Source organism: Brevibacillus sp. FW301-21C12A (genome assembly GCF_058788915.1).
In genome coordinates this window covers 1-114,056 of the sequence record NZ_JBYTBG010000007.1, presented here as the reverse complement: position 1 = coordinate 114,056, position 114,056 = coordinate 1, and the positions used below count along the sequence as shown (strand labels likewise).

At 52.5% G+C, this 114,056-nt stretch carries 110 protein-coding genes, 9 pseudogenes, 2 riboswitches and 1 other annotated feature; of the genes and pseudogenes, 85 read left to right on the top strand and 34 right to left on the bottom strand.

Translation table 11 applies throughout. The features are described from left to right. Positions 1-406 precede the first annotated feature (406 nt). The 3 genes from AC3WQH_RS07200 to AC3WQH_RS07190 form a co-directional block, all read right to left on the bottom strand. On the bottom strand, positions 407-2,008 hold the full coding sequence (locus AC3WQH_RS07200; protein ID WP_005835274.1) for a sensor domain-containing diguanylate cyclase: 1,602 nt from the start codon (positions 2,006-2,008) through the stop codon (positions 407-409). Between the two features lie 219 nt (positions 2,009-2,227). Further along, complete coding sequence (locus tag AC3WQH_RS07195) at positions 2,228-3,691, bottom strand: methyl-accepting chemotaxis protein (protein ID WP_007780729.1); 1,464 nt, start codon at positions 3,689-3,691, stop codon at positions 2,228-2,230. Between the two features lies 1 nt (position 3,692). Further along, complete coding sequence (locus AC3WQH_RS07190; protein ID WP_005835270.1) at positions 3,693-4,241, bottom strand: GNAT family N-acetyltransferase; 549 nt, start codon at positions 4,239-4,241, stop codon at positions 3,693-3,695. A gap of 161 nt (positions 4,242-4,402) precedes the next feature. Then, a riboswitch (cyclic di-GMP riboswitch) is annotated at positions 4,403-4,486 on the bottom strand. Between the two features lie 283 nt (positions 4,487-4,769). On the opposite strand from AC3WQH_RS07190, the gene AC3WQH_RS07185 reads away from it, so the two are divergent. From AC3WQH_RS07185 to AC3WQH_RS07150, 8 genes are all read left to right on the top strand, one after another. Further along, complete coding sequence (locus AC3WQH_RS07185; protein ID WP_005835267.1) at positions 4,770-4,952, top strand: hypothetical protein; 183 nt, start codon at positions 4,770-4,772, stop codon at positions 4,950-4,952. 133 nt (positions 4,953-5,085) lie between these two features. Further along, positions 5,086-5,895, top strand: a complete 810-nt coding sequence (locus AC3WQH_RS07180) for a TrmB family transcriptional regulator (protein WP_005835265.1) — start codon at positions 5,086-5,088, stop codon at positions 5,893-5,895. A 125-nt stretch (positions 5,896-6,020) separates the two neighbouring features. Next, positions 6,021-6,695 (top strand): AzlC family ABC transporter permease, encoded by a 675-nt coding sequence (locus tag AC3WQH_RS07175; protein WP_005835263.1) that lies wholly within the window; start codon positions 6,021-6,023, stop codon positions 6,693-6,695. Then, positions 6,686-7,018 (top strand): AzlD domain-containing protein, encoded by a 333-nt coding sequence (locus AC3WQH_RS07170; protein WP_007780718.1) that lies wholly within the window; start codon positions 6,686-6,688, stop codon positions 7,016-7,018. Before AC3WQH_RS07175 ends, AC3WQH_RS07170 begins: the two co-directional genes overlap by 10 nt. A 56-nt stretch (positions 7,019-7,074) precedes the next feature. Next, the gene (locus tag AC3WQH_RS07165; RefSeq protein WP_005835259.1) at positions 7,075-7,782 is read left to right on the top strand and encodes a DNA alkylation repair protein; all 708 of its coding nucleotides are present in this window, start codon (positions 7,075-7,077) and stop codon (positions 7,780-7,782) included. Between the two features lie 224 nt (positions 7,783-8,006). Then, positions 8,007-8,783, top strand: coding sequence for an amino acid ABC transporter substrate-binding protein (locus AC3WQH_RS07160; RefSeq protein WP_005835257.1), 777 nt, complete (start codon positions 8,007-8,009; stop codon positions 8,781-8,783). Positions 8,784-8,906: 123 nt separating this feature from the next. After that, entirely contained in the window at positions 8,907-9,566 is a 660-nt protein-coding gene (locus tag AC3WQH_RS07155) for an amino acid ABC transporter permease (RefSeq protein WP_005835255.1), read from the top strand. Between the two features lie 14 nt (positions 9,567-9,580). Next, positions 9,581-10,327 carry an amino acid ABC transporter ATP-binding protein gene (locus tag AC3WQH_RS07150; protein WP_005835253.1) on the top strand — a complete coding sequence of 249 codons (747 nt, stop codon included), beginning with the start codon at positions 9,581-9,583 and terminating at the stop codon, positions 10,325-10,327. A 58-nt stretch (positions 10,328-10,385) separates the two neighbouring features. Here AC3WQH_RS07150 and AC3WQH_RS07145 read toward each other — a convergent pair whose 3' ends face one another. Next, complete coding sequence (locus AC3WQH_RS07145; RefSeq protein WP_005835251.1) at positions 10,386-10,652, bottom strand: KTSC domain-containing protein; 267 nt, start codon at positions 10,650-10,652, stop codon at positions 10,386-10,388. A gap of 449 nt (positions 10,653-11,101) precedes the next feature. Here AC3WQH_RS07145 and AC3WQH_RS07140 point away from each other — a divergent pair, with 449 nt between their 5' ends. The 6 genes and pseudogenes from AC3WQH_RS07140 (at position 11,102) to AC3WQH_RS07115 (ending at position 16,620) form a co-directional block, all read left to right on the top strand. After that, on the top strand, positions 11,102-11,428 hold the full coding sequence (locus AC3WQH_RS07140; RefSeq protein WP_007780697.1) for a PadR family transcriptional regulator: 327 nt from the start codon (positions 11,102-11,104) through the stop codon (positions 11,426-11,428). A 4-nt stretch (positions 11,429-11,432) separates the two neighbouring features. Continuing rightward, complete coding sequence (locus tag AC3WQH_RS07135) at positions 11,433-12,182, top strand: VanZ family protein (protein ID WP_492331964.1); 750 nt, start codon at positions 11,433-11,435, stop codon at positions 12,180-12,182. Positions 12,183-12,329: 147 nt separating this feature from the next. Next, positions 12,330-14,664: pseudogene (locus AC3WQH_RS07130) on the top strand (glycoside hydrolase). Then, positions 14,616-14,753 (top strand): annotated as a pseudogene (locus tag AC3WQH_RS07125) (SDR family oxidoreductase); the annotation flags it as partial. The pseudogenes AC3WQH_RS07130 and AC3WQH_RS07125, both read left to right, overlap by 49 nt. Before the next feature lie 157 nt (positions 14,754-14,910). Further along, entirely contained in the window at positions 14,911-15,159 is a 249-nt protein-coding gene (locus AC3WQH_RS07120) for a spore germination protein (protein WP_005835243.1), read from the top strand. A gap of 312 nt (positions 15,160-15,471) precedes the next feature. Beyond that, the gene (locus AC3WQH_RS07115) at positions 15,472-16,620 is read left to right on the top strand and encodes an alpha-hydroxy-acid oxidizing protein (protein ID WP_005835241.1); all 1,149 of its coding nucleotides are present in this window, start codon (positions 15,472-15,474) and stop codon (positions 16,618-16,620) included. Between the two features lie 315 nt (positions 16,621-16,935). Here AC3WQH_RS07115 and AC3WQH_RS07110 read toward each other — a convergent pair. Together AC3WQH_RS07110 and AC3WQH_RS07105 are read right to left on the bottom strand one after the other, a co-directional pair. Then, positions 16,936-17,814: pseudogene (locus tag AC3WQH_RS07110) on the bottom strand (DUF7687 domain-containing protein). A 5-nt stretch (positions 17,815-17,819) separates the two neighbouring features. Beyond that, positions 17,820-18,059: a helix-turn-helix domain-containing protein gene (locus AC3WQH_RS07105; RefSeq protein WP_005835235.1), complete on the bottom strand. Its 240-nt coding sequence runs from the start codon at positions 18,057-18,059 to the stop codon at positions 17,820-17,822. Positions 18,060-18,240: 181 nt separating this feature from the next. Between AC3WQH_RS07105 and AC3WQH_RS07100 the strand changes: the two genes are divergently transcribed. Together AC3WQH_RS07100 and AC3WQH_RS07095 are read left to right on the top strand one after the other, a co-directional pair. Continuing rightward, entirely contained in the window at positions 18,241-19,143 is a 903-nt protein-coding gene (locus AC3WQH_RS07100) for a DNA adenine methylase (RefSeq protein ID WP_005835233.1), read from the top strand. Between the two features lie 452 nt (positions 19,144-19,595). Further along, positions 19,596-21,710 (top strand): putative bifunctional diguanylate cyclase/phosphodiesterase, encoded by a 2,115-nt coding sequence (locus tag AC3WQH_RS07095; RefSeq protein ID WP_483073086.1) that lies wholly within the window; start codon positions 19,596-19,598, stop codon positions 21,708-21,710. A gap of 58 nt (positions 21,711-21,768) precedes the next feature. Here the strand turns inward: AC3WQH_RS07095 and nadD are convergent, their stop codons facing one another. The 4 genes from nadD to AC3WQH_RS07075 form a co-directional block, all read right to left on the bottom strand. Continuing rightward, positions 21,769-22,407 carry a nicotinate-nucleotide adenylyltransferase gene (gene nadD, locus AC3WQH_RS07090; RefSeq protein WP_005836174.1) on the bottom strand — a complete coding sequence of 213 codons (639 nt, stop codon included), beginning with the start codon at positions 22,405-22,407 and terminating at the stop codon, positions 21,769-21,771. Between the two features lie 43 nt (positions 22,408-22,450). Then, positions 22,451-22,996: a cysteine hydrolase family protein gene (locus AC3WQH_RS07085; RefSeq protein ID WP_492331963.1), complete on the bottom strand. Its 546-nt coding sequence runs from the start codon at positions 22,994-22,996 to the stop codon at positions 22,451-22,453. A 36-nt stretch (positions 22,997-23,032) separates the two neighbouring features. Further along, entirely contained in the window at positions 23,033-23,815 is a 783-nt protein-coding gene (locus tag AC3WQH_RS07080; RefSeq protein ID WP_007781533.1) for an NUDIX hydrolase, read from the bottom strand. A gap of 94 nt (positions 23,816-23,909) precedes the next feature. Then, the gene (locus AC3WQH_RS07075; RefSeq protein ID WP_005836179.1) at positions 23,910-24,296 is read right to left on the bottom strand and encodes a hypothetical protein; all 387 of its coding nucleotides are present in this window, start codon (positions 24,294-24,296) and stop codon (positions 23,910-23,912) included. A gap of 243 nt (positions 24,297-24,539) precedes the next feature. Then, positions 24,540-24,784, top strand: a binding site (T-box leader). Between the two features lie 80 nt (positions 24,785-24,864). On the opposite strand from AC3WQH_RS07075, the gene AC3WQH_RS07070 reads away from it, so the two are divergent. From AC3WQH_RS07070 to AC3WQH_RS07045, 6 genes and pseudogenes are all read left to right on the top strand, one after another. Further along, a complete protein-coding gene (locus tag AC3WQH_RS07070) occupies positions 24,865-25,365 on the top strand; it encodes an Lrp/AsnC family transcriptional regulator (protein WP_005836183.1) in 501 nt (166 codons plus the stop codon). Continuing rightward, positions 25,362-26,543, top strand: a complete 1,182-nt coding sequence (locus tag AC3WQH_RS07065) for an aminotransferase (protein WP_005836185.1) — start codon at positions 25,362-25,364, stop codon at positions 26,541-26,543. Before AC3WQH_RS07070 ends, AC3WQH_RS07065 begins: the two co-directional genes overlap by 4 nt. A gap of 283 nt (positions 26,544-26,826) precedes the next feature. After that, positions 26,827-27,350: pseudogene (locus AC3WQH_RS07060) on the top strand (PAS domain S-box protein); the annotation flags it as partial. Positions 27,351-27,364: 14 nt separating this feature from the next. Next, the gene (locus AC3WQH_RS07055) at positions 27,365-27,700 is read left to right on the top strand and encodes a DUF1641 domain-containing protein (RefSeq protein ID WP_007781542.1); all 336 of its coding nucleotides are present in this window, start codon (positions 27,365-27,367) and stop codon (positions 27,698-27,700) included. Positions 27,701-27,720: 20 nt separating this feature from the next. Beyond that, a pseudogene (locus AC3WQH_RS07050) lies at positions 27,721-28,771 on the top strand (rhodanese-like domain-containing protein). Then, positions 28,768-29,547, top strand: coding sequence for a sulfite exporter TauE/SafE family protein (locus AC3WQH_RS07045; RefSeq protein ID WP_492331962.1), 780 nt, complete (start codon positions 28,768-28,770; stop codon positions 29,545-29,547). Before AC3WQH_RS07050 ends, AC3WQH_RS07045 begins: the two are co-directional and overlap by 4 nt. A gap of 84 nt (positions 29,548-29,631) precedes the next feature. On the opposite strand, the gene AC3WQH_RS07040 is transcribed toward AC3WQH_RS07045, so the two are convergent. Continuing rightward, the gene (locus AC3WQH_RS07040; RefSeq protein WP_026557970.1) at positions 29,632-30,300 is read right to left on the bottom strand and encodes an LrgB family protein; all 669 of its coding nucleotides are present in this window, start codon (positions 30,298-30,300) and stop codon (positions 29,632-29,634) included. Further along, complete coding sequence (locus AC3WQH_RS07035; RefSeq protein ID WP_005827031.1) at positions 30,297-30,668, bottom strand: CidA/LrgA family protein; 372 nt, start codon at positions 30,666-30,668, stop codon at positions 30,297-30,299. The genes AC3WQH_RS07040 and AC3WQH_RS07035 overlap by 4 nt, the downstream gene beginning before the upstream one ends. 113 nt (positions 30,669-30,781) lie before the next feature. On the opposite strand from AC3WQH_RS07035, the gene cidR reads away from it, so the two are divergent. Continuing rightward, positions 30,782-31,693: a cidABC operon transcriptional activator CidR gene (gene cidR / locus AC3WQH_RS07030; RefSeq protein WP_005827029.1), complete on the top strand. Its 912-nt coding sequence runs from the start codon at positions 30,782-30,784 to the stop codon at positions 31,691-31,693. 165 nt (positions 31,694-31,858) lie between these two features. On the opposite strand, the gene AC3WQH_RS07025 is transcribed toward cidR, so the two are convergent. The 3 genes from AC3WQH_RS07025 to AC3WQH_RS07015 all read right to left on the bottom strand — a co-directional run bounded on the left by AC3WQH_RS07025 (position 31,859) and on the right by AC3WQH_RS07015 (position 35,271). Then, entirely contained in the window at positions 31,859-32,911 is a 1,053-nt protein-coding gene (locus tag AC3WQH_RS07025) for a TolC family protein (RefSeq protein ID WP_025847963.1), read from the bottom strand. Between the two features lie 193 nt (positions 32,912-33,104). Then, positions 33,105-34,547, bottom strand: coding sequence for an amino acid permease (locus AC3WQH_RS07020; protein ID WP_039970335.1), 1,443 nt, complete (start codon positions 34,545-34,547; stop codon positions 33,105-33,107). Positions 34,548-34,660: 113 nt separating this feature from the next. Continuing rightward, positions 34,661-34,847, bottom strand: a riboswitch (Lysine riboswitch). Positions 34,848-34,962: 115 nt separating this feature from the next. Beyond that, positions 34,963-35,271, bottom strand: coding sequence for a hypothetical protein (locus AC3WQH_RS07015; RefSeq protein ID WP_025847967.1), 309 nt, complete (start codon positions 35,269-35,271; stop codon positions 34,963-34,965). Positions 35,272-35,468: 197 nt separating this feature from the next. Here AC3WQH_RS07015 and AC3WQH_RS07010 point away from each other — a divergent pair, with 197 nt between their 5' ends. Next, complete coding sequence (locus AC3WQH_RS07010) at positions 35,469-36,026, top strand: CGNR zinc finger domain-containing protein (RefSeq protein WP_005827020.1); 558 nt, start codon at positions 35,469-35,471, stop codon at positions 36,024-36,026. 100 nt (positions 36,027-36,126) lie between these two features. Here AC3WQH_RS07010 and AC3WQH_RS07005 read toward each other — a convergent pair whose 3' ends face one another. Further along, positions 36,127-36,558, bottom strand: a complete 432-nt coding sequence (locus tag AC3WQH_RS07005) for an inositol monophosphatase family protein (protein ID WP_122952431.1) — start codon at positions 36,556-36,558, stop codon at positions 36,127-36,129. 281 nt (positions 36,559-36,839) lie between these two features. Here AC3WQH_RS07005 and AC3WQH_RS07000 point away from each other — a divergent pair, with 281 nt between their 5' ends. Then, entirely contained in the window at positions 36,840-37,583 is a 744-nt protein-coding gene (locus AC3WQH_RS07000) for an alpha/beta fold hydrolase (protein ID WP_007781574.1), read from the top strand. Here the strand turns inward: AC3WQH_RS07000 and AC3WQH_RS06995 are convergent. The 3 genes from AC3WQH_RS06995 to AC3WQH_RS06985 all read right to left on the bottom strand — a co-directional run bounded on the left by AC3WQH_RS06995 (position 37,557) and on the right by AC3WQH_RS06985 (position 39,050). Then, positions 37,557-37,967 (bottom strand): hypothetical protein, encoded by a 411-nt coding sequence (locus AC3WQH_RS06995; RefSeq protein WP_197186342.1) that lies wholly within the window; start codon positions 37,965-37,967, stop codon positions 37,557-37,559. The two genes, AC3WQH_RS07000 and AC3WQH_RS06995, sit on opposite strands and share 27 nt — an antisense overlap. A gap of 42 nt (positions 37,968-38,009) precedes the next feature. Beyond that, positions 38,010-38,534, bottom strand: coding sequence for an ImmA/IrrE family metallo-endopeptidase (locus AC3WQH_RS06990; RefSeq protein WP_007781580.1), 525 nt, complete (start codon positions 38,532-38,534; stop codon positions 38,010-38,012). Positions 38,535-38,603: 69 nt separating this feature from the next. Further along, positions 38,604-39,050, bottom strand: coding sequence for a helix-turn-helix domain-containing protein (locus AC3WQH_RS06985; RefSeq protein ID WP_007781582.1), 447 nt, complete (start codon positions 39,048-39,050; stop codon positions 38,604-38,606). A gap of 300 nt (positions 39,051-39,350) precedes the next feature. Between AC3WQH_RS06985 and AC3WQH_RS06980 the strand changes: the two genes are divergently transcribed. From AC3WQH_RS06980 to AC3WQH_RS06925, 12 genes are all read left to right on the top strand, one after another. After that, on the top strand, positions 39,351-41,273 hold the full coding sequence (locus tag AC3WQH_RS06980) for a hypothetical protein (RefSeq protein WP_005827006.1): 1,923 nt from the start codon (positions 39,351-39,353) through the stop codon (positions 41,271-41,273). 23 nt (positions 41,274-41,296) lie between these two features. After that, positions 41,297-42,421 (top strand): hypothetical protein, encoded by a 1,125-nt coding sequence (locus AC3WQH_RS06975; protein WP_492331961.1) that lies wholly within the window; start codon positions 41,297-41,299, stop codon positions 42,419-42,421. Then, a complete protein-coding gene (locus AC3WQH_RS06970; protein WP_492331960.1) occupies positions 42,342-46,787 on the top strand; it encodes an RHS repeat domain-containing protein in 4,446 nt (1,481 codons plus the stop codon). Before AC3WQH_RS06975 ends, AC3WQH_RS06970 begins: the two co-directional genes overlap by 80 nt. A 17-nt stretch (positions 46,788-46,804) precedes the next feature. Then, positions 46,805-47,092: a hypothetical protein gene (locus AC3WQH_RS06965; protein ID WP_005827002.1), complete on the top strand. Its 288-nt coding sequence runs from the start codon at positions 46,805-46,807 to the stop codon at positions 47,090-47,092. A 401-nt stretch (positions 47,093-47,493) separates the two neighbouring features. Continuing rightward, entirely contained in the window at positions 47,494-47,760 is a 267-nt protein-coding gene (locus AC3WQH_RS06960) for a hypothetical protein (RefSeq protein ID WP_005827000.1), read from the top strand. Further along, positions 47,753-48,043, top strand: coding sequence for a hypothetical protein (locus AC3WQH_RS06955; RefSeq protein WP_005826998.1), 291 nt, complete (start codon positions 47,753-47,755; stop codon positions 48,041-48,043). The genes AC3WQH_RS06960 and AC3WQH_RS06955 overlap by 8 nt, the downstream gene beginning before the upstream one ends. Before the next feature lie 1,183 nt (positions 48,044-49,226). Next, positions 49,227-49,493 carry a hypothetical protein gene (locus AC3WQH_RS06950; protein WP_122952433.1) on the top strand — a complete coding sequence of 89 codons (267 nt, stop codon included), beginning with the start codon at positions 49,227-49,229 and terminating at the stop codon, positions 49,491-49,493. Continuing rightward, on the top strand, positions 49,490-50,272 hold the full coding sequence (locus AC3WQH_RS06945) for a recombinase family protein (protein WP_005826993.1): 783 nt from the start codon (positions 49,490-49,492) through the stop codon (positions 50,270-50,272). The genes AC3WQH_RS06950 and AC3WQH_RS06945 overlap by 4 nt, the downstream gene beginning before the upstream one ends. Positions 50,273-50,535: 263 nt before the next feature. After that, positions 50,536-51,771: an IS110 family RNA-guided transposase gene (locus tag AC3WQH_RS06940; RefSeq protein ID WP_005826991.1), complete on the top strand. Its 1,236-nt coding sequence runs from the start codon at positions 50,536-50,538 to the stop codon at positions 51,769-51,771. A gap of 112 nt (positions 51,772-51,883) precedes the next feature. Beyond that, the gene (locus tag AC3WQH_RS06935; RefSeq protein WP_005826989.1) at positions 51,884-52,540 is read left to right on the top strand and encodes an RHS repeat-associated core domain-containing protein; all 657 of its coding nucleotides are present in this window, start codon (positions 51,884-51,886) and stop codon (positions 52,538-52,540) included. Between the two features lie 15 nt (positions 52,541-52,555). Continuing rightward, positions 52,556-53,113 (top strand): hypothetical protein, encoded by a 558-nt coding sequence (locus tag AC3WQH_RS06930; RefSeq protein ID WP_007781587.1) that lies wholly within the window; start codon positions 52,556-52,558, stop codon positions 53,111-53,113. A 598-nt stretch (positions 53,114-53,711) separates the two neighbouring features. After that, positions 53,712-54,575, top strand: a complete 864-nt coding sequence (locus AC3WQH_RS06925) for a hypothetical protein (protein ID WP_005826983.1) — start codon at positions 53,712-53,714, stop codon at positions 54,573-54,575. A gap of 3 nt (positions 54,576-54,578) precedes the next feature. Here AC3WQH_RS06925 and AC3WQH_RS06920 read toward each other — a convergent pair whose 3' ends face one another. After that, entirely contained in the window at positions 54,579-54,779 is a 201-nt protein-coding gene (locus AC3WQH_RS06920) for a helix-turn-helix domain-containing protein (RefSeq protein WP_005826981.1), read from the bottom strand. 174 nt (positions 54,780-54,953) lie between these two features. Here AC3WQH_RS06920 and AC3WQH_RS06915 point away from each other — a divergent pair, with 174 nt between their 5' ends. The 4 genes and pseudogenes from AC3WQH_RS06915 to AC3WQH_RS06900 all read left to right on the top strand — a co-directional run bounded on the left by AC3WQH_RS06915 (position 54,954) and on the right by AC3WQH_RS06900 (position 58,268). After that, on the top strand, positions 54,954-55,730 hold the full coding sequence (locus tag AC3WQH_RS06915; RefSeq protein WP_005826978.1) for a recombinase family protein: 777 nt from the start codon (positions 54,954-54,956) through the stop codon (positions 55,728-55,730). Between the two features lie 140 nt (positions 55,731-55,870). Continuing rightward, positions 55,871-57,106 (top strand): IS110 family RNA-guided transposase, encoded by a 1,236-nt coding sequence (locus AC3WQH_RS06910; RefSeq protein ID WP_007781595.1) that lies wholly within the window; start codon positions 55,871-55,873, stop codon positions 57,104-57,106. Between the two features lie 45 nt (positions 57,107-57,151). Next, positions 57,152-57,268, top strand: a pseudogene (locus AC3WQH_RS06905) (RHS repeat-associated core domain-containing protein); the annotation flags it as partial. Positions 57,269-57,902: 634 nt separating this feature from the next. Then, complete coding sequence (locus AC3WQH_RS06900; RefSeq protein WP_129552242.1) at positions 57,903-58,268, top strand: hypothetical protein; 366 nt, start codon at positions 57,903-57,905, stop codon at positions 58,266-58,268. Between the two features lie 224 nt (positions 58,269-58,492). On the opposite strand, the gene AC3WQH_RS06895 is transcribed toward AC3WQH_RS06900, so the two are convergent. Further along, positions 58,493-58,822, bottom strand: a complete 330-nt coding sequence (locus AC3WQH_RS06895) for a winged helix-turn-helix transcriptional regulator (RefSeq protein WP_007781603.1) — start codon at positions 58,820-58,822, stop codon at positions 58,493-58,495. Between the two features lie 168 nt (positions 58,823-58,990). Between AC3WQH_RS06895 and AC3WQH_RS06890 the strand changes: the two are divergent. The 4 genes and pseudogenes from AC3WQH_RS06890 to AC3WQH_RS06875 all read left to right on the top strand — a co-directional run bounded on the left by AC3WQH_RS06890 (position 58,991) and on the right by AC3WQH_RS06875 (position 63,139). Further along, a pseudogene (locus tag AC3WQH_RS06890) lies at positions 58,991-59,488 on the top strand (lactoylglutathione lyase family protein). A gap of 15 nt (positions 59,489-59,503) precedes the next feature. Further along, positions 59,504-60,484 carry a zinc-binding dehydrogenase gene (locus AC3WQH_RS06885; RefSeq protein ID WP_007781612.1) on the top strand — a complete coding sequence of 327 codons (981 nt, stop codon included), beginning with the start codon at positions 59,504-59,506 and terminating at the stop codon, positions 60,482-60,484. A gap of 289 nt (positions 60,485-60,773) precedes the next feature. Next, on the top strand, positions 60,774-62,453 hold the full coding sequence (locus tag AC3WQH_RS06880; protein ID WP_007781614.1) for a methyl-accepting chemotaxis protein: 1,680 nt from the start codon (positions 60,774-60,776) through the stop codon (positions 62,451-62,453). Between the two features lie 221 nt (positions 62,454-62,674). Next, positions 62,675-63,139, top strand: coding sequence for a hypothetical protein (locus tag AC3WQH_RS06875; RefSeq protein WP_007781617.1), 465 nt, complete (start codon positions 62,675-62,677; stop codon positions 63,137-63,139). 116 nt (positions 63,140-63,255) lie between these two features. Here AC3WQH_RS06875 and AC3WQH_RS06870 read toward each other — a convergent pair whose 3' ends face one another. Beyond that, positions 63,256-63,693, bottom strand: coding sequence for a Dps family protein (locus AC3WQH_RS06870; RefSeq protein ID WP_007781621.1), 438 nt, complete (start codon positions 63,691-63,693; stop codon positions 63,256-63,258). A 112-nt stretch (positions 63,694-63,805) separates the two neighbouring features. On the opposite strand from AC3WQH_RS06870, the gene mobA reads away from it, so the two are divergent. Beyond that, positions 63,806-64,426 carry a molybdenum cofactor guanylyltransferase gene (mobA, locus tag AC3WQH_RS06865; protein ID WP_007781625.1) on the top strand — a complete coding sequence of 207 codons (621 nt, stop codon included), beginning with the start codon at positions 63,806-63,808 and terminating at the stop codon, positions 64,424-64,426. Positions 64,427-64,457: 31 nt separating this feature from the next. On the opposite strand, the gene fdhD is transcribed toward mobA, so the two are convergent. Continuing rightward, on the bottom strand, positions 64,458-65,255 hold the full coding sequence (gene fdhD / locus AC3WQH_RS06860) for a formate dehydrogenase accessory sulfurtransferase FdhD (RefSeq protein ID WP_007781627.1): 798 nt from the start codon (positions 65,253-65,255) through the stop codon (positions 64,458-64,460). Positions 65,256-65,680: 425 nt separating this feature from the next. Between fdhD and AC3WQH_RS06855 the strand changes: the two genes are divergently transcribed. The 5 genes from AC3WQH_RS06855 (at position 65,681) to mobB (ending at position 71,747) form a co-directional block, all read left to right on the top strand. Beyond that, entirely contained in the window at positions 65,681-66,955 is a 1,275-nt protein-coding gene (locus AC3WQH_RS06855; RefSeq protein WP_007781632.1) for an L-lactate MFS transporter, read from the top strand. A 52-nt stretch (positions 66,956-67,007) separates the two neighbouring features. Next, a complete protein-coding gene (locus AC3WQH_RS06850; RefSeq protein WP_007781634.1) occupies positions 67,008-67,373 on the top strand; it encodes a Na-translocating system protein MpsC family protein in 366 nt (121 codons plus the stop codon). Between the two features lie 197 nt (positions 67,374-67,570). Further along, entirely contained in the window at positions 67,571-69,919 is a 2,349-nt protein-coding gene (locus AC3WQH_RS06845) for an FdhF/YdeP family oxidoreductase (RefSeq protein ID WP_007781638.1), read from the top strand. 43 nt (positions 69,920-69,962) lie between these two features. Further along, positions 69,963-71,222, top strand: coding sequence for a molybdopterin molybdotransferase MoeA (locus AC3WQH_RS06840; RefSeq protein WP_492331959.1), 1,260 nt, complete (start codon positions 69,963-69,965; stop codon positions 71,220-71,222). Between the two features lie 9 nt (positions 71,223-71,231). Then, a complete protein-coding gene (gene mobB, locus AC3WQH_RS06835; protein ID WP_026557964.1) occupies positions 71,232-71,747 on the top strand; it encodes a molybdopterin-guanine dinucleotide biosynthesis protein B in 516 nt (171 codons plus the stop codon). Between the two features lie 137 nt (positions 71,748-71,884). Here mobB and AC3WQH_RS06830 read toward each other — a convergent pair whose 3' ends face one another. Both AC3WQH_RS06830 and AC3WQH_RS06825 read right to left on the bottom strand, forming a co-directional pair. Then, positions 71,885-72,199: a histidine phosphatase family protein gene (locus AC3WQH_RS06830; protein ID WP_238503896.1), complete on the bottom strand. Its 315-nt coding sequence runs from the start codon at positions 72,197-72,199 to the stop codon at positions 71,885-71,887. Between the two features lie 228 nt (positions 72,200-72,427). After that, positions 72,428-72,948, bottom strand: a pseudogene (locus tag AC3WQH_RS06825) (suppressor of fused domain protein). A 370-nt stretch (positions 72,949-73,318) separates the two neighbouring features. Between AC3WQH_RS06825 and hmpA the strand changes: the two are divergent. Then, a complete protein-coding gene (hmpA, locus tag AC3WQH_RS06820) occupies positions 73,319-74,536 on the top strand; it encodes an NO-inducible flavohemoprotein (protein WP_007781656.1) in 1,218 nt (405 codons plus the stop codon). 24 nt (positions 74,537-74,560) lie between these two features. On the opposite strand, the gene AC3WQH_RS06815 is transcribed toward hmpA, so the two are convergent. After that, positions 74,561-75,070 (bottom strand): Crp/Fnr family transcriptional regulator, encoded by a 510-nt coding sequence (locus tag AC3WQH_RS06815; protein WP_007781659.1) that lies wholly within the window; start codon positions 75,068-75,070, stop codon positions 74,561-74,563. Positions 75,071-75,294: 224 nt separating this feature from the next. On the opposite strand from AC3WQH_RS06815, the gene AC3WQH_RS06810 reads away from it, so the two are divergent. The 4 genes from AC3WQH_RS06810 to AC3WQH_RS06795 all read left to right on the top strand — a co-directional run bounded on the left by AC3WQH_RS06810 (position 75,295) and on the right by AC3WQH_RS06795 (position 79,676). Beyond that, entirely contained in the window at positions 75,295-76,239 is a 945-nt protein-coding gene (locus AC3WQH_RS06810; protein WP_007781661.1) for an MBL fold metallo-hydrolase, read from the top strand. A 289-nt stretch (positions 76,240-76,528) separates the two neighbouring features. Beyond that, positions 76,529-78,310: a M3 family oligoendopeptidase gene (locus AC3WQH_RS06805; RefSeq protein ID WP_007781666.1), complete on the top strand. Its 1,782-nt coding sequence runs from the start codon at positions 76,529-76,531 to the stop codon at positions 78,308-78,310. 97 nt (positions 78,311-78,407) lie between these two features. After that, complete coding sequence (locus tag AC3WQH_RS06800) at positions 78,408-79,274, top strand: bis-aminopropyl spermidine synthase family protein (RefSeq protein WP_492331958.1); 867 nt, start codon at positions 78,408-78,410, stop codon at positions 79,272-79,274. A gap of 45 nt (positions 79,275-79,319) precedes the next feature. Continuing rightward, positions 79,320-79,676, top strand: a complete 357-nt coding sequence (locus tag AC3WQH_RS06795) for a DoxX family protein (RefSeq protein WP_492331957.1) — start codon at positions 79,320-79,322, stop codon at positions 79,674-79,676. 28 nt (positions 79,677-79,704) lie between these two features. Here AC3WQH_RS06795 and helD read toward each other — a convergent pair whose 3' ends face one another. The 3 genes from helD to AC3WQH_RS06780 form a co-directional block, all read right to left on the bottom strand. Then, positions 79,705-82,068 (bottom strand): RNA polymerase recycling motor HelD, encoded by a 2,364-nt coding sequence (gene helD / locus AC3WQH_RS06790; protein WP_492331956.1) that lies wholly within the window; start codon positions 82,066-82,068, stop codon positions 79,705-79,707. A 573-nt stretch (positions 82,069-82,641) separates the two neighbouring features. Then, on the bottom strand, positions 82,642-83,259 hold the full coding sequence (locus AC3WQH_RS06785; protein ID WP_005835048.1) for a DUF6143 family protein: 618 nt from the start codon (positions 83,257-83,259) through the stop codon (positions 82,642-82,644). A gap of 178 nt (positions 83,260-83,437) precedes the next feature. Further along, positions 83,438-83,812, bottom strand: a complete 375-nt coding sequence (locus AC3WQH_RS06780) for a DUF423 domain-containing protein (protein WP_005835046.1) — start codon at positions 83,810-83,812, stop codon at positions 83,438-83,440. Between the two features lie 200 nt (positions 83,813-84,012). On the opposite strand from AC3WQH_RS06780, the gene AC3WQH_RS06775 reads away from it, so the two are divergent. The 3 genes from AC3WQH_RS06775 to AC3WQH_RS06765 all read left to right on the top strand — a co-directional run bounded on the left by AC3WQH_RS06775 (position 84,013) and on the right by AC3WQH_RS06765 (position 86,853). Continuing rightward, complete coding sequence (locus AC3WQH_RS06775; RefSeq protein ID WP_005835043.1) at positions 84,013-84,195, top strand: hypothetical protein; 183 nt, start codon at positions 84,013-84,015, stop codon at positions 84,193-84,195. A gap of 161 nt (positions 84,196-84,356) precedes the next feature. Next, positions 84,357-85,778, top strand: coding sequence for a SpoVR family protein (locus AC3WQH_RS06770; protein WP_007781691.1), 1,422 nt, complete (start codon positions 84,357-84,359; stop codon positions 85,776-85,778). 139 nt (positions 85,779-85,917) lie between these two features. Then, positions 85,918-86,853 (top strand): 3-hydroxyacyl-CoA dehydrogenase family protein, encoded by a 936-nt coding sequence (locus AC3WQH_RS06765; protein WP_005835039.1) that lies wholly within the window; start codon positions 85,918-85,920, stop codon positions 86,851-86,853. A 48-nt stretch (positions 86,854-86,901) separates the two neighbouring features. Here AC3WQH_RS06765 and AC3WQH_RS06760 read toward each other — a convergent pair. Next, positions 86,902-87,087, bottom strand: a pseudogene (locus AC3WQH_RS06760) (hypothetical protein); the annotation flags it as partial. Positions 87,088-87,270: 183 nt separating this feature from the next. On the opposite strand from AC3WQH_RS06760, the gene brfA reads away from it, so the two are divergent. The 26 genes from brfA (at position 87,271) to AC3WQH_RS06630 (ending at position 109,899) form a co-directional block, all read left to right on the top strand. Next, positions 87,271-87,507 carry a ribosome rescue factor BrfA gene (brfA, locus tag AC3WQH_RS06755; RefSeq protein WP_005835037.1) on the top strand — a complete coding sequence of 79 codons (237 nt, stop codon included), beginning with the start codon at positions 87,271-87,273 and terminating at the stop codon, positions 87,505-87,507. A 51-nt stretch (positions 87,508-87,558) separates the two neighbouring features. Continuing rightward, the gene (locus AC3WQH_RS06750; protein WP_309520847.1) at positions 87,559-87,861 is read left to right on the top strand and encodes a PucR family transcriptional regulator ligand-binding domain-containing protein; all 303 of its coding nucleotides are present in this window, start codon (positions 87,559-87,561) and stop codon (positions 87,859-87,861) included. Between the two features lie 314 nt (positions 87,862-88,175). Beyond that, on the top strand, positions 88,176-88,502 hold the full coding sequence (locus AC3WQH_RS06745; protein ID WP_003842489.1) for a hypothetical protein: 327 nt from the start codon (positions 88,176-88,178) through the stop codon (positions 88,500-88,502). 193 nt (positions 88,503-88,695) lie between these two features. After that, on the top strand, positions 88,696-89,397 hold the full coding sequence (locus AC3WQH_RS06740) for a TerC family protein (RefSeq protein ID WP_005835033.1): 702 nt from the start codon (positions 88,696-88,698) through the stop codon (positions 89,395-89,397). Between the two features lie 2 nt (positions 89,398-89,399). Further along, positions 89,400-90,272, top strand: a complete 873-nt coding sequence (locus tag AC3WQH_RS06735; RefSeq protein ID WP_429775426.1) for a LysR family transcriptional regulator — start codon at positions 89,400-89,402, stop codon at positions 90,270-90,272. 208 nt (positions 90,273-90,480) lie between these two features. After that, positions 90,481-91,569, top strand: a complete 1,089-nt coding sequence (locus AC3WQH_RS06730) for an AbrB family transcriptional regulator (protein WP_340672954.1) — start codon at positions 90,481-90,483, stop codon at positions 91,567-91,569. 358 nt (positions 91,570-91,927) lie between these two features. Continuing rightward, positions 91,928-92,140 carry a hypothetical protein gene (locus AC3WQH_RS06725; RefSeq protein ID WP_005835027.1) on the top strand — a complete coding sequence of 71 codons (213 nt, stop codon included), beginning with the start codon at positions 91,928-91,930 and terminating at the stop codon, positions 92,138-92,140. Between the two features lie 548 nt (positions 92,141-92,688). Continuing rightward, a complete protein-coding gene (qoxA, locus tag AC3WQH_RS06720; protein WP_005835025.1) occupies positions 92,689-93,672 on the top strand; it encodes a cytochrome aa3 quinol oxidase subunit II in 984 nt (327 codons plus the stop codon). Between the two features lie 23 nt (positions 93,673-93,695). After that, complete coding sequence (locus AC3WQH_RS06715) at positions 93,696-95,666, top strand: cbb3-type cytochrome c oxidase subunit I (protein WP_005835023.1); 1,971 nt, start codon at positions 93,696-93,698, stop codon at positions 95,664-95,666. Between the two features lie 2 nt (positions 95,667-95,668). Next, complete coding sequence (cyoC, locus tag AC3WQH_RS06710) at positions 95,669-96,271, top strand: cytochrome o ubiquinol oxidase subunit III (RefSeq protein WP_025848022.1); 603 nt, start codon at positions 95,669-95,671, stop codon at positions 96,269-96,271. A gap of 1 nt (position 96,272) precedes the next feature. Next, complete coding sequence (gene cyoD / locus AC3WQH_RS06705; protein ID WP_005835019.1) at positions 96,273-96,587, top strand: cytochrome o ubiquinol oxidase subunit IV; 315 nt, start codon at positions 96,273-96,275, stop codon at positions 96,585-96,587. Positions 96,588-96,726: 139 nt separating this feature from the next. Next, a complete protein-coding gene (locus AC3WQH_RS06700) occupies positions 96,727-97,251 on the top strand; it encodes a GNAT family N-acetyltransferase (protein WP_007781723.1) in 525 nt (174 codons plus the stop codon). 193 nt (positions 97,252-97,444) lie between these two features. After that, positions 97,445-98,014, top strand: a complete 570-nt coding sequence (locus AC3WQH_RS06695; RefSeq protein ID WP_007781726.1) for an FAD-dependent oxidoreductase — start codon at positions 97,445-97,447, stop codon at positions 98,012-98,014. Positions 98,015-98,169: 155 nt separating this feature from the next. Continuing rightward, complete coding sequence (locus AC3WQH_RS06690) at positions 98,170-99,693, top strand: MDR family MFS transporter (protein WP_005835013.1); 1,524 nt, start codon at positions 98,170-98,172, stop codon at positions 99,691-99,693. Positions 99,694-99,705: 12 nt separating this feature from the next. Beyond that, positions 99,706-100,239, top strand: a complete 534-nt coding sequence (locus AC3WQH_RS06685; RefSeq protein ID WP_007781730.1) for a PadR family transcriptional regulator — start codon at positions 99,706-99,708, stop codon at positions 100,237-100,239. An 88-nt stretch (positions 100,240-100,327) separates the two neighbouring features. Beyond that, positions 100,328-100,618 (top strand): DUF3817 domain-containing protein, encoded by a 291-nt coding sequence (locus AC3WQH_RS06680; RefSeq protein WP_005835010.1) that lies wholly within the window; start codon positions 100,328-100,330, stop codon positions 100,616-100,618. 125 nt (positions 100,619-100,743) lie between these two features. Then, positions 100,744-100,941, top strand: coding sequence for a hypothetical protein (locus AC3WQH_RS06675; protein ID WP_005835007.1), 198 nt, complete (start codon positions 100,744-100,746; stop codon positions 100,939-100,941). Positions 100,942-101,467: 526 nt separating this feature from the next. Next, positions 101,468-101,986 (top strand): DUF2179 domain-containing protein, encoded by a 519-nt coding sequence (locus AC3WQH_RS06670; protein WP_005835003.1) that lies wholly within the window; start codon positions 101,468-101,470, stop codon positions 101,984-101,986. A gap of 225 nt (positions 101,987-102,211) precedes the next feature. Beyond that, the gene (locus AC3WQH_RS06665) at positions 102,212-102,940 is read left to right on the top strand and encodes an amino acid ABC transporter ATP-binding protein (protein WP_005835001.1); all 729 of its coding nucleotides are present in this window, start codon (positions 102,212-102,214) and stop codon (positions 102,938-102,940) included. 43 nt (positions 102,941-102,983) lie between these two features. Next, positions 102,984-103,838 (top strand): transporter substrate-binding domain-containing protein, encoded by an 855-nt coding sequence (locus AC3WQH_RS06660; RefSeq protein WP_005834999.1) that lies wholly within the window; start codon positions 102,984-102,986, stop codon positions 103,836-103,838. A gap of 83 nt (positions 103,839-103,921) precedes the next feature. Next, positions 103,922-104,575 carry an amino acid ABC transporter permease gene (locus AC3WQH_RS06655; protein ID WP_007781739.1) on the top strand — a complete coding sequence of 218 codons (654 nt, stop codon included), beginning with the start codon at positions 103,922-103,924 and terminating at the stop codon, positions 104,573-104,575. Positions 104,576-104,589: 14 nt separating this feature from the next. Next, positions 104,590-105,240, top strand: a complete 651-nt coding sequence (locus AC3WQH_RS06650) for an amino acid ABC transporter permease (protein WP_005829028.1) — start codon at positions 104,590-104,592, stop codon at positions 105,238-105,240. A gap of 79 nt (positions 105,241-105,319) precedes the next feature. Next, the gene (locus AC3WQH_RS06645) at positions 105,320-106,588 is read left to right on the top strand and encodes a sensor histidine kinase (protein ID WP_007781745.1); all 1,269 of its coding nucleotides are present in this window, start codon (positions 105,320-105,322) and stop codon (positions 106,586-106,588) included. 3 nt (positions 106,589-106,591) lie between these two features. After that, positions 106,592-107,509, top strand: a complete 918-nt coding sequence (locus tag AC3WQH_RS06640; protein ID WP_005829032.1) for a response regulator — start codon at positions 106,592-106,594, stop codon at positions 107,507-107,509. A 152-nt stretch (positions 107,510-107,661) separates the two neighbouring features. Next, complete coding sequence (dgt, locus tag AC3WQH_RS06635; RefSeq protein ID WP_007781749.1) at positions 107,662-109,161, top strand: dGTP triphosphohydrolase; 1,500 nt, start codon at positions 107,662-107,664, stop codon at positions 109,159-109,161. 12 nt (positions 109,162-109,173) lie between these two features. Beyond that, complete coding sequence (locus AC3WQH_RS06630; RefSeq protein WP_005829036.1) at positions 109,174-109,899, top strand: nucleotidyltransferase family protein; 726 nt, start codon at positions 109,174-109,176, stop codon at positions 109,897-109,899. Positions 109,900-110,013: 114 nt separating this feature from the next. Here the strand turns inward: AC3WQH_RS06630 and AC3WQH_RS06625 are convergent, their stop codons facing one another. From AC3WQH_RS06625 to AC3WQH_RS06610, 4 genes are read right to left on the bottom strand one after another with little or no spacing between them, the layout of a single operon-like run. Further along, a complete protein-coding gene (locus AC3WQH_RS06625; RefSeq protein ID WP_005829038.1) occupies positions 110,014-110,739 on the bottom strand; it encodes an ABC transporter ATP-binding protein in 726 nt (241 codons plus the stop codon). 4 nt (positions 110,740-110,743) lie between these two features. Next, on the bottom strand, positions 110,744-111,550 hold the full coding sequence (locus AC3WQH_RS06620) for an ABC transporter permease (protein ID WP_007781753.1): 807 nt from the start codon (positions 111,548-111,550) through the stop codon (positions 110,744-110,746). An 18-nt stretch (positions 111,551-111,568) separates the two neighbouring features. Next, positions 111,569-112,159, bottom strand: a complete 591-nt coding sequence (locus AC3WQH_RS06615; protein ID WP_005829041.1) for a nitrous oxide reductase accessory protein NosL — start codon at positions 112,157-112,159, stop codon at positions 111,569-111,571. Next, positions 112,156-113,505 carry a right-handed parallel beta-helix repeat-containing protein gene (locus AC3WQH_RS06610; protein ID WP_374993152.1) on the bottom strand — a complete coding sequence of 450 codons (1,350 nt, stop codon included), beginning with the start codon at positions 113,503-113,505 and terminating at the stop codon, positions 112,156-112,158. The genes AC3WQH_RS06615 and AC3WQH_RS06610 overlap by 4 nt, the downstream gene beginning before the upstream one ends. Between the last annotated feature and the right edge of the window lie 551 nt (positions 113,506-114,056).

The following is a 114,056-nucleotide window of genomic DNA, read 5'->3' as shown; positions in this document are numbered from 1 at the left end:
GCAAAACTGCATTCGCCAACGCCTTCCTCGATCGCTTTGGACGATTCGAATTTGTTGGTTACGAACTTTGTGCAAGGGACGCTATCTGTTTTCGATGCCGAAAAATTAAGCCAAATACGGCAAGTGCCGGTCGGGGAGTGGCCTACCCAAGTGTTTGTTGTGCCAAAATCGAGTGCGAACGAATAAGGAAGCAAGCCCTGATTTTGGCGTGATTTTGCGAAAGGCAGGAGGCTGAGTGTGAAGGCAGGAGGGCAGGAACACATACAGGCGGGAAAGCATAAAGCCACGAACACACGAACTCATGCCCACCCAACCAACAATTAAGCACCTCCCCAACACCCCCCGAAAGAAAGAACGACTGCACCCCCAACAGATGCAGTCGCCCTTTTCTCGCACAAAACTTTATTCAACAACCTTTCTCATTCGCAATTACGACCTTGTTCCTCCCAGACTCTTTCGCCTGGTACAAAGCCTGATCGGCCAGTTCGATGAGCTGTGTAGCGGAATCTCCGTGGAGCGGGCTGCTGACGATGCCGACCGATACGGTGATGGGCTGGCCCGTCGGATTTGTGCTGCTTTCCATCTGCGTTCGGATTTTTTCCGCGACGGACAAGGCTTCTGTGCTGGAAGCGCTGCGGAGCAGGGCGATGAATTCTTCGCCGCCGAAACGGCCGCAAATGTCGCTTTTTCGCACACAGCTTTTCATGATTTCCGCAAACTGCTTCAAGACTTCATCGCCGACCGGATGGCCGAAGGTGTCGTTGACGTGCTTGAAGTGATCGATGTCCAGCAGGAGGATGGAAAAGTTCTTTTTCTCTTTCGTCCACGTTTGCAAAATCTCTTCGACGGAACGGCGGTTCGCAAGCCCTGTGAGCACGTCGGTGGTTGCTTCGTGGGTCAAGCGGTCGGTCTTTTCTTTGATTTTTTTGGCCGCTGTCCGGAATGCTTTGGTCAATAAATCGGCCTCCCGGTTCCAATGGTGCTTGTCCGGGGGCAGCTCGACTCTTTCCGAGCCCATTTTGCTCATCAGATCGGCTAGGTGGACAAAAGGTCTGGCCAGCTTGTGGGCGAGCTGAATCACAATCAGAAGCAGGAACAGAGACGGAGGCAGCAAGTAGAGCAGCATCATTCGCACCTGGCTGTGCAGCTCGTTGTAAACGAGTTCCATCGGCGAAGTGACGATGACTCCCCAGCCGTTTGCCGGAACTTGCGCATACCCGGCCAGCAGGTGATCGCCGTTGATGCTCAACATCTGGTCGTAGCCGTTGTTGCCCGCGAGCAGCTTTCGTACGACGGGATTGGACTGGATGTTCTGGCCGATCTGCTGTTTGTCCGGATGGAACAGCAACTGTCCATTCGAGCCGACAATCGAATAAGACGAGCCGCTCGTATCTATCTCCGGGTTGCCGATAATCATGTTCAAAATGTTGTGATCCTGCAAATAGATCGTTCCCCCGACGAATCCGCGATACTGTCCGTCCTTGTCAAAGATCGGTTCGCTCATAAACAGCAGGAGGCGCTTGTACTTTTTGGAAATGTAGGGCGATGAGATGTAAGGCTTTTTCAATGCCAGTGCGTATTGCGCTTCCCTGGTCGTAAGCTTCTGTCCGACAGTGCCGAGCGATGGCGGGGACACACTGCGAACCGTTCCGGTTTCATCTACGACAGTAAGCGAGTTGAAGTAGTTGCCGCTTTTGCGAAGAATCTCCAGATGTTCGATGGCTTCTTGTTGCGTCCGTGAGGGATGGTCGATTAAAACGGTGGCGGAATAGCGCAGGCTGCTGCGCATGGATAGGAACAGGGAGTCGATCATTTGGCTCATTTTGCTTGCGCTCGAATAGTTAAGAGTGAGAGTCGTATCAATCAGCGACTTCTTTTTCGATTGATACGAGGCTACGAGAAGAATCGTCAGCGTCAACAGAATGGACAAGGAAACAAGACCCGTCAAAAGGGTAGTCAAACCAATCTTTTTCCCCTGGCTCGTTGGAAAACGATGAAAAACAGGCATATGGCTTAGGCCTCTCTTTGCGTTGGATCGATTCACGATGGAAGAGAACTGTAAAAATTCCATGTGTATTATAAGCGATACAGGCGGGACATGCTATGTAGAAAAATGAATTTTATAAAAAAATCTCGCCGATTCCACAATTATCCAGACATGCACGCAAAAAAACCGCCCTCTACAAAAGAGAGGGCAGTTGCATAAAAATCCAGCCAGCTTTGCTGCTTACGTATTCAAACCGCGAATTTGTTGCTCGATCTTTTCGAAGCCACCGGATACTTTGACGATTTCCTCTTTTTGCTCGGAGACGAGCACGAGGACTTCTTCGAGGCTTTCCTTGTTTTTGTCGGTGATGTCTGCGTTGACCTCGACTTTGGCGTTGACTTCCTGAATCATGCTGTGGACGTGGACGATGAACTCTTGCAGATTTTTCGTTTTCTCGGCGAAGTTGTGCATGTAGTTGTCCACGTTCGTAAACATTTCCTGAACCTCCATGATCCCTTCGCTGTTTTTCTCAAACGACAGTTGGGACTCGGAGATCATGTCGGAGACGAGCTTCATTTTTTCGCGAATCGTCATCAACAAGGTAGAGATTGATTCGGAGGACAGCTTGGAAGATTCGGCCAGCTTGCGCACCTCGTCCGCTACGACGGCAAAGCCGCGACCATGCTCGCCTGCACGGGAAGCCTCGATGGTCGCATTGAGCGCCAGCAGGTTGGTCTGTGCCGAAATTTCCGAAATCGTTTGGATGATTTTTTCAATGGATTCCGTTTCTTTGTTCAGCTCTTGGATCAGCTTGTTCGTGCCTTGAATGTCCTTGATAAAGCGCTCGAAGTCGTTGCCGATGTTGCTGATGCGCTTGCCGCTTTCATTGGTCGCTTCTTTGGTCGATTCTACGTATTCGTGCATTTCGGTCACGGAGCGGGTCATGTCCTCTACCTGGAGGTTGGTCGTGCCCATCTCGCGGCGCAACTCGTTGGTGTTGTCGGTCTGGATCGAGAAGGAGCGCATGATCTCCTGAAGGGCAGCCACTGTCTCCACCGCGCGGACGTTGACGCCATCTGTAACCTTGTTCAAATTCTCCTGATATTCCTGGACGGAGTTGAGCGATTCGTTGATCTGGTCCAAAATGCGCTGCAGCGACTCTTTGGAGGCGATCGCTTGCTGCTTTTGCTCCTCGCTTTCCCGCTGCAGCTTGTTGTTGAAAACTGCGTGCATCATGCTTGTCGCCGATACGAAGCAGAAGGCCAGCAAGTAGTACATCAAATGAACAGGATCGGACGTGTAGAAAATCGCTTCGCCGTTCGTCAGGAAATAGTAGGTGACGATCCCCATGGCTGCGATGATGGTCAAGATGTTAATCAGTTTGTCCTGATAAATGCCCATGACCGCGACGAAGAACATGATCGTCATGATGTTGACCAGCCAAGGATCGAGTCCCACGATGACGAACATGAAAATGCCGATGACAGCGAAGTTGAAAAACTTCATGAAGGGAGCCATCTTGTCCCGCCAGGCTGGCCGGTTGGAAAGGTAGGCAAAAGGTGCGAGCACCCCGTACAAAATCCCCAGCACGGTTAAAACGAAGGAGAACGGAACCCCCATGATGAGGTTCACGATCTGGACGATGGTAATGATGCTCGCAAAAACAATGACCACCCAGTTATTTCTTCTTTGTAAGAGTTCCATGTCAGCTAACCTCAACTTTTATTTGTTTGCAAAGCTCTTGATACCAGGCAAATTCGGGCTTGTCCTTGTTCAAATAGGCTTCTTGCAGGTGGAAGACGGTCGGAATGGCATTCGCCCCTTTGTAGAAGACCATCTCTTTCACTTGCGTCGCTCTGACGTTGTATTTACGGTTAATCAACTGAAAAAAAGCCGGATCTGCCAAACCGACTGCATGCGTATATCCGTGTTTTTCTGCATAATCGATCATGAGGGCAACTCCCCATCGTCCCAGCTTTCCGCGGAACTTGGGCAAGACAGCGAAACTGTCCACTTCGACAACTTTCATATCGCTCGTCAAAACATCCTGAAACAAATTTTGCAGATAAGCAGAAGATTTTTCATGTGGTGTAAATTCAAAAGTCCCGCCTGGTTCGTCCTCATCCGACAACAAAAGATAGACGTCGGAACCATCTTTGGCGTATTCCATCTCGAAGCCCATTGAGGTCCAGACACTTTCCTTGATTTGATGGAAAAGTGCCAAAGATTGTGCTGAATCAACCAGTTTGTACATAATACTCCACTCCATTTTTCTCTCTCTTTGTTTTTTCATGTACAAGTCTAGTGTTGATCGATAAAATGGCGCCTCCTTTCTTCCATGTGAGCATAAAAAAGGCCATTCCCCATGCGGAAACAGCCCAAAGTCACCATCATCTTCCTGCTATGCTCATGATGTATGGCAACCCGGCTGTCATGGTCAAAGACTTTAGACCCGTGGTTTTGCGTCGCCACCTTTCGATGACTTTGCCTTTGTCATTCATTTGCGAAAAATGTATAGAAGTGTCGAATTATGCAAAATATAATCCAAGAGAAACAAACTTGTCAAGTTTTGGTAGGGTAAAGTAACCGATTGTTCATAAATAGTCGGCTCCAAATTGGTAGTTTGGACAGAGAAAGATGCGAGGAAAAACAGAGAAAAGATAGGAACATAGTCAGGTTGTGCCGGGACTTTTGCCAATGGCCGACTCAGCTACTCGCGCCTGATGCGTAACAAAAATTTACCATCCGTCCGATAACTAGAAAGAACAGGAGGGATGCGAAAATGAGTCAGGCCAAAACGATTGAGTTTCACTTTTCCGGTGGCGAGCTGGTTAAGATCGAGACAACCGAGCCGGAAGAAATCATCCAAATGGTCGCCAACCAAAAGGATGGGTGGCTGCAATACGATGACATCGTGATTAATGTAAGAAACGTTTCTTACATTAAAGTGCGCGATCTCGCTTAGGCTGCTTGCTTGCCAAAAAGGCCCTCGTTCACGGAGGGTTTTTTTTATTTTCGCTTGTGCCGGGAAAAGCACATTGACAAAGGAACGAACCTGAACCTATAGTGAGTATAAAACTAACTACTAAGAGGTCGGGATGGAAGACATATACAAGGAATTGCAAAAGCTCGGATTTTCCCAGTACGAGTGCAAGGCTTACATCAGTCTGCTCAAGCACTCTCCGATCACCGGATACGAAATCAGCAAACGCTCTGGCGTGCCGCGCTCCATGATTTACGAAGTCGTGGGCAAGCTCGTTGACAAAGGGGCTGTTTACACCGTGCCTTCCGAGCCTGTCACGTATGCGCCGCTGCCAGCAAGAGAGCTGGTCCGCAGGCTGCGCGGGCAGTTCGAAGCGTCCTTCGACTATTTGGAAAAAAACTTGTCGGCCTTAGAGTCCGAGCAAGAGATCGACGTCATTCGGCGAATTAGCGGTGACGAGCTGGTGCTCATGGAAATGAGGCAAATGATCGAGCAGGCTGGCGAGGAAGTGTGGCTGTCGATCTGGGAGCCTCAGGTGCCTTTTATCCAGGAGGCGGTGGACAGACGAACCGAAGAAGGGATTTCCGTCTTTACCGTTTTGTTTGGACAGCAAGAGACGCGCGTAGGGACGACGTATCACCATGACTATATGGCGCCTGATGTGGCCGAGGAACGGATGGGCGGGCATCTTACAATCGTCGCGCGTGATCTGGAGGAAGTGCTGATCGCCAACTTCACGCCAAATACGGCTGCCTGGGCGGTCAAGACGAAGGATCCGGCGCTCGTTCTGGTCGCTGTCGAGTACATTCGCCACGATATTATGTTTGCGGAAGTGACAAAGGTGCTCGGCCCGGATAAGGTCGAAGCGCTCTGGCGCAGCAAGCCGGACTTGTACCAGGTGGTCACCGGGAAGAGATTCAAGTAAGCGGAGCGAAGCAGGAGGCAAGCGCGCAAGCCGGAGTGAAATAAAGAGAGAGTGAGGGAGAAGCAGTGGGGCGAGAACAACTGCAAGTAGAAGCATTGTCGAACGCGGGTGAGCAGGGAAGCTTCATGCAGGGGGTCAAGGATTGCATTCCAACCTTGCTCGGGTATTTGAGCATCGGGTTTGCGGCAGGTGTGCTGGAAAAGACCGCTGGGCTGAGCATCATGGAAATTGCCTTGATGAGCATTTTGCTGTACGCAGGCTCGGCGCAGTTTATTGCTGCGGGCATGATTGCCGCAGGAAGCTCGGCGATGGGAATTATCATTACGATTTTGTTTGTGAATTTGCGGCATATTTTGCTAAGCGCGGCTCTGTCGCCCTACTTCCGCCATCTGACGGCGTTTCGGAACATGCTCGTCGGTTCGCTTCTGACAGACGAGACGTTCGGGGTTGCGATCAACGAGGCGGCGAAGCGCAAGCAGATCGACGAAAAATGGATGCACGGTTTGAATGTGACGGCTTACCTGAACTGGATTGCGGCCAATTTGGCGGGAGCCTATTTCGGACAGTGGATCGCCAATCCCGAGCAGTTGGGCCTTGATTTCGCTCTGCCGGCGATGTTTATCGGCTTGCTGGTGCTGGCGATGATGAGCCGCAAGCAAATCCGGCTCGATATCGTCGTCGCCATCAGCGCAGTCGTCATTGCTGTAGGCGTGTCTGTCTTGTATCCGGGCAACCTTGGCGTCATCGTAGCTACGCTGTGCGCATCGACAATCGGGATGGTGATCGAAAGATGGAAGTGAGATGGGATATCTTCCTCATTATTGTAGGCAGTGCGCTGGTCACGTTTTTGCCGCGGGTGCTGCCCTTGATGGTGCTGTCGCGCATGGAGCTTCCCGCGTGGGGCGTCCGCTGGCTGCATTACGTGCCGATCGCGGTCATGGCTGCACTGGTCGGGCAGGAGCTGTTTTTGCAGGAGGGAAAGTTGTCGCTACTAGCCAATGTCGAACTATTGGCGGCGATTCCGACGTTTCTGGTTGCGATCGTGACCCGCAGCCTGCTGGGCACGGTTGTCGTCGGGATGGTTTCGATCATGATCTTGCGCTACCTTTTCCCGCTCTTGTAGCAGGGAGAAAGCAGCCGGGAAATGGGTAAACTAGGAAAAAAGGGAGGCGGACGCGAATGACCGTGGAAGAAGTCATGCAACAGTTGGAAGCGTTGGGCACGGAGCAGACGAAGAAGACGTTCATGCGCCATGGCGCCAGGGAGCCGTTTTTTGGCGTGCGAATCGGCGACATGAAAAAGCTGGTGAAGGCAGTCAAGCGCGATCAAAAGCTGGTGCAAGCGTTGTACGAGACGGGCAATCACGACGCGATGTATTTGGCGGGCCTGGCGATCGACCCGCAGACGGTGACGAAGGAACAACTGCAAAGCTGGGTCAGGCAGGCGTACTGGTACATGCTGGCCGAGTACACGGTTGCGGGTGTTGCCGCCGAAAGCTCGTTCGCCCTGGAGCTGGCACGGGAGTGGATCGAAGCGGAGGAGGAGATGATTGCAGCTTGCGGCTGGAGCACGTACGCCAACTACTTGTCGATCACGCCTGACGAGCAGCTCGACCTGGCGGAAATCAGCGCCTTGCTTGCGCGGGTGAAGCAGACGATCCATCAGGAAAGAAACCGGGTACGCTATGTCATGAACCAGTTTGTCATCGCGGTTGGCGCGTCTGTCACGGAACTGCATGCGGAAGCGGTGCAGACAGCGGAAGCGATCGGAAAAGTCCAGGTGGATGTAGGCCAGACGGCGTGCAAGGTCCCGTTGGCGACGGAGTCTATCAAAAAAATCGAAGAGCGCGGCAAGATCGGCCAAAAAAGAAAGACGTGCATCTGCTGATCGGCTGCAGGACGAAAGCGCCTGCAAGCCCGTCTCGCGCGCGAACAGGCAAAACGCTGGGGAATCCGGCGTTTTTTGTTTAGGAATGCTTTTCCTGTGCGCTTTTCTTTGCTAAAGTCTCGACTCTTTTTGGATGATGTGCTATCATGATACCTTGTTAACGTATTACCACTTTATCAGAGTAAAAACAAATAGAGACTAGCCGAACTAGGGGGAGAATCACGATGAAAAAATTTGCTTTGCTGTCACTGCTTTTCGGAGCTGTCTTTTCACTGGTAGTGGGCTGCTCCAGCGAGAAAACAGGCGCTGACGCCAATAAACTGATTATCGGAATCGACGACAAATTTGCGCCAATGGGCTTCCGCGATGAGAAAAACGAGCTGGTCGGCTTCGATATCGACTACGCTCGCGCCGCTGGCGAAAAGATGGGCAAGCAGGTCGAGTTTCAGCCTATCGACTGGGGTTCCAAAGAATCTGAATTGAACAGCGGCCGGATTGATCTGATCTGGAACGGATACACGATTACGGATGAGCGCAAACAAAAAGTGCTGTTCACGAAACCGTACTTGAAAAACGCGCAGGTCGTCGTGACGCTGGCCAATTCCGATATGACGAAGCTCGCGGATTTGTCTGGCAAAGTTGTCGGGCTGCAAAAGCTGTCCTCTGCCGCTGACGCTCTGAATGCAAGCGAGCTGAAAAACCAGGTGAAGACGATCACGGAGTTCCCGGACAACGTACTGGCTTTGAGCGACCTGAAAATCGGCCGCGTCGATGCCGTGGTCATCGACCAGGTCGTGGCGGATTACTACATGACCAAAGATCAGGGAACGTTCAAATTGTTGGACGAATCGTTGTCTCCTGAAGAGTACGGCGTAGGGGTGAAAAAAGGCAACGAAGCGCTGCTGAACGAGCTGCAAAAGGCGCTCGACGCGCTCAATCAAGATGGAACCGCCGCGAAAATCTCGGAAAAATGGTTTGGCGAGGATCGCGTATTGAAATAATGAAAGAAACGATGGCTTCGCCAGGAAGATGGGCGAAGCCACGCTTATGTCACGACGAAAAAACAAGGTCAGGCTCCTGCCAGGAAAGCCAAAGCCTGCCTAATCCACATAGGAGCATGAAATATGAGCGCAGACTACATCCTTTCGATTACAAAACCGATGCTGGAAGGAGCGCAGATGACGATCCTGCTGTTTTTGATCGCCATCGTGCTCTCGATCCCGTTGGGCTTTCTCATTACGTTAATGGCAAAAAGCAGCGTAAAGCCGCTGGCGTGGCTGGCACACACGTACGTGTACGTGATGCGCGGGACACCGCTGCTTTTGCAACTGCTGTTTATTTGCTTCGGGCTGCCGCTATTGCCCGGTATTGGCGAATATTTGGTGATGGATCGCTTTGTCGCTGCCTGCGTAGGCTTTGTGTTGAACTACGCGGCCTACTTTGCGGAAATTTTCCGGGGCGGGCTGTTGTCCATCGACAAAGGCCAGTACGAGGCGGCACAAGTGCTCGGCTTTAGCAAATGGCAGACGACGACCAAAATCATTTTGCCGCAAATGTTTCGCGTAGCGCTGCCCGCCGTGTCGAACGAATCGATCACGCTTGTGAAGGATACGGCGCTGCTCTATGCGGTCGCAGTGCCTGAGCTGTTGCATTACGCGCAAACGGCTGTGAACCGGGACTTTACGATCGTTCCCTTTTTTATCGCGGGCGTCATCTATTTGCTGATGACCCTCTTGTTGACTCTGTTCTTTAAATGGCTGGAAAAAAGATTTAAATTCGAATAAAGGACTGGCGTGAAATGGCGATCATTCAAGTAAGCAATCTGAAAAAATCGTTTGGCGAGCTGGAAGTTTTGAAAGATGTCTCGTTTGAGATTCAAAAGAACGATGTGGTCGCAGTGATTGGCCCGTCCGGTTCGGGAAAAAGCACGATGCTGCGCAGCCTGGTCTATCTGGAGCAGGTAAATGGCGGGAGCATCCGTGTCGCGGATGACTTTCTGGTGAAAGACGGCGTCTACAGCTCCAGCCAGCAGATCAAGCGGATCACGGGGAAGATGGGGATGGTGTTCCAGCACTTCAACTTGTTTCCGCATCTGACCGTGCGCGAAAATCTGGAGATTGCGCCGCAGGTGGTCAAGGGGGAGCCGGAAAACGTCATTCGCGCGCGAAGCGGGGAGTTGCTGGAGAAGGTCGGGCTATCAGACAAGGCAAACGTCTATCCCGCCAAGCTGTCAGGCGGCCAAAAGCAGCGCGTGGCGATTGCCAGAGCGCTCATGATGAACCCGGACATTTTGCTGTTCGACGAACCGACGTCTGCGCTCGATCCCGAACTGACGGGCGAAGTGCTCCAGGTCATCAAACAGCTTGCCTCCGAGCATATGACGATGATGGTGGTCACGCATGAGATGGGCTTTGCAAGAGAAGTAGCGAGCCGGATTATGTTTATGGATAATGGAGAATTTGTCGAGTCGGGAACGCCGGAAGAGCTGTTTACGAATGCGCAGCACGAGCGGACGCGCGCCTTTTTGCAGCGGGCGTTGAAATAACAAAGCAGCCCTCTGGAGGCTCCCGGAGGGCTGTTGCGTGCCCGGCCCACGGCTTGAATTACATGACCTGGTAGTGCAAATAGCGTTGGCTAATAAACGAGTGAAAATGCTCACTGAACGAATCGGCATTCAGGAAGGCGTTGTAGGCATAAGGGGAGACTTTGCAGTAGACAAATTCGCGGCCGTCGTGAAACTGGATGTAAAGGTGTTGCGACTCCAAGTCGTAGCGGGTGGCTTTGATGAGGTCGGAATCCAGTTGCTTGTACTTGGGCTCTTCTTCGGTCTTGTTTTTACGAGGAAACCATTGGCGAAAAAAAGATTTCACTTCGCGCCATACTCCTTTTTGTCTATTTCTCCGAGGCTTTTATTTTACTCAAAAACTTGTATTCGGAATATAAAAATAACGCACCGATGACAAAATGAGCCAAGAGAACCGTATGTAGAGCATAGTGTGGAAGGGTAGCAAGCATGTGTATTCCTCCTGTTTGAGAGAATGAAGTCACAAAATGAAAGGCGACTCGCGTGTGCTGCTCGGGACATCTTCCTTCTGCCCGGTTCTTCGGACCTGTATTCTAGTTGTGGAGCAAGGAGGAATTTTCTGAACCATCCTGTCGATCTATGGAAGTGCTTGTCGAAAATAGTCTATATTACCTATTTTATTTTTGCCAATAGTAATTTAGGATCAATAAATGTTGTCGTTTTTCTTTTTCAACTACCTTGTAACACGATGTATAATGTGCTACTCTCTACTCAGGCTTGGAAGGAGTTGTTACTGTGAACAAGGAGTTGCTGAAAGGGAGCATTGATCTTCTGCTGCTCTCGCTGATTGCGCAAAAGGATCAATACGGCTATGAGCTGGCGAAAAAGATCCGCGAGAAAAGCGAGGAAGTCTATGAAATCGGGGAAGGGACGCTGTACCCGGCTTTGAAGCGGCTGGAGAACCAGAAGGCCGTGGAATCGTACTGGGGCGAGTCGAAGGAAGGCGGTCGCCGCAAGTATTACCGCATCACCAGGGAGGGGCAAAAGCTTTTGGCAGACAAGATGAAAGACTGGCAGAGTCTGACGCGGCTGGTTGCGCTCTGCAACGAGGGAAGTGAGTAGGACCGTGAAACTGGAAGAATACGTCAATCAAGTCGTCAATGGTTTGCCCTGCTCCAGGCGGGAAAAGCAGGACGTGAAGGACGAGTTGCTCGATCATGTGACGAGCATGAAGCAAGAGTTGATGGAGGAGGGCTATGCGGAGCAGGAATCGGCTGCGCTCGCTATCCAGCGCTTTGGCCCTGTGGCTGAGCTGAAAAGCCAGCTTGCTGCGTCCATGCCGCTCATCGACAAGTACGTGCGCAAATGGGTGCTGGCTTTGTTCGGCCTCTATGTAGCGGCTTGCAGCTATTTGCTGCTGCTCTCGCCGGACAGGTGGCACCGCAGACGGTTCACGCTCGAATGGAAGGAGCGGATGCTGCGGCACGGCGCCCCGGAGTACACGTATATTTTTCAAAATACGAAGCCGATGCGCACGCTATTCGACTACGTGTTCCACTACGAGCATTACAGCGCCTATACGATCGCGTACAACCTGCTTGGCAACATCGCGCTGTTCATGCCGCTCGGGCTGCTGCTGCCGTTGTTGTTTGCGTCGTTCCGAAATAGGCACCGCGTGTTTTTCACGGCGTTGTTCGCCAGTCTGGCGATTGAGTTTTTGCAGTTTTGGCTTGCTTTGGGCAGCTTCGATGTCGACGACCTGCTGCTCAACGTGCTGGGCGGCCTGTGTGGATACGGACTGTTCCGGGCGGGCGCGGCATTTGTGTACAGGCAGCGGAGCAGAGAAGCGGACAAGCCGTTTTCCACGCTTTCATGAGCAGAAAAAGGGGATGGCGGTCGAGCCTTTGCTGCCTGCGAGCGCAAGAAGATCGCGGGAGAAGAGGTTGCTGCTTTTCTCTACGCTTCTTACGGTCATAAACATCGTAATACGAGGTATATAGTCATTCGATTGTGGAGGGAAATTATGAAAAGAATCGTTCTCGCTTTGCTGCTGCTTGTCATGAGCGGCTGCGACAGTGCGGCGCAAAACCAGCCGCAAACCAATCAACCGCTAATCGAAACCGGGCAGCAGCTCGCGGCGCCAAAGCAAGCGCTGCCCTTCTCCTTCGAGGTGAAGCCGGAGACGTTCGAGCTGTTTGTGGAGAGCGGCGGCAGCCGGGAGCGTGCGTCAGAGCCGCTGCCGGCGCGACGCGTCGAGCAGTTGCAAAAAAGCGAACAGGAAGTGAGCTGGAGCTATCCGGACGACAAGCTGCAGGTGCGGATCAGGCAAGCGGCCGATCACTTGCAAATCACCCTGACCTCGACGGGGACAGAGAGCTTTTCCTGGCCGCTTGTGAAGGCTCCTGCTTACATGCTGCCGCTCGGCGAAGGCAAATGGATTCCGGCAGGCGACAAAGTCTGGCAGTCGTTTTTGCGGGAGGAGAGCCTGACCTTTAGCGAATCGTTTTCCATGCGTTTTTTTGCGCTGAACCATGAGAAGTACGCGATCTTTTACATGGTGGACAACATGTTCAACAACACGCTCGATTTTGCCGTGGACCCGGAGATTTCGCTGCGATTCACGCATGAGTTTCCGACGATCAACCATGACAAGTCGTACAGCTTCCGGCTGTATGTCACGCAAAACGATCCGGTCCAGATCGCCGGACTGTACAAACACGTCATCCAGCAGCAGGGCGAGTTCGCTACTCTGGCGCAAAAGGCGGCGGCAAACCCGAACGTGGAAAAGCTGTACGGCGCACCGCACTTTTATTTGTGGAACAAAACGTTTTTGAGCGAGGACGATGTGCAGTGGGACGCGCTTAAAAAAGCAGCTTGGCGACGGCTTTACGGACTGGCTCGTGCAGCTTTTGGCTGGCAACAAGGAGGACGGGCAGGAGGCCATCGCGCAACTGCGGGAAATCCAGCAGCAGGATTACATCGCGCCGTACCAGCGCAAGGCGATAGTGGACGGCCTCAACTACGCGCTGCGCTCCCGCGACTTTTACCATCCGCAGTTGTTCGCCCGCGTCGACGATCCAAAAGCGAAAGCGCTGATCCAAAAAGGCGTGAAGCAGCTTAACGAAGTCGAGTTGTACGAGTTGAACAAGCGGCTGCTGAAAAGCGTCTTGCAGGATGCCGTCCCCGCTGTCGAGCAATGGGCAGACAGTGATTCCACACGGTTGCTGGAAAAAATGAAGGCAGCGGGCATCGCTCGTGCCTGGATCGGCTTGCCGGACTGGACAGCCGCTTACATGAAGCCTGCGTTCATCCAGCAGGCAAACGATGCGGGCTATCTGATTGCGACGTACGATTCTTACCACTCGATCCACAAGGAAGAAAACCCGGACTGGAACACGGCTATTTTCGCGGACAAAAGCTTGTATGAAAACGCGACGATAGAAAAGAAAAACGGGGAGAAAAAAGGCGGCTTCCTGCAGCGGGGCAGGCTGTTGAACCCGACCTTGTCGCTGCCGAGCGTCAAACAGCGGATGAACGAGATCATGGGCAACGGCGTGGCCTTCAATTCCTGGTTCATTGACGTGGACGCGGCGGGGGAGTTCCACGACGACTACTCCCCGGAACATCCAACGACACAGGCAGAGGATATGCAGGCAAAGTTGGCGCGGATGGACTACATTCGCGACGAGTGGCACATGGTTATCGGCTCGGAGACGGGCAACGATTTCGCCAGCAGAAGCATCGCCTACGCGCACGGTATCGAAACGCCTGTCATCCGCTGGGCTGACCCGGACATGCGCGAGAACAAAGCAAGCCCGTACTACGTGGGCGGTTACTGGGCCCCGGCAGGAGACATTCCCGAGCGCTACGCCAAGCAGGTGCCGATCAAGGACGAGTATCGGCACGTCTACATCGACCCCGCGTACTCGCTGCCGTTGTTCAAGCTGGTGTACAACGATTCGGTCATCACCAGCCACCATTGGGAGTGGGACAGCCTGAAGATCAAAAGCGAGGTCGGCACACGCATGCTCTATGAGCTGCTCTACAACGTGCCGCCGCTCTACCATCTGAACAGTCGGGTCTGGGAGGCACACCACGAAAACATCAGGCAGCATCTGCAAGTCTGGGCGCCGTTCCATCAAAAAGCGGTGCAGCGCCCGCTGACCGATTTTGCCGTGCTGACCGCAGACAGGCTGGTGCAAAAGGCAGCGTACGGGGATGACCTGCAAGTCGTCGTCAACTTTTCCGAGCATGATTTCCGCTACGAAAACAAGCTGGTAAAGGCAAAATCGGCGCTCATCCTCGACGGCTCCGCTCGCTGCATCCGATGGGACGCCTCGGCAAGCCGGAGGAAGTAGCCAAGGCGGTTCTGTTCCTCGCCAGCGACGATGCGTCGTTTGTGACAGGGACAAGCCTGCTGGTGGACGGCGGCTACACCGCGCAATAAAGCGCACGGAAAAGCAGAAGAGAAGTCTCCTGCGCGGCGTCTGCCATACGGGAGGCTTTTTTGTGGCACCGACCTATCAACCATCGTCTAATCAGGCGCGTTTTGCCGTACATACTGTATAAGTAGTCCACGGCGAACGCGGGAAGGAGGGAGCGGGTTGGCGACATTTGTAGGAAACGTGCAAATTACGAACAACTCGGGTACCATCAATTTCGGTGATACGGCCAACAACTCTCCGAAAAGCGTGAGCAAAACGTTTTCCGGCTCCGGCGGCGAAAACAGCGGCAATGTCGTGAATGTCATCAACGGGCACAGCGAGACGAACACATATGGCAGCGGGGGAGCCGTGAGCGGGCTTTGCTGCAGCAAACGGTCCAGGCGGGCGAAAAGGCGAAAGCGGAAGTAACGTTTTGGCAGATAGCTTACTGAAGCAGCGCGGACAAGCCCAGGCTGGCAGCGCGGAGAAGTGTCGCCTGATCGCCTGTTGGACAGGCTTGTGGGGTTGTTCGTTTTTGCTCTGGAATTGACAGAGGGCAAGCTGAACGTATATGATTTTTTGTATTAATTTTCGAATAATTGCGTGACTACAGGCGGAGCCGCCAAAAACAGTGATTCGCACAGGAGAACGGTCCTGGCAAAGCAGGACGGGCCTTGGGCACAGCGGGCAAGCCAAAATGCGCCTGACGGCTTGGAGCACAGATAGAAAGGGAGAGGAAAGATGACGAAAGCACAGGAAGAAACTTTGCTCTTTACGCGCGTGAGCAAAAGTACGCAGGCACTGCCCGTTTCGATTGAAGATTGGGAGAAACAGGCGAGAGAAATCCTTCCGGACGGTCCGTTTGACTATATTGCCGGAGGCTCGGGAGCCGAAGAAACGCTTGCCGAAAACAGGAGGGCTTTTTCCCGCTGGGCAATCGTGCCGCGGATGATGCGCGATGTCACGAATCGCACCTCCGCGATTACGATGTTCGGCCGAAAGCTGAGCGCGCCGATCTTTTTGGCTCCTGTCGGCATGCAGTCCATCGCGCATCGTGACGCAGAGCTGGCGACGGCCAGAGCGGCGGCTGCTGCGGGTGTGCCGTTTGTCGCCAGCACGGTTTCCTCTACGAGCCTGGAGCAAATCGCCGAAGCGATGGGAGCGGCGGAGCGCTGGTTCCAGCTTTACTGGTCCAACGATCGCGAAGTAAGCGCGAGCATGGTCAAGCGCGCGGAAGCGGCTGGGTACTCCGCAATTGTGCTCACGGTAGATACCGTCATGCTCGGCTGGAAGCGCCGCGATTTCCGCAACGGCTATTCGCCGCTGCGTGAAGGCAGAGGGCTTGCCAACTACATCACGGACCCTGTCTTTTGCTCGCGGCTGGCCGAGGTGACGCCGGAGAATGCGGTCGAGGAAGTGTTGAAAAACATTTATCATCCGGCGCTGAACTGGAGCGATATCGGCTTTTTGCGCGAGCATACCCGCTTGCCGATCCTCGTCAAAGGTCTCTTGCACCCGGATGATGCGAGACTCGCCCTGGAGCACGGCGTGGATGGCATTATCGTTTCCAATCACGGCGGACGGCAGATGGATGGAGCGATTTCTACCCTTGACGCGCTGCCTGCGATTGCGGAGGTAGTAGCGGGAAGCATTCCTGTCCTGCTCGACAGCGGCGTGCGCACCGGCGCGGATGTCGTCAAGGCAATCGCCTTGGGAGCCAATGCGGTGCTGATCGGACGCCCGTTTTTGTACGGACTGGCAGTAGCGGGAGAACAGGGCGTGTCCAGCGTCCTCGATACGCTGCTCCACGAATTTGACGTCGCGATGGCTCTGTCCGGCAGCCGCTCGGTCGAGGATCTGAACCGCAGCATCCTGGTGCGCTTGCCGTAGACGGTTTGCCAGCGGGAAACGCCCCTTTGGACTGGGCGCTGTCAGGAAGACCGAAGAGAAAAAGCACACAAGCAACCTGAGTTCGGTAATCATACTGGCTCAGGTTGTTTTAGGTTCGCTGTAAAAACGCGCGTGATGGATACGTGCTGCTTTCTTTTGCTGCACGTTTCGTTCGTTCGCGGCTGTTTTTTTGCACGCAGCATCAGTTGCTCTGCGGATTTTCCGCTAAAAAACCCCTCTCGGAAGACAGAAGCAGGTGCCGACTTTGGCTGTCTACCAGAAGGGGGATGCGATTATGGCGCGGGCGTTTTCTGTTTACCGTCCCTGTACGGCTACTTCGTGTGCGGCCAGCAGCTCGTGCAACACTTTCGGCCAGCGCTCCAACACTTCCTTGCCGAAGATGACTTCGTCCACGTGACCGACGTGCAGCATGTCGACGATCCGGCAAAGATAAGATTTTCCCATGTTCCACCACGTATTGAAATCATCAATGAAATAAATGTGCTGGATGTTCTTTTGCGTTTCTTTCGAGATGGTATTGATCTCAAAGCCGTCCAACTGTGTTTCATACACCCCGTCTGCGATTCTGCTGCCGAACGTGGTGGTGTAGTAGTATTCTTTGACTTCTCAGATCGCGAGCGGATTTTCCGTACCGGGGTAGGCTCCGTCAAAACGTCTGGACATGATCCCTTGCAGCCTGCCTGCTTCGTCTGTAATATAGGACAAGCTTAGCGGGTTATCGTCAAACTTGACGTCGCGTCCGTACTGCAATCCGTTCTGCTTAGCATATGTGCGAAGAGTGTGTTCAGTCAAAATGTTGACGATGCCTGTAAAATAGGCGTAGTCTTTCTTTTCGCCTTTTTGCTTGTTAAACGGCAGCGCACAAGTATAGCCGTTCTTTTCATAAAGTTCTGCCTGCAGCTTGTAAAACACAGCTCGGGCCGTATGGACATCCATGAACAAGCGCTTGATGATTCCGTTCAGCAAATCTGCGCGATAGTCGAGGTACGCTTTTACTTCGCCGAGCATTTGCGGGTCAATGATAATCCCCAGCTCCTGCAGCTTGTAGACCATTTCTGTCTGCGAGTACTTTTTAATTTCGCCGTCCTTGGAGTAGTTGAGCTTTTCCGATATGAGCTTTGTGTACGCCCAAAAAGCAGAGCTGCGATTTAGAAACTGCGGATTCGGTCTCACGGTGGCTATTCCCCCTTTTCAATCAATAGAAATACGGAAGAGACATGGGTGCGTAAAGCGTTTGCCAGTTTTACGATGTTTTCCAATGACACATTTCTTTCTCCGCGTTCGACTTCGCTGATGTAGGTGCGATGCAGTCCGGTACGTCCCGCCAGCTCTTCTTGCGTCATTTTTTGTTCCATGCGCAGCTTTCTGATCGCTGCCCCAAATTGTTGCTTGATCTCTGTATGCTTCATCGGCTTCATCTGGTATCAACCACTTTGTATCGGTTTCTTTCTTTTTCCATTTGAAACAAAAGTACTATCATGTAGACTATTGGTCTACAGACTATAAGTGACATCATGGTTACTTTTTTCTCTCCATTCATGCTAAAATGGGGCATGGTTGTCAGTCGGAAAATCTAGAAGTTGTGTGAGGTTCTTCATGATGAGTCGATACGTACAAGACAAGCTGGAACGGCAAAAGCTGGCGGACGTCCCGCAATTGCTGAAATGGATCGGGAATAAACACCGTTTTGCGGAAGAGATCGTTTCCTACATGCCCGAAGAAATTCACACGTATGTAGAGCCGTTTTTGGGGAGCGGCGCCGTATTGGGAAAGCTGGCGGCAGAAAACCGGAACAGCTTGTTTCCCCGTTACAAGCAGGCCATCGGCGGCGATATTCTTCCTTTTCTGATCGGCATTTTTGAGTATGTGAAAAACGATCCGGACACATTGGTCCGCCATTACGAGGCTTGTATAAAAGATTACAACGACAACAGAGAACAAAAATATTTGGAAATCAGGGAAAGATTCAATCAAACGTTCAATGCGCTCGATTTTGCGGTTTTGACCAGAACGTGCTATTCCGGTGTCGTGCGCTTCCGAAAAAGCGATGGCTATATGAGCACACCGATTGGGCCGCACAAGCCGATTCCGCCCGAGGCGTTTGCCAAACGGGTAGAAATTTGGCATCAACTGGTGAAGGAAGTAACGTTTATGCATAAAGATTTCCGAGAAGTGATGGGACTGGCTGGCGAAGGCGACCTGGTTTACTGTGACCCGCCATACACGCACAGCCAAAGCATCCTGTACGGTTCGCAGACGTTCAGGATCGAAGACTTGTGGGATGCGATATACGCCTGCAAGCAAAGAGGCGCAAAAGTAATGCTCTCGATCAACGGCAAGAAAAAATCGAAAGCCGAAGACATCGGCGTGCAGCCGCCAGCCGGCTTGTTTGCGAGGAGCATATTGGTAAACTGCGGCATTTCCATGATAAACCGTCTGCAGAGAGCGGGCGAAGAAATGGTCAACGAAGATGTGCACGACAAACTGTTTCTCACCTGGTAAAAGAACCTGAAACGGGTTCTTTTTTTTTTGCGCCTTTGGTCCCTGTTTTCCCCGGAGTGTCAAGCCTCCCGCCAGCGAGCGCGAAGTTTGCAAAAATGTCGCTTCTAACACATGCGTGCTTATTGATCTTTAGCCGATACATGGTAAAATGAAGCAAACTTGTCGTCATCATATCGCGATCCTTGGCATGAGGGTCATTTTTTTTGAACGCTCTTTTCGCAAAGCTTGTCGTTTTGCGAAAAGTCCGTGAGTAGCGACGCTGCTGCGAAGCATATCAGGGCGAGCATTTACGCAACGCGTCTCCCTACCAAAGAACTACTTTTTCTTTCCAGCACTTTGGCAAAGGCTTTGCTGCAACGCGCTTTACGACAGACAAGTGCTTTTACGAAAATTATCGGCGCCGTGCCTGCCGCATGAGCGCAAACGGGTGATAGATGATGAGAAACAAATTGATGGAAGTTTTGACTCCAGAAGAGTGGGAAGAGTTGCTGCAGGAAAAGGACGGGGAGCTGAAAGTCGTCCTGCGGGAGCTGGCTGACGTAAAGTATGCGCTCGACCAGTCGACGATCCTCGCGATTACCGATCACCGCGGGATTATTCTGCGGGCGAACGAGCAATTTTGCCGCATATCCAAATACAGCCGCAGCGAGCTGCTCGGGCAAGACCATCGGCTGCTCAACTCCGGGCACCATCCCAAGTCGTTTTTCCAGCAGATGTGGAAATGCATCGGCTCGGGCAAAGTGTGGCGGGGCGAAATCTGTAATCGGGCCAAAGACGGCAGCTTGTACTGGGTGGACACCACGATTGTGCCATTCGTCAATACTGCCGGGAAAATCTATCAGTACGTTTCCATTCGCAACGACATTACGGCGCGCAAGCATATGGAGGAAGAAGTCAGAAAAAGCGAGGAGCTGTACCGGATCATCGCTGAAAATACGTCCGATATCATCAGCATGATTAATGCCGAAGGCGACTTTTTGTACTTGTCTCCGTCGCATAAGGCTGTGTTTGAGCATGACATTCCAGATGAGCGCTTTCACAACATGTTCGGATGGATCGTGGAGAGCGACCGGGACGTTATGGCCTATGCGATTCAGCATACGTACTCGACGCGAAAAGAGTACACGGTGGAATGCCGCATCCTGACGCGCAAGGGCGACACGATCTGGACCGAGAGCAAAATCAATCCGGTTCTCGACGAGCAGGGGAACGTGAGCAAGCTGCTGCTCATCACGCGCGACATTACGGATCGCAAGCAGTCGGAGGAACTGATCCATCACCTGGCCTACCACGACGCTTTGACAGACTTGCCGAACCGCCGCATGTACGTCCAGCATCTGAGCAGGGAAATCATCCAAGCCAAGCGGTTCCAGTCCAATCTCGCCGTCCTGTTCCTCGATCTGGACCGCTTCAAGGACGTCAACGATTCCTTCGGGCATGACGTAGGGGATTTGCTGCTGGTGGAAGCGTCCAACCGTTTGCGGGAATGTCTCAGACCGGGCGATGTCGTGGCGCGGCTCGGCGGAGATGAGTTTACCGTCTTGCTCAGCCAACTGACTGACCGGGAGGAAGCGGCGGCATTGGCCGACCAGATCATGAATGCGCTGCAGAGGCCGTTTGAACTTCACGGGCATTCCTTCAACGTGTCGTGCAGCATCGGCATCGCGTTGTTTCCGCAGGATGGAGACAATGCCGACGACCTGCTCAAGCGGGCGGACACCGCGCTGTACACGGTCAAATCGCACGGCAAAAACGGGTACGAGTTTTTTGATCCGACGATGGAGGCGAAGTCGCTGGAGCGCATCCTGATGGAAAATGAGCTGCGCAAAGCGATCGAGCAGGAGCATTTCCAAATCTACTACCAGCCGAAAATAGACATTGTGACAGGGAAGCTGACCGGGATGGAAGCGCTCGTCCGCTGGGTTCATCCGGAGCTGGGCGTGATTTCGCCGATTCGGTTCATCCCGATCGCCGAAGAGACCGGAATGATTATCAGCCTGGGAGAGTGGATTCTGCGCCAGGCGTGCCGCCAAAACAAGCTGTGGCACGACCAGGGCTTCCCGCTGAAAGTGTCCGTCAATCTGTCTGCGAGGCAAATCTACCAGAAAGACCTCGTAGACATGATAAAAAATGTGTTGGAGGAAACCGGGCTGCCACCGGAATGGCTGGAGCTGGAGATTACCGAAAGCATTTTCGTGAAGCTGGAAGAAGCTACGGCTATTTTGCAGCAAATTCGCGACATCGGCATCCGCATTTCCATCGACGACTTCGGGACAGGCTACAGCTCGTTTAGCTACATCAAAAGCTTGCCGGTGGACACGATCAAAATTGACGCGTCCTTTATTCGCGATATTCACCACAATCAAGAGAGCCAGGCAATCGTAAAAGCGATCGTGACGATTGCGCAAAGCTTGAACATGAACGTGATCGCAGAAGGCATCGAGCTGGACGATCAGGTAGCGGCCTTGCAGGAAAATGGCTGCGATCTCGGCCAAGGCTACTTGTTCAGCCGCCCGTTGGCTACGGATGACTTCGACCGCTATTTGCGCAAAGATTTGGCGCAATAGCATGACCTGTAGCACCAAAAGCGCACACACACCCGGCTTTTTTGCGTTGGGAGAAAAGTTAAACCCGCTGCTCGCGGTAAATGCCCTGCTCGTAAATGTACGCCAGGCACGCATCCGGCAGCAGGAAGCTGGGATCGCCGCCTTTGCGGATTTCATCGCGGATGTACGTCGAACTGATGCCCATGTTGATGCCTTTGCTCATAATCAGGAAATGTTCGTCATGGTTGCGCAGCAGCGGGTCTTCCGCGATCAGATCGGCCGTCGGGTAGCCTTCCCGCGTCATGACGATGAAGTTGAACCGGGAGACCAGCTTTTCGGCATTGCCCCAGTTCGACAGCCCGACGAGCAAATCCGAGCCCATGATGAAAAACAGCTCATCCTGCGGGTACTTTTTTTGCAGGTGGACCATCGTGTCGTACGTGTAAGTTTCGCCAGGTAGCGCGTCCATCTCTACGGTGGAGATTTCAAACAGCGGCTCCCCGAATTGGTTCGTCTTGTGCTGACACGTCGCCAGCGCTAGCTTCAGCATGTGCAGGCGATGAACGTCCTCCGTCTGCATTTTTTTGTCGTGGCGCTTGGACGAGCAGGGGACGAAGATGACTTTGTCCAGGCGTCTGCGATGAGCGACGGTGGCCGCCGTGAACAGGTGGCTGTAAGTGATGGGATCAAAGCTGCTGCCGTAAATGCCGATGCGCATGATCGTACCTCCCGTATATCTGGCATGACAAGCCTGCCAACGCTTATTTTTTCACGACGGACATGCCCAACTGGTTTTGAAAATGTCCCAAAGCCCACTCGTGTCCGACCGGATTGAAGCTGGCGACGGCATCCTCGTGAATGACGACGCGAAAACCGTGATAAAAGCCTTCGATCGCCGTGTGCAGGACGCAAATGTCCGTGCAGACGCCGACCAGGTGAATTTCCGCAATGCCGCGCGAGCGAAGCTGCAGCGCGAGGTCTGTGCCCTGAAAGGCGCTGTAGCGCGTTTTGTCCATCCAGTAAATCGTGTCCTCAAATTCCTCGTAAATGTCCTGAATGCTGCCGTACAGGTTGCGGCCAGCGGTGCCGATGATGTTGTGCGGCGGGTACAGTCCGGTTTCCGGGTGGTACGGGTCCTGCTCCTTGTGGGCGTCCACCGCCATCACGACAAAGTCGCCTTCTGCGAGAAAATCGCGAATCAATTCGCCGATGCGCCCTTCGATAACTTGCCCAGGCTTCTTGCAGGTCAGCGCTCCGTCCGTCGCGACAAAGTCATTCGTGTAGTCGATCACAATCAACGCTTTCATGGACAACAACCTCCTGAAATGAGTGTGGTTGTGCTTTTAATAAATCATGGCAGTCGGGGTGTAATCGGTAAAGCGGTACAGCTTGGCGGGAGAGTTGGAATACTCCGTGGAGTAGACAGGCTTGCCGTCAGCGTCTACTACCGCTTCGAGGATGCCTTGCCGTCTCGTGGTCGCGAGCAGGCGCCGCTCAAAATTGCCGCGATCGCTCACCTTGAAGCTGGGGACGACCGTTTCGATGACCTGCAGCAGCTCGCTCAGCGTGAACTCGTCAGGGAGAAACGCTTTGGCGATGTTGGTCTGGAGCATTTTTTCCCGCACGCGCTGCAAGGCGTCCGTCAGTATCTCCCGGTGATCGAAGGCCAGGTCGAGAGCGAATGCTTCCTCGATGGGAAACAGCCGGGCATCGGAGGCGTCGTCGGCTGCCCGCGCGTGCTTGAGCAGGTCCTCGTGCACGAGCGAGACGTAGGCGACGCTCGGAATCCAGCCGCGCGGATCGCGTCCCGGCTTGTAGTAAGTTTTGAGCTGCTCGATGTGGACGTTGCGGTCGATGTTCGTCTCTTCCTTCAACTCGCGGTAGGCGCATTCGTCGAGCGTCTCGCTTTCTTTGGAAAAGCCGCCGGGCAAAGCCCACTGCTGCCCGTACGTGTCGCTTTTTCGCTCGATCAGCAGGACGGCGAGCTGCTTGTGCGGCAACGATCTTGTTTTGGTCGGGCGCGGCACGGAAAGGATGGTAAAGAGGCAAATATCCGTCGGCAGCCCGTCTGGCGAGCGGTGTTTTTTGGTGCGAAACCGGATGCGTTTGGCTTGCAGGCGATGCATGCTCACAACGCCCTCCTTTCTGTATGCGCAGTTCGTTAGGTTGCTTTTATATTATGATATCGTTTTAACAATGTCAATGTGACAATATAAAAATTTACCAATAAAAAACGCCTGAGAGACTCAGACGTCGGTTAAAGCGGAGAGGCTGCTTCCAGCAGGGCGGTAATCGGCTTGAGGCGCTGCTGCAGCGAGTGGGCAGGTTGGCTGGACTGAAAGGCTTCCTCCCAAAAAACAGTTGGCTGTTGAACGGGGAGGGGCTTCTCGGCTGCACGCGCACATACGTGCCGTCCGCCATGAGCGTGGCTGTCAATGTCTTCGCGATTCCTTCCTCGTCCAGTCGTCCAGCGTGCAGGTGGTTGCTGAGACGCAAGCTGTATTTGATGTTGTCTACTTCCGTTACCATTCCTGAATCGTCTTGCTCGTAAATGACCAATCTGGCTGTATTGGAGCCAAGATCAATGACACCGATGCTCTTTTTCATGCGATTTTCCACTTTTTTTCATGTGAAAAACGTCCCTGTTTGCGGGCCGCCGTTTTTCGTCCGAAGGTAAAATTGGCCGCTTGCCTCAACAAAACAGTCGTGCCTGCTTTGTCCGAAAAGCTGTCGATCTTTTCATTATGCCATACAACATGCGTCCTTCCACCCAGGAAGTTGTCGGTTGACAACGGCCGAAAACCTTTTTATAATCTGAGACATTCAACCAAACAGTTCATACGCATACGATACATGGCTGTGAAAAGGAAAGTAAAAAAGGGATTTGACGTCCAGAGAGCTGCCTGATTGCTGGGAGGGCGGCCGCGAACTCTTTTTGAAAGCCACCTTGGAGCTCTGCTTTTGAACAATCAGTAGAAAGCAGCGGACTTTCCCCACGTTACGGGGCGCATGTCTTTTTGACAAGACTGCACGAGTTTGCCTTTTGCGAGAAAGGCAAAAAAGCTGAGTGGTACCGCGATACCTTCGCCTCAGCAATCCGATTCATGAAATCATGAGTTGGGTTGCTGGGGCTTTTTGATTTTTGCCAAAAAGAAAAAAACGGGAGTGGTAGGGAATGGATCGCTTGAAGCAAAGGGAACTGTTGCACCTATTGGAAGAGGACAGCCGCATGAGCGCCGAGCAGATCGGCAAAATGCTGGCGGAGCCGACAGAGGCAATCGAGCAGGCGATTGCGGAGCTGGAAGCCGAGAAGGTGATTGTGAAATACCCGGCGCTGGTCAACTGGGAGCGCGTGGAGGACCATCCGTACGTCAACGCCATGATCGACGTCAAGGTGACGCCCAAGCGCGACGTCGGCTTTGATGAGGTGGCCCAGCGCATTTGTCGCTTCCCGGAAGTGAAGGCCGTCTACCTGATGTCCGGTGCCAGCTACGATTTGTCGATCATTCTGGAAGGAAAGACGATGAAGGAGGTCGCCACCTTCGTATCGCAAAAGCTGGCGACGCTCGACTCCGTAGTATCGACAGCCACGCACTTTATTTTGAAACGCTACAAGCACGACGGCATTGAGCTGGAAGATCGTGACGAAGATCGCAGGATGGTGGTTACGCCGTGAATACGCAACTGACAGTCAAAAAAAACCGCTTGTCTTCTACAGTCGCATCCTTGAAGCCATCGGGCATTCGCCGCTTTTTCGACCTGGCGGCGTCGATGGAAGGGGTCATCTCCCTGGGAGTTGGGGAGCCGGATTTCGTGACGCCCTGGCGCATGCGCGAAGCTTCGATTTCCTCCCTGGAGCGCGGACACACCGCGTACACGTCCAACGCAGGGATGCTGCCGCTGCGCGTGGAGATTCAAAAATATTTGGAGGAGCGCTTTTCCGTCAGCTATCATCCCGAGACGGAGATTCTCGTGACCGTCGGGGCCAGCGAAGCGATTGACATTGCGCTGCGCGCCATTCTCGATCCGGGCGACGAGGTGCTGGTAGTAGAGCCGTGCTACGTCTCCTACGAGCCGGTGATTCGTCTGGCAGGCGGCGTGCCGAAGTTTTTGAAAACGACGATGGAGAACCAGTTCAAGCTGACGCCGCAGGAGCTTGAGGCCAACATCTCCGAACGCACGAAGGCGATCATCTTCTGCTATCCGAACAACCCGACAGGGGGCACGATGACGGCGGATGAGTGGAAAACGCTTTTGCCGATCATCGAAAAGCACGACCTCTTGGTGATCTCCGACGAGATTTACGCCGAGCTGACTTACGGACGCATGCACGACAGCATCGCCGCCCTGCCCGGGATGAAGGAGCGGACGATTTTGATTTCCGGCTTCTCCAAGGCGTTTGCCATGACTGGCTGGCGTCTCGGGTACGTGTGCGCGACGCCTGACCTCTTGGCGGGCATGCTGAAAATTCACCAGTACACGATGCTGTGTGCGCCGACGATGGCACAGATGGCGGCGCTCGAAGCTTTGCGCCATGGCCGCGCCGATATGGAGCGGATGGTCGAGAGCTACCGCCAGCGCCGCAACTACGTGGTCGACGGTTTCCGCCAGATCGGGCTTGCGTGCCATGAGCCGGACGGAGCGTTCTACGCCTTCCCTTCTGTGGCGGCGACAGGACTTAGCTCGGCTGAGTTCGCGGAAAAGCTGCTGCTGGAGGAAAAAGTGGCAGTCGTGCCGGGGGACGTGTTCGGCGAGAGCGGGCAAGGACACATTCGCTGCTCGTACGCGACGTCCATGGAACAGTTGAAAAAGGCGCTGGAGCGGATGGAGCGGATGATGGGCAAACTGTCGTAGCTCGCCCGGTGCATGAAGACATAAGCAAAACGAGAACGAAAAACGGCAATCCGAACGTCTAACGGGACGGTCAGGATTGTCGTTTTTTTTCGCAGACCACAAGATAGGGGAACCCACCTATACGATGAACGCGCTGCAACCAGTATGATTAGGCTTGGCTCAGGAGGAAAGCACGGGGGCCAAAGTGACACTTGTTCGCCCCCTCTCTGGCTCTGTAACGTAAAATACGTACAAGGGCAGACAAGAAAATGACCTGGAATCCAAGCTGCGTGGAGGACCTACGATGGATCAAAATCGCTTGTTTTTTGAACGGCACGGAAACGATGGATTAGGGATGGAAGGCGGCTATTTGAGGCAGATTTTCGACCACCTGCAGGACGGGATTATCCTCATGAACGAAGAGCGGAAAATTTTGCTGATGAATCCGTCCGCAGAGAGGATTACCGGCTGGAAATTGGGCGAAAAGGTTCCGTACTGTTCTTATTGCCAAACGAGAAAGCTGGAGCCGGGCGAAGAACGCTGCTATTTGATGGCGAAACGGGAGATTCCCTATTTCCTCTCGTCGATGCCCACCTATGAAGGCCGATACGTTGACATGGAGATGAGCACGGCGATCATCTACGAGAATGGCGAACAGCGCAAGCAAGAAATTCTTTTGGTGCTGAAAGACTTGACGGCCAAGCGAAAAGAAGAAGAGGCCAGAATCTCCAAGCTCGTGTTGCAAAAAACGTTGGAGGCGCAGGAGAGCGAGCACAAACGACTGGCTCAGGAGCTGCACGACGGCGTGGGCCAATTTGTATCGCGTTGACGAGGAAGCAATTGTGGCCTTGTTTGCCTTGTTGGAGAAGCTGCCGAAGCTGGTCAAATATGTAAACGCGATCGAACAGGTCGCTGATTTCCTGGAAAGCGTCGGCCAAGACAAACAGTCTCAGCAGTATTTGCTCGACGGAGTGAAAGCGTACATCACGCCTGTCGCTGCCCAGATGGAAAACGGCGTAGCCGTCCTCCGCGAAGCAAAAGAGCGAGCGGAGCGCAGGCACGAAACGGTTTCCGTTTTCACCCTGCTGCGCCTGATGAAAGATCCTGCCGTGCAAAAGGCGCTGCGCTTTGCCCAATCGCTGTTGGAAGTGCTCGCCGAAAAAAATCGGAAATCTTGAAGAAAAGGGAGGACGTTTCCATGCTGTTGCGTTACTTTTACGATGAAAAGCTGGCCCACGCATCTTATCTGGTGGGCTGCCAAAAAACGGGCGAAGCGATCGTGATTGATCCGGGCCGCAATCTGCAGCCGTACTTCCAGGTCGCGCAAGCGGAAGGCGTGTCGATCGTCGCCGCCACAGAAACCCATATTCATGCAGACTTTGTCTCCGGCGTCCGCGAGCTGGGCGTTGCCCATCAAGCGAAGCTGTACCTGTCCGACGAAGGCGATGCGGACTGGAAATACCAGTATGCCGATGGGCTCAATCATCAAGATGTTCAACTGGGCGATGCAGTACACCGATGAGGAGGAATTTGTCCATGCTCTGCTCGACGGTCAGCCGGAGCCGCCGAAATACTTCGCTGTGATGAAGCACGTCAACAAAGTCGGACCTGCCCTGTTGCGCGACCTGCCTGCGGTAACGGAAGAAACGGAGGCGGAAAAGCTGAAACGGTGGCTGGCGGAAGGACAGCAGGTCGTCGATACGCGTTCTGCCCGGGCGTTTGCGCAAGGACATGTAGCGGGAACGGTCAACATTCCGTTTAACAAAGCCTTTCCCAACTGGGCAGGCTGGCTCGTCGACTACAACCGTCCCGTGTACTTTTTGACCAATCCAGGCGAGCTGGACGAGTTGCTGCAGGCGCTTCGCTCCGTAGGAATCGACAATGCAGCAGGAGTGATGGACGTGAACCGGATTTTGCCGGAAGGCGTCTTTGAACTCGAATCGTACGCGGAAATCACCCCGCTGGAAGCAGCGAGACAGGTAGAAAGCGGAGAAGTACACGTCGTGGACGTACGCAATTTGACTGAATGGCAGGAAGGACACATTCCAAACGCGCAGCACATCATGCTGGGAACATTGCCTGGAAGGCTGGATGAGATACCAGAAGACAAGCCGATCCTCGTGCAATGCCGCTCCGGGGCGCGCTCTGCCATCGGTGCCAGCATCCTGCAGGCAAACGGCTTCAAGCAGGTGCTGAACTTGAGCGGCGGCTTTGTCCAGTGGCAAAAAGACGGATTGGAGAGCGTATGACGTTCAGCCTTGCTCTCCCCCTGTTTTTGATCGGCTTTGCGGGGTCGTTCATCTCCGGGCTTGTCGGAATCGGCGGCTCGATCATCAAGTACCCGATGCTCCTCTACATTCCAGCGGCACTCGGACTGGCTGCCTACACGGCCCACGAAGTTTCCGGAATCAGTGCTGTGCAAGTGTTTTTTGCCACCTTATCCGCGGTCTGGGCTTTGCGAAAAGACAAGCTGATTCATTATCAGCTTGTTTTGTACATGGGCAGCGCGATCGTTGTCGGCAGCCTGGTCGGCGGATATGGGGGCAAATATCTCTCGGCTGACGCCATCAACGTCGTCTATGCTATTTTGGCGACGATTGCCGTACCGATGATGTTTATGCCCAAAAAAGCGATCGACGACAAGGAAATGGCCGACATCGCGTTCCATAAGCCTACGGCCGTAACCTCCGCGCTGATTGTCGGAGCCGCTTCCGGCATTGTCGGAGCGGCGGGCGCATTCATTCTCGTGCCGATTATGCTTGTCGTCCTTAAAATTCCTACGCGAGTTACTATAGCGTCTTCGCTTGCGATCACCTTTCTGTCTTCCATCGGCGCGACGATCGGCAAACTGATGGCGGGAGACGTCTTGTTTTGGCCTTCCCTCATCATGGTAATCGCCAGCGTGTTGGCTGCGCCGCTCGGAACTGCGGTCAGCAAGCGGTTGAACACGAAAAGCCTTCAGGCGATTTTAGCGCTCCTGATTTTGGGCACGACGATCAAAATCTGGACAGACCTCATCATGTGAAAAACGGACAGGTTTTCCGCGAAAGGGGGAACCTGTCCGTTTACGATCATCTGTTGCATCTGGTGTCAGCCAGCCAACGGGCTGTTAGACGAGAAGCGTCGTCGCCAATTGCGTGACCAGCGCCGCCAAAATCATGGAAATGCTCGAAACCGTCCCTGTAATCGGACTAATCTCAAACGCCTTGGACGTTCCGGCTCCATGTGCGCTCGTGCCGAGCAGCACGCCGCGGGCGATATCGTCGGAGATGCGCAAATAGGAGATGATGTACGGCCCGATGATCGAGCCGAGCAGTCCGGTCATCAGGACGAGCACAGCGGTGATCGAAGGGACGCCCCCGATCATTTGCGAGACGTTCATCGCAATCGGCGTCGTGATTGAGCGCGGCAAAAGGCTGTACAGCACCTGCTCGTCTGTGTGCAGCAAAAGGGCGAGTACGGCAGAAGAAACGACGGCCACCGTTGAGCCGGACACTACGCTAATCATGATTTGCGCAGCGTGTTTCTTCAATAAAGAGTAGTGTTTGTACAGCGGCACGGCAAACGCGATGGTCGCGGGCTGAAGCATGTACGCCAGCCATTTGCCGCCTTCATTGTAATCACGGTAAGAAAGATGAGTGCAAAGCAGCAGCACGACCAAAACGATTGGCGTAAACAATAGCGGCGAAAACAAGAGAATCGGTCTGTAGCGGTAAAGCCGCTTGGCGATCAGGTAAAGCGCGATGGTGAATAGAAAGCCGAGCAGTCCGATCATCATGAGCGCGAATGCTCCTTTCGCTTGGAAATGCTTTGGGCGATCAAGCCGCTGCACGCCATGACAAACGCCGTGCCGATGACGATAATCAGGACAATTTGCAGCCCTTCATGCAGCATCAAGCTTTGATACGAGACGATGCCGACAGACGGCGGAATGAAAAACAGTAGCAGCTCGGCCATAAGCCAGGCCGCGCCCGATTCGATCCACTCCAGACGCAGCACTTTTGCCTGGAGCAGCAAAAACACGACAAACATCCCCAAAATGCTGCCGGGGATTTTCCAGCCAAGGACGGAGACGAGCAGGTTCATCAACGCGGACACGATGATGAAAAACGCCACTTGCCCCACGATGATAAGCAGTCTTTTCATGTTGGTCCTCTCCCTTTGTGAAAAGTGTACATCACCTCTTTTCATAGGTAAAATGCATATATAGAATGAGTATCATTCATCATATCTATAGATGAAGCGGAGGGAGCAGAGGGATGGACATTCGCCATTTGCAATATTTTTTAGAGGTAGCCCGCCACAGCAGCTTCACCAAGGCGGCAGAGGCGCTGTACATTACCCAGCCGACGATCAGCAAGATGGTGCGGAACCTGGAAGAAGAAATCGGCGTCGAGCTGTTTGAGCGGGTCGGCAAGCGGATTACGTTGACCGACGCGGGCTGGGTCTTGTTTTCCCAGGCAGAGGTGATGGTGAAGTCGTTTGAAAACATGAAGCTGCATCTCGACGATTTGATGGAGCTGAAGCGGGGGAGAATCCGCATCGGGCTGCCGCCGATGGTAGGGGCGAGCTTTTTTCCGCAAGTGATCGGGAAGTTTTGCGAGCAGTATCCGGGGATCGTGCTGGAGCTGCTGGAGGTCGGCTCCAAAAAAGTCGAGGCGGACGTGGCGTCAGGGATGCTGGACAGCGGCGTTGTTTTGCTGCCGACGAGTGAGGAGCTGTTTGAGTCGTACTCTTTTGTCAACGAACAGATTCGCGTAGTCGTCCACCCTACGCATGCGCTGGCCGGGCGGCAGGAGGTGTCGCTGGCCGAACTGGCAAACGAGCGGTTTTTGCTGTTTCACGAAGATTTTTCCTTGCACAACCGGATCATTGACGAGTGCGTGCGCGTAGGCTTCCACCCGACGGTCATCTACAAAAGCTCGCAGTGGGATTTTCTCTCGGAAATGGTGGCGGCCAACGTCGGGATCACCCTGTTGCCGCAGACGATTTGCCGGGAGCTCGATCCGCGGCGCTTTCACAGCCTCGCGCTGGTCAATCCGACGATCAAATGGCATCTGGGGATGATCTGGCGCAAAAACGCCTATTTGTCGTACGCCACCCGCGAGTGGATTCGCTTTACAAAAGAAATGCTGCCTTCTATAGAAAGAAAGGCTTCATCGCGAGGATGAAGCCTTTCGTTGCGCGGTCGGCCACAGCAGAACGACTGCAGGCTGACGACTGCTTCTTTGATTTATATAAAGGCAGCTTGGCCTTGAAAAGACGCCTGTCAAAGCTGGCGTAAAGCTTGGAAAAAGGAAGGAAAAATGAGATCGAATATTTCGTAACGCGAAATATTAAAGGCCAACCGATTGATTCAAGGTGCTGACAGCGATGTTGTATTGATAGAGAGAATCGGCTGCTTTTGTTTCAGAATCAAACAATTCAGCTTCTGTTTCGATCAGGTCGTTCAGAGATACTTTTTTGTTCGCATAATCGGTGAGTGTGGCGTGATAAGTTTTCCATGCTTCGTCTTTTGCGGCGGTGCTTTCATCCAGCGCTTTTTTTGCTGCGACCGCTTTTTCGTAGGCGTCGCTCACTTCCTGATCGACTTTTTGCTTGAGCTTTTGCAGCAGCAGCTCAGCTTTGCGCAATTCGTTGAGTGCGATTCTTCCTTTGTATGTGCTGATAGCGGCGTACTCGGAGGTGTAGTCCACTTTTACCTGGGCAAACGCTCTCTCTGCTTCCGCTTTCACCATGTCAGGGCGTTTTTGGTAGGCGAGAGCTTTGGTTTCTTCCAGCGTTGGCAGCGGGGTATAGGAGAGTTTGCTGGTTTCCAGCAGCCATTGTCTGTCCCTTTTTTCGTTCAGCAATTCATTGAGCTTGGTTAATGCTTGCTTGAAGCTGTTTTCCAGCTCGGACAGCTTTTCTTTCGCAGCGCTGTCCTGGGCCCAGGTTTGGCGTCTGATGCTGTTCTTTTGCAGCTTGATTTTTTCTTCGAGCGCCCGCGCTTCAAAGTACGCTTTTTGTACTTGCATTTGCAAGCTGATTTTCGAAGCGTTATAGGATGCCTCGTCTACGAGCAATGTTTTTTGCGCCTTGGCTGTTTCTTCGTATTTTTTCTTTGCTTCATCCAGAGTATTGATGTCATCTTTCTTGATGGCGGCCTTATCGCGCAGCGTCATGAGGGTTTCGTAGCGGGTGTTGTCATACGTCAGCCGCAGCAGTTCCAGATCAACGTCGTTTTTCAGTGCCTGCTCTACGGCATGGTCGAGGGACAAGGGAACGATTTGGGTCTGTTCCGCTGCTGCGACGAGAGGTTCTTCCGCCAGAGCGAGATGAGCATTGCCTGCCAACAGCGCGGCAACCAGCGTGGTGCTGTAAATGTGCTTGGACAACCTGGATTTCATTATGCTACCTCCTATAAAAAGTAAGAAAATATAATGATAACGATTATCATTATCAAATTTCATGAACAGTATATATTTCCATGCGTTATTCGTCAATACGAAATATGAAAATGTGATAGGAAATATAGTTTGCGCCAAAAAAAAGATTCCCTGCGACGAGGGAATCTTGTAGAGAGTTGTTGCAACGCTATTTTTATTTTTCGTCCATGCTGAGATCGACTTTGTTCAGTGGTACCAGCTTGCTTTTTTTCGTGTATTTGTAAACCAGCCAGACGATCAAAAACAGCGGCAGTCCGATGTAGGAGACGAAAACGCCGTTCCAGTCGATTTCTCCGCCGATGAACGCGGAGTAGTTTTGGCCGATGATGACGATGCAGCAAATGATGAAGGCGAAGATCGGGCCAAACGGGAACAGCTTCGCCCGGTACGGCAAATCGCGCAGATCGCGGCCTTGCGCCAAGTAAGCTTTGCGGAAGCGATAGTGGCTGACGGCGATGCCGAGCCAGGCGATGAAGCCAGACATACCGGAGGCGTTCAGCAGCCACACGTACACTTCGCCATCGCCGAACAGCGAGGACAAAAACGCCAGCGCGCCGATGGCAGCCGTCATGATGAGGGCATTGACGGGGACGCCGTTGCGTGTCACTTTGGCAAACCATTTCGGAGCTTTGCCTTCCTTCGCCAGCACCCACAGCATACGGGTGGAAGCGTACATGCCGGAGTTCCCCGCCGACAGGACGGAAGTGAGAATGACTGCGTTCATTACGGAGGCGGCAAAGGCAAAGCCGGCTTTTTCAAACACGATCGTAAACGGACTGATGGCAATATCGGTAATGTCTCCGCTGATGAGATTCGGATTGTCGTACGGAACGAGCAGCCCGATAATCAGGATCGCGAAAATATAGAACAGCAAGATGCGCCAAAAAATCTGGCGAATCGCTTTCGGGATGTTGCGGGCAGGGTCTTCGCTCTCCCCGGCGGCCACACCGACCAGCTCAGTTCCCTGGAACGAGAACCCGGCAATCATGAACACACCGAGAAGGGCCATGAAGCCGCCGTTGAATGGCGCGTCGCCTTTGGTGAAGTTTTGGAAGCCGACTGCTTCGCCGCCCATGATGCCGAAAATCATCAGGACACCGATCACGATAAAGACGATGACCGTCATGACTTTAATCAAGGCAAACCAGTATTCGGATTCGCCGTAGCTTTTGACAGACAACAAATTCAGAGCAACCATCAGGCAGAGGAACAGGGTACTCCACAAAATGGCGGGAGTATCCGGGAACCAGTATTTCATAATCAGCGCCGCGGCAGATAGCTCGACGGCAATCGTAATCGCCCAGTTGTACCAGTAATTCCAGCCCAGCGCAAAGCCGAGGGACGGATCGACGAATTTGGTGGCGTACGTAGAAAACGAGCCGGATACAGGCATGAAGGCAGCCATTTCCCCCAGGCTGGTCATCAAAAAGTAAACCATGATGCTGATGGCGATGTAGGCGACCAAGGCTCCGCCCGGTCCGGCCTCGTGAATCGAGCCTCCACTTGCCAGGAACAGGCCCGTCCCGATGGAGCCGCCGATGGCGATCATCGTCAGATGGCGGGCTTTCAAACCACGTTGCAGTTGATTCTGTGACATATGCTGCTTGCACGACCTTTCTAAAAATTTGAGAAGGTCGGTCGGAAAAGAAAAAACCGCCAATAGCCAAAAAACGGCACAGGGCGGTATGATCCAATCCCCACCAAGCCTTCACTGAAGATAGCACACCACGTTTGCCCGGCAAGCAAACGTGACAGTTCTGTCCCTTTCGGGTACAGCCCCAGCCCATGCGCACAGAGATACGCCATGAGCTTCGGCGGCTTTTCCCTTTCCTGGAGTCATTGATTTCTTCTGAATCTCGTACAGGATGACATAAAAGCCGCGACCTCTACCCTCACCGTGAATGATGAGGATAACATGTATGAAATTGATTTATTTATCAACTATATAAGATTGACGGTTATTTATCAACGAAAAAAGTTGCGCTGCAAAATATTGGCATGGAGCGGTTTTGCTACAAAAAGGATCGGCGTGCAGGCCAGGAGCCTTGCAACTTGCGGATCTGCACGATTTGCCCTGTGTGAAAAGCGTCGTGCAAAATAATGCTCATCACGCTTTGCCCGGCAGGGATGCTCGGAAGCGGCTGGTCGAACGCTTCGTCTGACAGAGCGACGAGCTTTTCATGAATTTGGCGATGGACGGTTTCCATCCGCTGTACGGTGGCCTGCCAGGCTGCTTCGTCGTCGGGCGCTCCCGAAGGCTGGAACGTGTCGTCGTTCGTCTCGGCGGTATTGATAAATTCCGTGCCGACGTGCATTCCCATTCGTGAACAAGCAGTTCCATCCGATTCATGTGGTTCCTCCTCGTCTGTCAAACAGATTGGTGAAACGTTATAATGGCAATAAGAAGCAGCTTGTAACCACCTAAAAATTTTATGTTGGTTACAGATGGAGAATACCATACACAGGCTGAGCATATCAAGAAGCAAAAGAAACGAAAAGCAGATGGGGGAAGAGTGGAGTGAACTGGCTGTGCATTGATTTTTTAAACAGTGATTGGCGCGATTGGCGCGGGTCTGGCCGCAGGGAAAATCGGCTGGCGAAGCAGGAATGGCTGGAGCAGCTTTTGCGGGAATACGCTTTGCACGCCCCATTGCCTATTGATGAGGCGAGTGCAGTGGCGCTGTTGCGTTTGCGCGAATATATGCGCAGTCTGCTGGAGCGGGTCGTGCGCGGGGAAGCGTTGCGGCAGGAGGAACTGGAGGAGCTGAATCAGACGCTCGCGAAGGCGCCTTTTCACGTTCGCGTCATCTCTGCGGGCAAGGAGAGCGGGTATGAGCAGGAGCTGGTCAGCGCCTCCAGCGGCTGGGAGCTGGTGATGGCCCGCATCGCGGCTTCCTTTGCCACGCTGCTGCTTCCTGAGCACGTGCAGCGCATCAAGATTTGCGACAACGAGGACTGCCGATGGGTGTTTTACGATGAAAGCCGCAATCGGGTACGCCGCTGGTGCGATGACAAAATGTGCGGCAATCTCATGAAGGTGCGCCGTTTTCGGGAGCGGCAAAAGGAGAAAAAGTAAGGAATCGGCCGTAAGCTTGCCGACGGAGAGATTCATCGGTTCCGAGGACGCAAACAGCGTGCCCAGGACGGATTCGGACAGCGCTGTTTTGGCCGAGACGCTAATTTTGCTGCCATTCAAAAAAAGCGCCCTGTCTTGCAATGGCAGTAAACATCTCATCCCGGCAAGGGTCGTACACAAAGGAAACGGCCGTCTGACCGTCGCGGACGAGGCAGAGAGAGACGGCCCACATCGGCATGCCTTGCAAAAAGTAGACGGCTCCGTCGATGGCATCGCAAATCCAGTACGGGGTCGAGTATTCCGGCTGTTTTTGCAGGGAGGCATCAAATTCTGCATCGGACCAGCGATACGCGGGAAAGCGCTCCGCCAAACCGTGCCGGAGCAGCTCTTCTGCTTGCGGATTTAAGGCGTGAAAACGTTCGTTCATCGCTTGCTTGCTCGTGCAGGCTGGCTCCTGCGCAAATTCGGCAAACAGCCTCTGGCCGACTTTTCGCAGCAAAGCTTCGCAGTACAACACATCGTCTTGCTTCATAACGGTTCCCCAACCTTTCTTGTTTGGATCGTGTCCTTCGGCGCATCGACAGCGCACGTTCCGCGTTCAAGAGCGGTCTGGCCCATTGGTTTGAAAGCTGTTCAGCCAAGGGCAAACGACACGATTTTTATTAGTGGTATGTAAAAGTACTACTAATAAAACGGGTTGCCGTCAATACATGTGCACGCTTTTTGACGGGAATGGGCAAATGGCGCACATGGAAAGGAAGATTGAGACATAATAAGAAGCAAGCAACAAGGGAACGGAAGCGAGGTGGCGGAATGAGTCGGAAACGGAAACGATGGTGGAGGGTGCTGGTCTTGCTGTTGCTCGCCGGAGCTTGTACAGCGATCTGGTATTTGCGGCCGTATCAGCCCGATCAGGCGGCAAAAGACGCGATGCAGGGAGGCGAAGGGATCACGGTGATCGACACGGGCGACTGGATTGCTTTTGAAGGTGGGGAAGCGCGTGAGCCTGGCTTGATTTTGTATCCGGGCGCTCTGGTCACGCCAGAGAGTTATGCGCCGCTCGCACGCACCCTGGCTGGTTCCGGCTATCGGGTATTCATCGCGCGGATGCCGCTGAATTTGGCGATCACCGACGTCGAGCGGGCCAATCAAGTGTTAAAAGCGTATCCGCAGCAGTCGTTCGTCATCGGCGGGCACTCTCTCGGCGGCGCGATGGCAGCCAGATACGCAGCCAGCCAGCTCGAGCGGATTGACGGCGTCATTTTCCTGGGGGCGTATCCAGACAAGCGCGGGGATTTGAAGGAAGCGGATGTCCCCGTGCTGTCGCTGCTCGGCTCGCGGGATGGAGTCATCGACCGGAAAAAATACGAAGAGAACAAGCAATTTTTGCCTGAGCGCACGGTGTACATGTCGATCGAGGGCGGCAATCATGCGCAGTTCGGAAGCTACGGGGCGCAGGAGGGCGACCAGCCTGCCGCCATCACTCCCCAGGAGCAGTGGCAGCAGACCGTGGCGGCGATCAAGGACTGGCTACTGACCGACGTCATTGCCCGTTAGCGAGACGATGCCAGATACGACGCCGGTGATGCGGATGTTTTCGGATGGCAACAGCAGCGGCTCGTCCTCTGCGCGAGTAGTCGTAAACAGGCATTCCACCGGATTGACGTCCGCCGCGATCCGGACGAGAAACTGCCCTTCCTGCCTGACCAGAACGGGCCTGTTGTGGATCGGTTCCGCGGAAAAGTCGGAAATGAGCAGCGCATCGCCCGGCAAGATGCCGAGGCCGCGCAAACCGTCGTCGCGCATGATGAGAGCAAAGCGCGCGACGTGGTAATTCGCCACCGCAATCGACGGCTGCAGCGACAGCTCCTCGTCTTGGTCGAGGGGCAGCTCGAAAAAATGGCGGCTGTATGCGTCTCCGGCTATGAAAATACGTTTCACGAAAATCGCCTCCGAAAAGATGGTCAAAAAACGAACGGCCTGCTAATCGTAGACGGGAAACCCTTTGGCGTACAGGCGGCTGAGAATCCGGTCAAACCGGGTGCGGGCAAGGGCGAGCGGCACCTGAAAGCGCGTGGCCAACAGCGCGGGTGCCTGGTAGCGCGAGCAATCCGCCAGCACGGAGCCCATCATGTAGAGCGGCAACAGCAGGTGCTCGGCGAAGTGGTTCGCCTGTGATTCCTGCCAATCGATCATCCATTCGCTGCATTGGGGCTGTACCCCTTCGTGCAGCAGCAGGTGTCCCAGCTCATGGGCGATTTTGACCCGCTGCGTCGCGGGGTCCAGCCGTTCGTCGACCGCGATGATGTAGCGGTTTGGCAGGGTGGGATGGGCGTGGGCGCGGCTTCGGCCCTGGATGAAATGGATTTCGATGCCGTACGTCTCGCAAAGCTGTTGCAGGTTGATGTGCTCCGGCCGCTCCATGCCGTGATGGCGAAGCAACAGGTATACGCGGCTCTCCAGCCATGTTTGCGGTTTGCCGATTTCTTGCAAAAAAGAGAAGTGCATCAAGGACCTCCTGAAACGACTGGAACATACGTTCTGTTTGATTTCGAAAAGAAAACCCCCGCCCAGGGGTTATTTTTTTTTCAGCTCTTCCGTGATGTCAAACAAGGAAGGAGGACGTGTCTCGCGCACCTGGCGCGTTTTCCACTGCTTTTTCAAGTCGTACCAGTAGCGGCGGATTTCTTTTTTTTCCTCCTCGGATGCCTCCAGATAGCCATCCAAAAAATAGTAGTCATCCGGATCGTCGATTTTCTCCTGCAACAGTTCGTCCAGCGAGCGCTGACCAGCCTGGGCAGATGCGGTCGCGACATAAGCTGCCCCATCGTCGGTCCGTCCCAGCAGCCAATCGGTCGTGACCTCCAAAATGTCTGCCAGCTGCATCAGCATGTCATTGGGAGGGGTGCTGTGATTGTTTTCGTAGTTGCTGATCGTTCCCTTGGTCGTGCGGACACGTTCTGCCAGCTCTTCCTGGGTCAGACCTTTTGCCTTGCGAGCTGTGCGTAAGCGCTGAGATAGCATGAGCGCGCCAGTCCTTCCGTTGCATATGTACAACTATATTGTACTAGAGTGAAAGCAAGAAGGAAAGGTTGTATGTGATTTTTATATTTTTTCATTTGACATACAAGAATGTTGTACATTAAGATGCTTGTATAAACAAAACAAGAACATTTGTTCTGTTTTGCGCGAAAGGAGGGAGACATTTTGGAGGGACAAGTGCCTGACGCCGATGGTCTGTTTCAGAAGCGATCCGGATTTGCTGCGAGAGCAGGACATGGATGAAGACCAGACAGGAAGCAAAAAAGGAAGAGGGGAGAATACATGAGAGGAAAACCGGTTGTTTTCCTGCTGCTGTTGGCTGTATTCGCTGTTGCTTGTTTTCCTGGGCGAACGGCTACAGCAGGAGAAGATCCGCTCGCTGCCATCTATGAAATGGATCAGGAGCTGTTGAAGCTTTCGCAGACGTTTGCCTTTTTCCAGGAGGTCGCGTCGCGCAAAAATCATCTGTCGCTCGCCAAGCAAATAGACGAGGAAGCGTCCGCGCTGTTGCGGCAGGCCAAGGAGCTGCACCACATCGAGGCAGCATCGGGCGAGGCGGAGCGGGCTGTTCAGCAAGCGGCAGTAGAGCAGCAGTTGTTGGCCCAAAAAGCGCCGCTTGCCGATTTGCTGCGTACGTACAACGAAAAGGCGGACGCTTACTGGGAGCAACTTCTGCCAGAACTGTCCGCCGCCCGAACGAGCAAAAGCAGCGCGAAGCAGACGAGTCTGCGCGCAACAAGCGCCGTCCTGGATCCGTTCGAGCCGAATGACGATGTCGATACCGCTTACCCGATCACGAGAGGCAATCTGTACAACTCCAAGCTCACCTGGAAAGAGGACATCGACGGATATCGCTACGATTCGGGAGCGCAAGCCGGACAAGCCACGGTCACCTTGTACGTCCCCAACGACGTGAACTATGACCTGATCGTCGTCGAGGCCCCGAACAAGGTGCTTGGCACGAGCATGAGTTCGGCATTGGGACAAGACGAGATCATCACGTTCCAGGTCCAGCCGAACAAGACGTATTATTTTTTCGTATTCAGCATGGATCGCCACTACAGCGAAACTTCGGAATACACGCTCGCCCTCAGCGAAGTGACGGCCGTACTGGGACTCAATCAGCCTGTCGATATCAGCCTGCCTGCCGGGGAGATCCCCACGTATCGCTTCACGGCTCCGATCACAGGCCAGTACCGGATTTACACCAGTCCGTACGGCGGGTTTGGGCCGTTGTTTGACACCTACCTGTTCCTGTCTCGCGACGAGCAACTGAAGCAGATCGTGACCTTCAACGACGAAGCGACGCCAGGCTCGCTTTTTTCCGCCATCGACGTTTCGCTTGAGGCAGGGGTGACTTATTATGCCTACGTCGCCTCCTACGACAAGACAAAAGGCGTTCACGCCAGACTGACTGCCGCGCTGGATACACAGGCAGCAGTTGCCTCGCCTGTCCTGCATGAATCCGCCGCCAACGATGGAAGCGTCACGGAGCAGCAGACCATCACGATCACGAACGGAATGCTTGCAGCGGATGCGGCAAACGCGGTATCCGTCAGCAACGTGCCGCCCGGACTGACGCCACTGGTAACAAGGGAGAGCGATTCCCGGCTCACGATTCAGTTCGCGGGAAAAGCGCTCGCTCATGAGCAAAAGCACAGCGCAGACAATTTGTTCGTGACGATTCCCAAAGCGAAGGTGGCCGGGATGGATGCAGATGTGATCGCGGGTCCTTTTGCCATCGCATTTGCCGATACAGAAAGCTTTTTCATACACGCGCCGCAAGATGTCCATCTGGAGCCAGGGGGCAAAAAAATCGTGAAGTTTACGCCGCCGTCTTCGGGCAGCTTCGAAATTTTTACGAGTTTTTACGGCGGCAATCCTGCGGAGGGAGCGAGCAATACGCAGCTTGCCGTCTATGAAGATTACGCAGGCACGCGGCTTTTGGCGGCCAACGACGACGGCGATCAGCCGCCTTTTTCCAAGGTGAGCCTGTCCATGCAAAAGGGAGAGGATTATTACCTCGTCCTGTCAGCGGCAGACAATGGCGCGGTGCATGCGCGGCTTGCGGCCCGTTACCTGGGCGTGGAATACGTCTACAACGCCAAAGGTCAGCTCGTGCAGATCAAGCAAAACGGCAAAATTTTGGCGGAGTTTACGTATGACGGCAACGGAAATCTCATGCGCAAGCTGATTCATCCATAAGCAGCACAAAGAGGAGGGATAGGATGCGATACAATCGCTGGATGAAGAAAATGGCAGCCGTGGTGTTGAGCGGCACGCTGCTTTTGCCGAACATGGCTTTTGCAGAGGCGAGCCTGCCCGCGAAGCCGCAAGCTTCCTACGCTTCGGGCGAAAGCGCCACGACCAAGAAATGGCTTTCCGCTTATCAGGCTGCCGTGCAGGCGGAAGCGGGGAAAAAGGAACAACGGCCGGATGAGAAGCCGACCTACAGCAAAGCAGAGGTGATGAAGCGGGACTGGACGCCGCTTCCGGCAGAAAGCGTCTGGCAGTTGTACCAGACAGGCAACAGAAAATTGCTGCAACTTGCGGCGTATGTGTATCCGCAAGTCGATCAACTTTTGTCTCATAACGAGCAGGTCGACAAGTACCAATGGGAGGGAGAGACGTTCCAGCAGAAAATGGACGGGCTGTCCGCTGCCGAGAAACAGCAACTGGAAGCGTCCGTGCCGCAGGTCGTCGCCTTGTACGAAAAAGGCAAGCAGGCGGCGGCGGAAAATCAAGCTGCCACGTCAAGCAAGGCGAAAGCGACAGATAGCCTGACGCCAACCGCGGCCGCGACGGCAAGCATCCCTGACGCCATGTTTGAAACCGAAGGCCTGACTTACAAATACCAGCGCACCAACACGGACAATCCGGTGGACGAGCTGTATCGGGCAGCCAACGTGCGGGAAGTCGACGTCCACCTGGAAGGCAAGCACGGCATGGACCTGACCATTGAGCGGCGCTATTCGTCGCTCGATGCGATGACCGAAAACATTTACTTGTCTTCGTCCGGCAAAAACAAGACGTATCCGCTGCAAGGGGACCCCAATCCGTTGCCGACGGGGCTGGAGCTACAATTTTCCCCGCTTTCAGGAAGTCTCGAAGGAAGACGCGAAGTGCGGCTTCCGCGCGGATGGATCCAGATATACGTGCGGGGCGTCCGGCGAAGGCAAACGGTACATTTTCACGCTGGAAGACGGGACGATTCTGGAGTCTTCGTCCATCAAAGGGGAATGGGTAAACACGCCGTATCAGCCAAATGGCGGCATGCATTTCTATCGCAAACGCTACGGGGAGTTTGGCGACAACCATATCGTCACCCTTTCCGTGGATGGCATGACCTATGAATTTGGCGAGGAGAGTTACTACCGGAACGAAGAATTGTACGTGACCCATCTGGTCAAAAAGACGAACGTCTACGGAGATACGATCCGCTACCGCATTCCCGAAGACTGGGACGAGCCAATCGAAATCACCGACAGCGTCGGTCGCCTGGTCGTCCTGGAGCGCAACTGGGACATTGATCTCAAGGTGTACCAGGACAGCAGCAAGACGAAGCTGCTCAAGCATTTGCAATACGAAAAAGGAGTCGCGGTGAGCGACAAGGACCGGGTTATCGAGTATAGCGTCACGGGCGGGGAGAGCAAGGTGATCGCCGAGTACACCTACCTCAATCCGCGGACGTACGGCACGACCGAGTTCAACCTGCATCCCGCCTACACCTTCCCGGCTCCGGACGGCGTCATCGCCTTTGACGACGGCGGCCTGGAGTCGACGGCGTACACGAGCCTGGACCAATCGCGAAAAGCGACCGTCAATTACCGCCTGCTCAAACAAGTCACCTATCCGGTGGAAGGCTTGTCCATGACCTATACGTACAGCATCTACCAGCCGGATGCGCCGGGCTTTCTCGACCGGGGGGTGACCCGGATTTATCACGACAGGGAAGCGTTGACGTACACCAGCTATTTGCCGGTCACGGCGGTCAACTTCCGCTTTGCGAAGACGCCGCATCCCGACCAGCCTGCGACGGAGTGGTATTCGTACACGAAATACTACCCGCACATCACGAAAGAAATCTGGAAGTCGCCGAAGTCGCAATCGGGGCGCCTGGCGAAGCAGTCGCTGGATCGGGACGGTTCGATCGTCGTTTCGCGGATGGTACAGGCAGGACTGCCGAGTGAAGACAAGACGTACCGCGCCAACGAAGACCGCAACTTCGTGCTGCAATCGGTGAAAACGTACGTCGGCAACGGAGCCGATGACGACACGATCCAGGGCGCGCTTTCCGTGACGGAAGACGGCAAGACGTATCAGTATGCGCCCGCGAGCTACACGAGCTACTTGTACGAAGACCGTGCCACCAAACCCGCCTATGTGTACCACTTCCTCGGCCGCCCGTCTTCCTTGACCGCGGATGCGGACGTGTACGCGTTCCTGCTCGCCCCGACGTCCGGACGATTGGACAAGGTGCAGGCAAGGCTCGGCCGCTACGCGCACATCATCCAGTACCGCTACAATGAATACGGCGATGTAACCAAGGAAGTCGATCCGAAAGGCAACGTCACACTGTGGCAATACCTCAATCTGTCCGGGCTGCGCGTTCCATCGAGCGTGAAGAAAACGGCGGCGGACAACCCGAACCATTTTCATCACGAGACGTACACATACGGGAGCAATCTCCTGGTAGCGACGGAAAAAATCGTCGACTCGTACCCGGATGGCGCCGGAACCAAAGTAGTGCAGGTCGACCGCACGTACACCTACAACGACAAAAAGCAGCTCACCTCGATGACGGAAACGAGCACCGGACCCGATGCCAAAACGGTCACGCAAGACATTTCGCGCTACGATGCGCTCGGCTTGTACCCGGCCGACATCATCCTGGACGTCGAGGTCGCACCTGGGGAGAAGGACATTTTGCATCACGTTTTTGCCTACGACGGACTCGGCCGCCTGATAGCCCGCGCCTATCCGGACAACACCGTCGTCCTGTACGAGTACGACCTGCTCGGCCGGCGGACCAAGGAAAGCGTGACGAGCAAACAGCAGACGCGGACAACGACCTACGCCTACGACGATGACGCGCGCAAAGTCACGATGACGCTCCCGGACGGCAGCAAGCAGGTCACGCAGTTTACGCCATACGGGGAAGTCGAGTACAAAGCACAGGTCGGCACAGACGGCAGCGTTCGCCCGCTTTTGTACAACACGTATTCCCTGGACGGCAACCATTTGTTGTCCAGCGCGCCGTACGCCGACAACAATCGGGCGACGACCTACGTCTATAATGCAGACGGCAGCGTCTGGCAGCAAAAAGACCCGGTTGGCACCACCGTCTACCTGACAGCCAACGCCGTCCGCGACGAAACCAGCTACGTGCCGGCGCTCACCCGCCTGACGCTCGCGCCTAACGGCTTGCAAACCGTTCAATACCACGACCGCCACGGCCAGGTGGAAAAAGAAGTCCGGCGAACCGGGGACGGTACGCAAAGCTTGACGACGAAGCTCGTCCGCAACACGTTTGACCAGGTCATCCAAAAAACGGAGACCGACCAGACCGGAAAAAGCCGCACCTGGACGTATCGCTACACCAATGACGGCAAGATCACCGATTTGCGCGATCCGGAACAAAACCACTACCAGTACGAGTATGACGCGCTCGGCAACCTGGTGACGGTCAAGGAAAACCAGGTGCTGACGACGAAAAACCATTACAACGCTCTGTCCTGGAAGCTGAGCGAGCAGGATGTCCCGTCTGGCGCCACCGAATCGTCCGCCTACAACCCCAACGGGACGCTGAACACGTTTACCGACAAGGCAGGCAACCGCCATACGTACAGTTATACGCCTTTCGGGGAGTTGGCAAGCATCACGACCCGCAACGCAGCAGGCACGGTGACCAACCTGGAGACGAAAGACTACGTTCCGAACACGTCGCTGGTGCAAAAGGAAACGAACAGCAACGGCGCAGACACCTTCCCGACAGCGAGCCACTACCGGGAGATAACGTACAGCTACGATGCGTTCCAACGCTTGCAAAGCCAGACCGTGTTCGGCCGCACGTACCGATTGGGCTACACGGATCGCGACGATCTCATGGATTCGCTGACGTATCCGGACGGGACGAAGGTGGACTATCGCTATGATCGTGCCGGGCGTCTCACGGAAGTCAACAGCAGCCTGACAGGGAAAATCGCATATGCGTACACGGTGGACAACACCGGAGAGCAAACACAGACGACCTATCCGAACGGCCGCGTCAACAAGCGCAAGACCGATTCTTTCGGACAAGTCGAAACCGTGGCGCACGAGCAAAACCAGGCCGCGATCTGGCAAGAGACCAACCGGTATGAATTTGGCAACGTGGTTTCCATCCAGCGCAACGGCGTCACTCATCAGTTCGCATACGACAAAATCGACCGTTTGACCAAGGAAGTCGTTCCCGGTACGACGAATCAATATTCGTATGACGGCCGTGGCAACCGCTCGGCTTTCGCCGGCACCTTGCCAACCGACTCAGCCAGCTTCACCTACACCTTCGACGAGCGCAACCGCCTGCGCGGCGTTTTGAACGAAACAACAGGCGAGACGTCGACGTACACGTATTTCGGAGACGGCCTACGCGCAACCAAAACCGAAAACGGTGCGCAAACCAAGTACGTCTACCTGAGCGGCAAAGTCATCGAAGAACTGGACGGCACGAACCAACTAAAGGCGCGCAACGTCTGGGGCAACGAACTGCTGTTCCGCCAGGACGCTTCGTCCGGCAAAAACGGCTATTACCACTACAATAGCCACGGGGATGTCGTCACCATCTCAGACGCAAACGGCCAGGAGCTGAACCGCTACGACTACGACACCTGGGGCAATGTCCTTTCCAAAACAGAGGGGATGTCCAATCCGTTCCTGTACAGCGGCGAAATGTACGACGAGCAGACAGGTTTTTACTACTTGCGGGCGCGGTATTACGATCCGAAGGTAGGGCGGTTTATTTCGGAGGATACGTATAAGGGGCAAGTGGATAATCCGCTGAGTTTGAATCGGTATACGTATGTCAAAAACAACCCTTTACGTTATATTGACCCGACAGGGCATTGGGATCAAAAAATTGGCGCTAACTGGGTAATAAACGAAGCGAAGAATAGATGGGCACTAGCACAAACTGTTGGAGAAAAAAGGTATTGGGGAAATTATGCTAATGACATTAGAGCAAAAATGACCAAAGCAGGATATTCCCAGTCAGACATAATGCAACCCTCGGATGCTATGATTCCAGATGAACAAGTAATGAAGATGGCAAGAGAGTCTGCTCCAGGGCTTACATTTATTGCTGACTTTAGCAAAGCAATTTGGGATTACCCAGGAGAAGCCGCCGCAGTAAAAGGTGCGTTCTTTATTGGAAGTTTATTTAACAAGGGGAAAGGCTTTAGTAAGTTAGACGAAGGATTAAACTTTGCTGCTAAAGCTGCTCAGCATATGGACGAGGCTGGAAGATTTGTACCCGTTCAAATTCAACAGGCTGTTATTAAGTATGGTAAAGGACTACCTGACCCTAGAGGCTCAAATGCCACGATGTATTATGATGTTATGTATCGAAACGGCAAACAATATAATATCGAAGTACTATACGATGCTAAAACGAATACAGTTTATCATTTCCAATATACAAGGGAGGCTATTGGCCCTCTTCCAGCTATACCAAAGCAATAAGGAGTGAGGCGGAGAACATGAAAGAACGAACCCCTAAAGAACGCTTGTACTGGTTGATTGAATTATATCAGCAAAACGAGATTGAATTACCAAGATTCTGCGATGAATTCTCGTATACCTATAACATTGATCTCGATTATGATGAGTTAACAGAACTTGAGCGTGAAATGTTTCGTAATCTAGCGGGTATCGCTTCAAGATTTTCTCCATTCGAGGAGGATCATAAACTTGATCCAAAGGCATTTTATAAAGAAGAGGACGTCAGAGAGATGGTAAAGCTAGTAGTAGGTAAATTGAACATTTGAAAGTAAACGTAGCCCCACCCCAAACGAGTAATCAACAACTCGTCTGGGGTTTCTTTTCGTATTTTTGGCACAACCCCGCCCGTAAGCGCAACACGCACCGCCAATTATAAGCTCCTGATAAAGTGAAGCTAGACAATTTTGAGGATGGGGGCAGGGAGATACCAGAACACTACCCGCCCCGCCGCGAAATGGCGTGTCTTGGTGTTGTAGAGAGCCACGTATGACGCCCGAATTGCACAAGGATTTGCAGAACCGAGGTTCAGGCTTTCAAAGCAGTGATGTGACAAAATTAAGGATGATTTGCTGTCTGCTCTCTGAATGGTGGGTATACATATGTGTTAGCCTCTAGCGGTAGCCGCCTAATCTATTAGAGACAAAAACTAATAGAGGGGGTTATGCTCATGAACCATCCAGTTAAAGAATGCATCTCTATGCTGGGAGTATCGCAGGTATCATTTGCCGTGTTGCACGACTTATCGTTTCAACGATTGAAGGCTTGTTTATATGGGCACACTCCCGCCATCCCGCCGAGAATCGTAAACGCTCTAGTACAACATGGCTATGATGAGCAGGAAGCACAGAAGCAGTATCAACAATGGCGTAAATGGAAAGCGGAGCAAGAACTCCTCGCCGCCGCCCGCAAGGAGGGAGGTGAAGACAATGAATAGACTACCGTTGGATATTGTCGTCACGTTGATGAGGCGGGAGCAGGTACTCGCTCAAAATGAGATTGACCAACTAGCCGCGCTGTTTGGAAAGCATGTCAAGGACTTGCTGTCTTCGGAAGATGTCGAATACGCTCTTGCCTGTTATCTTGCTAAATCGAAGCACAACGATGTCGTTTACAGGAACAGTGTATTGGAGAAAGTGGTTCGCTTCATGAATCAGTACGGCTGGCATCTATCGGATGATTTCAGAGACTACTATAAGAAATATGCGTTGTTTCGTTGACCTAACCCCGCCATGTGGCGGGATTTTCTTTTTGTGTGGGCTTCTTAGTGCGGCTAGAGGCGATTTTTAGATCGGGGGGCGGGGGAGGCTGATTCTTTGGCAGTCTTATTCTTCCTATATCATTGAACACGCTCTCTCTTGGTTATCTAGGAAGATCGTTTCCATGTTCATGCTCTGTTGATTATCTATATGTATATCTTGGCAGGCTCGCTGCTTCTCACCCCCGCCCCGCTCCGCAGGGCGGGGAGTTCATCCATGTGAGGGGAGGACAACAGAGCGTTCCCCCTCTTACGAGGGAGAACAAACTAGGCTGTGAGGTTGAGGTATCCAGAGCCTACATGACATCAAACGCACCCAGGTGTAGCTTTACTGCGTGGATGGTTGAAACCATCACTCTGTCAAGGTTCCCTGTCCAAACGGACACTACGACGGAAAATCTGGGGAAATGCGTCCTTCATCACAGGACACACTTATCCTGTCCCGCCTTTAACGCGACTTCGTTCATGTAAGAGGTTTACATGACCACATTCGGCTGATGAACGCCGAGGCATTTTTTAACGTGTTCTTCTGCGACCACGGGTAGAGCTTCCATATTCATTTTCACGATCTTGATAGACCTGTTACTTTCTCTATACGAAACGAACGGGGGCTAGTTAAGGGGGAGCGTTTATTTTTCTGTCGAGATTGATTCCATATTCTAAAATTAGAACAGAATAATATTAAGGGAATAACAACCAGATAGAAGAATACCCATTCTATCATCCCCTCGCCTAGGCTCGGGGGTGTCGTTACGAGGAGCTTACCCTATTCGGTAGGCTCTTTTCTTTTACCCCTCCCCGCCGCCGCGCACCAACTTCCCATGAAAATTTCCCGTAGGAATCATGTCGTCCCCCTGCCTGCGAGGGAAGTCCTTTCTTTTCCTAGGCACTGGGGCGGTTATAAGGAATGTCCGCAGATTCATTTTAAAAATAAATCCAAACCGCCTGTAACCCCCTTTACACGCCGCCCTGTCATATGGTCTATCTGAATCCCACAGCAATTTGATTACGCCCTTTGACAACCGCATAAAGAAGCCTGTGAACTGCCCCGCCTCCCGCGAGATTGACGTATGCAGGATGCGCGGCGGCAGTAATTGATTCCAAGGGCGTTACGAAAACTGGAATTTGCGAAACGGGGTGAACAGATGAAGGATTTGGCTCAAACACTAGCCCTACTGTCAGATCAGGAAATCACGCTTATTCGCAAAGTGGAAACCTGTGAGGCGTATCTGACTATCATCTTTGCATACACGGAGCAAGAAGGACACAACTACCATCTTGTAGCCATCGAAGAGATCATGAAAGCCGTTTGCGCTCTCCAATGCGCATGGCTGACGGATTTATATCATATCAGGCTGGAAAAAGCGTTTATCACCAACCGACTACAGCATGAAAGAGGGGTAGAGCAATGAAAACACGAGTTGTCGGCTATGTTCGTGTATCTACACAGGGACAAGTCAAAGACGGATACTCGCTTGCTTATCAAGTGGAGGAGATTCAGCGATTCTGCGCCCGCCATAACCTTGAACTGCTCGACATCTACAAGGATGAAGGGATTAGCGGGGCAAAGGTGGACGAGGATGAATTAACCATTGAACGAGAGGGATTACAGGAAATGCTGTCCGACCTGAAATGGCGAGACGTGAAATATATCGTTGTCTTAAACACCAGCCGCCTATGGCGGGCGGATATGGTCAAAGTGCTGATTCAGCGGGAGCTAAAGCGGCATCAAGCGGATGTCAAAGCTATTGAGCAACCCAATTACAGTATCTATGCACACGACCCCAACGACTTTTTGGTGAACGGAATGATGGAACTGCTCGACCAGTATCAGCGGCTAGAGATTGCCCTCAAATTGAGCAGAGGACGGCGAAAGAAAGCCCAGCAGGGCGGTTATGCGGGTGGCAGGGTTGCCTTAGGATACAAAGCCACCAAAGGGCAGAAAACGCTCTCTGTTGACCCTGTACAGGCACAGACTGTCCGTAGAGTCTTTGAGTTGAAAGAACAGCATCCTATGTGGTCATTGGCGCAGATTGCCGCAGAACTCAATCAGCAAGGCTTCAAAACGGTACAAGGAAAACCGTTCAGCAAAGTACAGGTGAAGCGCATCCTAGACCGCGAGGACTTTTACAGGGGGATATATCGCTATGGTCAGATCGAAGCCAAGGGGGTACATCAGCCCATAATCTAGCTTTTCGTTACTTAACGGAGAGCCATTGATCTCGTATAGAGCAAGTAAAGACGGTAGTAAGAGATTGCTGGCGTATCTTTGCGGCTTGTCCGCTCGAACTGAGGGTGCAACCTTACTGTAAACACCGTTTCAATGCCATTGGTATCGAATGGTTTCTCATGGGTTAGATTTTTGCTTGCGTATCTTTGTAGCATGTCTACTTGATCGGAGGATGCAAACTCTAGCTCATCAGGAACCATTCGATACAGGAGAGGAGTCTGTATATGGACTATCAAGACAATTTGATCTATGTGGGCGTTGACCTGCACAAAGAGCATCACACGGCAGTAATGATTGATGATCGGAATCGGAAGTTGGGCGAGATTCAATTCCTGAACAAGCCCGCCGCCTTTCCGAAACTTTTACAGGAAGTGAAGAAGCACACGAAAAAAGGCATGAAAGCCGTCTATGGATTGGAGGACATCGGCGGGAACGGCAGAGCGTTAGCGGTATTCTTGGCGGAAAGCAATTGCTGGGTAAAAGAAGTGAATCCAGTCCTCTCTACAGCTAGACGGAAAAGCCATGTGACGGTACAGAAATCAGATAGCTGGGATGCTGAATGTGTAGCGCGGGTACTGCGAGACGAGTTAGAGAAGTTGCCAGATGCCAAGCCCATGGACTTGTATTGGGCACTCAGCCAGCTTGTCACTCAGCGGAGATCGCTGGTGAAGAACCAAACGGCACAAAATCAAAAACTGCATCAGCAGTTGAGCTATCACTATCCAAGTTATAAGCAGTTCTTTTCACAGGTAGATGGAAAGACTGCTCTTTCGTTTTGGAAGAAGTACCCTTCCCCACGCCACTTGGCAGGCGTGACCGAAGAGGAATTAGCGCAATACTTGCGGAAATGGAGCAATTACTGTCTATCCGACAAAAAAGCGGCTCAAATTCTCGCGCTGATAAAAGAAGATGGCGACACAACAAGGGACTTCCAAGAGAAGCGGGATTTTATCGTGCAAAGCCTTGTCCGAAACATCCGTTTCAATCAGATTGAGTTAGCGAGGATAGAAGGGGAAATCAAGGAATTGATGGCAGGTCTAGGGTTTCAACTTGAAACGATGACGGGGATAGACCTTGTAACAGCGGCAGAGTTAGTAGCGGAGATTGGCGACATTCACCGCTTCTCCACCCCCGAAAAACTGGCTCGTTTTGCAGGAATCGCCCCCATCTTTGCAGGTTCGGGCGGGAAGGGGAGGAACTATAAGAGCAAGCAGGGAAATCGCGTCCTGCACGAGATCATCAAGGGCATAGCCATTCGCCAGATAGCGGTTACGAGAGGAAAGAAAGAGCCACGTAACCCATATTTCTACTCGTATTATGAGCAGAAGCTGGAGGCGGGGAAAACGAAGCAACAGGCTATCGTCTGTATTATGAGGAAGTTGGTCAACGTCATACACTACCTGATGCGAACAAAGGCGGCGTATGAGATGCCTACTGTTTCAGAGAAACAAGCAGGATGATAGAATAAGAATAGCTGGCGGTAATTGGAAAACAGTTGCCGCCTTCTCTCTACGAAAGTAACGGTTTATTAACTAGGATACGTATAAAGGACAGGTTGACAATCCGCTTAGTTTGAATCGGTATACGTATGTGCATAACAATCCTCTCAACAATGTTGACCCAACAGGGCATTGGTGCGAATCTAAGGAAGGTAAATGGGCACATGCAGGTAGTTGCAGCAGCAAGGGAAGTAAATTCGAAGCTGATTATAAGCATGATAATGACTTTATTAAAGAAAATGGTGTCATAACAGGAGTCTACGAGCACATTGAAGGTGCAAGAGAAGATGTGGCATTAGAGGTCAACACCTTCTTACTGTTTGCTCCATTGCCCAAATTCTTATGGGGAGGGAAAGCGGCGGCGGCAGGAAAAACGGCTGTTACCGTTTGGGACTCGATTAAAGTTACACAAGCCGCAGTTGCAGGAACAAACATTCCTAAATCGTTTGTACTGAACGGGTTAAAAGCAGGTGGACATGAACTATGGGTACATCCAAACGCAACAAAACATATGGTTGAATACATGTTGAAAAATCCAGAAGTGATTAACCTTAGCACGAAGAGCAAGCAGATGATTGAACAAGCAATGCTGACTAGTTTTAGGACTGCGGTTGAGAAAGCAATTCCTAATCTTAAATCTGGAAGAAACTTCATGACAATAGGACAATGGGAGATAGGAATAAATGTTACTGAGACGGAGGCAGTAATATATCACGCATTGTTCAAGTAATTGGGGGAGTGTTTTTTGAAATTACTTAGCACGTCATCTACCAATAGTTTTGTTTCTGTTTCTCACGAAATCGAATATATGGGAGACAAATTTGTTCTTGTAACTATCACTGTAGATATTCCTGCACCTGAAAAATCATACCTTTATAGGGGAGGTTTTCAATGGAGACTGTATGGTGAAGCAGAACCGTTGGCAGTATCGTTGGATTTTAGGGATGATATTTCTCATGGTGGTGGGGTATTGAAAGAAATCAGATTCTTTATTAGTGAAACTGTTACTCAAGAAATATGTGGGATTAATTTCCATAAGAAGATAAACGGACTCCCAGTGTTAAGTTTGGATAACCAAGAAACTCATCATGGATATTTTCATGAGGAAAAGGGAACTTTCCGCCTCCATCTCGTAGACAAATCTTTATATTGTCTATTTGAAAATATTGAAAGTGATATGGAGGTAGAAATAAATGAACATTTAAGTTGCCTTTTTGATAGTGAAAAAGTATTTTCTGGTTTCGTAATACGAAATCTAGTTGATGAAGAGATAAACGTAATCAAAGAAGCAAACTTAATTTAGTTCACATACCTTACCCCAAACGAGTAACCAATCTCGTCTGGGGTTTCTTTTTGCATTTTTTGACTGGGCGGCAATTGAGATAGACCCCACCCAGTGCCGAATGAACCGCTTTATCTCCCAAAAGACAATATAACCCTTGTAATACCCGTACATTATTTTCATGAAAGTTGTGTTCGGACAAACAATGTTGCAAAAAGTACCCCTAATTCCCCTTTCTTCCCCATTGTTTATTCCATCAAAATAGCCAGATACCATCAATTTTTACCGCAAAAACCTTATCTTCGTTTTCTCCCTGTTTTTTGGAAATCCAATAAGAACGCAACTAACCTATCCCCCATTTCGATAGGGACGGTGAAAGGATAAAAATTTTCTGCAACAATCCGCAAGGATGGAACGATTACTAAGATGCAGAGGGACATGAAGTAAAGGAATCTTGCAACTAATGGGTATGATGTCCCGACTATGAAGAGTGTAAGGAAAAAAATCTGGTAACGTGCCAGTTTACATATAGCAATTGGGAAGGTCATGTGGTAATGGCTAGCCGCCCTCCCCTCTAATTAAGCCAGAAATTCATCAAAATTTTTGGAGGGGGAAGAAAATGAGTAACATCAAGCTGTCGATTGATAAGATGGTCATTGAATACAAGGATGTGCATTGGAAATTCTTTAATCCATTTAAACGAAATATCTGCGACTACTACGGTATCACCGAGTCTATTGGAAAGACAGATTGGGGATTTAAGTATCATCTTCACATCGAATTGTCTGATGAGACCTACCTACATATCTCCTATCAGCCATACCATGAGCCGAAATCACTCAAACACTCTTTGCGTATCGAAACGCACCCAGACTATCTGCCAGAGTTCAAGCACCTATTAGATACGCTTTATCAGAACGCAAGTTCGATATGGTTTGCTCGCTGTGATGTCGCATTTGATATTCCTAGCCCGATAACTAACGTGTTTACTTCATCCAAGACGGGACGGCGAATGAATCTGTACGAGGGGACGAGATACTTTGGTAGAAAAAGTAAACGTCAACAGGCAGGCTACTGTAGGGTGTATGACAAGAGGAAAGAGCAAGAGGAGCGGAAAAGGAAGAATACGGTGGGGGAACTAACTAGAGTGGAAATCGTCTACAAACCAGACGAGAAAATCCCAATGGAGGATTTAGTTCAACATCCCCCAAGATTCAATCAACTATACTTCTGCTCGGTATTGCATGACATAACTCCATTGAAGCCAGAGAAACGAGCAATCGTGTTGGCAATTCAAAACGGTTTGATGACAATGGATGAGTTTACTCCCCACCATAAAAGAACGATTGCTGAATTGCTAAAGTCACAGGAAGTCGTAGACTTCGATAGCATAGCAATCGAACAATGGGAAGAGACTGTACTGCTCCCCTGTGCGTTAGTGTGTGGAAGGGTGAACAGAACTGCCAAAGATGAAGCGTGTTGACCTTTAATCAATCTCAATCAGTTCTTCAATGCTGATATTCAGCGTCTTGCAAATAAGTTCCAAAGTCTCTAAATATACCCTGTCTACCTTATCAGAACAAAGATGATTGACAGTGCTTGCTCTTAACCCTGTAAGTCTTGCTAATTCCCGTTGAGAGATACCTCTTTGTTCAAGAATCTCTCTCAGTTTTACCCGAATTGCCATGTTATTTCCTCCTGAATAGGTAACGCTTAAGCGTACTAGACTTGTCTCATTATAGCATCTCATTAAGAAGAAGTCATTGTGTGTTACGGTTAAACGGTATATAATCAGAGTATGTCGTTTCGGTTAAGCGTTACGTAAATCTCAATTTCTGTAACGATGGGGGAGGAAATGACCATGAACGTCATCGGATATGTCAGAGTTTCTACGCAAGGACAAGCAAAAGACGGCTACAGTCTAGCGTACCAACAGGATGAAATTCTAGCATACTGCAAGGAACAGGGATGGAATCTCCTGCATATGTTCTGCGATGAAGGCATATCAGGGGCAAAAGTGGATGAGGAAGCCCTAGAAGTGGACAGGGAGGGCTTTCAGGACATGCTAGCCGCCCTCTCTACTCATCAGGTGGATTACGTAGTTGTGTTGAATACAAGCCGTTTATGGCGGTCTGACATCGTGAAGGTATTGGTGCATCGGGAGTTCAAGAAGTACGGAGTAGATGTCAGAAGCATTGAACAGCCCACGTACAGTATCCACAAGAAAGACCCTAGCGATTTCTTGATTAACGGTTTAATGGAACTGCTTGACCAATACCAACGACTTGAAATAGCGATGAAACTTGGAAGGGGGCGGAATAAGAAAGCCCAACAAGGCGGCTATGCAGGAGGAAGGGCAACCTTTGGCTATACAGTACCAAAAGGTCAGAAGGCTTTACAGATAGACCAGAAACAGGCAGAAACGGTTCGTAGACTGTTTTCGTTACGTGAGCAGTATCCAACTTGGTCACTCTCCCGAATGGCTCTACAGCTTAATGTGGAGGGCTACAGAACAGCACAGGGCAAGTCATTTACAAAAGTGCAAGTGAAGCGAATCCTAGACCGTGAGGGATTTTACAAAGGGCAATACACATACGGTCATATCGAATCACAAGGTATTCACCAACCGATAATTTAGAACCTTTTCAGTTGTCTAACAGAGAATGTACAAGCTGACGTGTCCGTGCGTGGTCATCTATATGATTAACGCTTGTTCGGAGGGTGCTGACATTCTTTGCATAGATAACTGAAAACAACTAAGATGAGGGGGAAAGAATCATGAATCGTAAATTGACATTGCTTTACATTGGCGTAGACCTGCATAAAAACCATCACACAGCCATCATGATGAATTGTCTGCATGAAAAACTGGGTGAATTGAAGTTTGAAAACAAGCCTTCCGCTTTCCCTGTGTTTCTGAAAGAGGTAAACAAGATTGCCAAGAAGGAAGGTCTGACACCTGTTTTCGGTCTGGAAGATGTGGGCGGCTACGGAAGAGGACTCGCCATGTACCTTATCGAAAACAAGTATGAGGTAAAAGCTGTCAATCCTGCACTAACGGTATCCATGCGGAGAAGCAGTCCAAACAACAAGAAAACAGATGCTTGGGATGCGGAATGTGTGGCTCGTATCCTGATTTCCAACTTGGATACCTTGCCAGACGCCAATCCGCTTGACCTCTACTATGCAATTTCCCAACTGGTAACGAGAAGAGCAAATATCGTTAGCGTTTTGACTGGTTTGAAACTTCAACTCCACCAACAGCTTGGCTACCATTACCCAAGCTACAAGAAGTTCTTTTCACAGGTGGATGGGAAAACAGCATTAGCCTTTTGGCGTAAATATCCTTCCCCAAGCTGTTTGAAAGGGGTGGGGGTGGAGAAACTAGCCGAATTTCTACGTAAGAAAAGCAATTACTGTCTGTCAACCAAGAAGGCAGAAGAAATTCTTTCTCTTGTGGAACAGGACGGTGACACATCAAAGGACTACCAAGAAGCTAATGATTTCCTAGTGAAAGATGTTGTTCGAGACATCATCATTCGTGAGCATCAGCTAGACCAGATTGACGCTGAGTTGAAGAAACATTTGGCTTTACTCGATTACAAGCTAGAAACGATGCACGGAATCAGTACAGTAACGGCGGCGGAGTTGATAGCGGAGATTGGCGACATTTCACGCTTCTCTAATGCAGACAAGCTAGCTAACTTTGCAGGAATCGCACCTGTTCAGCACAGTTCAGGGAACAAGCAGAAAGCTAAAAAGAGCAAGCTAGGCAACCGTAGCTTGTATGACATATTCTACAACCTCGCTATTCGTATGCTTGGCGTATCGAGGGGGGAAAAGAAGCCGAATCATCCAATGTACCATGCTTACTATGAGAAGAAGCTAGCAGAGGGCAAAACCAAGTGGCAAGCAATCATCTGTGTCATGCGGAAACTGGTCAACGTCATCTACAGCATGATGAAGTACAAGACGGAGTATAAAATGCCAGTCCTTACAGAACAGGCGGCGTAATCAGCAGGGTGGTAGCTTTTACGAGTTGCCACCTAACCTTTATCCATTGAGCGCTTTATCATGGAGGATGCGTATAAGGGGCAAGTGGAGAATCCGTTGACGTTGAATCGGTATGTATATACCGCAAACAATCCGTTGAGGTATAGCGATCCAACTGGTCATAGCTATACTTGGTCTCTAAATCTTATTTCGCAAGGTTACAATAGCGGACTATTCTCCGCTGCTGATGCATCTATGATGGTATTTGGATCAAGTGCATTGTCATTTTTGGCACCGGATTTTACTGATACACCTGATCCTGGTGAACCAAATTTTAGAGAGTTATATACTCCTTTCCATGAGATTGCACAGATTAATGTAGCAAAACAACTTTATCAGAAGTACGGGCAGAATGCCGAACTCGAGAAAAAATTAGCCACAGGAGAAACAGAATGGTTTGGACTCAAGAATAAATACTATGAGGCTGACATTGTTTTAGGAAATAAAGTTTGGGAGGTTAAGCCTCTAAATGGACAAGACCCTAAAGCGCAACTAGAATTATATAAGAAGCTTGGTAACCTAAAAGAGGGCGAAAAGTTAAAAACCATGACCAACATTCCAGTTTTTGATAATGTAAAAATGGAGATAACTTTCCCAGAAGCAGGGGTTGCGCGCTATCAAATGTACGCTCAAGGTGATGGCGGTGTGAGAAGAAATTTAAGTACTGTTGGGGCAGCCATAGCTGTGGCACGAGCCTTATTAAAGTCAACTCCAGCTGGTAGAAGACTATCGCCAGGTTTTTAGAAGGGAGACGAACTTGTCTATGGGCATTAGCTGGGATAATATCAACGATGTGTACTCTGTACCCAACTTTGAAGTGAAAAAAGGTACAGTGGTAAAAATTAAGGTGTCTGTGGAAGGTGATTTAAAGGAGTTTGAAAGGAGTCCACTCGGAACAAGGACTATATTAAACAATTGGTCATATCATACAGACAATGGTAAGGAAATAAAACCTTTCAAATTAGTAAATTACTTAGGTTCAGACAGTTATTTTGAAGCAGAGTTAATGTATGTAAAAAAAGACAAAGAAAAAGATGAACTCAAACTTTTGTGCCAAGATTTAATGGACGTTTACAACATGGAGCAAATCAGTATTAAAAAATGGGAAGCTAAAACTATTTAGAAGTTGAACTAGAGCATTGAACCCCAAGCGAATTCACCTACTCGTCTGGGGTTTCTTTTTGCTCTGAGGTTGGGCTACAATAACCCTTTTTATTCATCAATGAGAAGTCGTATGGACTCCCAAGACTTGAAATTCTTCGTCGTATTAATCTTTATCAACGTGAAACAGAAGGATTGAGGGAAACGATACAGTTTGACAAAGTATCCTTGGCATTCGGCACCAGTTTACCTGCAATCCGGCTGATTCCCCATTCTTCTGTCTCCCCATGCGCACATTGCCTGTAAAATTTCGCGCAAACTTTCTCCTTCTTCCGTTAGCGAGTACTCTACTTTAGGGGGAACATCATCGTAAACTCTCCGGCTGATGATTCCGTCTTCCTCTAATTCTCTTAACTGCTGGGAAAGCATTTTTTTCGTAATCAGTGGTATGCCTCTTTGCAGTTCACTGAAGCGTTTTTCTCCTTCTTTTAACAGGCATAAAATGACAACTTTCCATTTTCCTCCGATTACTTCCAGCGTTGCTTCCACTGGTACATTGTATTTTGGCGTAGTCAACGTTGATCCCCCACGTGAAAGTTCTTGGTTTTGCCCACATATAGCCAAGTAAACATGAACGATGGTTACGATTAGGGTACCTGGTTACATGAAAGTGCCGACTTTCCATTCCAACATGTCCTTCATTATACTGAAAAAGAACGAAAGGTAAAAAGGAGAAGAGAAAAAATGACGAACACATATCCTCGTTCATTTTCCCATATTGGATTATCTGTTCCGGATGTACAGAAAGCTGTTGCGTTTTATACAGAGGTATTAGGATGGTATGCCATTATGAAACCGTCTGAAATTCGAGAAGACGATAGCCCGATTGGACAAATGTGCACAGATGTATTTGGAAGGGGCTGGGGAAAATTGAAAATCGCTCACTTGGCAACATCTGATAAAGTCGGTGTATAAATATTTGAATTTTCAGCAAATGGAACTCCTGAAAATAACTTTGAATTTTGGAAAACGGGGATTTTTCATTTTTGTGCACAAGATCCTGATATTGAAGGGCTTGTTGAAAAAGTGGTAGCTCACGGAGGGAAGCAACGTATGCCTATTCGTGAATATTATCCAAATGAAAAGCCGTATAAAATGGTGTATTGCGAAGACCCGTTCGGGAATGTACTCGAAATTTATACACACAGTTATGAGTTAACGTATTCACAAGGTGCTTATTAAAGGGGGGAGCTTACATTGAAGGCATTACTGCTCGAAGAAAAAGCAAACGTATTTGAAATGAAAGTAGGGGATGTAGAAAAACCGTCGCCGAAGCCAGGTGAAATCCTGGTCAAAATAAAAGCTACTGCATGTAACCCTGTAGACTATCAAACAGGGATCAGAGGAAATCCCAATTGGGTATACCCGCATGTTTTGGGGTTGGATTCCGCTGGCGTGGTTGAAGAAGTAGGCGAAAAGGTAACAAATATCCAAGCGGGAGACAGAGTTGTCTATCACAGTGATTTGACGAAAAAAGGCGGATATGCTGAATATGGTGTGACAACCGCTCATACAGTATCGGTCATTCCAGAAGGCGTGTCCTTTGAAGAAGCTGCTGCTCTTCCATGTGCCGGATATACAGCGTATCAAGCCCTGTTCCATAAAATGCGAGCTTCCCGAGGGGAGACGATTCTCGTTCATGCAGGAGCAGGCGGAGTAGGCGGCTTTGCTATTCAACTGGCGAAAAACGCAGGACTGACGGTGTTAACAACCGCCTCTTCTATGAATCATGCGTATGTAAAGAGCTTGGGAGCCGATTATGCCATCGACTACCAAAAAGAAGACTTTGTAGAGAAAGCTTTGGAAATCACGAACGGACGAGGGGTAGATTTGGTCCTTGATACAGTAGGACGTGAAAATGCTGAAAAATCTTTGAAGGCTCTTGCTTTTAACGGACAAATTGCGTTTATTGCCGGAGCTCCTGATGTGAATGATGCGATTTCATTTGCACGTCCCCTGTCTTTTCACCAAGTAGCACTTGGAAGCGTGCATCAGTCCGGTCATGTACGTGAACAGCAAAAACTCTCAGAAATCGGAAACCATATGCTCTTCCTTCTTCAAGAGGGCAAACTGAATCCGCTTGTTGAGAAAATCATTGCAATGGAGGAAGTCCCGGCAGCATTGGCTGAACTGGCTACTCGTAAAGGGAAAGGAAAAGTGGTAGCGAAAATTGGCTGACAAAAATGCGTTTTTCGATGACGTTTGACCATGATGGACTCCAGGCGAGTTGTTGCAGCTCGTCTGGGGTTTTTTCTTGGCGCTTGTTGCCATAAAGCGCTAAAGCGCTGAGGCCAAGCGAACTTCTTGACGCTCTCTCTTTTTCCTCCGACTTGCAACAAAGCCAACTCTGCCTGTATGCTTATAATCGGCAGGAAGGGCTTGCCATCGACAAGCTCGTCGCCGCCAACGAAACCAGTATGACTGCTCGTAACAAGAACGTATTTCCTTGCGAATCGGAGGGTACAGCATGAAATGGACAATCAGAAAGAAAATCATTGGCGGATTTTTAGCGGTGTCTCTGCTTATGGTGATCGTGAGTGGACTGTCGTTCGCCTTTCTGAAGGAAGTGGACACCTCGTACACGGAGCTGGTAGACGTACAGGCGAAAGTGCTCCTGAACGCCAAGGCGATTCAGGTACAGGCAACGCAGATGAACAGCAGTTTGCGGGATTACCTGCTGACGCAAGATCCGGAAGCCGCGAAAAAAATGGAGGAGGCAAGCAAGGAGCTATCTGCTCTCGTGTCCTCCACCATGGAAATCGCCTCAACGCCAGAGACCAAGGATGCGCTGGGCAAAATCGAGACTTTGAACAAGCAATACGATGAAGTGAAAAACCAGATTCTCTCCGTGAGCAGCGACCGGGCTCTGGAAATCGCCACGACCACGTTGTTTCCGCTTTCCAGGGACATTCGGGCGGTAGCTGACGAAATCAATGAGCGGGAACAAGCACAAATGACGCAAGCCTCGCAAGAAAACTCCATTCGGGTAGACGGCGTCATCACAACCGGACTCATCATCAGTGCGATCGCAGTCGTTTTGGCACTTTGCATTGGCTATTTTGTCTCGCGCTGGATTGCGAGACCCGTCGTCTTGTTGGCCTCTTCTGCACAAAAAATGGCGGCGGGAGACCTGACTGTGGAAGATATCGTGGTAAAGAACAAGGACGAGATCGGAGAACTGGCGCGTTCCTTTACCGTCATGAAAAACAACTTGCGTACCCTGATACATCAAGTGGGCGTCAATGCAGAACAGGTTGCCGCATCTGCGGAAGAGTTAACGGCAAGCGCTGAACAAACAAGCAGAGCCACCGAGCAAGTCGCTTCCATCATGCAAGAAGTAGCCTCGGGCTCCGAGCAACAAGCCTCCAGCGTAGACCAGAGTGCCCAGACACTTAACGAAATGGCGCAAGAAATTGAAAAAATTGCGGCCAACGCCCAGAAAGTATCCGCTTCCGCCGTACAAGCAGCGCAAGTGGCAGAGGAAGGAAATCAGGCGCTCCAAACCGCAAACGAACAAATGGGTTCCATTCACGCCAAGACGCATGACCTGGCAAATGCAATCCAAGATTTGGGCGATCGTTCAGAGGAAATTGGCGAAATTGTTCAAGTGATTACCGACATTGCTGCTCAAACGAATTTGCTGGCTTTGAATGCAGCTATTGAAGCGGCAAGGGCAGGGGAACACGGCAGGGGATTTGCTGTCGTTGCAGAGGAAGTAAGAAAGCTTGCGGAGCAGTCAGCCGGATCGGCAAGTAAAATCAGCGATTTAATTTCGATGATCCGCGAACAGATGCAAAAAGCGGTAGCTTCCATGGCTCAAGTGAAAAACGAAGTAAGCGAAGGTATGGTAGTAGCAACCCAGGCAGAAACTTCCTTCGCGCACATCCAACGCTCCGTGGGCGATGTTGTTGTTCAGATTCAAGCGGTGTCAGGCAGTGCGCAGCGGGTCGCAGGGTCGATGGAAGACATTGTGCAATCGGTGGCAACCATACGGGAAGTAGCCAGAGAAATAGCAGCCGGAACGCAAAATGTTTCTGCTGCTACGGAAGAGCAGTTGGCTTCCATGGAAGAAATTGCTTCGTCAGCTTTGGCTCTGTCCAAGATGTCCGAAGAACTGCAGAAGATCGTTTCGAATTTCAGGTATTGAGGAAATAATCGTTTGTGTAGGACACTGACAACTCCCTTAAGTATAGGCATGCTTGGGGGAGATTTTCATATAAGGGAGTTAGCTCGTTTTTTTGGCTATCGCGAAAGTCGTCAGCGTTTGTGCGCCTAAATTCCTCGTTTTCAAGGGGGACGAGTTATATTATTATTGAGGATACATTCCATAAAATTCTACTTTTTGAGAAAAGGGGAATACATAGCGCAATGTTTAATGAACGGAAAGCGTTGCAGATGACACTGCAGGCCATGCTGGAGCAGCGAATGGCTCTGCGCCGGCAATACGTAGACCAGGACAAGCAGTTGGGAGCAGACATCAAGCAAATTCTGAACCGGATTCGGGAAATGGATGCCGAGGCAGGCTTTGATGCAACTGAGCTGTCTGACGAAGTAGCGGTGGCGACTGAGGAGCTTCCGACAGATATGGTGAAGCGGATCAAGGTACGAAAGACCCACATTCGTCACAATTATCAGGAAGTGGCCAATCACATCGAGAACATCTTGCGGGAAAGCATGTCTCCGATGTCCCTGGCCGATCTTTGTTCGATTTTGAAGGAACGGCATGACGTAGAGTTCGCCAGCCCGTACATCGGCGTACAAAAGTCATTGAAGTATCTGCCTCAGGTAAAAGTAGGAAAAGATGGAAGAAAGCTGATTTTTTCACTGGCGTAGACAGAAAAGACGGCTTGCCTGCCCGGACTTGGACTGGGTAGCCGCTTGATTCACAGCAAAAAAGGCGACGTGCAAGCACGATCGCCTTTTTGTATGGGATGGTAACGGGCAAGCTGTTATTGCAGGAAAGCGTTGAGCATCCAGATGTGTTTTTCCAGACCGCTGCGAATTTCCAGGAGCATGTCCGCTGTCGCCTCGTCGTCTGCTTGTTCGGCAGCCTCGATTGCCAGTTTCAGCTCGTCGACGAGGATCGCGAAGTCGCGGGCGACGGTTTCCACCATTTGCTCGGCGGTTTCATTGCCTTCCGCTTCTGTGATGCTCGCTGTATTCAGACATGCGCTCAATGTGCCTACAGGTTTGCCGCCAATTGCCAACACGCGCTCTGCCAATGCGTCGATGTGCGCCGAAGCTTCGTTGTACAGCTCTTCAAACTTCGCGTGCAGGGTGAAGAAGTGAGGGCCTTTTACATTCCAGTGAAAGTTGTGCAGCTTGGTGTACAGAACTGTCCAGTTTGCCACTTGTTTATTCAAAACGTTGAACATAGTGTTTTCCATAATCGTAACCTCTCCTTTTTTAAAATGATTTCTTATTTATAATTATTATAAACTAATAGTGGTTATTGTCAACCCTTGCAGGAAAAAATCTTGGAGACGGCAGGAGATGTTTATGCAGCCAAACGTACACGCGGTCATTCTGGCTGGCGGAAAAAGCAGCCGGATGGGCGTCGCGAAAGACCAGCTTCCATGGCGCGAAGGCACCTTGGTGACAGAGCTGGGAACAGAAATTTTGGCGATGGGGATGCCTTGCCTGATCGTGTGCAACGAGCCTGAGCGCATCCCGGCAGAGCTTGTCAAACGAGACGGCGTGAGCGTGACGGCCGATCTGGTGCCGTCAGCGGGACCCGTGAGCGGCCTGGTGACGGCGTTTCGCCTGTGTAGGAAGGACGTGCTGCTCGTGCTCTCCTGCGACTTGCCGTTTATGGACCGGACGCAGCTCGCAAGCCTGCTCGCCTATGCCGCCGGAAAAGACGGTTGGGACGCGGTCATTCCTTCGGCACAGGGGCGGATTCATCCGCTGTGCGCCTTGTACCGCAAAAGCACGCAGCCCGTCTGGGAACAAGCGTTGGAGCAGGGCGAGCTGCGGCTGATGAATACGATTCGCAAGCTGTCCGTCCTGGAAGTGCCGGACGGCTGGCTCGACCCGTGGGCGCTGTTCAATGCCAATACTCCGGAAGAGTACGCGGCTGCCATCCGCGAAGAGCAACGCAGAAAAACAGGACGGCCGTAAGCTTGTCCTGTTTTTCACGCAAGAAGCGGAGCTAGGGCAAAATGATCCGCTCCGGATGCGTGTACACATTCATTTTGTTTTGGCGGATGAAGCCGACGGCCGTGATTTGCAGTTCCTCTGCCAGTTGCAGGGCGAGGTCGGTCGGAGCCGATTTGGACAGGATGATGCCTGCGCCGATCTTGGCGGCTTTCAACAAAACTTCAGACGAGAGCCGTCCGCTGAACACGAGAATCTTGTCCGCGGTCGAGATATTATCCCGCAAGCACTTCCCGTAAATTTTGTCCAGCGCGTTGTGGCGTCCGATATCCGAATATTGCAAGAGAACTTGGTCAGGCGTGCACAGAGCCGCGTTGTGAACGCCTCCTGTCTGCTGATGGATAACGGAGGAGGCTTGCAACTCGTCCATGAGTCTGGTGCATTGGGCAGAGGTGACGGTGGTGGTGCCGCTCGCCGGCTTTGCTGTGCGGGCATCGCTGAAAAAGTAGAAGGACTGTCTGCTTTTGCCGCAGCACGACGTAATTCTGCGCTTGGAGTAAAAGCTCTGGGACAAAATCGTTTCTTTGTGCAGGTCTACGTAGGCCAGCCCTTTTGCCTCGTCTATCGTGATCTGCCTGATCTCCCCGAAGCTTTGGATGGCTCCCTCCGCTGCGAGAAAACCGATCACCATCTCGTCCAGATCGGCTGGCGTGCAGACGACGGTGGCGAACTCTTCGTCATTGAGAAAAATCGTGAGCGGGTACTCCGTGACGATCTCGTCGTCTTCCCAGTGGTGCTGGTCAGCCGTCACTTTCAGGACGCGCAGGCGGGTTGTTTTGCTCAGTTTTGACATGCGAACCTCCCGTATCATGTTCATGCGTGGAGAAATGACAAGTTGTGAATAGATTTTGACAGAGAAAATATTGTCGAGTGAGCGCTTACATGGTAGTATACTATGTGAGGGTGAAAGTGTCATAAAATTTTCTACTTTCAGTAACTTCCTGCGCGTATAGAGCGAAAAGACACGGAACAGCGAACCTGTCACCGAATCTCTCGCTGTGAATCACCAATTGAATACGATGGCACGTGCTTGTTGATGCTGACGTAGCGTTCCTGCTGATGATTAACTGCTGTGTTTCATTGATACCTTTGTTTCCGTGTGTGCGGAAAAAGCGGGGGGTGTCGATGAAATCAGCAGTTTTTCTTTTTGCTTTCGGAGTGGCGCACCAGTGATTGGGCTTCATTCCAACCAAGACCATTTTAAAGGAGATGAACATGATGGAGCAACAAGTGAAAAACCGTTGGCTGATTGCACTGGCTGCGGTGGGGATCCACATCTCGATTGGATCGGTGTACGCGTGGAGTGTATTTACCAAGCCGATCACCCAGCAATTTGGCTGGGAACTGCCCGATGTGCAGTTCACTTTCAGCATCGCGATTTTGTTTCTCGGGCTGTCCGCGGCTTTTCTCGGACACTACGTAGAAAAGCACGGGCCGCGAAAAGCGGGAACGCTCGCCTCGATCTTTTTCGGCGTCGGGATTGTCGGCTCCGGGCTTGCCATCCAGCTTGCCAGCTTGCCGCTTTTGTACATTTGTTATGGCGTGCTGGGCGGAATCGGCCTTGGGGTCGGGTATATTACCCCGGTGTCTACGCTTGTGAAGTGGTTCCCGGATCGCCGCGGACTGGCGACAGGACTTGCGATCATGGGCTTTGGCTTCGCTTCGATGATCGCCAGCCCGATCATGAACGCGCTGATTGAGAGTGTCGGCATTGCGAACACCTTTTACATTTTAGGTATCATTTATTTCGTCGTCATGTTTGCATCTGCGCAATATTTGTCTCCGCCGCCAAAAGGCTGGGTGCCCGCAGGTTTTTCGACCGAAGGGGCAGCAGGCGACAAGCAAATCAAAAAAGACTTGTGCCAGCTTACCGCCAACGAAGCGATCAAGACGCGCCGTTTTTACTGGCTGTGGCTGATGCTGTTCATCAACGTGACTTGTGGAATTGCTGTCATCTCCGTCGCTTCGCCGATGGCGCAGGAAATGGTCGGCATGTCCGTGCAAACCGCTGCGCTGATGGTGGGCCTGAACGGCTTGTTCAATGGCGGCGGACGAATCGGCTGGGCTTCGCTGTCTGACTACATCGGGCGGGCGAATACGTACACGGCTTTCTTCGCGATCCAGATGGTGCTGTTCTTCCTGTTGCCGAACATGAGCAACCCGGTGCTGTTCATGATCGCGATGTTCATAATCATGACCTGCTACGGAGGCGGCTTCGCCTCGATTCCTGCCTACATTGGCGACCTGTTTGGCACGCGCCAGCTCGGGGCGATTCACGGCTACATTTTGACCGCATGGGCGGCGGCAGGGCTGGCAGGCCCGATCTTCGCCGCATGGGTGCGCGAGACGACGCAAAGCTACACAGGAACGATGAGCGTGTTCGCTGCGATGTTCATTGTAGCCTTCTTTATTTCCCTCTTAATCCGGTTGGATATTAAAAAATTGAAGGAAGAAGCCAGACAAAGAGAAAAGTCAGTTGAATTGGCTAGTTAATCAATGGTAAAGTCTTAGTAGAGAATGATTGGAATAAAGGTGAGTACCGTCGATGAATAAGTTCGAAGCAGAGTTCAGTAATTTGGTCAGAGCTTTCCGGAAGCGCCATATGGGGAAAGGACCTAGCAAGATCAGCACCACGTTTTGCAAAAACTGGGCGATCTGCGAAATGGAGGGCAATCTTTCGCCGGTGGAAAAGTTCATTGCCACTTCGGAAGATGGAAAGCAGACACTACGAGCTGCCAGAACCGAAATGGTCAAGGAGATGTATCGGAAACACCAGCCAGTTGACATGGAAGCGTTTCTGGGCGCAAAACTCGTCGACCTGTTCGTCGACATTGACATTGAACGTGATTTTGGGATGTCCATCTTTGTTTTCGATCAGGACATCGAGAAAAAATGGAAAAACGAACCGTAAGTCTAAGCGAAGCAGCGTTCCTGTTCACCGGTTAGACAAAGCGGACTTCGCAAGCAAACACGACGTTGAGACTAGGTAGCGAACCTGCCGGAGACAACCACCGTGAACGCGCTCTCTTCCTATCAGGGATCAGGGACGGTTTCATGGTGGTTTTTTTAATCTCACGCGTGTTTGACCAGAGAGGAGCGTAAAAACAAATGGGCAAGACCAAGCATAATGGACCCGTCAAACTGGACACGTCGCTGAAGCCTTCCTTGTGGGCTTCCATGATGCCCATGGGACTTGGCAAAATCAAGCCGCATCACATCATTGACACGATGAAGGTCGTGTATGACAACCGGGACAACCTGGGCTACGCCTACCGGATTTTGACCCAGGGAGTATGCGACGGCTGCGCGCTCGGCGTATCCGGTCTGTACGACCAGACTCTCACAGGCCCGCATTTGTGCACGACGCGCCTGAACGTGCTGCGCCTCAATACAATGCCTGCCATGGATGACAAATGGCTCGAAGATGTAAGCGCTCTAAAACAGATGTCGAGCGTGGAGCTGCGCAAGCTGGGCAGGATTCCTTATCCGCTGTCGCGCAAGCCGGGCGAAAACAAATTCACGCGGATCAGTTGGAACGACGCTCTGGACCGGATCGCGAACAAGATCAAAGGCATCAGTCCTAAGCAGCTCGCGTTTTTCTTGACTGCGCGGGGAATTACTAACGAAGTGTACTATACGGCGGCAAAAATGGCCCGTTTTCTGGGGACGAACAACATCGACAACGCCTCCCGCATTTGCCACTCGCCGAGCAAGACAGCCTTGAAGCGGTCGCTTGGCATCGGGGCGTCGAGCTGCAACTACCAGGACTGGATCGGCACGGATGTGCTCGTCTTCTTCGGCTCGGTTCCGGCGAACAACCAGCCTGTCTCCACGAAGTACATGTACGCGGCCAAAAAAGCGGGAACGAAGATCATCCTGATTAACCCTTACAAAGAGCCGGCGATGGAAAAATACTGGATTCCGTCGGTGCCGGAGAGCGCTGTGTTCGGCACGAAGCTCGCGGACGATTTTTACCAGGTCAACATCGGCGGCGACATCGCCTTCATGAACGGCGTGATGAAGCACTGGTTCGAGATGGAGGAAGCCAATCCGGGCTCGGCGATCAACCGCGAGTTTGTCCGGGAGCATGCAAACGGCATCGAGGAGCTGCGGGGGCATGTGACCAATCTGCCGTGGGATCAGATCGAGCAATCCTCTGGCTTGAGCAGGGAGCGGCTGAAAGAATTTGCGCTTTTGCTCGCCAATGCCAAATCAGGCGTATTTGTATGGAGCATGGGACTGACCCAGCACCGCTTTGGGACCGACAACATTTCCTCCGTTGCCAATCTGGCGATTCTGCGCGGCTTTTTGGGCCGGAAGCACTGCGGCGTGATGCCGATTCGCGGCCACTCCGGCGTGCAAGGCTCCGGGGAGATGGGAGCGGACCCGTTCAGCTTGCCTGGCGGCGATTTTGACGAAAAGAACTGGACGAGAATCGAAAAGCTGTGGAAGTTCCCGATCCCGAAATGGCAAGGCGATATTGTCGGCATCTCGCTCGAAAACGCCCTGCTGCCCGATGGACACGAGCGCAAGACGCGGCTGTTTTACACGAGCGGCGGCAACTTCCTGGAGACGATGCCTGACCCTGACTTCATGGAAAAATGTTTGGAGAATGTCGAGCTGCGCGTCCATCAGGACATCATTTTCAACACGTCTACCCTCGTCGATGCCAAGGAAGAGGTAATCGTCCTGCCGGCGATGACGCGCTACGAGCAGCCGGGCGGCGGCACGTCGACCAGTACGGAGCGGATGGTGTACTTCAGCGCCGAGATCGAGGGGCCGCGGATTGAAGAGGCGCGGGCCGAGTGGCAGATTTACGTCGATTTGGCTGCGCGCGTGCATCCGGACAAAAAGCACCTCATGCATTTTGCCAGCGCGGAGGAAATTCGTGCGGAAATCGCGCAGGCGAATCCGAACTACGACGGCATCCAGCATTTGAAAAAACGCGGAGATGTGTTTCAATGGGGAGGGGCCTGGCTGTGCGAGGACGGAGTGTGCCCGACGCCAGACGGCCGAGCGAATCTGCTGCCGATCGAAATTCCGCAGCTTGACAAGCCGGAAGGGCATTTTTACGTGACCACCCGCCGCGGCAAGCAGTTCAACTCGATGATCTACAGCAACAAAGACCCGTTCAACAACGCGGATCGCTACGATATTTTAATCAATCCGGAAGACGCGCGGGAACTGCGCATTGCGGAAGGCGAAACGATTGTCGTGTATAATAGCTATGGCACCTACCAAGGGCGCGCCAAGTTTGAAGATACGAGAAGAGGGAATATCCAGGTGTACTGGCCGGAAGGAAACGTGCTGATTCCAAAAGGCGTGTACGAAGCGTTCGCGGGTATCCCGGAATACAATACGGCAGTGAAGATCGAAAAGGCGGATTCGTTCACTGCTAATAAAGATTTGAAATACAAGGAAAAACCGATAGAAGATTTGGAAGTAAACGTCGGCTGACAAAAACGGCGTGATGGGCGGTCACAATTAGGAGGAACGGACGATGCGTTTTGCGCGACCAACAGTCTCGGTAGAGGAAGCGATGGGCAAATGGCTCGCGGCATTGCCTACGCTGGAAACAGAACGGGTGCATATCGGGGAGGCTTACGGGCGAATTTTGGCTTGCGATTTGTACGCAACGTACGATTTGCCGCACTTTGACCGCTCGCCGCTGGACGGCTTTGCCGTAAGGGCGGCGGATACGGTCGGGGCTACGATCGCGAGCCCGCTCGCCCTCAAGGTGATCGAAACCGTAGCGGCGGGACAGGTGCCTGAGCGAACCGTGACGGAAGGCTGCGCTACGCGGATCATGACCGGAGCGATGATGCCGGAAGGCGCCGATGCCGTGATTATGTTTGAGCAAACGCAAAACCCTGGCGAGCACGCGGAAACCGTCTGGATCAAGCGGGCGATGCAGCCTGGGGAAAATGTCTCCCGCCGCGGCGAGGAGATGGCAAAAGGAACGGTGATCGCCAAGGCTGGCGAGAGGATCAACGCAGGCACGATCGCCAGTCTGGCTACGTTTGGCTACGCGCAAGTCGATGTTTTCCGCCGGCCGCGAGTCGGCCTTCTGGCGACGGGCAGCGAGCTGTTAGGCATTGACGAGCCGCTCGTCCCGGGAAAAATTCGCAACAGCAATATGGTGATGCTGACCGCTCTCATTGCCGAGGCGGGGGGCATCCCTGTTTGCTTTTCCGGCCTGCCCGATGAACTCGCCGTGGCGAAGCAAAAAATCAGCGAATACATGCAGCAAGTGGATGTGCTCGTGTCCAGCGGAGGGGTGTCAGTGGGCGATTTCGATGTGATCGCGCTCCTGACGGACGAGCCGGACGTGGAACTTTTGTTCAACCGGGTAGCGATGCGCCCGGCCAGTCCGACGACGAGCATGCTCGTTGGAGGCAAGCCGTACTTGGCGCTGTCGGGAAATCCCGGAGCCTGTTTCCTCGGCTTTGAGCTGTTCGCGCGGACGGCGATCCGGCGCCTTTCCGGGGCGGCAGAAGTCGTCCCGCACGCAATCCGGGCGAGGCTGGCCGTTTCTTATCAAAAGCCGTGCCCGTTCCCGCGCTATTTGCGCGGCAGGCTGCTGGAACAAGACGGCGGACTTTTGGCGGTGCCTGATTTCAATGAAAAGGCGGGCAATCTCGGAACGCTCAAGGACAGCGAATGCTTCATCGTCATTCCGCCGGGCGGAAGCGGCAAGCAGGCGGGCGAGCTGGTCGAAGTTTTAACCCATGCGGCCCCGACCTGGAGGAAGGAAGGATAGCGAATGGACCTGGACAAACAGCCGTGCGTGTTGCAAATCGTCGGCTATTCCAACAGTGGCAAGACGACGCTGTTGACGAAGCTCATTCCTCTGCTGGAGGGCGCCGGGCTGCGGGTTGGCGTCATCAAGCACGATGGCGGCCACGATTTTGAATGGGACCAGCCTGGAAAAGACACGTGGCGCTATCGCGAGGCAGGAGCTTCGATCGTGGCAATCACCTCGCGGACGAAGACGGCAATCGTCGAGCAGCGCCCGCAAGAGCTGGCCGTACTCGTACAGCGTCTTGCGGCCGCCGGAGCGAACCTCGTCCTCGTGGAAGGCTTCAAGCGGGAAGGCTACCCCAAGCTCGTGCTGTTGCGGCGGCCGGAAGATGCTGAATTGCTCCGGTCCGTGTCCAACCTGGTCGGAGTGGTAAGCTGGGGAGAGCAGAAGCAGGCGGAGCTGCCCTGTTTTCACGTAGACGACATAGACGGCATCGCCCGGTTTGTGCGAGAGCGGATCGAGGAAGCGCCGCCAATTATTTAATAGAAGCAAAAAGATCATCCCGGCCGAGGCGAGGGATGATCTTTTTTTTGGATCGGGGCCGCGAAGGCTTGTCGCCAGTGCCTGGTGCAGCCAGGTTTTCTAATAGGCAAAACGTTTCGACTGGCCCAAACGTTTGCTCACGACTCAGGCTGTTGCCGCTCGAACAAATAAAGCGCGCCGTTGCTCGCAATTTTGAACTTAGGTCCGTTGAAGCCTCGGCGAATCAGAATCGCCCAGAGCAAAAACGGCAGCCTAAGCCGTGCAGGCAAGGCAGGCGGCGCGATTTCCTTTAGCTCGGCCATTTGCGTAATCGGTCCCTGAAAGATCAGCTCCGCCGTTTTTACCGCAAGCGAAAGCGAGCTGGAATAGCATCTGCTCCACTCAATTCCTTTCAGGTCGGTCCGGCCTGCCTCAATGTCGGCCAGGTCGTACGTTTGAAACCATGCATTCACGTCCCGGCCGCATATGAACGCACCTTTTGGATAATCTTGCTTGACTTTGTAATGTCTTACTAAACCTATTTTCAATGTCAGTTCCATTCTTTCCCCGTTGAACCGGATGGCAGGAGACAGGAGCTTTGCGCACGGTGCTGCAGAAACATAGAGTCGCAGACTGCCAGACTGCCAGACTGCCAGACTGCCGACGGGGAACGCGTCATACCCGGTGCTTTTTTCGGCTGTTCACAAGTAAGACTGAACCCTGTTCATATCTGTCAGCAAGTATGGATTGTCCTTTTTCATCGCTGCAATCAATGTCTCCGCCTGCGCAGGGTCGTCCTTCAACGCTTCCAGTTCCTTTTGCGTAATGCCGACCAGTTGCAAAAACTCTACTCTCTGCCATGGACGGTGTCGATTCCTTTTGCTTCTGTATCCTCTACAATGAGCAGGGCCGTAATCGCCGAATCTGTGCCAATATGAATCGACGTGCCGTTCCCTGCGACAAACTGGTTAGGCTCGAAAAACCGTTTCTGGGTGTATGTATAGCGCGCCAGGTTGGACAGCATGTCGATCGCCCACATACATTCCTCGTTGGAATCTTCCTTTAACTTGATCGTCATCTCATAGCCCCAACGGCTCCATTCGCCGCCGTATGCCTCTTCGTCCGTGTACAGCTCCGTCATGCCGTAGGTCAAAATGTGCTTGTAGCCGTTCGGAGATTGATAAATGCTGAAGCCATCCAAATAGGCGTCCCCGCCAAACATGGCGCGATTCACCATATTTGTCGCATAATGTGCAGGCTCCTGTGCAGGATAAAGCTGATGGAACACTTCGTCGATCGCGTCCCAGCCCGGTGCCCAGTCGTCCTGCTCGGATGCGCGTTGTTTGTATTCTTCCAAAGTCAAGCAGCATACCCCCTCCAATTTTGGTTATATCTTACTATAGCGCAGGACGGAGCAACAGGGCCAAATCTCGTAAAACTTTTATGATTAACCAGCTTCAGCAGGCAGGAAGCTCTTTTTTTGTTGTCACAAATCGTTTCTTTTTCCTGTGATTACAATCACAGGAGGCAAAAGCTTTGCTCCGGTACACTAGTGACATAGATCACACGTTGATTTTTCAAGGAGGGCCAATATGCTGAACCAAAAAACGATCGATATTATCAAATCCACCGTGCCTGTACTGGAAGTGCACGGGACAACGATAACCAAACGCTTTTATCAACGGATGTTTGCCAACCATCCAGAGTTGTTGAACATTTTCAATCACGCTAACCAAAAACAAGGCAGACAGCAAACGGCACTGGCTAATGCGGTGTATGCGGCTGCCCTGTACATCGACAAGCTGGAAACGATTTTGCCCGTCGTCAAACAGATCGGACACAAGCACCGCAGCTTGGGCATCAAGCCGGAGCATTATCCGATTGTCGGGGAAAACTTGCTCGGTGCGATCAAAGAGGTGCTGGGCGATGCCGCGACAGACGAGATCATCGAGGCTTGGGCGGAAGCGTACGGGGTAATCGCAGACGCGTTCATCAGCGTGGAGGCGGAAATGTACGAACAGGCGGAGAATCAGCCAGGCGGCTGGGCCGACTTCCGGGAGTTTGTCGTGGAGCGCAAAGTAAAAGAGAGCGATGTCATCACGTCCTTTTACCTCGTACCGAAGGACGGGAAAGAGATTGCGAGCTACGAGCCAGGTCAGTATGTAAGCGTCAAAATGGAGATCCCGGGAGAGGAAAATACGCACATTCGCCAATACAGCCTCTCGGATGCGCCGGGCAATCCGTACTACCGCATCTCCGTCAAACGGGAGGACGCGATTGGCGACAAGCCAGCCGGAAAAGTATCCGTGTACTTGTGGGAGCACGTTAACGAAGGAGACATTTTGCCTCTGTCCGCGCCAGCAGGCGACTTCATTCTTGACCAGCAGGATGACAGACCTGTCGTGCTCATCAGTGGCGGCGTAGGGCTGACACCGATGATGAGCATGCTGAAAACGCTGGTGAAAACGGGCTCGAACCGCCCGGTGACGTTCATTCACGCAGCGCAAAACGGAAATGTGCATGCGATGAGAGACAGTGTGGAGGAGTTGGCTGCCCAGCATCCGCAAGTAAAAGCGTTCTGGTGCTACGAAAAGCCGACCGAGCAGGATCGGGCAGCGCAAGCCTTTCACAAAGAGGGCTACATTGACTTGCCTTGGCTGCAAAGCGTCATTGCCGACAAAAACGCGAGCTTCTATTTCTGTGGCCCGGTTCCATTCATGAAAACAGTCAATCGGGCCCTGAAGGAGTGGGGAGTGCCTGCGCAGGACATTCACTTTGAGTTTTTCGGTCCTGCCGGAACGCTGGACTAAGAGCTGGAAGCAAGCTCGCAGCGCTTACTTGCGGGCGCCTGACTGGGCACGCAGCAAGCGGTTGACCGTTTCCCGGCGCAGCCCGATGAACTGGCCGATTTCGTCCTGGGTCAGCACTTCGGACAGGGAAGCGACGGGAACGAACGACTGGAACCAGAGTTGCAGCTTGCGCAGTCTTTCCGCCGGAGATACTTCGGACAACTGGTCGATGCGCTGCTGCATCATGCGCAGCTTTCCTTGCAACTGCAAGGCGATCTCCCGGCATTTCTCGTGGTTTTCTTCCAGTTCGCGGTACCAGTCGGCCGCGGACAGCACTTCGACCTCACAGGTGACGAGCGCGACGGCTGTTCCGTAGTAAGGATTCGGGCTGAGCAGCGAGTGATGCGGGATCGTCTCGCCTGGCACGATGACGTTGACCAGCGTGAGCGTCCCGTCTGCGTGCACCCGGTTGATTTTGAGCATGCCGCTTTTCAGATGGTAGAGCGGCCCTGTCTCGCCTTGGCGGAACAGCGTTTCCCCTTTGTGCAAAATCATTGGTTTTCCTCCTTGTTCAAACGATCCATACGGCAGTAGCAGTATATCACAATCTGCTTTGCCAGCACCTGCTTTCCGCGACGGGAGGGCAGGTGCTTTTTCGCGTAGTGGACAGGTGCGTTTTATGTGGAAATCAGCAGTTTCCGGCATGTTTTGCCCTTGCGTTCCAGACGGAATCGTTTGCTATAATGAGACAATCACGTTATGGAAAAAGGTGTTCTCTGATGCAAAGTACGATCCTCATCTGGCTTGGCTACCTGCTCGGACTGCTCGTTGTGGGCTTTTTTGGCTACGTGGCGTACCGTTACTGGTACCATATGGGACAGCTTCCGAAGCCGCCGTTTCGAGAGCTGGATGCGAAGCCTGCGCCTGAGAACTGGTCTGATGATGAGGTGACGTTTACGTGGATAGGCCACTCGACGATTCTGTTGAATGTTTACGGAACCAAAATCTTGACTGACCCGGTATTAGGCGAAAAATTGGGACTTCGCGTCGCAGGGCTGCTGCATTTTGGCCCCAGGCGCTTCACGCCTCCCGCTCTTGATTTTGACGAGATCGGCAGCGTGGATTTGATTTTATTGTCCCATGCCCATATGGACCATGTCGACCTGCCGACGCTGCGCCGGCTGGCTCATCCGTACACACACGTCATCACGGCCAGCAATACCGGAAAACTGCTTCGCCGCATGCCGTTTGCCTCCTGCAAGGAGCTTGCCCCGGGGCAAGCCACGACGACAAAAGACGGAGTGACCGTCACGGCGATTCCGGTCAGACACTGGGGCAACCGTTTCCCGTGGAACCATGACTACGGCTACAACGGCTACGTCATCGAGAAAAACGGCGTGCGCATTTTGTACCCTGGCGACACTGCCTACATGTCGATGGAGAGTTTGCCGCAAGAGTTTGGACAGTTTGACCTCGTGTTCATGCCGATCGGAGCCTACAAGCCCGATTCCTACCAGGCTGCGCATTGCACGCCCGAGCAGGCGTGGCAAATGTTCAAGGAGAGCCGGGGCAAATGGCTGGCGCCGATTCATTGGAACACGTTCGTCCTCTCGCGCGAGCCGGTAGACGAACCGATGCAGCGTTTGCTTGCGGCAGCGGGCGAGGAAAAAAATCGGATTATCGTCGAGCGGCAAGGAGAGACGTTCACCTTGCCCGTGCGATAGCAGCGATTGCTTGCGTGAAAAAGCAAGGTTGGAAGCGACTGCTTGCGGGCAGTTGTTTTTTCGTACAAATAAGAATTGATAAGATTTTTATCCGGTATAAGGGCAAGGAAGGTTGCACCAATGGCTTGGCGCAGCCAGGCTTTCTACTGCTCGCGGCAGCTTTTGGCAGGCGCGGGATGGCTGGCGACGTGCCGCGATGATAGCCGCCCGGACGAACTGCATAAACTAGAAGGAATCACCTGCTTCTTATAGAAATTATTTTATCAAGAGTTTTGGAGGAGGGATACATATGACGAAAGCATTGCCGCAGCGTTGGGATTTGGATGTATTATTTCCCGGTGGAAGCGAGTCGACTGCGTTTTTGGCTTTTCTGGAGCAGTTGGAAAAAGATATTTCGCAACTGAAAGCCCGCGTAGAGGATGCCGCACTCGCCTTGCAGGAAAAGGACGCGTTTTTGGAGGTTGTCTCCGAGGTGCAAAGCATCGCGGTGCGGATGAGACAGGCGGGCGCGTTCATTTCGTGCCTGACCGCGCAAAATGTGAAGGACGAACCAGCCAAGCTGCTCGGCGGACGGGTGAAAACGATCTCCGCTGCATTCGGCGCCGTGCTGACGCGCTGGGATGAACAGTTGCTGCGCATCGACGAAGCGGCATGGAACAGCTTGCTGGAGGACGGGGAGCTGCAGCCGCTCGCGTTTGTGCTGAACGAGCGCCGTCGCCGCGCCCAGGAAAAGCTGTCGCCGGAGCAGGAAGTGCTGGCGAGCGACCTCGCTGTGGACGGCTACCACGCCTGGCAAGATTTGTACAACGCCGTGGTGGGCCGGATGACGATCGAAGTGGAGCTGGACGGGGAGACGAAGCAGTTGTCCGTAGGGCAAGCCTCCAACCTGATGAGCCATCCGGACCGCGCCGTTCGCAGCCAAGTATTTGCCAAATGGAAAGAAGCATGGGGCAAGGAAACCGAGCTGTGCGCGCAAGCACTCAACCACCTGGGCGGCTTCCGTCTCGCCCTGTACCGCCACCGTGGCTGGGATTCCGTGCTGCGCGAGCCGCTCGACATCGGGCGGATGCAGGAAAAAACGCTCGAAGCGATGTGGCAGGCGATCGACAATCGCAAAGACCGTCTCGTCGCTTACCTGGAACGCAAGGCGAAGCTGCTCGGCATCGACAAGCTGAGCTGGTCTGACGTATCCGCTCCGGTCGGAAGCGTGCACAAAAAAGTGTCGTACGACGAGGCCGCTGCCTTGATCGTCGAGCACTTCAACCGTTTCAATCCGAGCATGGCGCAGTTCGCCCAAAAGGCGTTTGAAGAAGGCTGGATCGAGGCGGAGGACCGCCCGGGAAAACGTCCGGGCGGCTTCTGCACGAGCTTCCCTGTGAGCAAGCAGTCCCGCGTCTTCATGACGTATGCGGGAAGCGCAAGCAACGTCTCCACGCTCGCGCACGAACTGGGGCACGCGTACCACCAGCAGGTGATGTGGGATTTGCCGCCGCTCGCCCAAAACTACGCGATGAACGTAGCGGAAACCGCCTCGACGTTTGCCGAGATGATTCTCGCCGACGCTGCCGTGAAAAACGCGGCCAACGACGAAGAGCGCCTCGTGCTGCTCGAAGACAAGCTGCAATCCGTCGTCGCGTTCTTCATGAACATTCACGCGCGCTTCCTGTTCGAGAAAAACTTCTACGAGCAGCGCAAAAAAGGTCTGGTGAGCGCAGCCGAGCTGGACCGCATCATGGAAGAGGCGCAAAAGACGGCGTTCAAAGACGCCCTCGCGGAGTACGAGCCGCACTTCTGGGCGTCCAAGTTGCATTTTTACATCACGAGCTATCCGTTCTACAACTTCCCGTACACTTTCGGCTACTTGTTCAGCTTGAGCGTGTACGCGCGTGCGCTGGAAGAAGGCGAGAGCTTCGCGGCAAAATACGATGCGCTCCTGCAGGACACCGGCCGTCTGATGGTCGAGGATTTGGCGAAGAAGCATCTGGGCGAAGACATGACGACCGTCGAGTTTTGGCAAAAAGCAGTCGACCTGGCTGTGGCAGACATCGACGAGTTCCTGCGCCTGACGTAAAAAAGCCATTAGAAAACCTTGCGTATAGATTGGTGAGTCAAGCAGCCTGTTGCTTCGGTGACAGGTTGCTTTTTTATGCGACAGATTGTAATATCAAGTGCGACACCTGCCCGAGCTGTCTCAGGAACTGCGACAAATTTTGTCCCGGCGCCCACAAGCCAACGTGCAGCTCGACCAGGCGAAGTGTACGGCAGAGACGAGTTTGCGCCGGGCGATCCTTTGCCTGCGAAACCATGCGCTCGTCGGCAAAAAAATATTGTGTGTGGGCGACGACGATTTGGTCAGCGTCTCGCTTGCCTTGCTGCTCAAACGGCTGTTTCCGGGGAAGGAAGTAGCCTCCGGGCGGATCGAGGTAGTCGATATCGACGAGCGCTTCCTGCAATTCATCACAGGGGTGGCGAAGCAGCATGCCTTGCCGATCCGCTGCCATCGCGCCGATTTGCGCCAGCCGCTGCCGAAGAAATTGCAGCGGCAATACGACTGCTTTTTTACCGATCCGCCCTATACGCTGCAAGGGATGTCCCTGTTTTTGTCGCGGGGAATCAGCGGCTTGCAAAAACGCAAAGGACTGCCGATTTTCCTCTCCTTTGACCACAAGTCTCCTGATTTTGCGTTGCGCATGCAGCAGCAGTTCGTGCAGGCGGGGGTGAGCGTCCGCGAAGTCATCAGCCATTTCAACGAGTACGAAGGGGCGCAAATGCTGGGCGGAAAAGGGCAAATGATCGTGCTTGCCACTACCGAACAGACGGCGCCGATCGTGGAGCATGCCTTCACGGAGCCGCTTTACACCGGAGAAGAAGCGCGCTCGCAGCGTTTGTACCGTTGCCAAAAATGCGCCCACGTCAGCAAGGTCGGGGCCAGAGAACAGGTAGCGACGATCGAAGTGTTGAAAAGCAAGGGCTGCCCGCGCTGCCGCCATGCGCGCTTTGCGCTGATTGCGCGACTCCCTTCCAATCGCGACTGATTGTCCAGCGTCCGGCATATGGTAGAAGTGAGGGGGGGGGCGACTATGGCCTACGAAAAGGCGTTCACTGTCTTGCGGATGACAACAGGCTTGCTGTTTTTGCTGCACGGACTGGCGAAGCTGCAAAAGGGGATGGACGCTGTCACGCAAATGTTTGGCGATCTCGGCTTGCCGTGGTGGCTCGCCTATTTGGTGCTGGGGATCGAGTTGATCGGCGGGCTCGTCTTCCTGCTCGGCATCGGGGCGAAATACGCGGCCTGGGGGCTGGCGGGGGTCATGACAGGGACGATTGTGACCGTGAAGTGGAAGCAAGGATTTATCGGCGGATACGAGTTGGACCTGATATTGCTTGCGGTCACGATCTGCGTCGGCTTTCAGCAGACAAAAGCAAGACCCGGCTAGGGAAAAGGCGCAGCCGGGTCTTTTGCATTTATTGGTCCGTCTCCAGATGCTCGTAGCTGTCGGCAGATACAGCGGCAAGCAAAGGCGTTTTTTCCTGGCAGTAGTACAGGTGCAACTCGTGCATGGCCCGCGTGCAGGCGGTGTAAAACAGCTTGCGCTCGCTTTCCTCGCTGTAGCTTGCCGAGGACGCGTCGTAAATGATGACGGCGTCGAACTCGACTCCTTTTGCCAAGTACGCCGGGATGACGAGACAGCCGGTATCGTAGGACAAGGTCGAGGTCGTAATCAACCGGATCGGCATGCGGCTGGCCAGCCGTTCATGGGCTTGCTCGGCTTCTGCTGCCGTTTTCGTAATGACGGCAATCGTCTTGTGCCCGTTTGCCAGCAGCTTTTGGATGCGCTCTTCAATCTGCTTCGCGAGAGCGTCGCGGCTGTGCACCTTCGTCACAGTGGGCACCAGCCCCGCGCGGTTGAACGGCTCAATCCGCTCGCCGCCTTCCACCAACTGCCGCGTGAACTGGACGATGGGCAAGGTCGAGCGGTAGCTTTTCGTCAGGACGAACGTCTCCGTCTCCTGCGGTTCAAACAGCGACGCGACAGTGCCGAAGCTCTCGTTGTGGAACGCGTGCGCGTAAATCGCCTGGTTCCAGTCGCCGAGCACCGTCATTTTGGCGCGCGGAAACAGGCTCTTGATGAGCGCAAACTGGAAGGCAGAGTAGTCCTGGGCTTCATCGAGGAAAACGTGGCGGACGAGATTATTCGTCTGCTGGCCTTCCAGCCGCTCCTGCAAGTACAGGTAGGGCGGAATGTCTTCCTGGGCAAGCTGTGCCTGTTTGGTTTGCGCAAGCGTCATGGAGCAGATTGCGGGCCACGCCTCCGGAATTTGACTTTGTTCGTCCGGCAGCAGTTGACCGAGCAGTTGAGGATTGGCATAAAACTGCTCGTAAGTGGCCTTCGTATCAATAAATTGCAGCGCGGCAACAAAGTCGCGAATCGGCTGGAAATGCTGTTTGACGATCCGCTTTGCCAACAGCTCCTGTTCGCGGTCAAAGTCGTCGAACGAGTCCTCGCGAAACTGCTTTTTGCGGCGCAATTGCTGGTAGGCGGCGAATGCGTCTTTGTCGAGCATTTCCATTTCGTCCTCGACCCACGGCTGCGTCCGTTCACGCCGCTCCAGTTGCTTGACTTCTGCCAGCAATGCTCGGGCTACCAGGCTCATCCGGTTTGGAATCGGCAGGGAGGTGTCCAGCGCATAAAACAGCTCGTGGATGTGCGCGGCGGATATAAGCGTCCGGTTGCGGAATACAATCGGGCGAAACACAATGCCGGCCTGCATCAGCCGCTTGGCGTACTGATCCATGACCCGCAAAAACAGCGCGGACGATTTGAAGCGGATGGCGGCCAGCCGCGCCGCGTACTCCGGCTGGTCTTTTGCCGTAAGCACGTACTCCATCTGTTCCAGCGGGTCTTCCAGGCGAAAGTCGTCGCCAAGCCGATGCTCCGCATATTCCTGGAAGGTCGTCTGCTGCATGTTTTCCTCGCCCAGCTCCGGCAAAACCGTCGAGATGTAGCTGTTGAACAGCGAGTTGGGGGAGAACAGGACGATCTGCTCCGCAGTCAACGTCTTGCGGTAGCGGTAGAGCAAATAGGCGACGCGCTGCAGCGCCGCAGACGTTTTGCCGCTGCCAGCCGCCCCGGAGACGATCAGCAGCCGGCTTTTTTCGTTGCGGATGATCCGGTTCTGATCGCGCTGGATCGTGGCGACGATGCTGCGCATTTGCGAGTCGGCTTGTTTACCCAACACTTCCTGCAGCAGCTCGTCGCCAATCGTCACGCCTGTATCGAACATGTGGAGCAGCTTCCCGTCGCGGATGATGTATTGCCGTTTACACGTAATCTCGCCGGAAACGACTCCGCTTGGCGTATCGTACTGGGCAGGGCCCGGCGAATAGTCGTAGTACAGGCTGGAAATCGGCGCGCGCCAGTCGTAGACGAGAAAATGCTCGTCGTTTTTGTCCAATAGCGACGCGATGCCTAAATAAATGCGTTCGGAGCGAGGCTCCGTTTCTTCGCGAAAATCAATTCGGCCAAAATAGGGAGAGTGCAACAACCGCTGCATGGTACGCAACTGATGCAGGGCATGACGGTGGCTGCGCTCCCGCTCGGACAATACTTCAGCCTGCTGCTTGATGCTGACGTAAGTTTCGATCGCCTCGGTGGCATCCTCGAAGTTGACTGTCACATCGTCCCAAAAATGCTTGCGGATTCCGACAATATCTTCACTCACGACTTTTACCTGCTCCTTGAGCTCGGAAATCCGTTTGCTGATTTCTGCGACGACTGTCTCAACCCGTTGTTGCTCGTTTTGCCTGTCTTGCTCAGTAGCGCTCATGGTACCGCTCCTTTTTCATTCCCCATTTTTGATCTGAAGGTTTGACAAATGAAATCCAATGTGGTACTATTATATTGGGATTATAGTGAACATATATCGAGAAGTGACCTAAAGACCAATTTCCATTGTAGCAGACGGGAATTGGATTTTCAACATGCGTGTGTAGAAAAAATAACGGAGTCGATAACGAAGACGGTGCGAGAGGCATGCGTCTTCGTTTTTTTGTGTTTGGGTTGGGGGAAGGGGGCGGTTGGTCGCTGCTCGGCAGGGTGTAGCTTGTGGGGCTGGGTCTCGTCCTGCGCATATTTGTGCCTCGTCCGCACGATTGCATCGCGCCCGCACAAATGCGCCGTTCGCAGGATTGGGCCTCGTCCGCACAAATGCGCCGTTCGCAGGATTGGGCCTCGTCCGCACAAATGCGCCGTTCGCAGGATTGCACCGCGCCCGCAGGATTGCGCCCCGTCCACGCACTTGCGCCCCCCACGCCCGTTTGCTCCACATCCCGCACATCTGCTTCTACCCACCAAAACGTATGTAATGGGAAAAAGCATCGGGCTTTTTCCTTTTTTACTGTCATGCCTCATACAAAGGCTGCTCCCACCAGTTCACGCAAAACGAAAAGGACGACTTTTCCCCTGCATCCGGCACACGGACGACCATCGCCATTCCCGGACCGATCACCCACTGACCGTGCGGCTCGGCGCCTGTCGTTGTCAGCGGCGGGATGATCCGGGTGGACGCGAATACGCCATCCCGTTCGCCGTGAGCGCTGCCTGAGCCGAACATGATTTGCCCCTGGGCGGCGGGACAGGCAGCGAGCTGGATGTAGCCGGATGTCACCTGGCTGGACGTCTTCGCCTTGCCGATGCTGCTCGCTTTGCCAAACCAGATGTGCGCTTCGAGGGGAGCGGGAGAGAAGTTGGTGAGGAGCCACTGGTTTACGTATAAAAGGACGCTGGAGCGCAGCGGGTTGACCAGGGAAGCGAAGCCGTGCTCGCCGTCCGAAGCTTCTATTTTTTCCGTTTGTCCCATGTACGATTTGCACGGATCGGCCAGCGGGTGGGCGTAAGGGCTGTTTCTGCTCAGTTGGGCCGGGGGAGGCGGCGTGGGAAAAGGAAAGTATCCCATCTGCATGTACATGTCAGGCAGGCCGTAATAGTAGGAGGGACGCGCGTAGGGGGGCTTTGTCATGATTTCCTCTCCTTAGCGATTCAGTTAGTGCCAGCCCTACAGCATATGGCATACGTCCAGCGAGGGTGCCGCCGGGCTGAGAGGACAGAGCGGCGTGCTGGTCAGCATGCTCTCCTGAAACAAAAGAAAAACGCCCAAATCGTCGAGGATTGGGCGTAAGTGCGCAGCAAGACAGGGGTTACGAGACAACTTTCCAGGCATGGATGGCGAGCAGCGCCCAGCCCGCGAGGAACAGTACGCCGCCAATCGGCGTAATCGCGCCAAGCACCTTGATACCGGTCATCGCCAGCGTGTAGAGGCTGCCGGAGAAAATCAGCGTCCCGGCGGCAAAGCACCATCCGGCCCAGACGAGGCCCGAAGAGTCCGGGTACCATTTGAGCAGCAAGGCGACGAGCACGAGCGCCAGAGCGTGAGTCGTCTGGTAGGTCACCCCGGTATGGAAAATGCCAAGTGAATATTCGTCCAGCTTTTCTTTCAGGGCGTGAGCGCCAAATGCGCCAAGCGCGACAGAGAGAAAGCCGCTAATACTGCCCAGCAGCAAAAACAGCTTCATGCGTGATTCACTCCTTCTACGTTCTCCATTATGCACATGTGTCCACCTTTATTGTACCGCACAACGATGGCCCATGCCCAATTGCAATTTGATGAACAGCACGCCGGACAATCGTACAGACCGCTTGTCAGCTTCCGACATAGAGTGAAGTAGTGCAGCGGCTTCATTTTCAGGCTGTTGTCTAGGGAGGTGACGTGGACATGAGCAAATGGCTTTCCTTGGCAGGTGGTCTTCTCGGTGGCTACGCTTTGCTGGAAACTCCGTTGGATGGCACGTTCTTGAATGGGCTGAATCCGGTTGTGGATGGAATTGGCCTCATCACCATGCTGGTCTTCTCGGGCGCACTTATTTATACTGGCGTGCGCGACTGGTTCCAGAAATAAGGACAACACAAAACGATAACAAAGGCGCTTCCTGATGTGGGGGCGCTTTTTCTTGCTCCCAAAAACAGACAAAGACCGTTTTTTCACAAGAACGCTGGCGTCTTTTCCCCATCAGCCCCATATACATAAAGTAGGCTTTGGCGAATGGAGGGGGAAATGCAATGACAGGCGACGAGCGCAAAGAACTGGAGCGATCCATTGATGAGATCACGGAGATAGCCAAGGGGTTCAACCTTGATTTTTATCCGATGCGATACGAAATATGCCCGGCGGATATCATTTATACGTTTGGCGCGTACGGAATGCCGACCAGGTTTTCGCACTGGAGCTTCGGGAAGAGCTTCTACCGCATGAAACTCCAATACGACCTGAACCTGAGCAAAATTTACGAGCTGGTCATCAACTCCAACCCGTGCTACGCGTTTTTGCTCGACGGCAACTCCCTGATCCAAAACAAGCTGATCGTAGCCCACGTGCTGGCCCACTGCGATTTTTTCAAAAACAACATGCGCTTCTCCAACACGAATCGCGACATGGTCGAGAGCATGGCCGCCAGCAGCGAGCGGATTCGCCAGTACGAGATCGAGTACGGCAAGGAAGCGGTGGAAAACCTTCTGGATGCGAGCCTGGCGATTCAGGAGCACATTGATCCGGGCCTGCTTCGTCCCAAGCTCAGATGGAAGCGGGAGTCTGAGGAGCCGACGAAAAAAGGCAAGGTCGAGCGCACTTCGCCATACGACGACCTGTGGCGACTGGACCGCAAAGAAAAAGTCGAGGCCGATCCGGCCAAGCAAGTGCGCAAATTCCCGCCCGAGCCGGAAAAAGATTTGCTGCTGTTCATCATGGAGTACAGCGATGTGCTGGACGATTGGCAGCGCGATGTGCTGACGATTATCCGCGACGAGATGCTCTATTTCTGGCCGCAGTTGGAGACGAAGATCATGAACGAAGGCTGGGCGACCTACTGGCATATGCGCATCTTGCGCGAGCTGGATCTGACGGAGTCGGAGACGATTGAATTTGCCAAGCTGCATTCCTCGGTCATCCAGCCGTCGACGACGAGCATTAATCCATATCATTTGGGCTTGAAAATTTTCGAAGACATTGAACGACGCTGGGACAATCCGACAAAAGAAGAGCAGGAGCGCTTCGGACGCAAGCCGGGAGAGGGACGGACGAAAATTTTTGAAGTGCGCGAGCTGGAGTCGGACATCAGCTTCATTCGCAACTTCCTGACGAAAGACCTGGTGAGCGATCTGGACCTGTACATGTTCGGCAAGCAGGGCAACGACTGGGTCGTGACCGAAAAGCAGTGGGAGCAGGTGCGCGACGGGCTTGCTGCCACGCGGGTCAACGGCGGCTTCCCGTATGTGCTGGTGCACGATGGAGACTACTTGCGGACTGGCGAGCTGCTGCTCAAGCATCACTTTGAAGGACTGGAGCTGGACGTGAAGTACGTGGAGAAGACGCTGCCCTACATTTACACGCTGTGGGGAAAAAATATCCACCTGGAGACGACAGTGGAAGATCGGCAAGTGATATTTACGTACGATGGCAAAAAGGTGCACCGCCGCTTTTTGTGAAGCGAAAGAAAGCCGTACGTCCGGTGGAAGGCATAGCCGGATGTACAGCTTTTCTGCTGCGCCGGGCAGGATTTAGCCGCGGATTGTGGAAATTTTTCGAAGAAAGAGCGGTTTACCTACTTCCCGGGAGGTTCTTCACATGACAAAGCACGTAGCGGTTATCGGATCAGGGGTTATGGGGCATGGGATCGCCCAGCTTTATGCGCTGGCAGGCTTCCCTGTTTCGCTGTATGACCTGCAGGAAGAATTGCTGCACAAAGCAAAGGCGAGCATCGAACAGAGTCTGGCGCTGCTGGAACAAGAGGGAGTCATTACCGGACAAGACAAGTCCAATGCGCTGGAGCGGATTACGCTGACTACCGATTTGCAGCAGGCGGTGGCCGATGCCGATGTGATTACAGAAGCGGTGCCGGAAGTGATCGAGCTGAAGTGGCAGTTGTTTGCGACGCTGGAGCAGTACGCGAAGCCGGAGGCGATCATCGCGTCCAACACCTCGACGTTTTCGATTGCGCGGCTGATTGAAAAAGCACAGTCGCCGCACCGTTTTATCATCACCCACTTTTTCAACCCGGCGCAGCTCGTGCCGCTGGTCGAGATTGTCCGCCACGAAAAGACGGCGGAGGAAGTCGTCAGAGCGACAGTCGAGCTGATGAAGCGGATTGGCAAGGCGCCTGTGCTCCTGAAAAAAGATGTGCCAGGCTTTATCGCCAACAGGCTGCAAGCGGCGCTGATGAGAGAGGCGTTTCATTTGCTGGCGGAAGGCGTGGCTGACGCGGAGGAAATCGACACGGTCATGAAAGAAGGCATCGGGTTTCGCTGGGCGTTTGTCGGTCCGATCGAAACGGCGGACTTCGGCGGCCTCGATACGTGGAAGCGGGTTATGGACAATTTGGCGCCAGAGCTGGACCAGTCCACAACGGCTCCGGCGATCATCGCCGAGCGCGTGGAAAAAGGCGAGCTGGGAACCAAATCCGGAACGGGCATCTACGCGTACGAGCGCACCTCTGTCGCAGAAAAGCTGCATGCCAGAGATGAGCAGTTCATCCGTTTGGCCAAGCTGAAAAAAAGTCGCTAGAGCGAAAGCTGGGCACAAAAAGGTCGGGGTTGATCCCGGCCTTTTTGCGCCGAAGATGAGCAATTTTCTTGCGCCATCTGCCAAAAGCACGTTGATTTTCGCCCGGTTCACGGTTGCGATATAAATGACGTATCCGCTTCTCGATACGACAGTACGCCAGTTTCGATCGAATTCCGAACGCAGAACCCGGCTGGAGTACACTTGATTTTCCACGCGTGTCGCCGTTTTTTTCATAGAGATCAACACCTCCTGTCCCTTTCACTGTATGCAGCAGCATGGCAATGGTGTGGACAAGTGTGCGTAGATAAGCCCCTATTTTTGTTGCATCGGACTGGCAAGCGTACTATGATAGCAGCAAGGACGGCAACTGCAGTGCTATAGCCTGCAGGCGTGCCGGGGAAAAAGGAGTGAGCGAGCATGGCAAAAAGCAACGCACGCAAGCAGCGGGAAAAGCTGGCGCGGGAAGGCAAGCGCAACCCGGAGCTGAACAGAAGCATCTTCGCCTTTGCCGACATGAGGCAGCGGACGACGAAGACCAAAGCGGAAAAACTGAATCAGCAAAAGCACAAGAGGTCGTTATCCTGGCAAAGTGATGACGGCCTTTTTCGTTGCCGTTTTTCTGTCCCCTGTTTTGTGATAGCATGTAGCCAATAGCCAGCGCGATGAGGTGAATCCATGGAAAACACTCCCTTTACCGTTTAGCGGCTGCTGCAGCTACCCGTTTTTCGCGGAGCGGAAATCATGGCCGGACGCGAAGGAATTTCCAAAGAAATCTACTACATAAGCTCCGTCGAAATGCCTGATCTGACAGGGTTTCTCCGCCCGAACGAGCTGATTATCACGACAGGCTACGCGTTTCGCCACGAGCCAATGCTGCTCTGCCGGCTGCTGGATGAGATGCACCGGATCGGCAGCTCGGCAATCGGCATCAAGACGAGAAGAGTCATCCAGGAAGTGCCGCCCGAGGCGCTGTACATACCAATCAGGGAGGAACAACGATCTCGTTGAAGCAAACGATGACGAAGCACAGATCGTCCCGCCGCTACGGCTGCATGAAAGTTTTCCGGACTTTGGCGGGGAAGCGGCAGAGTAAGCAAGCAACGGGGAGCCCGTCGTCTTGTCCGCCGCGCTCATGGCGAAGCTTGTTTTCGGAATGGGTATAGCGTGAAAAAAGAAAGCCGGCCGGGGACTGGCTTTTTGGCGGAAGGGAAACGAAGGCTGCACGGAGCTTTTCGTTTGCGAACAGGCAGATTGGGTTGTAGGAAACGGCGGGATTGCTTATGCTAGGAGGACAGCTATAAGCAGAAATGAGGCATGCGCGAATGAATGAGCGTGTTACTGGCGCGTCCAGCCCAGCCGTCCATCCCGAGTGCGCGAGGGCGATCCGGCAGCTTTTGCAGTTGCAGGAGCCGAAGCGCGAAGACTTTTTGGCGCTTCGCACGTACGGCAATGATCGTTATTCGTCCATGGGCTGGGAGGAACTGCAATCGTATATAAATGAAAAGACGGTAGTCATCGTCGAGCAGTTTGAAAACGAGCAAAACATCATGTCCGCGCTGCGCTGGGTTGCGCGAGGGCTGCCCGTCTGGCACGCGATTCGCAAAGTGAAGGCGGATTACTCCGTGTACGGATACAAGGGGCAAAGCTGAGCGGGCTACTCGCACCAGCCTCGCCCGGCACGTCCAAAATGCAAAGAGAAGAAAAGTCTGTCAGAGTGGCAGACCTTTTCTATTTTTGATAACGCTTACGGCAAAAAAGTGCAGGCAAATCCGAAAAAAATACTGCACGCGAAAATGAAAAGGTCTATTATTGTCACTATCATCATCTTTGGAGGGGGCCATCATGACAGAATTCTTACTTAGCTTACTACAGATCATCATCGTCAATCTGGTCTTGAGTGGGGACAACGCCGTCGTGATCGCGCTGGCTTGTCGCAACTTGCGTCCAGAGTTGCAAAAGAAAGCAGTCTTCTGGGGCGGCTTCGGAGCGATCGGACTGCGGGTCATCCTGACCTTTATTGCTATTTGGCTGCTCCAGATCCCGTTTGTTCAGGTGGTCGGGGGACTTTTGCTCATCTGGATTGCCGTCAAGCTGCTGAAGGGCGAGGAAGAGGAGACCCATATTGGCGGCGGCTCGAACATGTTGGAGGCGCTGAAAACGATTATTTTTGCCGACCTCATCATGAGTCTGGACAACGTTATTGCTGTGGCGGGGGCTGCGAACGGAAACATGCTGCTCGTCGTCATCGGACTTGCCGTCAGCATCCCGCTGATTATTTGGGGCAGCCAGTTGCTGATGCTTTTGATGAACCGTTTTCCGGTCATCGTGCTGTTGGGGGCGGCTTTGCTCGGTTACACCGCAGGCGAGATGATCGTCGGCGACAAAGTAGTCGGAGCGTTTCTGGAAGGGGTGTTGCCAGCGCTGCACATCATTTTGCCGGTCGCTTTGGCACTGGTGGTCATTGCTGTTGGCACGTACCTGAAGCGCAAGCGTGAAAAATCAGGGGAGGACCGCGTCGCACAAGACCACGCGGAGACACTGTAGCCATGGAATATCGGGACTGGTCGATTCTCCAGACGCTTTATCGGGAACAAAACATCACCCGGACGGCAAAAAGTCTGTACTTGTCCCAGCCTGCCCTGACCAAACGGCTGCGGCAGATCGAAAAAGAGTTTGGCGTGCAAATTGTCCAGCGCGGCAGGCGAGGCGTCCACTTTACGCCAGAAGGGGAGTATTTGGCGAGTTGCGCGGATGAAATGCTTTTGCGTCTGCGCAAAATCAAGGAGCACGTCGCCAATATGGGCGAGCAGGTGAGCGGCACGCTGCGGCTGGGCGTCTCCAACTATTTTGCCCACTACAAGCTGCCAGGTCTGTTGAAGCTGTTCAAGCAGGAGTATCCGCTGGTAGAGTTCAAGGTCGTGACGGGCTGGAGCAAAGACGTGTACCAGTCTGTGTACAACCAGGATGTGCACGTCGGTTTTGTTCGCGGCAATTACAATTGGCCGGATGGGAAGCTGCTGTTGTTTGAGGAGAGCGTGTGCATCGTCTCCAAAGACCCCGTCGATGTAGCCGACCTGCCGCGCCTGCCGCGCATTGACTACAAGACAGACCCGCTATTGCAGGCGCTGGTGGACAGTTGGTGGGCCGAAAACTACTCTTCGCCGCCCCGGATCGGAATGGAAGTGGACAAGGCGGATACGTGCGGCGAAATGGTCGCAAACGGACTCGGCTACGCCATTCTCCCCCGCCTGGTCGCAAACGGCAAACAAAACTTGTACCTGATCGAAATTAAGGACGCCGCGAACAAGCCCGTCAAGCGCAGCACCTGGATGTTTTACCACAAGGCTTCCCTGGAGCTGCAAAATGTGAGAGCCTTCGTGAACTTCATGCAGCGCATGGATTTTCCGCATTCGTATTAAACGCCAACAGAGCGGGCGACCAGCCGCGGACCGCTGCTTCGAGAACAGGATGACTTCTCGAAGGCAGCGTTTTTCTTTTTCTGCCATTCGCGCAAGGAATCGTCCGCGATAACGAATGGCTATTTTTCAGATGGCTTTTTCTGGCGTACACTGGAGGTACAGCAAGAGAGCAACAAAAGCAACGTCAGACAAGAAAAGAGGGATCAGCATGCTTTTGCTTTTGCTTCGCATATTGCTCACGCTGCTGCTCGGTTCAGCGGGAGGCTGGCTGTTTGCCGAGGTGCTTCACAGCCCGCTGCCGTGGTTGATCGGTTCCTTGCTGGCGACTGTCGCGGCGACCATGCTCGGGGTGCAAAAGCTGTGGATTCCGGGCTGGTTCCGTCAGGCGGGACTGATTGTGATCGGCATATCGCTTGGCCTGCGCATGACGCCGGATATTTGGCAGACCATGACAGATCATATCGGTTTGATGCTGATCGCCACGCTGCTCACAGTGCTAATCAGCCTGCTCAACGCGTGGATTTTTTACAAAATGGGCAAGGTCGATCGGGTTACGGCGATCTTCAGCAATATTCCCGGCGGTCTGTCGGAAATGGTGACGATCGGCCAGTCTGTCGGCGGCAATCAACAGGTGATCTCGATTTTTCACTCGATTCGTGCGGTGACGATCGTTTTGTGCACGCCATTTTTAATCTCCTGGCTGTTTGACGGGCACGCCTCGTCTGTGGTGCTGTCGACAGGCGGTCACGTGCTGGAGTGGCTCCCGACCATTTTGCTTGTCACAGCCAGTCTGATCGGTGCGCTGGTGGCTACCCGCTGCTCCATTCCTGCGCCGTATTTGCTTGGCCCGTTGCTGATTGCCGCACTCGTCTCCCTGAATACACCGTGGACGGGCGAGAATCCGGCGCTGGCAGGAGGGCTGGTCAAAGCCGCGCAAGTGTGGATCGGAGTAAGCATCGGGCTTGGTTTTCGCAAAGAAAACATCCGAAAACAAAAGCGTTTTTTCCTGCTCGGCGCCATACATTCGCTGCTGCTGTTCGGCATGGTGACGGCGATGGCTGTGGGCCTGGCCTATTTCGCCAACATAGAAGTGGCGACGAGCATTTTGGCGACGGCGCCTGGCGGAATTGCCGAAATGAGCTTGACCGCCATGTCGATCGGGGCAGATCCGCTGCTCGTGACGGCCTTCCAGTTGTTTCGCGTCCTGTTTGTGCTCACGCTGTTTTCCTTCGGCGGGCGTAGCTGGGGAAAACGGCATCGGGCCGAGGCGGCAGCGACTTTGGACAGAACGGCCTGACGTTGGCAAAACGGAGGGCGGCAACAAAATCCGGCAGCATCAATGAGCAATAACAGAATCCGGTAGCACCAAGCGAATACGAAAGCCTGCAGCCTGTTTGCGAACAGCGAAGCTGCAGGCTTTTTTTATTGGGACAAGCAAAAATCTTCAACCGATCAACAAAAAGCGCCGTTTCACAATTAAGACACAAAGGAAAAATGTAACAATCGCTAGTTCAATAGGTTTGTGGAAAAAGTTTTGACAAATTTTCAATAAAAATTTGAACAAAACATGAACAAAAAGTGAATTTTGTGTTACAATAAGTTCAACAAAGAAAACGACGCAAGGTAAAATTCCAAAACGACAGGGGTTTTGAACCATGAATACAGATAAAAAAGCTGCTGACTTGCTGAGATGGATCGCTTGGACAGCAATTGCAATCGGCGGATTGTTGATGGCGTTTACTGCAAGCGATTTCAGAGCGGAGAACTTCCCGTTGATGGTATCCATCGGATTTTTGATCGCAGGCATGAACATTTTCATCATGAGCACGGTTTTCCGCTTGATGAATCTGCGCAAACAAGAAGTGTAACAAAACGATGCCAAATCCATAAAGGAAACCTCTCATTTCTTCCTTATATAATGAGAGGTTTTTTGTTGCCTGTAGCTGAAAAATAACGGAAACAATAGCGGAAAAACCGAACACCGCTTACGCAAATGCGCGGCGTAGCCTTCTTTTTGGAGCTGTCCAAGAGGAAGGCTTTTTTTATTTAAATTGAAAGCACAAAACGGAGGCGATCAAACTGGATATTATATCCATATTTGGGTGTGGTTGTGCATCCGAGGGGATTCCTAACAAGAATTTGAGCAACTCGTGACTGCTTCGTGAACACTTTGTCACAGAAAAGCTACGAATTATTGAACGTCCGAAAAAACAAGTACAAAAGTTGAGCGTCTCTGCTAGTATGTATATGCGGTTATCTGGTATGTTCACTTTCGTTAAAAAAATCTCTGCTGAGTCCTGTTCGAAGATGGATTCCATCCTCTGCGTGAAAGACTCAGAGGGGAGGCGAACGCGAATAGCGGATGCACCATCAGTTTAGATGCTTGTTGTTTTGTGAAAGAGGAGGGATTAGGAGAATGATTGGAGGAAAAATGCTGAGGCAAATCCACTTTTGGATCTTGGCAGCGTTGACCACCGTCCTGCTTTCAGGCTGTGGTAGTGAGTATCTTGTCTTGAATCCTAAGGGGCCTGTAGCAGAGACGCAGTACAATCTCATTATTATTTCCACTATATTGTGCGCTGTCATCATCGTTCCGGTTCTTGCGCTTACCGCTTTTATCGTCTATCGATATCGGGACAAACCGGACAACAAGGCACCTTACAAGCCAGAGTGGGCACACAACACGGCCCTCGAAGCAATCTGGTGGGGGATTCCGGTGGTCATCATTGCGATCCTGGGATACTTTACCGTTCGCGATACGTATGTGTTGAAAGAGTCTCCGAATAAAGAAGTAGCTCCAATGACGGTACAAGTGACCGCGTTGGATTGGAAATGGATGTTTACTTACCCTGAGCAAAACATTGCGACGGTCAACCACCTGGAGATTCCGGTTGGCGTACCGGTTCACTTCCAGATTTCTGCGGAAGCGCCAATGAACTCTTTCTGGGTACCATCGCTTGGCGGCCAGGTTTACGCGATGGCAGGGATGGCGACCGAGCTGTACTTGCAAGCTGACGAGCCGGGCGAATACGCCGGATTCAGCTCCAACTTCTCCGGTGAAAAATTCGCTCACATGCAGTTCAAAGTTGTAGCGAAGCCGAAAGAAGAGTTCGACCAGTGGGTCAAAGAAGTAAAAGGCACGAGCCCAGCAATGACGAAAGAAGATTACAACGAGCTGAAAAAACAAGGATTGTCCGAGAAAAAGCTGTACTCTGCATTCCCGGAAGGCTTGTTTGAAGAGATTGTGCAACGATACAGCCATGGTCACGATATGGACCATGTGATGAAAAAACAGCCTGCTCCGACAGGTGACAAGTCAAAAGAAACTTCGCAAGAGACGCAACAGTCGACTGATATGAGCAACATGCATGGAATGGATCATTCCAGTATGAAACATTAGGCGAAAGGGAGGAGGAATACCACGTGTGGGAGGACATTAAAGAATTTGCATCCACGTTCTTCGTAACTGGTGACCCACTGATTTACGGTGCGGACGTATCGATTGTGCTGACAATGCTCGCGATCGTGTTTGTCCTGACCAAATATAAAAAATGGGGTTGGCTCTGGCGTGAATGGCTGACTACCGTTGACCATAAACGTATCGGGATCATGTACCTGATTTCATCGCTTCTCATGCTGTTCCGCGGTGGGGTTGACGCCCTGCTGATGCGTCTGCAGTTGGCATTCCCGAATCTGGAATTTTTGCATGCCGATCACTATAACGCGATCTTTACCACTCACGGTACGATCATGATTTTGTTCATGGCGATGCCGATGATGTTCGGTTTGTTCAACATGGTCGTTCCGCTGCAAATCGGGGCGCGCGACGTTGCGTATCCGTTTTTGAACGCACTCAGCTTCTGGCTGTTTTTCCTTGGGGCGATGCTGTTCAACCTGTCTTTCGTTATCGGGGGGTCCCCGGACGCAGGTTGGCTGTCTTATCCGCCATTGTCGCAAAATGATTTCAGTCCAGGACCAGGACAAAACTTCTGGATCTGGGGGATTCAAATCTCCGGTATCGGTAGTTTGGCAACAGGTATCAACTTTATCGTAACGATTCTCAAAATGCGTGCACCAGGTATGACGCTTACCAAAATGCCGCTGTTTAGCTGGTCTGTTCTGTCGTCCAGCATCATGATTATTTTTGCTTTCCCGATCTTGACTGTCACCATCGCACTTTTGTTCCTTGACCGCTTTGCAGGTGCGCACTTCTTCACGATGGATGGCGGCGGTAACCCGATGATGTACCTGAACCTCATCTGGATGTGGGGTCACCCTGAGGTGTACATCGTAGTTGTACCAGCGTTCGGTATTTTCTCTGAAGTTGTGGCGACATTCTCGCGCAAACGCATTTTCGGTTACAAATCCATGGTGTGGGCTTTGATGGCAATTGCGATCGCGTCCTTCTTCACATGGGCTCACCACTTCTTCACAATGGGTACAAGCGCCAGCGTTATCGCCTTCTTTGCGATCTCGACGATGGTCATTGCGATTCCGACCGGTGTGAAGGTGTTTAACTGGCTGTTTACGATGTTCCGTGGTCGGATATCCTTTAAACAACCGATGCTGTGGACCATTGCGTTCATTCCTTGCTTCCTCGTAGGGGGAGCGACAGGTGTCATGCTGGCGGTAGCTCCGGCAGACTACCAGTACCACAACAGCTACTTCCTGATCGCCCACTTCCACCAAGTGTTGATCGGTGGGGTTGTGTTCGGTTACCTGGCAGGTATTTACTACTGGTGGCCAAAACTGTTCGGCTTCAAGCTGGATGAGAAGCTGGGACGTTGGGGCTTCTGGTTCTGGAACATCGGTTTCTATATTTGCTTCATGCCGCAATACGCGCTTGGCTTTATGGGTATGACTCGCCGTTACTACACATACGGCTGGGATCGCGGTTGGGAAGACCTCAACCTCGTATCGACTGTCGGTGCGTTCATGATGGGGATCGGCTTCATTTTCCAAGTATGGCAAATCGCTTACAGCATCAAGCACGGAGAACGGGATACGACAGGGGACCCATGGGATGCACGTACCCTGGAGTGGTCGATTCCATCTCCAGCGCCGTTCTACAACTTCGCCGTCGTTCCGCATGTGAAAGAAGCGGATGACTGGTGGGCAACAAAACAAGCAAAAGCAAATGGCACGTATAAACAAGAGCCGGCGCATTTGGAACCGATTCATATGCCGAAGAACTCTGGTATTCCGATTATCATGTCGACCTTCTGGTTCTTGATCGGATTTGGATTCACCTTTGGATGGGTATGGATGGCCGTAGTTGGATTCATCGGAGTTGCCGTGTGCATGTGGGTACGCTCCTTCCAATATGATACGGATTATTACGTACCGGTGGATGAAGTGCGTCGCACGGAGGCTTCACTGGGGAGGGTGTTGTAATGATGGCTAATCATCACGACCATAGTCATGGCCACGACCATCATGAAGAGCATGAGCAACTAAAGGTTCTTGGCTTCTGGATTTTCGTTGTTACGGACTGCATTTTGTTCGGTACGCTGTTTGCCACCTATGCAGTAATGATGCATAGCTTTGCAGGCGGACCGACTGGAAAAGAACTGTTTGAAATGCCTGGGATCATCGCTTCAACTTTTATCCTGTTGACCAGCAGCTTTACGAGCGGACTTGCTGTGCTGGCGATGAACAAAGGAAAAGTAAAAGAACTGATCGGATGGCTGGCGGTTACAGCCGTCCTGGGTCTGGCCTTCGTCGTGCTGGAGATCAACGAGTTTACGCACTTGGCGCATGAAGGAGCAACCATCGCGACTAGCGGTTACTGGTCCGCCTTCTTCACCCTGGTTGGAACGCACGGGTTGCACGTAACCATCGGTCTGTTCTGGATGGTCGCGCTGATGATGCAGTTGAAGCGCCGCGGTATCAATGCGGTGACTCGCCGCAAAATCACCAACCTGAGCTTGTACTGGCACTTCCTGGACGTTGTGTGGATCTTCCTCTTCACAGTCGTCTATCTGATGGGGGTGATGTAAGATGACACAACATCAAAATCATGGCAATCACGATCACGGGTCGCTGAAGTCGTACGTCATAGGCTTCGTCCTCTCGATTGTGCTGACCATTATCCCGCTGGTGCTGGTCATGAACCAGATGCTCGAAAAAACGGCTCTCGTAATCACGATCTTGGTGATGGCCATCTTGCAATTCGTTGTTCAACTGTTCTTCTTTATGCACATTCGCGAGGGAGAAAAACCGCGCTACAATGTACAGACATTGATCCTCGGTCTCGTGATCGTGTTTACGATCATCGCAGGTTCCATCTGGATCATGATGTTCAACAAATACTAAGCAGCATTATAGGGAAAAAGCCAAAAGGCGTGAGTCAAGCGATCGGTTGCTTGTCTCGCGCCTTTTTCTTGCTCCGTCATGTTTAGCGTGCTAAGATAGACGGAAATTATTGACAGCACATTCGAAAGGCAGTGGGAGTATGGCAGAGCAGCTCGCTTTGGTCAAGCCTTCCGCCCGGCGACAGCAGGAGTATTTGGCTTATTACGAAGAATGGAAGCAAAGCGGGGAACCGTTTGTCCCTTGGGTGGCCGGGCGCGAGCCGTACGATTTTGGCGCTTACCTGGCGTTTCTTGCCAGCGAGGGAAGCGAAGAAAGTATTCCGGCCGGCTGGGTTCCGCACTCAACCTACTGGCTGGTGAACGGCGAGGACAAAATCTTGGGGGTAGTCAACATTCGCCATCGCCTGAACGAGCATTTGTACAACGCAGGCGGCCATATCGGCTACGGCATCCGGCCGAGCGAAAGACGAAAAGGCTACGCGACGGCGATTCTCGCGCTCGCGCTGGACAAGACGAGAGAGCTTGGCCTGGAGCGGGTACTGGTTGTGTGCGATCGGGACAATACCGGCTCGGAAAAAACAATTCGCGGCAATGGCGGGGTGTTGGAATCCGAGTTCACGGAAGCGGACGGCAATGTGGTGCGGCGGTATTGGATTGCATTGTGACAGAGCCAATCCCAGCGATTAAGACGCTACCAGTGACAAAGGCTATCGTTTTCTTAAAAAAAGGCACACGCGTCCTTTCTATTTTTACCTGCCGCAAAGTTCGCGAATGTTTTTACTGCCGCCAACCCTTTTCTTTTTCAAAACAAAGTATATAATTATGTTGTGTAACGTATTTTGGAAAGGGGAGATTTCTTTGTTTGATATCGTGATTGTTGGAGCAGGCCCAGCGGGTGGAAGCGCAGCATTGTTTGCCGCGAAGGCGGGGAAAAAGACGTTGTTGATTGACAACGACAAGAGCATGACCAAACGCGCGTGGATGGAAAACCACTATGGCATCATGGAAATCTCGGGCCCTGACCTGATCGAGACAGGGAAAAAGCAGGCTGCCAAATTCGGGGCCGAGCTGGTGGAAGACCAGGTAACCAACGTGAAGAAAACCGAGCAAGGGCTGGTCGTGGAGACAGCGGAAAAAGGCTCGTTCGAAGCGAAGCATGTCATTTTGGCGACAGGCGCGGTAGTGGCGCTCGCCGAAGAGATTGGCGTCAAGACAAAAGAGGGCACCGAGCCGCGCATCAAGTCGATCGTAGACGTTGACGCACAAGGAAAAACGAACATCGAAGGCATTTGGGCGGCAGGCACGTGCGCAGGCGTGAGCGTACATACGATCATTACCGCTGGCGACGGGGCGAAAGTCGCGATTAACGTCATCAGCGAGCTGAACGGCGAGCGTTATGTCGATCACGACGTGTTGAAAACAAACTGAGCTTTAGATGTACAGGCACCTTCTCTTTTCTGAAGAGAAGGTGTTTTTTCGCAGCAGTAGCAAACGGTTCCTGCCCTATATTTTGCAGACATATGGTCAAATTTGAATATAATAGACTATATTAGTTTGATTTGACTGTTAGGAGGAAAACGGCAATGATTGCCAAGGAAAGCAACGTAAATTTTGTCGTCGCAGCGCTCATGCTGGGGCTGTTGATCGCGTCCATGGACAACACGATTGTGGCGACAGCGATGGGGACGATTGTGGGCGAGATGGGCGGCATGGACAAATTCGTCTGGGTGACGTCCGCGTACATGGTCGCGACGATGGCCGGGATGCCGATTTTCGGCAAGCTGTCCGACATGTACGGGCGCAAGCGGTTTTATATTTTCGGCCTGATCGTTTTTTTAGTGGGCTCCATTTTGTGCGGGACGGCGAGCAGTATTGTCGAGCTGAGCATTTATCGCGCGATTCAGGGGATTGGCGGCGGCGCGTTGATGCCGATTGCCTTCACGATCATTTTTGATGTGTTTCCGCCGGAAAAACGCGGGAAAATGACTGGGCTGTTCGGGGCGGTTTTCGGTACGTCCAGCGTGTTCGGGCCGCTGCTTGGCGCGTACATTACGGAGTATGTCAGTTGGCACTGGATTTTTTACATCAACGTGCCGATCGGGGCTTTGTCGCTCTGGTTTATCAGCGTGTACTACAGAGAGTCGCTGGAGCACCGCAAGCAAAGCATCGACTGGTGGGGAGCGATTACGCTTGTCGGAGCGATTGTCAGTCTGATGTTTGCCCTGGAGCTTGGCGGCAACCAGTACGCCTGGGATTCCGTGCAGATCATCGGGCTGCTCGCAGCCTTTTTGCTTTTGTTCATCATCTTTTTGTTCGTGGAAACGAAAGCGTCCGAACCGATTATTTCGTTTGCGATGTTCAAGCAGCGGCTGTTTGCGACGACGAACGCGGTCGCGCTGCTGTATGGCGCGGCTTTTATCATTACGACCGTCTTTTTGCCGATCTTTATCCAAGGGGTGTACGGCGGGTCTGCGACCAACTCCGGCCTGCTTTTGACGCCGATGATGCTCGCCTCTGTCTGCGGCAGCCAACTGGGCGGGTTTCTCACGACGAAGACGAGCTTCCGCAACATCATGCTGTTGTCCGCTGTCTTTTTCGTACCGGGGATTTTCCTGCTGAGTACATTGTCGCCCGACATGGCTCGTTCGACGGTCACGGTGTACATGATTTTGACTGGCTTTGGCGTCGGCTTTTCTTTTTCCGTATTGGGGATGTCGGCGATTCACGGCTTCGACATGCGGCAGAGAGGCTCGGCCAGCTCGACCAACTCTTTTTCCCGCTCGCTCGGCATGACGCTGGGCATTACCGTATTTGGCATCTTGCAGCGCAACCAGTTTGAAAACGGCATGGCTTCGACTTTTTCGGGGCAAGGAGCTGTCGGGGCGATCACGGACCCGCGCGCGATCTTGACGCCGGAAGCGCGGGCGGCTATCCCGGCTCCTGTGCTGGAGACGATCACGGACATTCTCGCTTCCTCGATTGCTCAGACGTTCATGTGGGCGCTCGTTCCTGCCATTCTCGCCGTCATCTGTATTGCGCTGATGGGGAACGAGAGTGCGCTCGGCAGGGCCAAAAACGCACCGCAAGCAAACCCGGAACGCGGGTAAGAGGAGAGGGTCATGAGTCTGAAATTGCTTATTTTAGGGCTGCTGATGGAAGGGGAGCGACACCCGTATGAAATCCAGCAGCAAGTGAAGACGCGAGGAATCGACTGCTACGTCAAGTACGCCAAAGGCTCCCTCTACTATGCGATCAATCAGTTGGAAAAGGGTGGGATGATCGAGGTTACGCAAGTCATTCGCGAGTCGAACCGCCCGGATAAGACAATGTACCGGATCACCAAAAAAGGGGAGGCAGAGTTCCAGGAGCTGCTTTTGCAGGAAATGCGCAAGCCGATGCAGTTGACAAACCCGATCTACGCAGCTCTGACTTTTGCTTCCCACGGCGATCCGGCGAAAATGGGAGAGGCGCTTGCTACAAACATCGAGGAGGTACAGCGGCAGGCTGCCTTGCTCGAATCGATTCTCGAGCAGCAGCGAGCGCGGCTGGATTGGGGAGCGAGGACGATTTTGCTCGGGGCGATCGAGCATCTGCAGGCAGAAGTGCGCTGGTTGGAGCGCATCCGCGAAGAAGCGTGGGGCCGCCAGTTTTGAATTTATTATGAACATTGGGCAATTCCCATCATTCTGATAGTTTTTCATTTATAATGATGATAATTACAGGCAAGGATGGTATCCGCTCATGATGAATACCGCACTCGGACGTTTTCGCGTCATCGGCATTATCGAAGGAATCTCGTATTTGGTATTGCTCTTGATTGCCATGCCGCTAAAGTACTATCTCGACTTTCCGGCCGCTGTAAAAATCGCCGGCTCGCTGCATGGGCTGTTTTTTGTCCTCTATATTTTGGCACTGGCGCATGTTACATTTAAAGACAGATGGTCTGTTCTCAAGGTGATTGGGGCGTTTATCGCGTCGCTCTTGCCATTCGGCAACTTCGTTCTGGATGCACGATTGAAAAAAGAGCAATAAAACAGCAGAGTTTGCAGCGAAAAAAGGCGGGTCAGCGTACCCGTCTTTTGAGCACCATCAGACAGAACCGATCATACATAAGCGCAACGCTGTTCAAATATGGATCGCGATGGGGGAGGATCTGTGTGGAGACCAGAATTTTGGCAGGTGTTCTTTTATGGGATAACGAAGGGCAATACGTTCTCGAAACCGGGATGGAGAATCGGTACAAGCTGGTGCTGCCACAGATCATCACATTTACGCAAAGCGATGAAAAAGTGGCGTCAGATGAATTGGGCGAGCAGCACGTCGGCAAAAACGTGATTGCCAGATGCTTTGTGTGAGCGAGGGTAGGCACGAGCCTATTCTGGAACGAAAAACGACAGACTATTCCGAAAAATAAAGGGGCGATGCACATGGAACTGCGCGAGCGATATACAAAAACAGGCGGAAATCAAAGGCTCCGGGTACGTCGTGGAATCGCTGGAAGCGGCGCTGCCTGGGCGGATGCTCGACCTGCTCGCGAAAAAAGAGTGGATAGAAGCGCTGGCGGGTAAATTGTACGAGCACAGCCGCGCCTAATCAGCCTCTCGCGGGGAAAAACCGACCGCACGAGCGGATTCAGGATTCACGCTGCCGTTGCAGGCTGGCTCAAGTATCCAGTCGGCAGCTTCGGCTGGGGATTTTGCGCAGTTCCGCACGTCGCCTAGCCTGCTCGTGCCGCCCTTTCCGACCGAGCAAGCACGGCTTGCGGTGGAAGATTTTTGCGCCTTTTTCCGTCTGGATTTTGCCTGGAAGATCGATTATATTGTAGTAATTGTGAGTACATAACATATTGGCCCGAGTAGATTCGGGTGGGGGTAGGGGAGCATGGGCTTCGAGTTTGTGTGGATCATCATCGGGATCAATATTTTGTACGTGTCGTTTTTCACGTTGCGACTGCTGATGGTGATTAAAGGGTATCGTGTGCTCGCTTCGCTGTTGGCGATGGTGGAAGTATTCGTCTATTTGAAAGGACTCGCGATTGTACTCGACAACCTGGACAATCCGGTCAACCTCGCCGCGTACTGTATCGGCTGGGGAATGGGTGTGTACATCGGCAGCAAAATCGAGGAGTATTTGGCCTTGGGCTATGTCACCTTGCAGGTAGTGGTCGATTCCGTCGACCTGGATGTTCCTGTGCGGCTGCGCGAGCACGGCTTCGGCGTCACCTCCTGGGTGGCAGAAGGCCGGGACGGGCACCGCCTCATGATGCAGGTGCTGACCAAGCGCAGCAACGAAAAAAAGCTGTGGCAGCTCATTCATGAGATCGCGCCAAAAGCGTTTGTCATTTCTTTTGAGCCGAAAAACTTGAAGGGCGGCTTCTGGGTCAACCGCCTGCGCCAGTAGGAGCAGCCGTTCCATTTCCATTTGTAAAAGATGCCAGTCGTCTTCTGTGCCACACAGGCAGGAAGCGGCTGGTTTTTTGTTTGTCTGCTCGGCCGGAAAAGCCGGGTCCTACGCCTTTATTATTAGAAAATTATAAAGAGAAATAAAATACTTTGTATTTTTCTGTAGATTCGGGTAGTTCGTCCTTACCATACAAACTATGACAGAGAGCAAGGGGGGATCTGGTTGATTAGTTTTCATCAAGTCAACAAACATTACGGGAGTTTCCACGTCCTGAAAAACATCGACCTGCATATCAACCAGGGAGAAGTAGTCGTCGTCATCGGCCCGTCTGGATCGGGGAAAAGTACGATGGTTCGCTGTATCAACAGATTGGAAACGGTTACAAGCGGAGAGCTGCTGGTGGACGGGGTAAAAGTAAACGACAAAAACACCGACATCAACAAGCTGCGCCGCAATATCGGCATGGTGTTCCAGCACTTCAATCTGTATCCGCACAAAACCGTGTTGGAAAACATCACGCTGGCGCCGATCAAGGTGCTGGGCGTATCGCAGAAGGAAGCGGAAGAAACCGCGCTCTACTACCTGGAAAAAGTAGGGATTCCGGAGAAGGCGGAAAAATTTCCGACCCAGCTCTCCGGCGGTCAGCAGCAGCGTGTAGCGATTGCGCGCGGACTGGCCATGCGCCCGAAAATCATGCTGTTTGACGAGCCGACCTCGGCGCTCGATCCCGAGACGATCGGGGAAGTACTGGACGTCATGAAAAAGCTGGCGAAGGAAGGCATGACGATGGTCGTGGTCACCCACGAAATGGGCTTTGCCCGCGAAGTGGCAGACCGGATCGTGTTCATGGACCAGGGCAGGATTCTCGAAGAGGCTACGCCGCAAGAATTTTTCGAAAATCCGCGTGAAGAACGCGCGCGCCTGTTCCTGAGCCGGATTTTGAATCACTAGACATTCACTTAAAACAATAAAAAAGAGATGAGGGGTAATTCAGATGAAGAAAAGTGTATGGAAAAAACTCGCAGGTATGGGTCTTGTATTGATGCTGAGCGCAACCGCACTCGCAGGCTGTGGCGGGGGCAAGACAGAAGGCGGCGCGGCAGGCTCTGCATCGAATGGCGCGGCGGCTGGTGCCGGAACATTGGCAAAAATCAAGGAAAGAGACAAGTTTGTCGTAGGCGTGAAGTACGACCTGAACCTGTTCGGTCTGAAAGATCCGTCGACAGGCAACGTAGAAGGCTTCGACATCGACATCGCCAAAGCGATTGCAAAAAAAGTGCTCGGTGACGAAAACAAAATCGAGCTGAAGGAAGTTACCTCCAAAACGCGTATCCCGATGCTGAAAAACGGGGAGATTGACGCGATTATCGCGACGATGACCATCACCGAAGAACGCAAAAAAGAAGTAGACTTCTCCGATGTGTACTTCATGGCAGGACAGTCTTTGCTGGTGAAAAAGGACAGCCCGATCAACAGCATCAAAGACTTGCAAAAAGGCATGAAAGTGCTGACCGCAAAAGGCTCGACTTCCGCGAAAAACATTCGCGAGAGTGCACCGGATGCAGAAGTGCTTGAATTTGAAAACTACGCAGAAGCCTTTACCGCGCTCAAAGCTGGACAAGGTGACGCGCTGACGACCGATAACGCCCTGCTGTACGGAATGGCGAAGCAAGATCCAAACTACCGCGTAACCGAAGAAACATTCACCGAAGAGCCGTACGGAATCGCGATCAACAAAGGCGACGCCGAGTTTGTAAAAACCGTGAACGACGTGTTGAAAGAAATGAAGGAAAACGGCGAGTACGACAAGATTTATGAAAAATGGATCGGGGAAAAACCAAAAAAATAAGCGGTTCGACTCCATGACGGATGAGCGGTTCACTCTGCCGCTCATTCCCTTATTTTCTTACGACTAGGGGGATCGCAACAGAGATGATCGATTTTTCTATCTTGTTTGAGCACTGGGACATGTTTATCGAAGGCTTCTGGAACACCGTGCAAGCCAGCCTGCTCGCTCTTGTCGGGAGCTTGGCTTTAGGGACGCTATTCGCCATTTTTCGGATTTCGCCGATTCGCCCGCTCAACTGGATCGGTACGGCTTACGTCGAGTTTGTGCGCAACATCCCGCTGATTCTCGTCGTCTTCCTGTTCTTTGTCGGCCTGCCGGCGCTCGGGATTGTACTCGCGCCGTTTGTCGCTGGTACGCTCGGGCTGACTGTCTATACGGCAGCGTTTATCGCGGAGACGATTCGCGCCGGGATTCAAGCGATTCCAAAAGGGCAAATGGAAGCAGCCCGTTCCTCGGGTCTGACTTACAACCAGGCGATGCGCTACATCATTTTGCCGCAAGCGATCAAAGTCGTGATCCCGCCGATGGGCAACCAGTTTATCAACCTGGTGAAAAACTCTTCGGTGCTTGGCGTCATTGCAGGTCTTGACTTGATGTACTTCGGCGACCTGATTTCCGCTGATACGTTTGTGACGTTTGACGTTTACATTTTTGTCGCAGTCTTTTATCTGATTCTGACACTTCCGTTGAGCTTGCTCGTAGGCTACCTGGAGCGACGCTTGGCTGGAAGCCGCTAAGGGGAGGGGACATCATGGACTTTATCGGAGCATACGCGCCCAGTCATTTGACCTTCCTGCTAGAAGGTTTCTGGATTACCCTGCAGGTTGCCTTTTTATCGATTGTGTTCAGCTTCGCCATTGCCATCGTCGTAGGGGTGCTTCGCTACGCGAAAATTCCCGGCGTCTCCCAGGTGCTGGCTACCGCCGTCGAGCTGATTCGCAACTTGCCGCTCTTGTTGATTATTTTTTTCACGTACTTTGCCTTGCCGGAAGTCGGCATCAAGCTGGACAAGTTTTATGCGGCTGTGCTGGCACTGGTCATCTTCGAGGCGGCCATGCTGTCGGAAATCGTGCGCAGTGGTTTAAAATCGGTGGAAAAAGGGCAGATTGAGGCTGCGCGCTCCTCTGGCCTTACCTACGTGCAGACGCTCTGGCACATTGTGCTGCCACAGGCGCTCAGACGGATGGTTCCGCCCATCGTCAGCCAGTTTATCTCGCTTCTGAAAGACACTTCGCTCGCGGTCGTGATTGCGCTGCCGGAGCTGATGAACCATGCGCAAATCATCAATGGCCGCAACGTCAACTACGTGATTCCGACTTTCCTCTTGGTGGCAGTCATGTACTTTGTGGTCAACTACGCTTTGTCGATCGTATCCAAACGTCTTGAAAACAAACACGCCTGATGCAAAAGCATCTTTTCCGATCTCCAGTTCTTTGTAAAATAGGAATGGGAGATCTTTTTACGTGCTAAAGGGGGCATCTATGCGCGAGCGCCTGTTGGTCCTCATGATTATTATGCTGGCAACCGCCTTTTTCGGAGAGATGAAGGTCAACCCGCTCGGGGGAACGTTTCGTTTCTCGCTGGGGATTGCCGCTTTCTTTTTCGGCCTGCTCTGGTTTTCGTCCGTGCCCGTGATCTTGACCGGCTTTTTGACCGGGACGTTCATTCTCGTCTTCCGCGTCGGGCTGGATTTGTTGATGGAGTACCGCCCGTTGCTGGAGAGCGTGTCTGTCCATCTGCCGTCCGCGTTTTACTACTTCAGCTTCGCGATTTTGTTCCGTGTGCTGCGGGCCCGAGACTACCTGGAGTTTCCGCTGAAGATGGGGCTGATCGGCGCGTCCGTCGACTTTTTGTCCAACCTGGTCGAGCTGCGCGTGCGCGAGTATTTTACCGACTTTCCGCCGCTTACGTGGCAGAGCTTTTTCATGCTCCTGATCTTCGGCGTGTTGCGCAGCTTTTTTGCCGTCGGCTTGTACAACAGCGTCTCGATCCGGCAAATTCGCGCGGTCGGGGAGGTGCGGCAGCAGGAGCTGGAGCGGCTGCGGATGATAAATACAGAGCTGTACGAAGAGGCGTTCTACCTGCGCAAGTCGATGACGCAACTGGAAGACATCACGCGCGAGAGCTATCGGCTGTACAGGCGGCTCTTGACCGCGCAGCACGCCGAATCTCCGACGGCATTGACGATTGCCGAAAATGTGCATGAGGTGAAAAAAGATTCGCAGCGCATCCTCGCGGGCATCTCCAAGCTGATTAACCAGGAAGGGCTTGCTTCCCAGCTTCCGATCAGCGAGCTGTGCGAGCTGGTGATGAGAGCCAACCGGAAGTACGCCGAAATGCTGGGCAAAGAAATTCAGTTTACATGGAGCTGTTATGTCAGCTTGTCGACGAATCAAATCTACGCGCTGCTGTCTGTGCTGAACAATGTGGTCGCCAATGCAGTAGAAGCGATTGACGAATCGGGTAAAATTGTACTGAATGTCCAACTGGACGGACGGCACATCGTCTTTTCCGTGCTGGACAGCGGACCGGGGATTTCGCAAGAGGAACGGGAATGGGTGTTTGAACCGGGCTATACGACCAAGTATGATGAAAAAGGCAATGCGTCCACCGGCATCGGCCTGACACACGCCAGAGGCATCGTGCAGAGCTTGCAGGGACAACTGCAAATTTTGCACGACAGAGGGCTGTGGACGCATTTTGAAGTGCGGATTCCGACGGATCAATTGCTGAGAGGGGAGGGAGTATAGCCGATGATACGTTTCTTTTTGATTGAAGACGATGCCGTGGTGCGCCGCATGCTGGAGCGCATTATTGCAGACAGCGGCCTGGGCGAGATCGTGGGCCAGGCCAGCGATGGCAATCGCGTCTCCATCGACCAGTTGTACGGAGTGGATGTCGTGCTGATCGACCTGCTCATGCCAGGGCTAGACGGCATCCAGACGATCAAGAAGCTGCAAGCGGAAGGATTCACGGGCCGATTCATCATGGTTTCCCAGGTGGAAAACAAGGAGATGATCGGGGAGGCTTATTTGCAGGGGATTGATACGTTTATTCAAAAGCCGATCAACCGCCTGGAAGTCATTTCTGTGCTCAGGAGGGTATCCGATTACTTGACACTGGAAGCCTCGCTGCAATCCATCCGCAAGTCGCTGCAAATTTTGGATGTCAAAGGAAAAGAGCAGCCGGCGAGCGGGCTGAAAAAACCATCCTCGGACGAAGAGAGCCTCGCGCAAAAAGCGAGACAACTGCTGCTGCAGCTCGGAATCGCCAGCGAAGCGGGAGCGCACGATCTTTTGGTCATCATGGGCTGGCTCGCCCAGAACGAGCGGGAAGTGGACAAGCTGCGCGATTTGCAGTTGAAGGAGCTGTACACGCAAATTTTGACCAAGCTGCATGGCAACCTCGATGAACAGGCGCTGACCAAAGAAGTGCGAGCGATGGAGCAGCGCATTCGCCGCATGGTGCTGCAAGCGTTTACGCATTTGTCCTCGCTCGGCTTGACGGATTACGCCAACCCGACCTTCGAGCATTTTGCCCCGCGCCTGTTCGATTTCCAGGAAATTCGCCAGCGGATGCAAGAGCTGGAGGCCGGAGAAAAAACGACGAAATGCCGGATCAGCGTGAAAAAGTTTTTATCTGTTTTTTATATGGAAGCAAAAGCGATTTGAACCGGGGGAGAGCATTAAAATTGTAGCTGCCGATCATACTGGCAGCTTTTTATATTGTAGGTAAAAAGTATTGTTGTTCATTTGTTTGAAGTGCAAAAATTACCAAAATGATACTTAGATGTAGTAAAATAGGGGAAGGGGGGATTAGGAAAATGGAAAATACGTTAATGCGATGGGACCAATTGTTGAGCGGGGTTCGTTTGCGAGACCGAAAGGTGAAAGATCGAACTAAGGATAACGAATATGATCTGCGTAATGACTTTGATGACGACTATACCCGATTGGTAATCAGCTCGGCTGTTCGCAGACTTCAAGATAAGGCGCAGGTTTTTCCATTGGACAACAGTGATTTTGTACGTACACGTTTGACTCACTCTCATGAGGTAGCTACAATTGGCCGATCCTTGGGAATTAGCGTGGAAAAGTATCTTCACAAGCAAAAGCCTCAGGCCTTTCAAGAAGAGTCTGTTGGAAAGTTGAGTGCACTGCTAGCTGTTGCTGGCCTTGTTCACGATTTAGGAAACCCGCCTTTTGGCCATTTTGGGGAAGCGGCCATTCAAAATTTCTTTCGAGATTGGTTTAACGAAGATAATGTAAAAAAATTGACTTCGGTAGCTCTCCAAAATGTAGAGCAGATGCAAGCTGATTTTGAAAATTTTGAAGGAAATGCTCAATCATTTCGCTTGCTGACCAAACTGAATGGATTGGTGGATGAATACAGCTACAATCTCAGTGCAGCTTCGCTGGCAAGTATTTTGAAATATCCCCGATCTTCGCTTGAAGGAAACAAAAAGAAAAAGGAGCGACAGGCGAAAAAGCTCGGGATTTCCTATAAAAAGTTTGGGTATATGACTTCCGAACAGGACCGTTTTGAACTGGTTCGTGAATATACGGGTATTTTGTCCTTTCGCCATCCGGCTACTTTTTTGCTTGAAGCTGCAGATGATATTGCTTATTCGGCAGCGGATATCGAAGACGGTTGCAAAAAGAAAGTTCTGGATTATTCGATTATTACAGATGTGTTTGCGGAATTCTTTACGACGGAAGAAGAGAAAAACTTACTCGATTCATTTAGGAACGACTTTAAGCAAAATACTGAGGAACGACGTTCAGATCGCTTGGACAACGCAGTGCAGAAGTTGCGGATTAAAGCGCAAGGACTCATGATTCATGGAGTAGTTGAAACGTTCCTTCTTATGCACGATAAAATTTTAAATGGCGAATTTGATGACGAGATTCTCGAGAAGTCAAAAGCGGCAAAGGTTAGGGAGGCGTTTCGAACCCTCGCAGAGAATTATATTTTTCCTAATCAGGAAATAATCACACGCGAGCTTGTTGGAGGGAAAGTTATCCGCGGGCTGCTAGAGATCTTTGTGAGTTCAGTAAGTAGCGATAACATTTATGATGGAAAGGAATTGGAAAGAGATATCTTCAAGTTCCACGATGAATTTGCTCGCTCGGAGAAGGGAAAAAACTTTATGCTGATCTCTGATAACTATCGTTACCTTATGCAGAAGTATCCGTTCTCGCTTCAAGCGGATAAATCGCCTAGTCTGTATGACCGATTATTGCTGGTCACAGATTTTGTTTGTGGCATGACTGACACTTATGCGCTAGAATTGTATCAAAAGCTATCGGGCATAAAATTGTAAGGAGGGCTACCTATGGGCGGGGCATGGAAATGTGCTCAAGATGACTATAAGCAGACAGTTGTAATCCTAAAAAGGATTGAACTGCTAAGACAAGTCAGCCCACAAGTAGATCGATTGCTAAACGACCTTAGTTCCTATGGCGATTTAATTTTTATTGGCGGCGCAGTGCGGGACTTGGCTGAGTACAGAACCCCACGTGATTACGATATTATTGTCGATAGCTCACATACGGATTTTTCGGCAGCTTTTTCGGGCTTGTCTTATAAGAAAAATCGCTTTGGAGGCTATAAGCTAAAGGTAGATGGGATTGAATTTGATATATGGGGAATACAAACTAACTGGGCTTTTCGCGAACGCTTACTAGTTCCGTGTTTTGAGAATATATCAAAAGGGGTTTTTTTTAATTTTGATGCACTTTGCTTCCATTTACAGTGGCAAAGCCTTGACTGTACGCATTTCATGGAAGCTATAGATAATAAAGTGCTGGATATTTTGCTGGATGATGAAGCTGTATGGAAAAATCCAACACCGGAAGTCAATGTTGTCCGAGCGTGGAAGATACATAAGACACGAGGACTGCAATTTTCTGATCGAGTGAGGAAATATATCAGGGATTGGGCTGCTACTGCTGATAATCCTCAAGAGAGACTTTTAGAGGCAGAACGTAAGCATTACGGAGATAAGAGTAAGTATTCCTATGAGGACTATGCACAACTCTTATCGGTTGTTGAAGTTTGATGCTCAAAACCACTGATACCATGTGTCAGTGGTTTTGGAAAACATCATTATGCTTATTTATGTCGTGCCGGCAAATCTTCATTAACACGAGAAAATTTTCTCGTGTTTTTTCATTTATGCATGCGCGCGCGATACCAGCTCGGCAAACGCGCCGTACAGGCCGACGGTCCCGTACTGCTTCTGGTAGCTGCCAATCGTGTCGTCGCGGACGATTTGGCCGTTCATGAGAAAAATCGCCCGGTCCGCCACCGCGTCAGCGACCTGGAGCTGGTGCGTCGAGAAGATGACGGATTGTCCCGCCAGCCGCAGCTCGCGCACCAGGTCGACGAAGGCGTCCATCCAGTAAGGATCGAGGCCGTTCGTCGGTTCGTCCAGGACGACGAGCGCGGGCTTCGCCAGAATCGCCTGGGCGAACAACAGCCGCTGCTGCATCCCTTTGGAAAAGTGCGTCACGCGCTTATTGCGGGCATCGTGCAGGCCGACCGCCTTCAGCATTCTGTCGGCGTCCTCGGCGGTGCGGTTGCGCAGGGCGGCGTAAAACTCCAGCGTTTCTCGCGCGGTCAGGCCAGCGCTGAAGGAGAAGTGGTCAGGCATATACCCGATCTGCTGCAAGTATTCGACGCGCTGCTCCTCCCAGGTCAGGCCGTTGAGCTGGATCGTGCCAGCAGTGGGGCGGAGGATGCCGACCAGCATGCGCAGGATCGTGCTTTTGCCCGCGCCGTTTCCGCCGCACAGAGCGACGACTTCGCCAGGCTCGATGCGCAGGCTGAAAGGATGGACAATCGTTTTGTCGTTGATCGTTTTGCTTACCTGATCGACGGTAAGTCCGAAGCTTTGCACGGTGTTACCTCCTTTCCCATGCCCGGGTAGCGATCCACAAGGTCGCGCCAATCCAGAGCAGACAGAGAGCGACGAAGCAAACGTCGCCGAGCGCAGAGTCAATCCAGTAAATCCACTTGTAGTATTCGGGGCCGAAGATCGCGCCGCCGCCCAGCCTGGTCACAGAGTAAATCCGCACAAATTCAGCCGGGTTGAAAAAGGTCACAATCTGCAACAAAGGCTTGATCCACGTATAAGGTACGAAGCTGAGTACGGAAATCAACAGCGTCGGCCAGGCCAAAATGTAAAAGAACCAGATGCTGACGCCCATCGTCAAAGCTTGCCAGCGGTTGCGGCACAAGGCGCCGATCACCATGGCGATCCCTAAAAACAGCAGAATGAGACAGATGGAAAAGACGAGCAAAAACAGCAGGGTGGAAAAGGCAAAGCTTTTTCCGAGCAACAGTCCAGCCACGCCGGAGACGCCGTAGCCGAAGCTGACGATGGCGATCAGCACCAGCGCCTGTCCCGCGTATTTGCCCACGAGAAACGACGAGGTCGTCATCGCGTAGGTGGAGAGAAGCTGCCAGCTCCCTTCCTCTTTTTCCGCCGTGAGGGAAAAAGAGGAGAGCAGCATAGTCATCAGCGGCAGCAGGTACAAGATCAGATTGAGCATGGTGCCTGTCGTGTACGTATAGCCTTTCATGTAGGACTGCGACTGGATGATGAGCAGCCCCAGGCTAAACAGGGAGAACAGCGCCATGAAGGAGTAGGACCACGGATTGCGGAAGCCTACCTTCACTTCCCGTTTGGCGATCAGATTGATGTGCAAGGCTCTCCACTTCCTCTATTAGTGGTGTGTCGTTGTCGTCGTGCTGCTGCCGTGCGCAGGGGTGCTCTCCATGTCGCCCGATTGATGTCCGCCCGAGGAAGGGCCTTCCGAAGAATGCCCGTCCTTTTTCATATGCTTGCTCATGCTGCGCTCCCACGTATGGTTTTTCAGGCCTTCCGCGTCCATGATGACGCCTTTCTTTTGCTCCGCGACGAATTTCTCCGCTTCCGCCTTGTCTTTGAACGAGTAGATGCCGTAGCTCATCGGCGTTTTGAACTCTTTGTCATAGGCGAATGTCGCCTGCTCGGCTTTTGTCCACTCCGCTGTGTAGTAGTCGCGGACGTACTGCATCGCGACTTCATCGGTGCCGTGCTGTTCCGTCCATTCGTGCAGGCAGCCGATGTCGTCGAATTTCAGCGCCTTGCCGTCTTTCAAAATGATTTCGGTTGCGTTGTGATCGTTCGGGACGTGCATGTGGCAAATGTCGCATTTGTCCACGCCTTCCGCGATCTCGACAGGCTGTGCTTCTTCCTTGCCGCAGCCGACGATGAGCAGGCTGATGCCTGCGATTGCTCCGAGTGTGGTCACCCATTTTTTCAAATTCATCATGATTTTTTCACTCCTACGTAAATGAATGTACAGCTTCCTGCCAAAAGAATAAGGCCAAGGATGCCTGCGCCCCAGTTGCTGCCTGTTTCGGCATTAGCAGAGACGACAGCAGAGGTCGGCATCAGCGGTGTTTCGTCCCGGATCGGGCTGCCTGCACCGCTCGTAAACAGATTTTCCAGAAAGACGAAGCCCGGCGATTGGAAAAACAACTGGTAAGCGGGAATCGCGTCTGTCAGGCCGAGGTAAAACGGATTCATTTCATACGGCAAATCGCTTTTGTGGTCGCCGTCCACATCGAGGCCGAGCAGGTTGTCCCAGTAGTTGCCGTTCAGGTTGTCCGTTGCGCTGTCCTGGGCCTGGGCGGCGATGACATTGGAGATGAACTGGTTGTTCGTCCACGTATTTCCCGCGGAGGCGATCAACTGCATGCCGACGAAGTTGAGCGAGAGCTGGTTGCCTGTGACCGTAATCCCGCTGGAGCGCTCCAAGTATAGCCCGACGCGGTTTCCTTCGATGTGGTTGTCCGCAAGCAGCGAGTTTTGCACGTCGTAGAGCAGGATGCCCTGGGAATTGGGGTTTTTTTGCTGCTTCAAAAACCGGTTTCCGACGACGGTGGCATCGGCTGTTTCCATCAGCATCGCGCCTGTGACGTTTTCGCTGCCTGTATTGTTCTTCAGGGAAGTTTGCGTGGTGCCCATCAGGTGGTAGCCGTAGCGCGATTTTTCCACCCGGTTTTGCGTGAGCTCGTTCCCAGTGCTTTTTTCCAGGTAAATCCCGTCAAAGACGTTTGTGACCTGATTTTCAATCAGTCGGTTGTCGTGCGAGTCGTACAGGTCGATGCCGTTTCCTTTTTGGGCCTGGACCGTCACCTTTGGCTTGCTCGCGCTTTTGGACAGATGCGCGCTGTGGTCGTGGCCGGCATCGCTTGCGCTGCCTCTGTCCTTTACCTTGCCAATGACCGAGACGTTGCGTATCGTGTTGGCATTCGCGCCTCGCAACTGAATCCCGGTTCCCATCGTTTCCACGGTGACTTTTTCCAACAGGTTGCGGCTGCCGCTTACGATGATGGAGGCGTCCTCGCTGTTGATTCGTCTGTCCAGCACCGTAATGCCTTGCAAAGTCACGTCGTCTGCCGCGATCGTCAGAGCAGCTTCCTCGCTCGGATTGGTCAGCTTGACCTCGCCTTTTGCCAGCAGCTTGAGCGGCTTCGTGATGCGGATGGGACCTTCGTACTTGCCATCCGGTATCGTGACGGTGTCGCCTGGCGCTGCCTGGTCGATCAGCGCTTGCAGGGACGCTTCGGCCTGCGCCGGATAGGCCGCTGGCAGGATGAGCACAAGCGCCAATGAAGATGCCAGCAGCAGGCGGAACGCGGTTTGGTTTTTTCTTGTGCGAGTCAGGGTAGATTCCCCCTTTGTAATGAGAGCTCTCGAACTTTCCTCCTGAGGGAAGGGCGGCCAGCTACATTCAGGATAGCAGTCCCTTTTCATTTTCGGATGACTCAAACGGGCTATAAAACGTGTCAAAAATCGCAACGATTTTATAAAAACTGGAAGGAGTTGTCGGCAGGCGGACACGGCTGGAAGACGGCGGGGAAAAAACGCTTTCCTCGCTGCTTTTCGGACAGGGGGAGGAAAATGGCAGATTGGAAGGCAACATCGGCATAGAAAAACGCTTCCCCGGAAATAGCGAGGGAGGCGTTTTTGCGTGCGGTACGCATGGGCTTTGTTATTTCTAATATTTGGGTGAAATGGACAAGGGAAAGTTCCGATACATACAAAGAAGAGATAAGGAATAATATTACAAAGTTTCTTTAATAAGATTCATCACCATAACCCGTGCTAGACATTGAAAAAACGTAGATGTTCCTCTATCGTGAAAGTTGTCCTGACCATCA

Excerpts from the sequence above, each read along its gene's own strand:
- AC3WQH_RS06985 (WP_007781582.1), bottom strand. The coding sequence starts at position 39,050 with ATGCTATCTCAGCGCTTACGCACAGCTCGCAAGGCAAAAGGTCTGACC.
- AC3WQH_RS06730 (WP_340672954.1), top strand. The coding sequence starts at position 90,481 with ATGCTTTTGCTTTTGCTTCGCATATTGCTCACGCTGCTGCTCGGTTCA.
- AC3WQH_RS06690 (WP_005835013.1), top strand. The coding sequence starts at position 98,170 with ATGATTGCCAAGGAAAGCAACGTAAATTTTGTCGTCGCAGCGCTCATG.
- qoxA (WP_005835025.1), top strand. The coding sequence starts at position 92,689 with ATGATTGGAGGAAAAATGCTGAGGCAAATCCACTTTTGGATCTTGGCA.
- AC3WQH_RS06950 (WP_122952433.1), top strand. The coding sequence starts at position 49,227 with ATGAAGGATTTGGCTCAAACACTAGCCCTACTGTCAGATCAGGAAATC.
- cyoD (WP_005835019.1), top strand. The coding sequence starts at position 96,273 with ATGACACAACATCAAAATCATGGCAATCACGATCACGGGTCGCTGAAG.
- AC3WQH_RS07115 (WP_005835241.1), top strand. The coding sequence starts at position 15,472 with ATGACGAAAGCACAGGAAGAAACTTTGCTCTTTACGCGCGTGAGCAAA.
- hmpA (WP_007781656.1), top strand. The coding sequence starts at position 73,319 with ATGCTGAACCAAAAAACGATCGATATTATCAAATCCACCGTGCCTGTA.
- mobA (WP_007781625.1), top strand. The coding sequence starts at position 63,806 with ATGCAGCCAAACGTACACGCGGTCATTCTGGCTGGCGGAAAAAGCAGC.
- AC3WQH_RS06880 (WP_007781614.1), top strand. The coding sequence starts at position 60,774 with ATGAAATGGACAATCAGAAAGAAAATCATTGGCGGATTTTTAGCGGTG.
- AC3WQH_RS06990 (WP_007781580.1), bottom strand. The coding sequence starts at position 38,534 with ATGCACTTCTCTTTTTTGCAAGAAATCGGCAAACCGCAAACATGGCTG.
- AC3WQH_RS07080 (WP_007781533.1), bottom strand. The coding sequence starts at position 23,815 with ATGCATCGCCTGCAAGCCAAACGCATCCGGTTTCGCACCAAAAAACAC.
- AC3WQH_RS06920 (WP_005826981.1), bottom strand. The coding sequence starts at position 54,779 with ATGGCAATTCGGGTAAAACTGAGAGAGATTCTTGAACAAAGAGGTATC.
- AC3WQH_RS06975 (WP_492331961.1), top strand. The coding sequence starts at position 41,297 with ATGCGATACAATCGCTGGATGAAGAAAATGGCAGCCGTGGTGTTGAGC.
- AC3WQH_RS06850 (WP_007781634.1), top strand. The coding sequence starts at position 67,008 with ATGAATAAGTTCGAAGCAGAGTTCAGTAATTTGGTCAGAGCTTTCCGG.
- AC3WQH_RS06630 (WP_005829036.1), top strand. The coding sequence starts at position 109,174 with ATGGGCGGGGCATGGAAATGTGCTCAAGATGACTATAAGCAGACAGTT.
- AC3WQH_RS06780 (WP_005835046.1), bottom strand. The coding sequence starts at position 83,812 with ATGAAGCTGTTTTTGCTGCTGGGCAGTATTAGCGGCTTTCTCTCTGTC.
- AC3WQH_RS06615 (WP_005829041.1), bottom strand. The coding sequence starts at position 112,159 with ATGATGAATTTGAAAAAATGGGTGACCACACTCGGAGCAATCGCAGGC.
- AC3WQH_RS06670 (WP_005835003.1), top strand. The coding sequence starts at position 101,468 with ATGGGCTTCGAGTTTGTGTGGATCATCATCGGGATCAATATTTTGTAC.
- AC3WQH_RS06815 (WP_007781659.1), bottom strand. The coding sequence starts at position 75,070 with ATGATTTTGCACAAAGGGGAAACGCTGTTCCGCCAAGGCGAGACAGGG.
- AC3WQH_RS06845 (WP_007781638.1), top strand. The coding sequence starts at position 67,571 with ATGGGCAAGACCAAGCATAATGGACCCGTCAAACTGGACACGTCGCTG.
- AC3WQH_RS06655 (WP_007781739.1), top strand. The coding sequence starts at position 103,922 with ATGATCGATTTTTCTATCTTGTTTGAGCACTGGGACATGTTTATCGAA.
- AC3WQH_RS06915 (WP_005826978.1), top strand. The coding sequence starts at position 54,954 with ATGAACGTCATCGGATATGTCAGAGTTTCTACGCAAGGACAAGCAAAA.
- nadD (WP_005836174.1), bottom strand. The coding sequence starts at position 22,407 with ATGCGCATCGGCATTTACGGCAGCAGCTTTGATCCCATCACTTACAGC.
- cidR (WP_005827029.1), top strand. The coding sequence starts at position 30,782 with ATGGACATTCGCCATTTGCAATATTTTTTAGAGGTAGCCCGCCACAGC.
- AC3WQH_RS06875 (WP_007781617.1), top strand. The coding sequence starts at position 62,675 with ATGTTTAATGAACGGAAAGCGTTGCAGATGACACTGCAGGCCATGCTG.
- AC3WQH_RS06980 (WP_005827006.1), top strand. The coding sequence starts at position 39,351 with ATGAGAGGAAAACCGGTTGTTTTCCTGCTGCTGTTGGCTGTATTCGCT.
- AC3WQH_RS07155 (WP_005835255.1), top strand. The coding sequence starts at position 8,907 with ATGAGCGCAGACTACATCCTTTCGATTACAAAACCGATGCTGGAAGGA.
- AC3WQH_RS06805 (WP_007781666.1), top strand. The coding sequence starts at position 76,529 with ATGACGAAAGCATTGCCGCAGCGTTGGGATTTGGATGTATTATTTCCC.
- AC3WQH_RS07070 (WP_005836183.1), top strand. The coding sequence starts at position 24,865 with ATGGATCGCTTGAAGCAAAGGGAACTGTTGCACCTATTGGAAGAGGAC.
- AC3WQH_RS06840 (WP_492331959.1), top strand. The coding sequence starts at position 69,963 with ATGCGTTTTGCGCGACCAACAGTCTCGGTAGAGGAAGCGATGGGCAAA.
- AC3WQH_RS06970 (WP_492331960.1), top strand. The coding sequence starts at position 42,342 with ATGCATTTCTATCGCAAACGCTACGGGGAGTTTGGCGACAACCATATC.
- AC3WQH_RS07190 (WP_005835270.1), bottom strand. The coding sequence starts at position 4,241 with ATGTACAAACTGGTTGATTCAGCACAATCTTTGGCACTTTTCCATCAA.
- AC3WQH_RS06810 (WP_007781661.1), top strand. The coding sequence starts at position 75,295 with ATGCAAAGTACGATCCTCATCTGGCTTGGCTACCTGCTCGGACTGCTC.
- AC3WQH_RS07015 (WP_025847967.1), bottom strand. The coding sequence starts at position 35,271 with ATGGGAATGCACGTCGGCACGGAATTTATCAATACCGCCGAGACGAAC.
- AC3WQH_RS07005 (WP_122952431.1), bottom strand. The coding sequence starts at position 36,558 with ATGAAGCAAGACGATGTGTTGTACTGCGAAGCTTTGCTGCGAAAAGTC.
- AC3WQH_RS07195 (WP_007780729.1), bottom strand. The coding sequence starts at position 3,691 with ATGGAACTCTTACAAAGAAGAAATAACTGGGTGGTCATTGTTTTTGCG.
- AC3WQH_RS07035 (WP_005827031.1), bottom strand. The coding sequence starts at position 30,668 with ATGAAAAGACTGCTTATCATCGTGGGGCAAGTGGCGTTTTTCATCATC.
- AC3WQH_RS06685 (WP_007781730.1), top strand. The coding sequence starts at position 99,706 with ATGAGTCTGAAATTGCTTATTTTAGGGCTGCTGATGGAAGGGGAGCGA.
- AC3WQH_RS06680 (WP_005835010.1), top strand. The coding sequence starts at position 100,328 with ATGATGAATACCGCACTCGGACGTTTTCGCGTCATCGGCATTATCGAA.
- AC3WQH_RS06660 (WP_005834999.1), top strand. The coding sequence starts at position 102,984 with ATGAAGAAAAGTGTATGGAAAAAACTCGCAGGTATGGGTCTTGTATTG.
- AC3WQH_RS06640 (WP_005829032.1), top strand. The coding sequence starts at position 106,592 with ATGATACGTTTCTTTTTGATTGAAGACGATGCCGTGGTGCGCCGCATG.
- AC3WQH_RS06700 (WP_007781723.1), top strand. The coding sequence starts at position 96,727 with ATGGCAGAGCAGCTCGCTTTGGTCAAGCCTTCCGCCCGGCGACAGCAG.
- AC3WQH_RS07175 (WP_005835263.1), top strand. The coding sequence starts at position 6,021 with ATGCAGGGGGTCAAGGATTGCATTCCAACCTTGCTCGGGTATTTGAGC.
- AC3WQH_RS06855 (WP_007781632.1), top strand. The coding sequence starts at position 65,681 with ATGGAGCAACAAGTGAAAAACCGTTGGCTGATTGCACTGGCTGCGGTG.
- AC3WQH_RS07105 (WP_005835235.1), bottom strand. The coding sequence starts at position 18,059 with ATGAAGCCGATGAAGCATACAGAGATCAAGCAACAATTTGGGGCAGCG.
- AC3WQH_RS07165 (WP_005835259.1), top strand. The coding sequence starts at position 7,075 with ATGACCGTGGAAGAAGTCATGCAACAGTTGGAAGCGTTGGGCACGGAG.
- AC3WQH_RS07160 (WP_005835257.1), top strand. The coding sequence starts at position 8,007 with ATGAAAAAATTTGCTTTGCTGTCACTGCTTTTCGGAGCTGTCTTTTCA.
- AC3WQH_RS06745 (WP_003842489.1), top strand. The coding sequence starts at position 88,176 with ATGAATGAGCGTGTTACTGGCGCGTCCAGCCCAGCCGTCCATCCCGAG.
- AC3WQH_RS07075 (WP_005836179.1), bottom strand. The coding sequence starts at position 24,296 with ATGAAAAAGAGCATCGGTGTCATTGATCTTGGCTCCAATACAGCCAGA.
- AC3WQH_RS07045 (WP_492331962.1), top strand. The coding sequence starts at position 28,768 with ATGACGTTCAGCCTTGCTCTCCCCCTGTTTTTGATCGGCTTTGCGGGG.
- AC3WQH_RS06955 (WP_005826998.1), top strand. The coding sequence starts at position 47,753 with ATGAATAGACTACCGTTGGATATTGTCGTCACGTTGATGAGGCGGGAG.
- AC3WQH_RS07180 (WP_005835265.1), top strand. The coding sequence starts at position 5,086 with ATGGAAGACATATACAAGGAATTGCAAAAGCTCGGATTTTCCCAGTAC.
- fdhD (WP_007781627.1), bottom strand. The coding sequence starts at position 65,255 with ATGTCAAAACTGAGCAAAACAACCCGCCTGCGCGTCCTGAAAGTGACG.
- helD (WP_492331956.1), bottom strand. The coding sequence starts at position 82,068 with ATGAGCGCTACTGAGCAAGACAGGCAAAACGAGCAACAACGGGTTGAG.
- brfA (WP_005835037.1), top strand. The coding sequence starts at position 87,271 with ATGGCAAAAAGCAACGCACGCAAGCAGCGGGAAAAGCTGGCGCGGGAA.
- AC3WQH_RS07085 (WP_492331963.1), bottom strand. The coding sequence starts at position 22,996 with ATGAAAGCGTTGATTGTGATCGACTACACGAATGACTTTGTCGCGACG.
- AC3WQH_RS06870 (WP_007781621.1), bottom strand. The coding sequence starts at position 63,693 with ATGGAAAACACTATGTTCAACGTTTTGAATAAACAAGTGGCAAACTGG.
- AC3WQH_RS07150 (WP_005835253.1), top strand. The coding sequence starts at position 9,581 with ATGGCGATCATTCAAGTAAGCAATCTGAAAAAATCGTTTGGCGAGCTG.
- AC3WQH_RS06910 (WP_007781595.1), top strand. The coding sequence starts at position 55,871 with ATGAATCGTAAATTGACATTGCTTTACATTGGCGTAGACCTGCATAAA.
- AC3WQH_RS06795 (WP_492331957.1), top strand. The coding sequence starts at position 79,320 with ATGGCCTACGAAAAGGCGTTCACTGTCTTGCGGATGACAACAGGCTTG.
- AC3WQH_RS06775 (WP_005835043.1), top strand. The coding sequence starts at position 84,013 with ATGAGCAAATGGCTTTCCTTGGCAGGTGGTCTTCTCGGTGGCTACGCT.
- cyoC (WP_025848022.1), top strand. The coding sequence starts at position 95,669 with ATGGCTAATCATCACGACCATAGTCATGGCCACGACCATCATGAAGAG.
- AC3WQH_RS06645 (WP_007781745.1), top strand. The coding sequence starts at position 105,320 with ATGCGCGAGCGCCTGTTGGTCCTCATGATTATTATGCTGGCAACCGCC.
- AC3WQH_RS06650 (WP_005829028.1), top strand. The coding sequence starts at position 104,590 with ATGGACTTTATCGGAGCATACGCGCCCAGTCATTTGACCTTCCTGCTA.
- AC3WQH_RS06965 (WP_005827002.1), top strand. The coding sequence starts at position 46,805 with ATGAAAGAACGAACCCCTAAAGAACGCTTGTACTGGTTGATTGAATTA.
- AC3WQH_RS06770 (WP_007781691.1), top strand. The coding sequence starts at position 84,357 with ATGACAGGCGACGAGCGCAAAGAACTGGAGCGATCCATTGATGAGATC.
- AC3WQH_RS07100 (WP_005835233.1), top strand. The coding sequence starts at position 18,241 with ATGAGTCGATACGTACAAGACAAGCTGGAACGGCAAAAGCTGGCGGAC.
- AC3WQH_RS06735 (WP_429775426.1), top strand. The coding sequence starts at position 89,400 with ATGGAATATCGGGACTGGTCGATTCTCCAGACGCTTTATCGGGAACAA.
- dgt (WP_007781749.1), top strand. The coding sequence starts at position 107,662 with ATGGAAAATACGTTAATGCGATGGGACCAATTGTTGAGCGGGGTTCGT.
- AC3WQH_RS06740 (WP_005835033.1), top strand. The coding sequence starts at position 88,696 with ATGACAGAATTCTTACTTAGCTTACTACAGATCATCATCGTCAATCTG.
- AC3WQH_RS07095 (WP_483073086.1), top strand. The coding sequence starts at position 19,596 with ATGGAAGTTTTGACTCCAGAAGAGTGGGAAGAGTTGCTGCAGGAAAAG.
- AC3WQH_RS07000 (WP_007781574.1), top strand. The coding sequence starts at position 36,840 with ATGAGTCGGAAACGGAAACGATGGTGGAGGGTGCTGGTCTTGCTGTTG.
- AC3WQH_RS06925 (WP_005826983.1), top strand. The coding sequence starts at position 53,712 with ATGAGTAACATCAAGCTGTCGATTGATAAGATGGTCATTGAATACAAG.
- AC3WQH_RS07170 (WP_007780718.1), top strand. The coding sequence starts at position 6,686 with ATGGAAGTGAGATGGGATATCTTCCTCATTATTGTAGGCAGTGCGCTG.
- AC3WQH_RS06960 (WP_005827000.1), top strand. The coding sequence starts at position 47,494 with ATGAACCATCCAGTTAAAGAATGCATCTCTATGCTGGGAGTATCGCAG.
- AC3WQH_RS06940 (WP_005826991.1), top strand. The coding sequence starts at position 50,536 with ATGGACTATCAAGACAATTTGATCTATGTGGGCGTTGACCTGCACAAA.
- AC3WQH_RS07185 (WP_005835267.1), top strand. The coding sequence starts at position 4,770 with ATGAGTCAGGCCAAAACGATTGAGTTTCACTTTTCCGGTGGCGAGCTG.
- AC3WQH_RS06785 (WP_005835048.1), bottom strand. The coding sequence starts at position 83,259 with ATGACAAAGCCCCCCTACGCGCGTCCCTCCTACTATTACGGCCTGCCT.
- AC3WQH_RS06945 (WP_005826993.1), top strand. The coding sequence starts at position 49,490 with ATGAAAACACGAGTTGTCGGCTATGTTCGTGTATCTACACAGGGACAA.
- AC3WQH_RS07020 (WP_039970335.1), bottom strand. The coding sequence starts at position 34,547 with ATGTCACAGAATCAACTGCAACGTGGTTTGAAAGCCCGCCATCTGACG.
- AC3WQH_RS06765 (WP_005835039.1), top strand. The coding sequence starts at position 85,918 with ATGACAAAGCACGTAGCGGTTATCGGATCAGGGGTTATGGGGCATGGG.
- AC3WQH_RS07040 (WP_026557970.1), bottom strand. The coding sequence starts at position 30,300 with ATGATGATCGGACTGCTCGGCTTTCTATTCACCATCGCGCTTTACCTG.
- AC3WQH_RS06725 (WP_005835027.1), top strand. The coding sequence starts at position 91,928 with ATGAATACAGATAAAAAAGCTGCTGACTTGCTGAGATGGATCGCTTGG.
- AC3WQH_RS07200 (WP_005835274.1), bottom strand. The coding sequence starts at position 2,008 with ATGCCTGTTTTTCATCGTTTTCCAACGAGCCAGGGGAAAAAGATTGGT.
- AC3WQH_RS07025 (WP_025847963.1), bottom strand. The coding sequence starts at position 32,911 with ATGAAATCCAGGTTGTCCAAGCACATTTACAGCACCACGCTGGTTGCC.